Source organism: Streptomyces sp. CB00455, from assembly GCF_001905445.1.
Lineage (GTDB): Bacteria > Actinomycetota > Actinomycetes > Streptomycetales > Streptomycetaceae > Streptomyces.
Genome location: NZ_LIVQ01000005.1, coordinates 1 through 113,648, shown reverse-complemented (window position 1 = coordinate 113,648; position 113,648 = coordinate 1). Strand labels below are relative to the sequence as shown.

General features: G+C 74.6%; 105 protein-coding genes and 2 pseudogenes (1 of these 107 running past the window's edge). 63 read left to right on the top strand and 44 right to left on the bottom strand.

Going from position 1 to position 113,648, the window contains the following annotated elements; genetic code table 11:
- Positions 1-198 carry the beginning of a serine/threonine-protein kinase gene (locus tag AMK16_RS20745; RefSeq protein ID WP_073918003.1) on the bottom strand. 672 nt of this gene lie to the left of the window's left edge, so the window shows 198 of its 870 coding nt (coding positions 1-198); it begins with the start codon at positions 196-198; its stop codon lies beyond the left edge, outside the window.
- A 674-nt stretch (positions 199-872) separates the two neighbouring features.
- Between AMK16_RS20745 and AMK16_RS20740 the strand changes: the two genes are divergently transcribed.
- Complete coding sequence (locus AMK16_RS20740) at positions 873-1,994, top strand: glutamate--cysteine ligase (protein ID WP_073918001.1); 1,122 nt, start codon at positions 873-875, stop codon at positions 1,992-1,994.
- Positions 1,995-2,014: 20 nt separating this feature from the next.
- On the opposite strand, the gene AMK16_RS20735 is transcribed toward AMK16_RS20740, so the two are convergent.
- Positions 2,015-2,686 carry a hypothetical protein gene (locus tag AMK16_RS20735; protein ID WP_143196844.1) on the bottom strand — a complete coding sequence of 224 codons (672 nt, stop codon included), beginning with the start codon at positions 2,684-2,686 and terminating at the stop codon, positions 2,015-2,017.
- A 101-nt stretch (positions 2,687-2,787) separates the two neighbouring features.
- Between AMK16_RS20735 and AMK16_RS20730 the strand changes: the two genes are divergently transcribed.
- From AMK16_RS20730 to AMK16_RS20720, 3 genes are all read left to right on the top strand, one after another.
- Positions 2,788-3,270 carry a MarR family winged helix-turn-helix transcriptional regulator gene (locus AMK16_RS20730; RefSeq protein WP_073917997.1) on the top strand — a complete coding sequence of 161 codons (483 nt, stop codon included), beginning with the start codon at positions 2,788-2,790 and terminating at the stop codon, positions 3,268-3,270.
- Between the two features lie 15 nt (positions 3,271-3,285).
- Positions 3,286-5,847, top strand: a complete 2,562-nt coding sequence (locus tag AMK16_RS20725) for an MFS transporter (RefSeq protein WP_073917995.1) — start codon at positions 3,286-3,288, stop codon at positions 5,845-5,847.
- Positions 5,848-5,943: 96 nt separating this feature from the next.
- Positions 5,944-6,765, top strand: coding sequence for a YceI family protein (locus AMK16_RS20720; protein ID WP_073917993.1), 822 nt, complete (start codon positions 5,944-5,946; stop codon positions 6,763-6,765).
- 33 nt (positions 6,766-6,798) lie between these two features.
- Here the strand turns inward: AMK16_RS20720 and AMK16_RS20715 are convergent, their stop codons facing one another.
- Positions 6,799-7,035, bottom strand: a complete 237-nt coding sequence (locus tag AMK16_RS20715; RefSeq protein WP_143196843.1) for a hypothetical protein — start codon at positions 7,033-7,035, stop codon at positions 6,799-6,801.
- Positions 7,036-7,133: 98 nt separating this feature from the next.
- Positions 7,134-7,556 carry a DUF6003 family protein gene (locus AMK16_RS20710; protein WP_073917989.1) on the bottom strand — a complete coding sequence of 141 codons (423 nt, stop codon included), beginning with the start codon at positions 7,554-7,556 and terminating at the stop codon, positions 7,134-7,136.
- A gap of 280 nt (positions 7,557-7,836) precedes the next feature.
- On the opposite strand from AMK16_RS20710, the gene AMK16_RS20705 reads away from it, so the two are divergent.
- A complete protein-coding gene (locus tag AMK16_RS20705; protein WP_073917987.1) occupies positions 7,837-9,150 on the top strand; it encodes a ricin-type beta-trefoil lectin domain protein in 1,314 nt (437 codons plus the stop codon).
- Positions 9,151-9,247: 97 nt separating this feature from the next.
- Here the strand turns inward: AMK16_RS20705 and AMK16_RS20700 are convergent, their stop codons facing one another.
- Entirely contained in the window at positions 9,248-11,452 is a 2,205-nt protein-coding gene (locus tag AMK16_RS20700) for an FUSC family protein (RefSeq protein WP_073917985.1), read from the bottom strand.
- Between the two features lie 307 nt (positions 11,453-11,759).
- The gene (locus AMK16_RS20695; protein ID WP_073917983.1) at positions 11,760-12,740 is read right to left on the bottom strand and encodes an alpha/beta fold hydrolase; all 981 of its coding nucleotides are present in this window, start codon (positions 12,738-12,740) and stop codon (positions 11,760-11,762) included.
- A gap of 343 nt (positions 12,741-13,083) precedes the next feature.
- On the opposite strand from AMK16_RS20695, the gene AMK16_RS20690 reads away from it, so the two are divergent.
- The 4 genes from AMK16_RS20690 to AMK16_RS20675 all read left to right on the top strand — a co-directional run bounded on the left by AMK16_RS20690 (position 13,084) and on the right by AMK16_RS20675 (position 16,955).
- Positions 13,084-13,779, top strand: coding sequence for a hypothetical protein (locus AMK16_RS20690; protein WP_143196842.1), 696 nt, complete (start codon positions 13,084-13,086; stop codon positions 13,777-13,779).
- Entirely contained in the window at positions 13,776-14,945 is a 1,170-nt protein-coding gene (locus AMK16_RS20685; RefSeq protein WP_073917979.1) for a hypothetical protein, read from the top strand. Before AMK16_RS20690 ends, AMK16_RS20685 begins: the two co-directional genes overlap by 4 nt.
- A gap of 206 nt (positions 14,946-15,151) precedes the next feature.
- Entirely contained in the window at positions 15,152-15,889 is a 738-nt protein-coding gene (locus AMK16_RS20680) for a VOC family protein (RefSeq protein WP_073917977.1), read from the top strand.
- A gap of 361 nt (positions 15,890-16,250) precedes the next feature.
- The gene (locus AMK16_RS20675) at positions 16,251-16,955 is read left to right on the top strand and encodes a dioxygenase family protein (RefSeq protein WP_073917975.1); all 705 of its coding nucleotides are present in this window, start codon (positions 16,251-16,253) and stop codon (positions 16,953-16,955) included.
- A gap of 837 nt (positions 16,956-17,792) precedes the next feature.
- Here AMK16_RS20675 and AMK16_RS36270 read toward each other — a convergent pair.
- Complete coding sequence (locus AMK16_RS36270; protein ID WP_158071229.1) at positions 17,793-17,957, bottom strand: hypothetical protein; 165 nt, start codon at positions 17,955-17,957, stop codon at positions 17,793-17,795.
- 83 nt (positions 17,958-18,040) lie between these two features.
- Positions 18,041-18,475: an STAS domain-containing protein gene (locus AMK16_RS20670; RefSeq protein ID WP_242438824.1), complete on the bottom strand. Its 435-nt coding sequence runs from the start codon at positions 18,473-18,475 to the stop codon at positions 18,041-18,043.
- A 293-nt stretch (positions 18,476-18,768) separates the two neighbouring features.
- Between AMK16_RS20670 and AMK16_RS20665 the strand changes: the two genes are divergently transcribed.
- The 12 genes from AMK16_RS20665 (at position 18,769) to AMK16_RS20610 (ending at position 34,460) form a co-directional block, all read left to right on the top strand.
- Positions 18,769-19,098 (top strand): plasmid stabilization protein, encoded by a 330-nt coding sequence (locus tag AMK16_RS20665; protein ID WP_073917971.1) that lies wholly within the window; start codon positions 18,769-18,771, stop codon positions 19,096-19,098.
- Positions 19,099-19,290: 192 nt separating this feature from the next.
- On the top strand, positions 19,291-19,839 hold the full coding sequence (locus tag AMK16_RS20660) for an SRPBCC family protein (RefSeq protein ID WP_107417201.1): 549 nt from the start codon (positions 19,291-19,293) through the stop codon (positions 19,837-19,839).
- Positions 19,832-21,421 (top strand): phytoene desaturase family protein, encoded by a 1,590-nt coding sequence (locus tag AMK16_RS20655; RefSeq protein ID WP_073918813.1) that lies wholly within the window; start codon positions 19,832-19,834, stop codon positions 21,419-21,421. Before AMK16_RS20660 ends, AMK16_RS20655 begins: the two co-directional genes overlap by 8 nt.
- A gap of 103 nt (positions 21,422-21,524) precedes the next feature.
- A complete protein-coding gene (locus AMK16_RS20650) occupies positions 21,525-22,832 on the top strand; it encodes a cation:proton antiporter (RefSeq protein WP_242438856.1) in 1,308 nt (435 codons plus the stop codon).
- The gene (locus tag AMK16_RS20645; protein WP_107417200.1) at positions 22,829-23,590 is read left to right on the top strand and encodes a maleylpyruvate isomerase N-terminal domain-containing protein; all 762 of its coding nucleotides are present in this window, start codon (positions 22,829-22,831) and stop codon (positions 23,588-23,590) included. Before AMK16_RS20650 ends, AMK16_RS20645 begins: the two co-directional genes overlap by 4 nt.
- A 430-nt stretch (positions 23,591-24,020) precedes the next feature.
- The gene (locus AMK16_RS20640; RefSeq protein ID WP_073917956.1) at positions 24,021-24,209 is read left to right on the top strand and encodes a thiazolylpeptide-type bacteriocin; all 189 of its coding nucleotides are present in this window, start codon (positions 24,021-24,023) and stop codon (positions 24,207-24,209) included.
- A gap of 33 nt (positions 24,210-24,242) precedes the next feature.
- The gene (locus tag AMK16_RS20635) at positions 24,243-24,428 is read left to right on the top strand and encodes a thiazolylpeptide-type bacteriocin (protein WP_073917954.1); all 186 of its coding nucleotides are present in this window, start codon (positions 24,243-24,245) and stop codon (positions 24,426-24,428) included.
- An 89-nt stretch (positions 24,429-24,517) separates the two neighbouring features.
- The gene (locus AMK16_RS20630; RefSeq protein ID WP_073917952.1) at positions 24,518-27,370 is read left to right on the top strand and encodes a lantibiotic dehydratase; all 2,853 of its coding nucleotides are present in this window, start codon (positions 24,518-24,520) and stop codon (positions 27,368-27,370) included.
- Positions 27,371-27,399: 29 nt separating this feature from the next.
- Positions 27,400-28,548: a lantibiotic dehydratase C-terminal domain-containing protein gene (locus tag AMK16_RS20625; protein ID WP_073917951.1), complete on the top strand. Its 1,149-nt coding sequence runs from the start codon at positions 27,400-27,402 to the stop codon at positions 28,546-28,548.
- Positions 28,545-30,614, top strand: coding sequence for a hypothetical protein (locus AMK16_RS20620; RefSeq protein WP_073917949.1), 2,070 nt, complete (start codon positions 28,545-28,547; stop codon positions 30,612-30,614). Before AMK16_RS20625 ends, AMK16_RS20620 begins: the two co-directional genes overlap by 4 nt.
- On the top strand, positions 30,611-32,647 hold the full coding sequence (locus tag AMK16_RS20615) for a TOMM precursor leader peptide-binding protein (protein ID WP_242438823.1): 2,037 nt from the start codon (positions 30,611-30,613) through the stop codon (positions 32,645-32,647). The genes AMK16_RS20620 and AMK16_RS20615 overlap by 4 nt, the downstream gene beginning before the upstream one ends.
- Before the next feature lie 76 nt (positions 32,648-32,723).
- Positions 32,724-34,460: a thiopeptide-type bacteriocin biosynthesis protein gene (locus AMK16_RS20610; protein ID WP_073917947.1), complete on the top strand. Its 1,737-nt coding sequence runs from the start codon at positions 32,724-32,726 to the stop codon at positions 34,458-34,460.
- 92 nt (positions 34,461-34,552) lie between these two features.
- On the opposite strand, the gene AMK16_RS20605 is transcribed toward AMK16_RS20610, so the two are convergent.
- Positions 34,553-35,236 (bottom strand): HSP18 transcriptional regulator, encoded by a 684-nt coding sequence (locus tag AMK16_RS20605; protein WP_073918805.1) that lies wholly within the window; start codon positions 35,234-35,236, stop codon positions 34,553-34,555.
- Between the two features lie 133 nt (positions 35,237-35,369).
- Between AMK16_RS20605 and AMK16_RS20600 the strand changes: the two genes are divergently transcribed.
- Both AMK16_RS20600 and AMK16_RS20595 read left to right on the top strand, forming a co-directional pair.
- Entirely contained in the window at positions 35,370-35,804 is a 435-nt protein-coding gene (locus tag AMK16_RS20600) for an Hsp20/alpha crystallin family protein (RefSeq protein ID WP_073917945.1), read from the top strand.
- Between the two features lie 120 nt (positions 35,805-35,924).
- Positions 35,925-36,410, top strand: coding sequence for a DUF2267 domain-containing protein (locus AMK16_RS20595; protein WP_073917943.1), 486 nt, complete (start codon positions 35,925-35,927; stop codon positions 36,408-36,410).
- 64 nt (positions 36,411-36,474) lie between these two features.
- Here the strand turns inward: AMK16_RS20595 and AMK16_RS20590 are convergent, their stop codons facing one another.
- Together AMK16_RS20590 and AMK16_RS20585 are read right to left on the bottom strand one after the other, a co-directional pair.
- On the bottom strand, positions 36,475-36,906 hold the full coding sequence (locus AMK16_RS20590) for a pyridoxamine 5'-phosphate oxidase family protein (RefSeq protein ID WP_073917941.1): 432 nt from the start codon (positions 36,904-36,906) through the stop codon (positions 36,475-36,477).
- Positions 36,907-37,014: 108 nt separating this feature from the next.
- Complete coding sequence (locus AMK16_RS20585; protein ID WP_073918803.1) at positions 37,015-37,836, bottom strand: SDR family oxidoreductase; 822 nt, start codon at positions 37,834-37,836, stop codon at positions 37,015-37,017.
- Between the two features lie 95 nt (positions 37,837-37,931).
- Between AMK16_RS20585 and AMK16_RS20580 the strand changes: the two genes are divergently transcribed.
- Complete coding sequence (locus AMK16_RS20580; protein WP_073917939.1) at positions 37,932-38,525, top strand: TetR/AcrR family transcriptional regulator; 594 nt, start codon at positions 37,932-37,934, stop codon at positions 38,523-38,525.
- Positions 38,526-38,736: 211 nt separating this feature from the next.
- Here the strand turns inward: AMK16_RS20580 and AMK16_RS20575 are convergent, their stop codons facing one another.
- Together AMK16_RS20575 and AMK16_RS20570 are read right to left on the bottom strand one after the other, a co-directional pair.
- Entirely contained in the window at positions 38,737-39,105 is a 369-nt protein-coding gene (locus tag AMK16_RS20575; protein ID WP_073917937.1) for an STAS domain-containing protein, read from the bottom strand.
- A gap of 106 nt (positions 39,106-39,211) precedes the next feature.
- Positions 39,212-39,583 carry a hypothetical protein gene (locus tag AMK16_RS20570; RefSeq protein ID WP_073917935.1) on the bottom strand — a complete coding sequence of 124 codons (372 nt, stop codon included), beginning with the start codon at positions 39,581-39,583 and terminating at the stop codon, positions 39,212-39,214.
- Positions 39,584-39,762: 179 nt separating this feature from the next.
- Between AMK16_RS20570 and AMK16_RS20565 the strand changes: the two genes are divergently transcribed.
- The gene (locus tag AMK16_RS20565; RefSeq protein ID WP_073918802.1) at positions 39,763-40,422 is read left to right on the top strand and encodes an esterase/lipase family protein; all 660 of its coding nucleotides are present in this window, start codon (positions 39,763-39,765) and stop codon (positions 40,420-40,422) included.
- Between the two features lie 89 nt (positions 40,423-40,511).
- On the opposite strand, the gene AMK16_RS20560 is transcribed toward AMK16_RS20565, so the two are convergent.
- Positions 40,512-41,366, bottom strand: coding sequence for a patatin-like phospholipase family protein (locus AMK16_RS20560; protein ID WP_073918800.1), 855 nt, complete (start codon positions 41,364-41,366; stop codon positions 40,512-40,514).
- 107 nt (positions 41,367-41,473) lie between these two features.
- On the opposite strand from AMK16_RS20560, the gene AMK16_RS20555 reads away from it, so the two are divergent.
- Positions 41,474-42,133 (top strand): TetR/AcrR family transcriptional regulator, encoded by a 660-nt coding sequence (locus AMK16_RS20555; RefSeq protein ID WP_073917933.1) that lies wholly within the window; start codon positions 41,474-41,476, stop codon positions 42,131-42,133.
- 47 nt (positions 42,134-42,180) lie between these two features.
- Here AMK16_RS20555 and AMK16_RS20550 read toward each other — a convergent pair whose 3' ends face one another.
- The gene (locus AMK16_RS20550) at positions 42,181-43,392 is read right to left on the bottom strand and encodes a cytochrome P450 family protein (RefSeq protein ID WP_073917931.1); all 1,212 of its coding nucleotides are present in this window, start codon (positions 43,390-43,392) and stop codon (positions 42,181-42,183) included.
- Between the two features lie 449 nt (positions 43,393-43,841).
- Here AMK16_RS20550 and AMK16_RS38130 point away from each other — a divergent pair, with 449 nt between their 5' ends.
- The gene (locus AMK16_RS38130) at positions 43,842-45,029 is read left to right on the top strand and encodes a tetratricopeptide repeat protein (protein ID WP_073917929.1); all 1,188 of its coding nucleotides are present in this window, start codon (positions 43,842-43,844) and stop codon (positions 45,027-45,029) included.
- 81 nt (positions 45,030-45,110) lie between these two features.
- Here AMK16_RS38130 and AMK16_RS36265 read toward each other — a convergent pair whose 3' ends face one another.
- On the bottom strand, positions 45,111-48,224 hold the full coding sequence (locus AMK16_RS36265; RefSeq protein WP_073917927.1) for a CHAT domain-containing protein: 3,114 nt from the start codon (positions 48,222-48,224) through the stop codon (positions 45,111-45,113).
- 132 nt (positions 48,225-48,356) lie between these two features.
- Between AMK16_RS36265 and AMK16_RS20535 the strand changes: the two genes are divergently transcribed.
- From AMK16_RS20535 to argG, 5 genes are all read left to right on the top strand, one after another.
- Positions 48,357-48,779, top strand: coding sequence for a hypothetical protein (locus AMK16_RS20535; protein ID WP_073918798.1), 423 nt, complete (start codon positions 48,357-48,359; stop codon positions 48,777-48,779).
- On the top strand, positions 48,776-49,684 hold the full coding sequence (locus AMK16_RS20530) for a hypothetical protein (RefSeq protein WP_073917925.1): 909 nt from the start codon (positions 48,776-48,778) through the stop codon (positions 49,682-49,684). Before AMK16_RS20535 ends, AMK16_RS20530 begins: the two co-directional genes overlap by 4 nt.
- A gap of 553 nt (positions 49,685-50,237) precedes the next feature.
- Positions 50,238-50,927, top strand: coding sequence for a DUF4232 domain-containing protein (locus AMK16_RS20525; protein ID WP_073917923.1), 690 nt, complete (start codon positions 50,238-50,240; stop codon positions 50,925-50,927).
- 169 nt (positions 50,928-51,096) lie between these two features.
- Complete coding sequence (locus AMK16_RS20520; RefSeq protein ID WP_073917921.1) at positions 51,097-51,597, top strand: hypothetical protein; 501 nt, start codon at positions 51,097-51,099, stop codon at positions 51,595-51,597.
- A 331-nt stretch (positions 51,598-51,928) separates the two neighbouring features.
- Positions 51,929-53,374 (top strand): argininosuccinate synthase, encoded by a 1,446-nt coding sequence (gene argG / locus AMK16_RS20515; RefSeq protein WP_073917919.1) that lies wholly within the window; start codon positions 51,929-51,931, stop codon positions 53,372-53,374.
- Positions 53,375-53,531: 157 nt separating this feature from the next.
- On the opposite strand, the gene AMK16_RS20510 is transcribed toward argG, so the two are convergent.
- A complete protein-coding gene (locus AMK16_RS20510) occupies positions 53,532-54,638 on the bottom strand; it encodes an AI-2E family transporter (RefSeq protein WP_073917917.1) in 1,107 nt (368 codons plus the stop codon).
- A 214-nt stretch (positions 54,639-54,852) separates the two neighbouring features.
- Between AMK16_RS20510 and AMK16_RS20505 the strand changes: the two genes are divergently transcribed.
- The gene (locus tag AMK16_RS20505; protein ID WP_073917915.1) at positions 54,853-55,413 is read left to right on the top strand and encodes a SixA phosphatase family protein; all 561 of its coding nucleotides are present in this window, start codon (positions 54,853-54,855) and stop codon (positions 55,411-55,413) included.
- A gap of 148 nt (positions 55,414-55,561) precedes the next feature.
- The gene (locus AMK16_RS20500) at positions 55,562-56,110 is read left to right on the top strand and encodes a DUF2231 domain-containing protein (RefSeq protein WP_073917913.1); all 549 of its coding nucleotides are present in this window, start codon (positions 55,562-55,564) and stop codon (positions 56,108-56,110) included.
- Positions 56,111-56,613: 503 nt separating this feature from the next.
- On the opposite strand, the gene AMK16_RS20490 is transcribed toward AMK16_RS20500, so the two are convergent.
- On the bottom strand, positions 56,614-57,006 hold the full coding sequence (locus AMK16_RS20490; RefSeq protein ID WP_073917909.1) for a nuclear transport factor 2 family protein: 393 nt from the start codon (positions 57,004-57,006) through the stop codon (positions 56,614-56,616).
- 119 nt (positions 57,007-57,125) lie between these two features.
- Here AMK16_RS20490 and AMK16_RS20485 point away from each other — a divergent pair, with 119 nt between their 5' ends.
- The 6 genes and pseudogenes from AMK16_RS20485 (at position 57,126) to AMK16_RS20460 (ending at position 61,484) form a co-directional block, all read left to right on the top strand.
- The gene (locus AMK16_RS20485; protein ID WP_073917907.1) at positions 57,126-57,569 is read left to right on the top strand and encodes a MarR family winged helix-turn-helix transcriptional regulator; all 444 of its coding nucleotides are present in this window, start codon (positions 57,126-57,128) and stop codon (positions 57,567-57,569) included.
- Between the two features lie 360 nt (positions 57,570-57,929).
- Positions 57,930-58,943, top strand: a complete 1,014-nt coding sequence (locus AMK16_RS20480) for a YncE family protein (protein WP_073917905.1) — start codon at positions 57,930-57,932, stop codon at positions 58,941-58,943.
- Positions 58,944-59,023: 80 nt separating this feature from the next.
- A pseudogene (locus tag AMK16_RS20475) lies at positions 59,024-59,212 on the top strand (hypothetical protein); the annotation flags it as partial.
- 149 nt (positions 59,213-59,361) lie between these two features.
- Positions 59,362-60,600: a glycosyltransferase gene (locus tag AMK16_RS20470; RefSeq protein ID WP_073917903.1), complete on the top strand. Its 1,239-nt coding sequence runs from the start codon at positions 59,362-59,364 to the stop codon at positions 60,598-60,600.
- A 327-nt stretch (positions 60,601-60,927) separates the two neighbouring features.
- Positions 60,928-61,140 carry a hypothetical protein gene (locus AMK16_RS20465; RefSeq protein WP_073917901.1) on the top strand — a complete coding sequence of 71 codons (213 nt, stop codon included), beginning with the start codon at positions 60,928-60,930 and terminating at the stop codon, positions 61,138-61,140.
- Between the two features lie 146 nt (positions 61,141-61,286).
- Positions 61,287-61,484: a hypothetical protein gene (locus AMK16_RS20460; RefSeq protein ID WP_073917899.1), complete on the top strand. Its 198-nt coding sequence runs from the start codon at positions 61,287-61,289 to the stop codon at positions 61,482-61,484.
- A 268-nt stretch (positions 61,485-61,752) separates the two neighbouring features.
- Here AMK16_RS20460 and AMK16_RS20455 read toward each other — a convergent pair whose 3' ends face one another.
- The 4 genes from AMK16_RS20455 to AMK16_RS20440 all read right to left on the bottom strand — a co-directional run bounded on the left by AMK16_RS20455 (position 61,753) and on the right by AMK16_RS20440 (position 66,210).
- Entirely contained in the window at positions 61,753-62,901 is a 1,149-nt protein-coding gene (locus tag AMK16_RS20455) for a serine hydrolase domain-containing protein (protein ID WP_073917897.1), read from the bottom strand.
- 336 nt (positions 62,902-63,237) lie between these two features.
- The gene (locus AMK16_RS20450; protein ID WP_242438822.1) at positions 63,238-64,779 is read right to left on the bottom strand and encodes a glycosyltransferase 87 family protein; all 1,542 of its coding nucleotides are present in this window, start codon (positions 64,777-64,779) and stop codon (positions 63,238-63,240) included.
- An 88-nt stretch (positions 64,780-64,867) separates the two neighbouring features.
- The gene (locus tag AMK16_RS20445) at positions 64,868-65,488 is read right to left on the bottom strand and encodes a TIGR04282 family arsenosugar biosynthesis glycosyltransferase (protein ID WP_073917894.1); all 621 of its coding nucleotides are present in this window, start codon (positions 65,486-65,488) and stop codon (positions 64,868-64,870) included.
- Positions 65,485-66,210, bottom strand: coding sequence for a glycosyltransferase family 2 protein (locus AMK16_RS20440; protein WP_073917892.1), 726 nt, complete (start codon positions 66,208-66,210; stop codon positions 65,485-65,487). The genes AMK16_RS20445 and AMK16_RS20440 overlap by 4 nt, the downstream gene beginning before the upstream one ends.
- A gap of 113 nt (positions 66,211-66,323) precedes the next feature.
- Here AMK16_RS20440 and AMK16_RS20435 point away from each other — a divergent pair, with 113 nt between their 5' ends.
- Both AMK16_RS20435 and AMK16_RS20430 read left to right on the top strand, forming a co-directional pair.
- On the top strand, positions 66,324-67,307 hold the full coding sequence (locus AMK16_RS20435) for a response regulator transcription factor (protein ID WP_079191618.1): 984 nt from the start codon (positions 66,324-66,326) through the stop codon (positions 67,305-67,307).
- Positions 67,304-68,413 carry a sensor histidine kinase gene (locus AMK16_RS20430; protein ID WP_073917890.1) on the top strand — a complete coding sequence of 370 codons (1,110 nt, stop codon included), beginning with the start codon at positions 67,304-67,306 and terminating at the stop codon, positions 68,411-68,413. Before AMK16_RS20435 ends, AMK16_RS20430 begins: the two co-directional genes overlap by 4 nt.
- 195 nt (positions 68,414-68,608) lie before the next feature.
- On the opposite strand, the gene AMK16_RS20425 is transcribed toward AMK16_RS20430, so the two are convergent.
- Complete coding sequence (locus AMK16_RS20425) at positions 68,609-69,652, bottom strand: NAD-dependent epimerase/dehydratase family protein (RefSeq protein WP_073917888.1); 1,044 nt, start codon at positions 69,650-69,652, stop codon at positions 68,609-68,611.
- 152 nt (positions 69,653-69,804) lie between these two features.
- The gene (gene thpR / locus AMK16_RS20420) at positions 69,805-70,392 is read right to left on the bottom strand and encodes an RNA 2',3'-cyclic phosphodiesterase (protein WP_073918792.1); all 588 of its coding nucleotides are present in this window, start codon (positions 70,390-70,392) and stop codon (positions 69,805-69,807) included.
- An 85-nt stretch (positions 70,393-70,477) separates the two neighbouring features.
- Here thpR and AMK16_RS20415 point away from each other — a divergent pair, with 85 nt between their 5' ends.
- The 8 genes and pseudogenes from AMK16_RS20415 to AMK16_RS35190 all read left to right on the top strand — a co-directional run bounded on the left by AMK16_RS20415 (position 70,478) and on the right by AMK16_RS35190 (position 76,569).
- Entirely contained in the window at positions 70,478-70,789 is a 312-nt protein-coding gene (locus tag AMK16_RS20415) for a hypothetical protein (RefSeq protein ID WP_107417197.1), read from the top strand.
- 217 nt (positions 70,790-71,006) lie between these two features.
- Positions 71,007-72,722 carry a PP2C family protein-serine/threonine phosphatase gene (locus AMK16_RS20410; RefSeq protein WP_443333590.1) on the top strand — a complete coding sequence of 572 codons (1,716 nt, stop codon included), beginning with the start codon at positions 71,007-71,009 and terminating at the stop codon, positions 72,720-72,722.
- Positions 72,723-72,901: 179 nt separating this feature from the next.
- Entirely contained in the window at positions 72,902-74,092 is a 1,191-nt protein-coding gene (locus AMK16_RS20405) for a cobalamin B12-binding domain-containing protein (RefSeq protein ID WP_079191674.1), read from the top strand.
- Complete coding sequence (locus tag AMK16_RS20400; RefSeq protein WP_073917884.1) at positions 74,089-74,517, top strand: STAS domain-containing protein; 429 nt, start codon at positions 74,089-74,091, stop codon at positions 74,515-74,517. Before AMK16_RS20405 ends, AMK16_RS20400 begins: the two co-directional genes overlap by 4 nt.
- A gap of 58 nt (positions 74,518-74,575) precedes the next feature.
- Positions 74,576-75,091 (top strand): MarR family winged helix-turn-helix transcriptional regulator, encoded by a 516-nt coding sequence (locus AMK16_RS20395; protein ID WP_073917882.1) that lies wholly within the window; start codon positions 74,576-74,578, stop codon positions 75,089-75,091.
- A 206-nt stretch (positions 75,092-75,297) separates the two neighbouring features.
- A pseudogene (locus tag AMK16_RS38535) lies at positions 75,298-75,486 on the top strand (BTAD domain-containing putative transcriptional regulator); the annotation flags it as partial.
- A 352-nt stretch (positions 75,487-75,838) separates the two neighbouring features.
- Positions 75,839-76,444, top strand: coding sequence for an ATP-binding protein (locus tag AMK16_RS37345; RefSeq protein WP_073917880.1), 606 nt, complete (start codon positions 75,839-75,841; stop codon positions 76,442-76,444).
- Positions 76,402-76,569, top strand: coding sequence for a hypothetical protein (locus AMK16_RS35190; protein WP_158071228.1), 168 nt, complete (start codon positions 76,402-76,404; stop codon positions 76,567-76,569). The genes AMK16_RS37345 and AMK16_RS35190 overlap by 43 nt, the downstream gene beginning before the upstream one ends.
- A gap of 36 nt (positions 76,570-76,605) precedes the next feature.
- On the opposite strand, the gene AMK16_RS20380 is transcribed toward AMK16_RS35190, so the two are convergent.
- Positions 76,606-77,004: an ATP-binding protein gene (locus AMK16_RS20380; RefSeq protein WP_073917878.1), complete on the bottom strand. Its 399-nt coding sequence runs from the start codon at positions 77,002-77,004 to the stop codon at positions 76,606-76,608.
- A 993-nt stretch (positions 77,005-77,997) separates the two neighbouring features.
- Here AMK16_RS20380 and AMK16_RS36260 point away from each other — a divergent pair.
- A complete protein-coding gene (locus AMK16_RS36260) occupies positions 77,998-78,543 on the top strand; it encodes a DUF5133 domain-containing protein (protein WP_073917876.1) in 546 nt (181 codons plus the stop codon).
- Positions 78,544-78,684: 141 nt separating this feature from the next.
- On the opposite strand, the gene AMK16_RS37340 is transcribed toward AMK16_RS36260, so the two are convergent.
- The 7 genes from AMK16_RS37340 to AMK16_RS20350 all read right to left on the bottom strand — a co-directional run bounded on the left by AMK16_RS37340 (position 78,685) and on the right by AMK16_RS20350 (position 88,989).
- Complete coding sequence (locus AMK16_RS37340; protein WP_242438821.1) at positions 78,685-79,263, bottom strand: hypothetical protein; 579 nt, start codon at positions 79,261-79,263, stop codon at positions 78,685-78,687.
- The gene (locus AMK16_RS38125) at positions 79,245-83,507 is read right to left on the bottom strand and encodes a hypothetical protein (RefSeq protein WP_274535376.1); all 4,263 of its coding nucleotides are present in this window, start codon (positions 83,505-83,507) and stop codon (positions 79,245-79,247) included. The genes AMK16_RS37340 and AMK16_RS38125 overlap by 19 nt, the downstream gene beginning before the upstream one ends.
- Positions 83,508-83,549: 42 nt before the next feature.
- Positions 83,550-84,233 (bottom strand): GPP34 family phosphoprotein, encoded by a 684-nt coding sequence (locus tag AMK16_RS20365; RefSeq protein ID WP_073918788.1) that lies wholly within the window; start codon positions 84,231-84,233, stop codon positions 83,550-83,552.
- A 463-nt stretch (positions 84,234-84,696) separates the two neighbouring features.
- A complete protein-coding gene (locus AMK16_RS38120) occupies positions 84,697-84,822 on the bottom strand; it encodes a hypothetical protein (RefSeq protein WP_274535375.1) in 126 nt (41 codons plus the stop codon).
- Positions 84,823-84,953: 131 nt separating this feature from the next.
- A complete protein-coding gene (locus AMK16_RS20360) occupies positions 84,954-86,162 on the bottom strand; it encodes an NAD(P)/FAD-dependent oxidoreductase (RefSeq protein WP_073917875.1) in 1,209 nt (402 codons plus the stop codon).
- On the bottom strand, positions 86,159-87,556 hold the full coding sequence (locus AMK16_RS20355; RefSeq protein ID WP_073917874.1) for an FAD-dependent oxidoreductase: 1,398 nt from the start codon (positions 87,554-87,556) through the stop codon (positions 86,159-86,161). The genes AMK16_RS20360 and AMK16_RS20355 overlap by 4 nt, the downstream gene beginning before the upstream one ends.
- Entirely contained in the window at positions 87,553-88,989 is a 1,437-nt protein-coding gene (locus AMK16_RS20350; RefSeq protein WP_073917873.1) for an FGGY family carbohydrate kinase, read from the bottom strand. The genes AMK16_RS20355 and AMK16_RS20350 overlap by 4 nt, the downstream gene beginning before the upstream one ends.
- Before the next feature lie 416 nt (positions 88,990-89,405).
- Between AMK16_RS20350 and AMK16_RS20345 the strand changes: the two genes are divergently transcribed.
- From AMK16_RS20345 to AMK16_RS20330, 4 genes are all read left to right on the top strand, one after another.
- Positions 89,406-90,386 (top strand): hypothetical protein, encoded by a 981-nt coding sequence (locus AMK16_RS20345; RefSeq protein ID WP_073917872.1) that lies wholly within the window; start codon positions 89,406-89,408, stop codon positions 90,384-90,386.
- Between the two features lie 125 nt (positions 90,387-90,511).
- The gene (locus tag AMK16_RS20340) at positions 90,512-92,044 is read left to right on the top strand and encodes an amino acid permease (RefSeq protein WP_073917871.1); all 1,533 of its coding nucleotides are present in this window, start codon (positions 90,512-90,514) and stop codon (positions 92,042-92,044) included.
- 592 nt (positions 92,045-92,636) lie between these two features.
- Positions 92,637-95,087: a SpoIIE family protein phosphatase gene (locus AMK16_RS20335; RefSeq protein ID WP_079191614.1), complete on the top strand. Its 2,451-nt coding sequence runs from the start codon at positions 92,637-92,639 to the stop codon at positions 95,085-95,087.
- Positions 95,088-95,301: 214 nt separating this feature from the next.
- Positions 95,302-95,532, top strand: coding sequence for a response regulator transcription factor (locus AMK16_RS20330; protein WP_073917870.1), 231 nt, complete (start codon positions 95,302-95,304; stop codon positions 95,530-95,532).
- 67 nt (positions 95,533-95,599) lie between these two features.
- Here the strand turns inward: AMK16_RS20330 and AMK16_RS20325 are convergent, their stop codons facing one another.
- The 5 genes from AMK16_RS20325 to AMK16_RS36690 form a co-directional block, all read right to left on the bottom strand.
- Positions 95,600-96,616: a serine/threonine-protein kinase gene (locus AMK16_RS20325; RefSeq protein WP_073917869.1), complete on the bottom strand. Its 1,017-nt coding sequence runs from the start codon at positions 96,614-96,616 to the stop codon at positions 95,600-95,602.
- 208 nt (positions 96,617-96,824) lie between these two features.
- Positions 96,825-97,415, bottom strand: a complete 591-nt coding sequence (locus AMK16_RS38115; RefSeq protein ID WP_143196840.1) for a hypothetical protein — start codon at positions 97,413-97,415, stop codon at positions 96,825-96,827.
- 173 nt (positions 97,416-97,588) lie between these two features.
- The gene (locus AMK16_RS20315; RefSeq protein ID WP_073917867.1) at positions 97,589-98,056 is read right to left on the bottom strand and encodes a hypothetical protein; all 468 of its coding nucleotides are present in this window, start codon (positions 98,054-98,056) and stop codon (positions 97,589-97,591) included.
- Between the two features lie 163 nt (positions 98,057-98,219).
- On the bottom strand, positions 98,220-98,816 hold the full coding sequence (locus AMK16_RS20310; protein WP_073917866.1) for a hypothetical protein: 597 nt from the start codon (positions 98,814-98,816) through the stop codon (positions 98,220-98,222).
- 390 nt (positions 98,817-99,206) lie between these two features.
- The gene (locus AMK16_RS36690; protein ID WP_073917865.1) at positions 99,207-101,057 is read right to left on the bottom strand and encodes a DUF6777 domain-containing protein; all 1,851 of its coding nucleotides are present in this window, start codon (positions 101,055-101,057) and stop codon (positions 99,207-99,209) included.
- 763 nt (positions 101,058-101,820) lie between these two features.
- On the opposite strand from AMK16_RS36690, the gene AMK16_RS36685 reads away from it, so the two are divergent.
- Positions 101,821-102,126, top strand: a complete 306-nt coding sequence (locus AMK16_RS36685) for a hypothetical protein (protein WP_199885503.1) — start codon at positions 101,821-101,823, stop codon at positions 102,124-102,126.
- Between the two features lie 265 nt (positions 102,127-102,391).
- On the opposite strand, the gene AMK16_RS20295 is transcribed toward AMK16_RS36685, so the two are convergent.
- Positions 102,392-103,126, bottom strand: a complete 735-nt coding sequence (locus AMK16_RS20295) for an SDR family oxidoreductase (RefSeq protein WP_073917863.1) — start codon at positions 103,124-103,126, stop codon at positions 102,392-102,394.
- Between the two features lie 196 nt (positions 103,127-103,322).
- On the opposite strand from AMK16_RS20295, the gene AMK16_RS20290 reads away from it, so the two are divergent.
- Together AMK16_RS20290 and AMK16_RS20285 are read left to right on the top strand one after the other, a co-directional pair.
- Positions 103,323-104,147: a helix-turn-helix transcriptional regulator gene (locus AMK16_RS20290; protein ID WP_073917862.1), complete on the top strand. Its 825-nt coding sequence runs from the start codon at positions 103,323-103,325 to the stop codon at positions 104,145-104,147.
- 78 nt (positions 104,148-104,225) lie between these two features.
- Entirely contained in the window at positions 104,226-105,062 is an 837-nt protein-coding gene (locus AMK16_RS20285) for a class I SAM-dependent methyltransferase (RefSeq protein WP_073917861.1), read from the top strand.
- A 45-nt stretch (positions 105,063-105,107) separates the two neighbouring features.
- Here AMK16_RS20285 and AMK16_RS20280 read toward each other — a convergent pair whose 3' ends face one another.
- Entirely contained in the window at positions 105,108-105,470 is a 363-nt protein-coding gene (locus AMK16_RS20280; RefSeq protein WP_073917860.1) for an AAA domain-containing protein, read from the bottom strand.
- Positions 105,471-105,612: 142 nt separating this feature from the next.
- Positions 105,613-106,815 (bottom strand): erythromycin esterase family protein, encoded by a 1,203-nt coding sequence (locus AMK16_RS20275; protein WP_073917858.1) that lies wholly within the window; start codon positions 106,813-106,815, stop codon positions 105,613-105,615.
- A 58-nt stretch (positions 106,816-106,873) separates the two neighbouring features.
- Between AMK16_RS20275 and AMK16_RS20270 the strand changes: the two genes are divergently transcribed.
- Entirely contained in the window at positions 106,874-107,617 is a 744-nt protein-coding gene (locus tag AMK16_RS20270) for a TioE family transcriptional regulator (RefSeq protein ID WP_073917856.1), read from the top strand.
- A 135-nt stretch (positions 107,618-107,752) separates the two neighbouring features.
- Here AMK16_RS20270 and AMK16_RS20265 read toward each other — a convergent pair whose 3' ends face one another.
- On the bottom strand, positions 107,753-108,292 hold the full coding sequence (locus AMK16_RS20265; protein ID WP_073917854.1) for an EF-hand domain-containing protein: 540 nt from the start codon (positions 108,290-108,292) through the stop codon (positions 107,753-107,755).
- A 432-nt stretch (positions 108,293-108,724) separates the two neighbouring features.
- On the opposite strand from AMK16_RS20265, the gene AMK16_RS20260 reads away from it, so the two are divergent.
- Positions 108,725-108,985: a DUF6480 family protein gene (locus AMK16_RS20260; protein ID WP_073917852.1), complete on the top strand. Its 261-nt coding sequence runs from the start codon at positions 108,725-108,727 to the stop codon at positions 108,983-108,985.
- Positions 108,982-109,149, top strand: a complete 168-nt coding sequence (locus AMK16_RS38330) for a hypothetical protein (protein ID WP_158071227.1) — start codon at positions 108,982-108,984, stop codon at positions 109,147-109,149. The genes AMK16_RS20260 and AMK16_RS38330 overlap by 4 nt, the downstream gene beginning before the upstream one ends.
- Before the next feature lie 300 nt (positions 109,150-109,449).
- Here the strand turns inward: AMK16_RS38330 and AMK16_RS20255 are convergent, their stop codons facing one another.
- From AMK16_RS20255 to AMK16_RS20245, 3 genes are all read right to left on the bottom strand, one after another.
- On the bottom strand, positions 109,450-109,818 hold the full coding sequence (locus AMK16_RS20255; protein ID WP_443333589.1) for a DUF7144 family membrane protein: 369 nt from the start codon (positions 109,816-109,818) through the stop codon (positions 109,450-109,452).
- Between the two features lie 296 nt (positions 109,819-110,114).
- A complete protein-coding gene (locus AMK16_RS20250) occupies positions 110,115-110,513 on the bottom strand; it encodes an SsgA family sporulation/cell division regulator (RefSeq protein WP_242438853.1) in 399 nt (132 codons plus the stop codon).
- Between the two features lie 279 nt (positions 110,514-110,792).
- Positions 110,793-112,502, bottom strand: a complete 1,710-nt coding sequence (locus AMK16_RS20245) for a serine/threonine-protein kinase (protein ID WP_073917847.1) — start codon at positions 112,500-112,502, stop codon at positions 110,793-110,795.
- Between the two features lie 247 nt (positions 112,503-112,749).
- On the opposite strand from AMK16_RS20245, the gene AMK16_RS20240 reads away from it, so the two are divergent.
- Together AMK16_RS20240 and AMK16_RS20235 are read left to right on the top strand one after the other, a co-directional pair.
- Positions 112,750-113,007 carry a hypothetical protein gene (locus AMK16_RS20240; RefSeq protein ID WP_073917845.1) on the top strand — a complete coding sequence of 86 codons (258 nt, stop codon included), beginning with the start codon at positions 112,750-112,752 and terminating at the stop codon, positions 113,005-113,007.
- 146 nt (positions 113,008-113,153) lie between these two features.
- The gene (locus AMK16_RS20235; protein ID WP_073917843.1) at positions 113,154-113,495 is read left to right on the top strand and encodes a DUF5713 family protein; all 342 of its coding nucleotides are present in this window, start codon (positions 113,154-113,156) and stop codon (positions 113,493-113,495) included.
- Positions 113,496-113,648: the final 153 nt, after the last annotated feature.

Sequence of the window (113,648 nt, the reverse complement as noted above, 5' to 3'; positions counted from 1 at the left end):
GAAACGCTCCTGCGTCTGCGCCCCGCCGGCCGGACGGAAGGTCTTGACCGCCACCGGACGCCGCAGGCGCAGGTCCAGGGCCTCGTACACGTCGCCCGCGCCCCCGCGCCCGAGGAGACGGTCGAGCCGGTAGCGGCCGGCGACGAGCTGCGCCGTGAGCCGGAGATCCGGCGGGGACCACCAAGGTCGGATCTTCATCTCTGCCCCCCCCCGCGCCGTGCGTCCCGTCGTCGTCCGGTGTCCGCCCGCCCCTCCGCGAGCACGGACTACCCGTTCCCCCTGCACGCTCCGGCATCCGCGCGGCAACGGGATTTCCCGGGAACCGGACGATCCGGCGGTCCGGGGCCCGGTCACTCGATCAGGTGCTCCGCGCGGGATTCGGCCCGGGTGCGGCGGGCCGGTGGGTGAGACTCGCGACGTGGCAGAGACATCACCGGCCGAGGGCGGGCGCGCCCCGGATTCCCCGGGACGGCACGCGAGACGCCCCGCCGCGCGCACCACCGCCGGTCTCGGTTCGGCCTTCGCCCGGTGGGTCCGCGCACCGCACGCGACCTGGTGGACCCGACGCCCGGTGGGGGAGACCCCACCGGGCCCCGGCCCGGAAACGGCGCGGGAAGCGGCCGGCGGGCAACCGGGCGGGGCAGGACACGGCAGGCACCGGCGCGACGGCGGCGCCGCGGAGGAGCCGCCCTAGGAACGGCCCGTCCGAGCGGCCGGACGCGGCAGGCGCGCCGCGGCAGGTACGCCGCACGGCGCACGACGGTCCACCCACACCTCCACCCCGCGCTGTGACCACGCCGCGCCGTTCCGCATGAGGGACGGCGCACAGGGCAGAGTCCGTCCTGTACCCATGCAAGACCGGGAGAGGCGACGTGCGAACCGTAGGTGTGGAAGAAGAGCTGCTGCTGGTGGATGCCCGCAGCGGCGAACCGCTGGCCCTGTCCGAAGCCGTCCTGGCAGCCGCGGACCGGTCCGCCGGGCAGGAGCCGCAGGGCGGTGACGGCAAAGGGCACACCTTCGAGAAGGAGCTGCACAAGGAGCAGCTGGAGTTCGCCACCAAACCGGTGACGGAGATGGGCGAGCTCCAGGCGGAGATCAACGGGTGGCGCGCCGAGGCGGCCCGGCACGCCGCGACCGCCGGAGCGGTGATGGCCGCCCTGGCGACCTCGCCCCTGCCCGTGCAGCCCTCGCTGAACGTGGGGAAGCGCTACGAGTGGGTGGCCGAGCAGTTCGGGCTGACGGCGCAGCAGCAGCTGACCGGCGGCTGCCACGTCCACGTCTCGGTCGAGTCCGACGAGGAAGGCGTCGCGGTCTTGGACCGCATCCGTCCCTGGCTGGCGGTCCTGACGGCGATGAGTGCGAACTCACCTTTCTGGCAGGGCGAGGACAGCGGCTACGGCAGCTACCGCAGCCGGGTCTGGAACCGGCTGCCGTCGGCCGGCCCGGTCGACGTCTTCGGTTCCGCGGACCGCTACCACGAAGAGGTCCGCGCGATGGTCGACACCGGCGTACTGCGCGACGTGGGCATGATCTGGTTCGATGCCCGCCTGTCGGCCAAGTACCCGACGGTCGAGATCCGGGTCGCGGACGTCTGCCTGGAGGCGAGCACGCCCGTCCTCCTGGCCGCGCTCATCCGCGGCCTGGTCGAGACCGCCGCACGCGCCTGGCGGCGGGGCGAGCCCCCGGCCGGCGTCAGCACGAGCCTGCTGCGGCTCGCGTCGTGGCGCGCCGGCCGCTCCGGTCTGGACGGTCCGCTGCTGCATCCGCAGACGATGCGGGAGACCTCGCCCGAGGAGGCCGTGCGGGCCCTGTACCACCACGTGCGCGACGCGCTGGTCGAGAGCGGTGACGACGAGCTGGTCCGCGAGGGCATCGCCGGGCTGCTCGAACGGGGCAACGGCGCCCGCATCCAGCGCGAGCTGCTGCGGGCCGAGGGGAACCTGTCGGCCGTCGTGACCCGCTGCGCGCAGCTCACCACCGCGCCGGCGCGCTGACACCGCGAGGTCCCACAGCACTAGCTGTAGAGGAAGACCACATCGAAACGGACGAGATCGCGCGCGGCGTCGAAGAGATAGCCGCCCGAGCGGCCCGTGTCGCCACCCGGTCCCCCTGCCGTGCCCGGCCGGTTGGCGTAGGCATCGAAGCGTGCGCTCCCGCGCCAGGCCGCACCGGCGGGCACGTACCGCTCCAGCTCCGCGGGCAGGGGGGCGGGCTCGGCAGGGGCGAAGGCGTGGTCCGGCACGCGCAGGATCTCCGCGGCCCTGCCCGGCCGGAGGCGAGCGACACCGACCAGCCGGATCCTGGAGTCCGGGCCCGGAACGGTGCGCTCACCCGCGCCCCCGTCGATGTCGTAGCCCTGCCAGTGCGCCTCGGACAGTTCGCCGAGGACGGACGCGAAGCGCCGGTTCAGCGGTTCGGAGTCGGTCCTGACACGCCGCGGGCCCGGTTCGTCCCCGGACCGTACCGCGGCGGCCACGCCCGCTCCCGCCCCGGCGAGCAGCAGCGGGGCGCCCAGCGCCACCAGGAGACGGCGGCGGTCGCTGCGGCCCCGGTGTGCGTCCCGGTGTGCGTCCATGAGTCCCCCCGGCACGGGTCGGTTCAGCGCGCCGATCATAGCCCCGGCGGTGGCCGCCGCGACCGTGCCCTTGTTCGCACGCTCCTCACCTGCGGGTTTACGGTCAGCCATGCTCGCCTTTGCGAACCTTTTAGTCCGATGCGCCCCCTTTGATTTGCCTGGAGCAACCAACTGCTTTTACGGTTGCCTTAAGCAACGAAATGGGAGGTGTCATGGCCGAGCAGGCGCAGTACGAAGAACTGGCGCGCGAACTCAGCGCCATCGGCGCCGTGAAGAGGGACCTGGGGCGGATCCTGCCCCCTGACTGCCCGGCGGCCTCGGCCGCCGTCCTGACGCTGCTGCGATGCCACGGGGACATGCGGATGAGCAGGCTCGCCGAGCTGCTCTCCGTGGACATGTCCGTGACCAGCCGCCACGTCGCGCACGTCGCGGAGCACGGCTGGATCGACCGGTCCCCCGACCCCGCCGACAAGCGCTCCCGCATCCTGCGCCTCACCGCCGCGGGACAGGAGCAGCTCGACGAGCTCTCGCGGCGCACGTCACAGCTCCTCGCCCACCGGCTGAGCGACTGGTCCGCCGACGAAGTGGGCCGGCTCATCGAGCTCATGACCCGACTGCGGATGAGCTTCGGCGACTGCCGCTCCACCGGGCGGCTCCCGCACGCGCACGAACCGACCACCCGTACACCCGCATAGAACGTAAGGAAGCCCATGGCAACGACCACACCAGCCGGTGTGCGGGGCTCTCACGCCAAGCACGGAGGCGGCCACGACGACGCCGCCCCGATGACGCACCGCCAGATCATGGAGGCGCTCTCCGGGCTGCTGCTCGGCATGTTCGTCGCGATCCTGTCGTCGACGATCGTCTCCAACGCCCTGCCCCAGATCATCGGCGACCTGGGCGGCGGCCAGTCCGCCTACACCTGGGTCGTCACGGCGGCCCTGCTGTCCATGACCGCCGCCACCCCGCTGTGGGGCAAGCTCTCCGACCTGTACAGCAAGAAGGCGCTGGTACAGATAGCCCTGGTCATCTACGTCCTGGGATCGGCCGCCGCCGGCCTGTCGCAGAACGCCGGCATGCTCATCGCCTGCCGCGTCGTCCAGGGCATCGGCGTCGGCGGCCTGTCCGCCCTCGCCCAGATCGTCATGGCCGCGATGATCTCCCCGCGCGAGCGCGGCCGCTACTCCGGCTACCTCGGCGCCACCTTCGCCGTCGCCACCGTCGGCGGCCCGCTGCTCGGCGGCGTCATCACCGACACCTCGTGGCTCGGCTGGCGCTGGTGCTTCTACGTCGGCGTGCCCTTCGCGGTCATCGCCCTGATCGTGCTGCAGAAGACCCTGCACCTCCCCGTCGTCAAGCGCGAGGTCAAGGTCGACTGGGGCGGCGCGTTCTTCATCTCCGCCGCCGTCTCGCTGCTGCTGCTCTGGGTCACCTTCGCCGGTGACAAGTACGACTGGATCTCCTGGCAGACGTACGCCATGGTCGGCGGCGCGATCGTCCTCGGCCTGCTGTTCGTCCTGGTCGAGTCCAGGGCCAGCGAGCCGATCATCCCGCTGCGGCTCTTCCGCAACCGCACCATCGCACTGTCGTCCATCGCCTCGCTGTTCGTCGGCGTCGCGATGTTCACCGGCACGGTCTTCTTCAGCCAGTACTTCCAGCTGGCCCGCGACAAGTCCCCGACGATGTCCGGCGTGATGACCATTCCGATGATCGCCGGCCTGTTCGTCTCCTCCACCGTCTCCGGGCAGGTCATCACCAAGACCGGCCGGTGGAAGGCGTGGCTGCTGTGCGGCGGTGTGCTGGTGACCGCGGGCCTCGGCCTGCTCGGCACCATCCGTTACGACACGGCCTACTGGCACATCGCGATCTTCATGGCGCTGCTGGGCCTCGGCATCGGCATGATGATGCAGAACCTGGTGCTCTGCACGCAGAACCAGGTGGCCCCGTCCGACCTCGGATCGGCCAGCTCCACGGTGACGTTCTTCCGTTCCCTCGGCGGTGCGATCGGTGTCTCCGCGCTCGGCGCGGTCATGGCCAACCGGATCACCCACTACGCGAAGGACGGACTCGCCACCCTCGACCCGAAGTACGCGGCCGCCGCGGCCAAGTCCAGCTCCGGCAGCAGCATCCCGGACATGGACAGCCTGCCCGGGCCGCTGCGCACCGTGATGGAGAGCGCGTACGGCCACGGCATCGCGGACGTCTTCCTGATCGCCGCGCCGCTGGCGCTGATCGCCTTCCTCGTCACGATCTTCATCAAGGAAGTGCCGCTGCGGACATCGGGCGGCCTGGCCCAGAGCGCACAGGCGGAGCGGCCCGCTCAGGCCGCGCAGCCGGCTCCCGCCATGGCCGGGACCGACACCGGGGCCGACACCGTGGCCGGCGCCGCGACCGACCCGGCTGCGACAGGGACCGGGACCGGGGCGGCCGCCACCGGTGCCCGCCCCGGAGGAACACAGCGGCAGGCCGCTGTCACCGCGGCGCCGGACGCAGGGGCGGGTCCCGTGAACGGTGGAATTCCGGTACGCGGCCACGTGCGGGGCGCCGAGCGCGCGCCCGTGCCGCAGGCCGCGGTGACGCTGATCTCGCTCGCGGGACGACAGCTGGGCCGCTCGGTCGCCCAGGCCGACGGCACCTACGCGGTGGACGCGCCGGGCTCCGGCTCGTACGTCCTGATCGCCTCCGCCGACGGCTTCCAGCCGCAGGCGTCCACGATCGTCGTGAACGGCGAGCCGGTCGCTTACGACATCCTGCTCAGCGGCACCAGCGGACTCGGCGGCGTCGTGCGCACCGCCGAGACCGGCGCCCCCGTGGAGGGCGCCATGGTCATCGTGACCGATGTGCGCGGGGACGTACTGGCCACTGGGACCACCGGCGCGCAGGGCGAGTTCACCTTCGCCGAACTGGTTCCCGGCTACGTCACCGTCGCCGTGAATGCCCTCGGACGCCGTCCGGCGGCCCTGCCCGTCGAGGTCGGCGGCGCCGGCGTCACCCGGGTGGAGGTCGAGCTCAGCTCGGGCGCTCAGGTCCAGGGCGTCGTGCGGGCACCGGGCGGTCCGCTCGGCGACGCCCGGGTCACCCTGGTCGACGCGGCGGGCAACGTCGTCGCCACCGCGCGGACCGGGACGGACGGCGCGTACGCCTTCACCGACCTCGACGGCGGCGAGTACACCGTCATCGCGACGGGGTACCCGCCGGTGGCGACCGCCCTGACCGTCGGCGGTCACGGCGTGGACGGCCACGACATCGAGCTCGCCCACCCCGGCGAGTAGCGGAGCCCGGCCCGTGGGGCGCGTCCCGAGCGGAGGCGCCCCACGGGCCGGTCCGCGCCAGGTCAATTCGAGATGCTTTCGCAGGGAGAAAACGGGATGGGACTCACCGCACGGATTCGCACGCGCGACGGATGGGCCGTGTCGCACGCGGTCGTCACGGTGACGGACACGACCGGCACGCAGGTGGCGCGCGCGGAGGCCGACGGGGACGGCGCCGTGCACGACACGACGGCGCTCGCCCCGGGGGCGTACACCGTGATAGTCACCGCCCTCGGCTACGCGCCCGCCGCATCCAGCGCGATCGTCACGTCGAGCGGGCGCGCCGAGGTCGGCAACATCGTCCTCGCCCGGCACGGCGGCAGCGAGCTGCCCCCGCCCGGGCCGTGGACGATCGACCCGGCCCACTCCTCGGTGGGCGCTGTCGCCCAGCACCTCGGGATCTCCAGCGTGCACGGCCGGTTCACCGAGTTCGCCGGGCGTATCACGATCGCCCCGGACGAGGTGTCCGCGTCCCGGGTGGAAGCGGTGATCGGGGCGGCCTCCATCGACACGGGCAACGGTATGCGCGACGGCCACTTGCGGTCGCCGGACTTCCTGGACGTGGAGGCGTACCCGGAGATCACCTACCGCTCCACGGCCCTGACCCCGGCCGGCTCCGACCGCTGGACGGTCCACGGCGAACTGACCATGCGCGGCGTCGTGCGCCCCGTCGACCTGGACCTGGCCTACCTGGGCACCGGAGCCGATCCCTGGGGCGGAACGCGCGCGGCTTTCCGTGCCACCGCCGAACTCCACCGCGAGGACTTCGCGATGAACTACAACCAGGTCGTCCAGGCGGGCATCGCCGCCATCGGCGCGACGCTGAAGGTGGAACTGGACATCCAGGCCGTGCAGGGCGACGCGCTGCCCCAGGCGTAGCGGGCGCGCCGGCGGCCCGGCCGCGCCGCCGGCTCAGCCCTGACCGTCGGTACCGCCCAGCCCGGACAGGTTGATCTTCTTCCCGACCCCCTTGGTCACGGGGATCGCGTCGCCGATCACGCTGTCGGCCGCCTGGGCGGTACCGGTCGCGGTCAGGGTTTCGGCGGCGGTCTCCACGGGGCCGTCGGAGGCCTGGGCCTGGCCCGTCATCGAAAGGGCCGCCCCGGCGAGGGCCACGGCGGTCAGTGCGCGCTGAGCTGTGATCTTCATGTACTGCCCAACGCCCGCCGGGGCGCCGGGGTAACGCCCCGCCGCCCCCGGCGGGAGACCGGCCCCGGCGGAAGGCCCGGTTCAGCGGGAGACCGGGCTCAGCGGGAGGCGGCCTTCACGTCTGTCAGGTCCTCGCCCGTCAGCTCCGCGACGCGGTGCGCCGGCACGCCGGTGGCGAGGGCGCGCGTCAGCAGGGCGTCCCGGCCGTCCGTGCAGGAGCGGTAGGCCAGCAGGTCCTCCTCCACCCCGGCGATGGTCTCGGTCGACGTCCGGTGGCGTACGAGGCTCAACTCGTCGTCACTGAGCGGGACGGGCAGCCGTTCGGCGCCGTCGGGGATGGCCCCCGCCTCCTCCGGCGGCAGAAGACGCAGGCGCGGAGACGCCGTGGTGACACCTTGCGCGTCCAGCCACGCCTGCACGGCCGGGGTATCCATGCACGACAGTTCTCCGACAGCGGCCGGGGGCACACCAAGTGCCGCCGCCGTGCCGTCCAACAGGGCCAGGTAGGCGTCGTCGGTCATCTGCGGTCCTCACGAAAGAGCGGTCGTTCTGATGGCAGCCCTGTACCCCGTAACCGCCGTCTCACCGCACGATCTGTGAGCGGCGCACACCACCCGCAGCCCGCGGTGACGCTCCGGCGACCGGCTCCCGCCGCCAACGGGGGCGCCGCGAGGGGCCTTTGGCGCGTTGCCCTATGATCGAGCCGATCTTCGCCCCGCCCACCGCGTCATCACCGGTTCGGCGGAACGCGCAGCACGACGAGAGGGCACCGAGCACGTGCGTCCGGCGGGCAGGCACCGCATGTCCCTCGTCGCCTTGGCGGCCACGGCGGCGATCGTGGGGAGCCTGCAACTCCGCACCGCCGCGTTCGGCACCGGGGCGACGGGGAACACCGCGCAGGGGAGCGGCAGCGCCCGGACGGCCCCGCTGGGCGCGCAGGCACCCGACTCCCACGCGGAGGACTCCGCCGTCCACGCCGCGGACGGCACGGCCTTCCACCACGGCGTCATGTCGCTCGGGGCGCAGGCGGCCCCGCCCGCACAGCAGTCGGCCGCAGCCGCCGCGCCCGCCGCAGCGCCCCAGGGCGAGGGGTGGAAGCTGAGCGGTTCGACCAAGTGGCTGCGCAGCGGTTACACGATCAGGTTCTACGACCAGAAGTCCGCGGACTGGCTGGCCCCGTACGCCCGGGCGACCGCCGCGGACCTGCGGCGCATCACGAACCTGCCGGTCGCGGTCGACACGGAGCCGGTCGGCTGGGACTACGTCCGGCCCAAGGGCGAAGTGGTCGTCGGAGTCCTTGACCGCCCGTGCGTACCGCCCGCCGAAGGCGGCAGCATGGGCAACACGGGTTGGAAGGTCGTCCACGACGGGTCGGGCAGTGCGGACCTCAGCTGCGGTTTCACCAGCTCCTCCGTCCCCGAGACCGTGACCAGCGGACACGCCTACATCGACAGCGAGTTCTTCACCGCGGCCGGCAAGCCGACGGCCGCCCTGGGCGAGACGTACATGCGCAACCACGTCAGCCACGAGATCGGGCACACGCTGGGCCTGTCCCACGCCAACCGCAGCATGACCAAGAGCGACTGCGTCAAGGGCACCGACTCCGGTGAATTCCCGGTCATGTGCTCGCCGACGTACGCCTACCAGGACAAGCGCGCCGGCACCTACGTCCAGCAGTTCGACGTACAGGGCCTGCGCCGCCTCGCCGCAGGAGCGGGCGCCGAGCTGTCCCCGCAGGGCAGGATCACCGGGACCGGCGGCACGTGCCTGGACGTCAGGGGCGGGAAGGCGGCCAACGGCACGCAGATCCAGCTCCACACCTGCAACGGCTCCGTGGCGCAGTCGTGGATCCTGGGCAAGGACGGCACGTTCCGGGCGCTCGGCAAGTGCCTCGACGGCAGCCACAATGCCGCCACCGACGGCAACAAGATCAGCCTCCACGACTGCAACGGCACGGCGGGGCAGCGCTGGTCCGTCAACGCCAGGGGCCAGATCGTCCACGTGGCAACGGGCAGGGTCCTCGACGCGGCCGGCGGCGCGAGCGCCGACGGCACCGTCGTCCAGCTCCACACGGCGAACACGAACAAGCGCCAGGTCTGGGTCACCCCGAAGTAGCCCGCACGCTCCCGCGGCAGTGCGCCGTACCCCGAGGGCACGGCGCACCGGGGGCCGTTCCGGGAGCCGCGGGCGCAGGGGCCCTACGGGCACCCCTCTACGGCGGCGGGGCCGAGGTTCGGGCGTCCTGGCGGGTGGGCCCGCCGTTCGCGCCGGCCGGGGAGGCGGGCGCCGGCTGCGTGTGCCCGTACGCCCCGGCGATCCGCTCCAGGTCCGTCATCAGCGAATCCAGCCAGGACACGGCCGCGAAGTACAGCCGCGGCGCGCCCGGTGGCTCCGCCGAGAAACCGTCGAAGGCCGGGTCCCGCAGCGGCACCGGCGCCTGCGGGGTGTCGCCGCTCGGGTCCAGGCACGCGGACACCAGCAGCATCCGCCCGGCCACCCGGTCCCCGAGCCGGGTCACCGCCGCCGCCGGCTCCCGCCCCATCGGCGGTACCACGATCCGCGAGGGCGGCACCAGCAGCCGGTCCGCCCCCCACAGCGTGTGGTGGCCGGCCATCAGCGTCGCCTGCCAGTCCTGCATGCCGGTGCTCTGCGTCAGGCCCTTCGGTTCGCTCTGGTACTGCGCGTACGCCGACTCCGCCAGGATCAGCGCGTGGCGCAGCGAGCGGTGCCCCGGCGCGGTCACCACCGGCTCCCGCACACCGCCCGCGGCGACCTCGGCGGTCGTCGCCACCACGGTCTCCGCCGCCCCCCGCAACAGCGTCGCCACCGATCGCCGCAGCTCGTTCTGCGCGCCCCTGGGCCATGCCAGCAGCCCGAACACGGCGCCGATCACGCTCCCGGTCAGCACGTCCAGCAGCCGGAGTCCGGCGAGCTGCCAGGTCGCCGGCGCCAGCTGCGCGAACACCAGGGCGATGACGACCGTGAACATGGCCTGCGCCCAGCCGACCCCCTTGACCGGCCCCAGCGTGAACGTGACCAGCATCAGGGGCGGCAGCGCCGCCGCGTACACCTCGGTGTCCGTCCCCACCAGCGCCAGCAGCGCGGCCGCCACCACGGCGCCGACCAGCGTCCCCGTCAGCGCCACCCGCACGGTCGACCGGGTCTCCCGCACGGTCGTCCGGGTCAGGGTCAGGGTCGCCAGAAGGACCCAGAAGCCGTGCGGCAGCGCGTCGGCGCCGGCGATCACCCGGGCCGCCGCCAGCGCCAGACTGATCCGCACCGCGTTCTGGAAGAACACCGACCGCTGACCGGCGTGCCCCTCCAGCCGCCGCCACCACAGCTGCGGCGCGCGCATGTTCGCGTACCAGAACCGCCCGGGGCCCGCCCGCGCCGCGCCCGCCCGGCCCCGTACCGCGATCCCGGACGCCGTCGACATCGCCAGTGCGGCGTCCGCTGCCTCCAGCACCGCCGCGTGCCGGCGCAGCACCGCCGGGGAGGCGTCCGGGTCCGGTCCCGCTGCCAGCGCCGTACGGGTCCGCAGCAGCTCGGCGTGCGCGTCACCGGCCTGGACCCGGCCCCGCAGCCGGCCGGCCGTCTCCCGCGCCGTGTCCTCGACCGCCCGCAGCACCTCCAGCCCGGCCCGTGCCCGCTCCGGGCCCCCGGGGACCGGCGGCAGCAGGGCCAGTCTGGCCAGCAGGGTGCGGGTCGCCAGTCCGGTCTGGGCCAGGCCCCGGTCCCGCACGCCCGGTCCGGCCGGCCGCTCGGCCTCGGGCACCTGCGAGGACCGCAGCGAGGTGCTCGCCGTCCGCGCCGCCCGCAGCGCCGCGTCGGACACCGCGTACGGCGCGGCGGACAGCTCGCCGGCGCACTGCCGCGCGCAGTCGGCGGCCCGCGCGGCCAGCTCCCGGTAGGGGACGCTGGGCGGATCGGGCAGCAGGAACGCCTCGGCGAGGACGAGCAGCGCGAGGCCCACCGTCGCACCGGCCAGCCGTTCGCCGAGCGAGCCGGGATCGTAGGGCGGGAAGGACGGCAGGATGTACATCAGTTGCAGCCCCGGCGCGGCCCCCGCCAGGCGCGGGCCGCCCACGGCCAGGAAGGCCAGGGTGAAGCCGATGACCAGCATGCCGAGGGCCGCGCTCCAGGTGCGCAGGGACAGGCAGGTGCCGACCGCGATCAGCACCCAGCAGACGGGCACCAGCCGCAGCAGCAGGCCGGCGCGCTGCCGGCCGGTGCCGGGGATGTGCGACAGGCCCGCGAGGGCCACGGCGGCGAACAGCGCGTAGGTCGCGGCGACAGACGAGCCGAAGCCGTAGAGGAGCAGGTAGAAGCCCGCTCCGGCGGCCAGTGTGACCCGCACCGCGTTCCGCGCCGCCGCCGCGTAGGCGGCCGGTAGTCGCACCCTGGGAACGCCGGCCATGCCACCAGCATCACCCTGTGGGGCCCGCCCGGCACCCGGCGGGGGACGCGCCGGGCCTCAGCGCCGGGCCTCAGCGCCGGGCCGGGCGGGCTGGACGGAGTCGGCCGGCGGAGCCGGGCCGGCCACGCGTCCCGGTCCCCGCCGCCCCGCCGCCACCCGTCTCGGTCCCCGCGGCCGCCGTCCACGCGTACCAGCGCACGTTGGCGTAGTTGTGCACGTACCGGGCCGGCACCCAGCCGGGCCGGCCGTGTAGCCGGTACCAGACGTTGTTGCCCTGCAGGGGGGAGCCGTTCGCGCGGACCGGCGCTCAGGCGGGCAGGCCGGTCAGCCAGTCGGTCAGGATCCGGTTGACCTCGTCGGGGCGTTCCTGCTGGATCCAGTGGCCGCAGTCTTCGAGGACGTGCGAGGAGACCAGGCCGGGCAGGGTGGTGGGGAACGCCTCGATCGCGTCGGCCATCCAGGTGGTGGAGGCGTCGAGGCTTCCGCCGGCGAACAGGGACGGCTGGGTGACGGGGGCGCCGTCGAAGCCGGCGAGGTCCTCCCAGTCCCGGTCCATGTTGCGGTACCGGTTCAGTGCGCCGCTCATACCGGTCCGCTCGAACTCCGCCGCGAATACGTCGAGGTCGTCCTCGCCGAGCCAGGCCGGCGGCGGGCCCGCGGGGAACCTGTCGCGCAGGGTCCCGCCCCGGCTGACGAAGTGCGGATCGGGCGCGCCGGGCGGGGGCATGGTGCCGGCGGACAGGGCGGCGTAGATGCCCCCGAGCCAGCCCCGCACGTCGGGCTCGATCTCTGCCTCGGCGCGGCCTGGCTTCTGGAAGTAGGAGACGTAGAACTCCTCGTCCCCTCCCAGGCGGGCGAAGACCTCGCTGGGCCGCGGCCCGCCGCGCGGGGCGTAGGGCACGCTCAGCAGGCCCACCGCGCGGAAGACGTCCGGTCGCAGCAGGGCGCAGTGGGCGGCGATGGCCGAACCCCAGTCATGGCCCACGACGACCGCGGAGTCCTCGCCCAGGGCCCGCACCACCGCGACGCTGTCCTCGACCAGGCCGTGCATGCGGTAGGCGGTCACGTCGGCGGGCCTGCTGGAACGGCCGTAGCCTCGGACGTCGATGGCCACTGCCCGGTACCCGGCCGCTGCCAGCGCCGGCAGTTGCCGGCGCCAGGAGTACCAGGACTCGGGGAAGCCGTGCACGAGCAGCACCAGCGGCCCGGCACCCTGCTCCACCAGGTGGATCCGGCCCGCGGGCGAGGCGACCAGCCGGTGAACGGGGTCTGCGGTCCGCTGCGTCATGAGTCCTCCAGGGCTCCCGGTCCGTTCTCCGTCATGATCGGAACCGTCATGCGGAACCATCATGTGGAGGGCGGCCGCTCACCCGCCACTGTTCTTGCCGTTCCGGCAAAGCCGGATCACGGCCCCACCCCGTCAGGCGTGAGAAGCCCCGCCGGGCATCTCCTCCGGATCGGCACGCGCGGGCACGCGGCGGCGGCCACCAGGGGAGCCAGGGGTGCGGTGGCAGCGCGCGCGTGCCCCCGTACGCCCCCGCCCGGCGCGTTCCCCGGGCCTCGGCCCGGGGAGGTATGAATCCGTCCGGAAGTTCGGCAGGCGCGGCCTGCGACGGGTGTGGGGGGTCGGGGTGCGGACGTCATGGAAGGCCGCGGTCATCACGGTCGGCGGGGGAGCGGTGGGTCTCGCCCCGGACTGCGGAGCGGCGCGGCGCGGCCGCTCGGTACTCGTGCGGGAACGATTCTCTGTCGGTGACCACCGGGACGGCCCGGCCGGTCTCGGACGCCGGTGGCGCGTCCAGCACAGCGAGGAGCGCTGGTCGCGGCGCGCGCTCGACACGTTGCCCCTGTGGTGCCGCTCGGGGTCGCCCGCAGGCCGGCGCCGGCGCCTGGTCCGCCTGACCGGAAGTCCCTGGTCCGGCCGCACCGGCGTCGCCGCCGGCGAAGGGAAACTGCGCGCCGCGGCCTCCGCGATGGGCCGGCGGGGGGTCCGCCACGCCTGGCTCCGCGCCCGCGTACACGCCCTCGACCCCGACGGTACGGGAGCGGGCGTCCGCACCGACCGCGGCCTCCACCGGGTGGAGGACCGCGGCCTCCACCGGGCGGAGAGCGACATCGTCAACGCCGGTGCCTACAGCGGTGACCGGCTGGAACGGCTCGGCTGCCCGCTCGGAACCCTCTCGGGGCGCATACCCGACGGCGAACGGGTGGTGGTGCGGGCGGGCGGACGGGCGTTCACCTTCGTGCCCGCCTTCGGCCGGATCTGTTCGGACCTGGCCCTCGGCGGGCACACCGTCGGCCACGACGACCCGGTGGAGCTGCGGTGAGCGCCGCACCCGAAGCCGCCGGAGCGGTCCCGGCCGCCGTGCTCGTACGACAGTTCCGCGGCCCCGCGGGATGCACCCTGCACGTCGCCCTCGCCCCCGACGGGCGCGGCCTGCCGCTTCCCGCCAACGGGGGCCTGCGCGTCGTACCACGCCACCAGCCGTGCCAGGGCGGCGCGCGCAGCCTCACCCGACGGCTCGCCGCGGAGATGCTGCTCACACACCAGCTCCACCACACGGGTTTCTCTGGCGCCGAGATGGTGCTGACCGGCGCGCAAGCACTCGACGACGGGCTCCTCGCGTGGATCGCCGCCGTCCTCGACGAGTACGCCGGCACGGTGTACACCGGCGCCGACATGGGGGTGACGGTCCGGGACATGGAGCGGCTGGCGGACATGACGCCTTACGTCCTCAACGCCGTGGGCAGCCGTACCGACCCCGGGACCTCCACCGCCTTCGGGGTGCTGGGAGCGGTGGAGGCGTGGGCGCGCGGCCCGGTCGCCGGGCTGCGGGCGCTGGTCCACGGAGCCGGCAAGGTCGGCGCGGTACTGGCGGCCGAGCTGGCGGCGGCGGGCGCCACCGTGCTGGTCCACGACAGCGTGCCGCACAGGGCGCGGATCGCAGGCTGCCGGACCGTACGGGACTGGACGGCCGCCGACTTGGACGTCTTCCTGCCCTGCTCGGTCAACGACCTCATCGACCCCGCGCTGGCGCGGCGGCTGCGCTGCGCGGCCGTGATCGGTTCCGCGAGCGCGGTGCTCGCCGACGAGGCGGCCACGCTGCGGATACTGGCGGAGCGCGGGATCGTCTACCTGCCCACGCCGCTGGTCAACGCGGGCGCGGTGATCGCCGGTTCGATCGAGCACTACGCACCGCAGGTGTTCCGGGCGGCCGATCCGGCGCAGGTCCACGCCTTCGTCAGGTCGACGGTGGGGGAGTCGGTGACCCGGCTGCAGGCCGCGTCCGCGGCTGCGGGAACAGCCCCGGCTCCGGCAGGGGCCACCACCCTGGTTCCCGCCCTGGTTCCCGCCCTGCTGCCGGGACGGCCGCAGGAGCAGTTCTGCGGCCTGCGCTTCGCCCCGGACGGCCCGGCGGGGTGGGCCCTGCCGGATGACGGAGGCAGCGCGGCGGTGTCCGGAGCCCCGCGGGCGGCCGGCGGACCGCCCTGACACCGCACACGCGTCGCGGGACCGCGCCGGTGGCACGCTCGCCGTCGAGGCGGATGCAGCGCGCCCGGCAGCCGCGCCTTCCGGTCCCGCGCCCCCGCCGGCGCTAGGGTGGACGGGTTGGGTTCCCCCGTGAGCGGCAGATGAGGCTGGCGACTGTGTCGACGTCGAGTCATGAGGTCTTCGGTGCCCCGTGCTGGGTCAGCTTGATGACCCGGGAACTCGACTCCGCGAAACGGTTCTACCGCGCGGTGCTGGGCTGGGAGTTCCGGTCCACCCGGCTCGGCGCGGGTTTCACCGTCGCACTCCAGGACGGGGCTCCCGTCGCCGGAATCGGTGCGCTGGCCCGCAGTCTGAGCCTTCCGGCGGCCTGGACGCCCTACTTCGCCGTGGACGACGCCGATGTGGCCGCCTCCCGCATCCGTGAGCGCGGCGCCACGATGGCCGTGGGCCCCCTCGCCTTCGGCACCGGCCGGGCGGCCCTGGCGGCGGACCCCGCGGGCGCCGTCTTCGGCTTCTGGCAGGGGGAGATCATCCCGGACTGGACGGTGGGGCGCGGCACCGCACCCGCCTGGCTGGAACTGCGTACGCGCGACGCCTTCGCCTCCGCCATCTTCTACGGAGAGGTTCTTGACTGGGCCGGCGGCCGGCAGGGCTGTTGCACCGTGTCCTACGAGCACGACCATGTCGTCCTCCGGCACGGCAACAACACCGTCGCCCGCATCAGCGGCGGCGCCCTCGAAGAGGACCCCGACCCCCTGGTGCAGCCGCGCTGGCACGTCCACTTCCGCGTGCCCGATCTGGAGGCTGCGGTCGAAGCCGCCACCGGTGCGGGCGGCAGGAGCGTCTCGCCGGTGCAGACGTCCAGCGCCAGCCGCTGGGTCACCCTCGCCGATCCCGAGGGCGCGCTCTTCACCGTGGTCGCGCCCCGCAATCCGCCTGCCTGACCGGCGTCCGGCGCGTCCGCGGCACCCTGCGGTCGGCGCCCTGCCTGACCCCGGCGCCTGCCCGACCGGCGCCTGGCGCGTCCGCGGTTCCGTGCGGTCGCCGCCCCGCGGGTCCGCGGCTCCGTGCGACCGGAGGCCCGAGAGGCTCCCCGTGCCGTCCGTCGGGCCGGCTCCGCTCACCGCCACCCCCTGCGCACGCCGGGGTGGACCGCTTCGTGGCCGGGCGGGCGAACGGGTGACGCGGCCCGCGGCCGGCGGCGTCGGCGTGTCGGTCGTGCCCGCCCCGCCCGGCTTCCGCGACGGTGGTCGCGGTCGTCGCCGTCCGTGCGCGGCGGCCCCACGGACGCGTGAGGGGCTGCGCATGGCGGAAGAGCACACCTCCCGGACCGGCCGGCGCACGGTGCTGCTGACCGCGTGGTGCGGCGGGCTCACCGCGCTGACCGCCGGCTGCGCCGCCCGGCCGGACAACGGCCGCGAGCCGGTCCGGCGGACACCCGGCCCCGTACGGCCCCCGCCCGTCGCGGCCACCCCCCACTGCGTCCTGACCACGGAATGGGGCAGCGGGCCGTACTACCTGGACCTCGGCCGCCTCCGCTCGGACATCACGGAGGGGCGCGAGGGCGTACCGCTGCGCCTCGACCTCACGCTGGTACGGGTGTCGGCCGGCTGCCGCCCCCTCGCGGGCGCCACCGTCGACGTGTGGCAGGCCGACGCCCAGGGCGCCTATTCCACGGGCAAAGAGACCTTTCTGCGGGGCACGCAGACCACCGACAGCACCGGACGGTGCGTGTTCCGCACGGTCCTTCCCGGCTGGTACGCCGGACTGGCCCCGCACATCCACTTCAAGGTCCGCCCCGATGCCCGGAGCGAGACGTCCTCACAACTCTTCTTCCCCGAGGACCTCCTGCGTGACGTGTACGCCCGGCAGCCCTACGCCCGGCGCCCCGGGCCGGAGCACCCCAACAGCCGGGACCGCCGCTACCGGGAATCGGGCGGCGCGCTGACCCTGGCCCCCACACCCCACGGCGCGGGCTACCGCGCCGTGTACACCGTCGGGATCGCCTGAGCCGCGAGCCGCTCGCGTCGCAGCTGCCAGGCCCGCGCTGCCCGGCACCCGTCGTCTCCGCTTCGTGACCGTCACGAGCGGAGTACGGATACGGGCGGGCCCGGGCCGGCGGCGGAGTGTCGTGTTCCGGGATGCCGGATCTTCCGGGTAGACTCACTCTCGTACTCGCCGCCGGGATTCCCGGAAGCGGGGCGCGCGTTGGTGGTCCAAGGAAAGACACCCCACTTCCCGTGGGGGGATGCAGGTGCAAGGCCTGCCCAGCGCTCGGTCAAGGCCCCGGCCTCCTTATGGAGACCGGGGCCTTCGTGCTGCGCGAGTGCCTCACCAACACGCCACGGGACGAACCCCTGCCGTGCTCGCTCCCGGGCCGGTGGCGCTCCGACGGGCGGGGAGCACCCGGCCGGGTACGGATGGCCGGGTACGGATCGGGGTGCAGACTTGGCAGATTTCGTGGAAGCGGCTGCCGTCGGGCCCGCTGCCCGGGGGCGGCGGTCTGAGCGTCGCCGCCGGGGGTTGGCCGGGAGGTGATCCGCAGGCCGGCCGGGGGAGGGCCGGCGACGCGGGTGCCCGGTTACCGTGCGGGCCCGGACGGCAGTCCGGTGGTGCCGGTGGCCGTGGCCGCGGTGCGGGGGGACGGGCAGCACGCGGTTCGGGCCGGCAGCGGGGACCTCTCCGGCCGTCGGCCGTGTCCCGCTGACCACGCGTGTGCCCCGCCGCAGCCGCGTAAACGCCGCGGCCGCAATTTTCTTGAGCGAGCGTCATCTCCCGCGTGGCGTACGTCCGTCGTGCCATACGGCGGTCGGGCATCGGGCATCGGGACCTCGGATCACGGGGCCGTCAGTCCTCGCCCCGCACTATGGTGCACTCCTCCCGTGCGCCGTCCGCCTCGCCCGTCCGTGCCTGGTCCTGCCTGCCGACCCGCGCGGGCCGACAGGTCCGGACCTGGCCCTTCGCCGTCCGGCGGTCGCTGTTCGAGGGGGTGCCGCCCTGTGATCGCATCATCGTCTCCTCACCTCGGATTCGGCTTGCTTCCTTGACGCGCTTGCCCGTGCGTCCGGCAGTCAAGCGGCACCGCTGTCGTGACGTCAGTTCGCGGCGGGCTGTCCGACCGCGTCGGGCTCGGGGCGTGCGGCGGGCAGTTGCGGCCAGCAGGTCGTTTCCTGGGCGCGCCGCTGGAGGAGCTGGCGGAAGCCCGGTACCTGGTAGCGCTGGGCGATGGACGAGCCCGGTCCGGGAATGCGGGCCACCTGCGCCATGAGCCGCTGGGGCTGGGCCTGCCACCCCACGACCATGACGCGCAACCCCAGGCACTCGGCGCGCCGGTGCAGGTGCAGCAGGAGCAGCAGACCATGGGTGTCCATCTCGGGCACCCGGTGCAGGTCGACCATCACGGCGGTGGCCTGGAGCGGGATCCTGTCCAGGCAGTGCTGGAGCGCCGCTTCCGCGGACGCGTCCAGGTGTCCGATCGCGCTGAGCATGATCGTGCTCTCGTGGCAGTGGACCTGTGTCGTGAAGGGCAACACGGGCTCCTTTCCGTGTCGTGCCGACCGGCTGCGGCTACGTCCGCGCCGACGGCGGGCAGTCCCTCATCCTGTCGCCGCAGCCCCCGCAACCCCCGGCGGCACGCCCGAAGAGACCCGAGAGCTCTTCGCGGGCGGGGAGGGACGCGATGGCCGGAACGGGTGACGCGCCACCGGGCGGGCCGGTGCCGACGACGCCGCGGCCATGTACCCGTCTGGCGCGGGTGAGATGCGGGCCGCTTCGGGTACGCGCACGATGACCGTGGCAGTACACCGTCGACGAAGGGTTTGTCATGCCCCGAGGTTCCAGTCCCAAGCGCGAGCGCCAGTACGAGCACGTCAAGGAGTCCGGTGAGAAGCGCGGCATGTCCGAGGGCCGCGCGAAGGAGATGGCCTCCCGCACCGTGAACAAGGAGCGCGCCCGTTCGGGTGAGAGCAAGACGGCCAGCCGCAGTTCCACTCAGGGCGCGTCGGCCCCGCAGCGCGGGGGCCAGAAGTCCGGCGCGGGCGGCGGCTCGTCCGAGCGCACCAAGGACGAGCTCTACCAGGAGGCGAAGAAGCGCGGCGTGGAAGGCCGCTCGACCATGACCAAGCAGCAGCTCCAGAACGCGCTCGGCCACTGATCCCAGGCAGCCGCCGCCGAGCCCCGGTGGTCCGCCCGCAGCGCGCGGACGGCCTCCGAGGGCTCGGGCGTGCCGCCGTCCCGAGGGCGCGACTCCGCCCCGGTCCCGGGCCGTCCCCGGCGCACCCGCGACCCGGGACCGCACCGCAGGCTGCCGCCACGCCTCGTCCGCTCCGGCAGAAAGACTTCTCCCATGGCCGTCCGTCATCAGCTCATCCGGCGCCCCCCGTCCGCGGTATGGGCGATCCTCGCCGACCCCACGCGCTACGGGGACTGGGTGGTGGGGCCGTCCGAGTCCATCCCCCTCGATCCCAGCTGGCCCGAGGTGGGGGCCCGGCTGCGCTACACCCTTCGTCTGGGCCCCTGGTCGGCGGAGGGCGTGACGACCGTCCGCCACCGGGAGACCGGCCGGGAGCTGGAACTGGAAGCGGCGTTCAAGGCCTTCGGCACGGCCAGGATCTTCCTCCAGCTCCGGCCGTGGGGCGAGGAGACCCTCGTCATCTGCGACGAGCACCCGCTGCGCGGTCTGGGCGGCGCCCTCCACAATTCCGCGAGCGAAGCGCTGCTCCAGCTCCGTCACCGCGGCATGCTGAGCCGCCTGGCCAAGGTCGTCGAAGGCAGCGGCGCGGCCGAGACCGACGGCGCCGCCACGGGACCCGGCAGAACAGCCCAGGGCGGGTCATCGCACGGCGGGACATCCCGCGGCGGGAAGGCCCGTGGCGGTGGACCCCGTCATGCCTGACGCCGTGGTGATCGGCGCCGGCCCCAACGGACTGGTGGCCGCGAACGTCCTGGCCGACGCCGGCTGGAGCGTGGAAGTCCTGGAGGCGCAGGAGGAGCCGGGCGGCGCCGTGCGCAGCGACCGCGGTGTCCACCCCGACTACGTCTCGGACGTCTTCAGCGCCTTCTACCCGCTGGCGGCCGCCTCCCCGGTCCTCTCGCGCCTGGACCTCGCGGCGGAGGGCCTTCGGTGGAGCCATGCCCCGCGCGTGCTGGCCCACCCGCTGAAGGACGGCAGGTGCGCCGTGCTGGAGCGCCGGGTACAGGACACCGCGGCCGGGCTGGGCGAGTTCGGCGCCGCCGACGGTGACGCCTGGCGGAAGATGTACGACGTATGGACCCGCGTGGGACCGGACCTGGTGCAGGCGCTGTTCACGCCCTTCCCGCCGGTCCGCTCCGGGCTGCGCCTGGCGGCGAAACTCCGTACCTCCGGAGGGCTCCGGCTGGCCCGGAACCTGGCGCTGCCCGTACGCCGGCTGGGCGAGGAGGAGTTCGCGGGGGAGGGGGGCCGGCTCCTGCTGGCCGGCAACGCCCTGCACGCCGACCTGGCACCCGAGGCCGCCGGCAGCGGGGGCTTCGGCTGGCTCATGTCGATGCTCGGACAGAGCCACGGCTTCCCCGTCCCCGTCGGCGGTTCCAGCGCCCTGACCGCGGCCCTCGTGAGCCGCCTCCAGCGGCGCGGAGGCGTCCTGCGCTGCGGGGAGCGCGTGGCCCGCGTCGTGGTGCGCGGCGGCACGGCGGTCGGGGTCAGGACGGCGGGCGGCGAGAGCGTCACCGCCCGCCGGGCCGTGCTCGCCGACGTCTCCGCGCCGGCCCTCTACCGGGACCTCGTGGGCGAGGAGCACCTCCCGGCCCGGCTCGTGCGGGACCTCGAACGCTTCCAGTGGGACTTCGCGACCTTCAAGGTCGACTGGGCCCTGACGGGGCCGGTCCCGTGGACGGCGCCCCAGGCCGCGACGGCCGGCACGGTCCACGTCGCCGACGGCGTCGACGGCCTGAGCCGGTTCGCCTCCCAGCTCAACATGGGCCAGGTCCCCGACGAACCGTTCGCCCTGTTCGGCCAGATGACCACGGCGGATCCCAGCCGCTCACCCGCCGGCACGGAATCGGCGTGGGCCTACACCCACCTCCCGCAGCGCATCGTCTCCGACGCCGGCCCCGACCACATCACGGGCCGCTGGGACGCGCGGGAGCAGGAAGCCATGGCCGACCGGATCGAAAAGCAGGTGGAACGGTTCGCGCCCGGCTTCCGCGCACTGATCCGCGGCCGCCGGATCCTGTCCCCCACGACCCTCCAGGCCATGAACGCGAACCTGCACAACGGCGCCATCAACAACGGCACCACCGCACTGCACCAGCAGGCGGTCTTCCGCCCCGTACCCGGCACCGGGCGGCCGGAGACCCCCGTCAGGGGCCTCTACCTCGCCTCCGCGGCCGCGCATCCAGGCGGTGGCGTCCACGGAGCCCCGGGTGCCAATGCCGCCCGCGCGGCCCTGCAGCCCCACGGCCTGCGCACCCTCCTGCACCGCGCCCAGCGCGTCTGAAGCTCCCCTCCCGGCCGGTAATTCCGGGGCTGCTGCCTGGGGGCCCCGGGAACGGGTAGGCGAGCGGCGGCAGCTTCGTACGGGAACGGTGGTCGGGTTGAGTCTGACGGGAATCGATGTGGTCTACGCCTGCGCCGGGTTGGGCGCCCTCTGCGCGGCGGTCCTGCCCACGGCCCTCGCCCGCCGCCCGGTATCGCTGCCCATGGTGTTCCTGGCGGCGGGCTTCCTGGTGTTCCTACTGCCGCTGGACGCGCTCCCCGAACTCGACCCCGTGCAGCATCGCGGTGCGGTCGAGCACCTCACGGAGATATGCGTCGTGATCGCACTGATGGGCGCGGGCCTCGCCATCAACAGGCCGCCGGGCCTGCGGTCCTGGTCGACGACCTGGCGGCTGCTGGGCCTGGCCATGCCCCTGACGATCCTGGTGACGGCGGCGGCCGCCGGGTGGCTGATGGCGTGGCCGCCGGCGGTCGCCCTGCTGGTGGCGGCGTCCCTCGCCCCGACGGATCCGGTCCTGGCCGCGGAGGTGCGGGTGGGGGAGCCGACCGACGAGGAGGACGACGAGGACGAGGTCCGCTTCGCCCTGACCAGCGAGGCCGGGCTCAACGACGGTCTCGCCTTCCCCTTCGTCCTGGCCGCCGTGGCCTTGACCACGGCCTCCGCGACCGGCTGGTCCGCCACGGGCCTGTGGCACTGGGCCTGGAGCGACGTGCTGCTGCGCGGCGGCGTGGCGCTGCTGGTGGGGGTGGCCATCGGCCGCCTCCTCGGCTGGATGTTCTTCCAGGCCGCCTGGAAGGCGCTGCGCCTGTCCGAGCACCGGGAGGGGTTCACCGCGCTCGCCGCGACCTTCATCGCCTACGGCGCGACCGAACTGCTGCACGGCTACGGCTTCCTCGCCGTCTTCGTCACCGCCTGCACGATCCGCGGCGCGGAACGCGCCCACGGCTACCACCGCGTCATGCACGGTTTCACCGACCAGATAGAGCGGCTGCTGACGGCGGTCGTGCTCTTCCTGGTCGGCGGCTTCACCGCCCAGGGAGGTCTGGGAGCACTGACCTGGCGCGGAGCCCTCCTGGGACTGCTGCTCTTCCTGGTGATCCGGCCGGCGGTGGGATGGCTGGTGCAGCTGCGGGGCCGCGCCGCCGGCCGGGAGCGCTGGGCCACGGCCTTCTTCGGCATCCGGGGGATCGGCTCCTTCTTCTACCTCGCCTACGCCCTGGGAGCGGCGGACTTCGCCGCGCCGGCCGCGGAACTGTGGGCGGTGGTCACCTTCACCGTCCTCCTGTCGGCGCTCGTGCACGGCGTGGCGGCCACCCCGGTCACCGCCCGCCTGGACCGGGCGAACGGATCGCGGCCCGCCGAGCCGCAACCCCAGCGGGACACGGTGCCCCAGGGGCGGTCACGAGGATGACCGAGCACCTTCCGGACCGGGTGCGGGCGGTCCACGCGGATCCGGGCCGGACGCCGCCCGCCCCTGGAGATCCGGGCGGGATACGGCCGGTCCCGGCGGATCCGGTCCACGCGCTGGGTGCCTCCTACGAGGCTCTGGCCGCTGCGGTCACCCCCTTGGGCGAGGAGGAGTCCTGGCGGCCCACCGGATGCGCGGGCTGGGTGGTCCGGGACCTGGTCCACCACTGCCTCGCGGACTGCCGGCGCGCACTGGTCGCCCTGCACACCCCGCACACCGGCCCGCCGGACCGCGATGCCGTCACCTACTGGCAGCAATGGCGCCCCGACTCCGCGGACGCGGCGCAGGAGCGTCGCTCGGCCCGCCTCGGCGCGAGCACGTACCCGGACTTCGCCCCCTTGCGCGAGCTGTACCTGGAGACCGCCGCGGCCGCGGTGACCGCCGCTGCCCGGACCGGCACCGAAGTCCTCGTCTCGACCCAGGGGCACGTCCTGACCGCCGGCGACCTGATGGCCACCCTGACGGTGGAGGCGACCGTCCACCACCTCGACCTGACCTACGCCCTGCCGGCCGCGCCGGGGCCGTCGGCGGCGGGCCTGGCCTCCGTCCGCTCCGCCCTCGACGGGCTCCTGGGCCGCCCCGTCCCCCTGGACTGGGACGACGGGCACTACGCCCGGGCGGCCACCGGCCGCGTCCCGCTGACGGACACGGAACGCCGGGCCCTGGGCCGCGACGCCGAACGCTTTCCGCTCTTCGGCTGAGGGACCTCCCGCCTCCACTTCCGGCTCGCCGGTCCCGCCCCCGCAACCGTCGTCGTTTCGCCCGCGGGAAAGCCGTCAACCGGTCAGCGCAATCCTTTGATCCGGAGCAAGGGATTCACGCCGTGCCCGCTGTCCGGGGCGGAGAAAGGCTCGGCTACATCTTCGCTCTAGCGGTTCTTCAGCATTCCGGAGGATTGTTGGGGCCAGCCGCACCAAGGGCCGGAGAATCCCGGATCCGGAAGGCCTGAACCGGAATTTTCGGATTTCGGGCCGGGCCGACCGGGCGCGCACACGGCCGGGAACGCATCGACCGCATCGGATCGCACAGGTGATGAGCCCTTCCAAGGTGAGGGGATGGCAATTCGGCCAGGGGCGGCGAAATTTCGACCCATGCCCATTCGGATTTCCCTTCCACTTCCGGGAGACAACCATGTCCGGTACCGAAAGCACCTCCGCATTCAGCCTCCAGGACCTGGAGCTGGACCTCAGCGACCTCACCGTCACCTCCATGCGCGACACCGCCGCGCTGCCCGAAGGCGGCGCGTCCTGGGGCTCCTGCTCCTGCCAGGGCTCGTCCTCCTGCGCCCAGCCGACGGACTCCATGCCGCCCGCGGCCTGACCTCCGCGGACACCCCGACCAGAGGAGACATCCATGGCCCCGTCCACCGGAGCCCCCGGCTTCGAACTCGAAGATCTCGACCTGGGCGACCTCACCGTGACCTCCATGCGGGACACGGTCGCGCTGCCCGAGGGGGGCGCGTCCAACGGAGGCAGTTCCTGCTCCTGCGGCTCGTCCTCGTGCGCCCACCCCCAGCTGCCGGACCTGCCGGCGGCCTGATCCCCCACCCCGCACGCGTGTCCCACGCTTCCCGCCGCACGCCCGTGCGGCGGGAAGCCGCGCGCCACCACCGACAGGACGGGACCACCATGCCGCAACCGCAGCGCCCCACCGGGGCCGCCGGGGCGGACGGTTCGCAAGGCTCCCGCCGTCCGGATGCCCCGGACGGCTACCGGGTGCGCTCTGCGCCGTACGCGCTGGTCCGCGCCACCGTGCTCGCGCACCCCGCCCAGCGCCCCGAAGCCACGCACTTCCGTACCCTGCTCGCCCGCCTGCACCGGATCGAGCACCAACTGCTGCGCTGCGCCCCGGCCCTGTGCGACGACCTGCACGACAGCCGGGACGGACACCCCGCGGCCTTCCACCGCGACGTCGTCCTCCCGCTGCGCCGTGCCCTGCACAACGGACGCCGGCCCCGGCCCGCCCTGCTGGCACGCCTCGGAGACCTGCCCGCACGCGTGCCCCGCCTCGCCTCCTGGAACGACCTCCACGCGCACCGGGCCACGCTCCTGGCCGAGCTCGCCACCGCCGCCGAGGGGGCCTTGTCCGCCGAACGCGCCGCCCTGTCCGCCCTGTGCCGCGAACCGGCCCTCGGCAACGCCGTCGCGCTCACCAGCGCCGACCTCCTGCGGGCCGTCGAACGAGCGGGGACCGGCGCGAGCGACCGCCGTTCGCGCAAGGAGGAAGCCGCCGTACTGCGCTACGCCCTGCGGGCCAGCACCAAGACCAGCCCGCTGTCGTGGTTCACCGCGGTCGGCTGGGGCGCGCTGACCGAGGACGCGCTGACCGAGGACGCACCGACCGGTGGCGCACCCACCGCGGGCGCGTCGGCCGGGACGCCGGCCCGGTCCGTACCGTCCTGGGGCGCCCTGCCCCTGTCCGAGGGCCCCCTGACCGCGGTCGTCAGGGCCAACCGCACCCTGACGACCGCGCTGACCCTGGCCCTCCTCGATGCGCCGCACCGCCGGGCCGCGCTCCCGCACCGCATCACCAGCACCGCCCGGACCGCCGGCGACCGGGCGGCGTACTCCCGCACCCGGTCCTCCTTCGCCGGGGGCCGCTACCTCGTGCCGGTCGAGGACGAGGTGGAGCTGGCCTTCGGGGGCCCGCTGCGCCTGGTCACCGAGCATGCCGAGACCCCGCTCACGCTGGGGGCGCTGACGGATCTGCTGGCCGCGGCCCTCGGTGGGACGGGCGGTAGCCGGGCCGAGGCCGCCGCGTTCCTCGACCGCGTCGTGCAGGCGGGCCTCCTGGTGCCGGGTGATCCGGTCCCTCCCCAGGACGCCGATCCGCTGGGGCGGATCGCACGATGGCTGCGGACACCCGGCGCGGCACGGCCGCAGCAGACGGCGCACACCGACGGCCCGGCGCACACCGACAGCCCGGCGCACACGGGCAGTTCGACGGACGCCGGGGGTGACGCGTACGCCGAGGACGCCGCGCGCGCCGACCGGATCGACGCACTCGGCCGTATGACCGAGCAGTTCGCCACCACGCCCGCCGCCCGGCGCCCCGCCCTCCTCGCCCGGCTGTCACAAGGCTGGACGGCGGAACTGGCCGCCGCCGGGCGGCCCGTACCCTCCGCCTCCGCGCCGCTCACCGTGCTGTCCGAGGACGTCGTCGCTCCGAGCCCGCTGAACCTCGACGGGTTCCTCGCCGCCGCCGACCACGAGGCCCTCGCCGAGGTCACCGCGCTCGCGGAGCTCTTCGACCTCGGCCACCTCGTCCGCCGCGTCCTGCGTGACCGTTTCGTCGAGCGGTACGGTCCCGGCGGCAGCTGCCGCCATCCGTGGGAGTTCGGAGCCGAGGTGGCCCGGGCCTGGGAGAGCGCCGGGCGGCTCGCGGCCCTCGATCCGCAGGACCGGGCCGCCCTGCCCAGCGGGACCGGTGCTCTGGTCCGGCTCCGTGCCGAGGCCGCCGACGCCGTACGGAACGCCGTCGACCCGCATCCGGAGGGCGCCGACGAGACAGTCCTGCCCCCCGACTTCGTCAAGACCCTCGGCGAGCGGCTGCCGGCCTGGGCCGTCGAACGTCCCCTGAGCTACGCGTACTTCCTCCAGCGCGACCCGGAGCGGGGCCTGCTGTGCGTGAACCACGTGTACGGCGGCTGGGGCCGCTTCACGAGCCGGTTCCTGGACGACCTGGACCCGCGCGCGGCCGCCGAGGTCTCCCGGCAGATCCGCCGCGGTCTCTCGCCCGGCGCACGGGCCGCGCAGATCCGGCCCGTCGGCGGCTTCAACGCCAACCTCCACCCCCTGCTCGTCCCGGAGGAGATCGGCCCCGACCGCAGCCGTGCCGCGATCGGCGAAGCCGACCTGGACCTCGTCCACGACGAGCCCACCGACCAGGTGCGCCTGCGGCTGCGCGACACCGGTGAACTCCTCGACGTGCTCTACCCGGGCTTCCTCGCCCCCGTACTGCTGCCCCGCCGCATCGGCGCCCACCTGAGCGACCATCCGCACGGGGTGGTCGACTTCCGGGCGCTGCTGCCCCGCCACGACCTGCCCGCCCCGGGCGGCCGGGTGACCCGCAGCCCCCGGTTGCGCCACCGGCACGTGGTGCTCCAGCGCCGTCGCTGGCTCCTGCCGCCCGCCGTCGTGGGCGAGCTGCGCTCCGACCTGGCCGGCGCACCGGTGCCGGTGGAGGCGGTGGCGCGCTGGCGCGCGCTGCTGGACCTGCCCGAGCAGGTCTTCCTGCACCCGGCCGCGCCGCCCCCGACCGGGCGCGCCGCGGAGGACTTCCTGAGCAGGCTGAGCCGGCCCAAACCGCAGTTCGCGGACCTCGGCAACGCGCTGCACCTGCGCTGCCTGGCCAAGTGGCTGTCCCGGTACGGCGACGGCGCGGTCCTGGAGGAGGCACTGCCGGCACCCGGCGGCGCCTCCTCGCCCGCCCGCGCGGCCGAGCTCGTACTGGAGACCTACCGGGCGGGGCGCGTCTCGTGACCGGACCCCGCACGACAGAGGAAAGGACCGTGCCGGCCGTGCCTCCCCAGGACAGCGGTGCCCGTGATGTGGTCGCCTACTACCACCAGCCCGTCAAGGCCGCGCTGTTGCGGGAGGTGCTGCTGCCGCTCGCCGCGTCCTGCGCGGCGCAGGGGCTGGCCGTCCACATCGAACGGCACTGGTTGCACGGCCCCCACCTGCGGCTGCGACTCCAAGGCCCGCCGGCGCGGACGGAAGCCGCCGCCCGGTCCGCCGCCTCCCGGATCCGCGCCTGGATCGGCGCACACCCCTCCCGCAGCGACCTGACCGAAGCCGAGCTGCTGGAACGGGCGGCCGAAACCGGGCGCGCCGAACTCATCGCCCCGCCCTACGGACCCGTCGTGCCGGACAACACCGTCCGCATCGAGGCCGTCGACCGCACCCCGGTGCTCGGACTCCTCGGCGCCGACGGCGCGGACCTGCGCGATGACCTGCTGCGGGCCGGGCTCGGGGCCCTGCGGGCCGGGACCGCGTTCCTCGGGGACCACGGGGACACCGCCCAGGCGCGGCTCCGGCTCGCGGTGGCGGGGCTCGCCGCGCACGCCCGCGCCCACCCCGGGGGGCTGGCCGGCGGCCACTTCTCCTACGTGTCCCACCTGGAGGACTTCCTGCTCTACGACGACCCGGACGGGCGCCTGCGGGAGCGGTTCGAGGACCACTGGGCGCGGGCGGGCGACGCGGTGACCGCGATCGTCGGGCGGATCGCCGACGGGGGAGCGGGGGGCTGGGAGCGGGCCTGGGCGGACTTCTCGGCGGGAGCCTGGCAGCTGGCGCAGAGCCGCTACGACGCCGGCGCGGATCTGCACGGTTCGCCGCTCGCGTACCGCTCGCGCGCCGCCGCGACCGGGGACGCCGCGGCGGCCGAGCGCTGGAACCAGGACGTCCGCACCCGGTACAGCGAGTTCCACCGCCTGCTGCGCCGCTCCGACCCGCAGGGAACGATGTGGAGCCGCCCCGACTACCTCGTCTACCGGGCCTGCACCAACGCCCTGTACCGCCTCTTCGCCATCTGCGACGTCCGTCCGCTGGAGCGGTACCTGGCCGCGCACCTGGTCGTCCGCGCGGTGCCCGGGCTGACGGGATGCGACTGGCGGGCGGAGATCGCCGCCGTCATCGACGCCGTGGAGGCACGGGCATGACCGCCACCACCAGCCCTGCCGGGCGGGACGCGCAAGCCGCGCCGGGGAGCACGGCCGGTCCGGGGGACGTACGACGGCTGCGGCCGGGCGTCGCGGTGACCCCGCTGGTGGCGGGACTCCACCTGCGCGGCCGCCGCGGCAGCGTCACGCTGGAGGGCAGCACGGCCCTGCCCGCCCTGTGGGAGCTCGTGGAGGAGCCCCTGCGGGAGGGCGGGCTGGACACCCTGCTGGACGGAATGGAGCCCGGGTCGGCCCTGCGGGCGGCGGTGGAGACCCTCGTGGCCCAATTGGACGCGCACGACCTGCTCGTGGCCGAGCCGCCCCAGCGGGCGGTGCATCCGGACCGGGCGGTGTATCCGGACCGGGGGGAGCAGGCGGTCCGCGCAGGGCAGGAGGGTCGTGCGGGCCGGGCCGGGCAGCCGGTCCACGCCGAAGAGCGGCAGCCGTTGGGGGGCGGACCGCGTGCCGGGCACGCGGAAGGGGCCGCTCGGGTCTCCCGGTGGCTGCGTGCGACGGCGGAGCGGCCCGCCCTCGCGGCGGTGGCGCTCGCCACGGCGCGTGCCGGGGTGGTGTCCGGTGACCCCGACGGGCCGCTGGCCCGGGCCGCCGGCCGGGCGTTGGCACTGGGCGGGCTGCCCGTCGCGTACGCCGCCGATCCGTCCCTTCCCGAGGGCCGGGTGCTGCTGTACCTGCACGGCGGAGGACCGGACCGGGGGGTCGCGGCCGGGCTGTGCGGCGGCGCGGGCTACGCCACCGCACCAGGCAGCCCGGCCCAGATCGGGTCCGAGGCGGCCGCGCTGGAGGCACGCCTGGGACCCGGCCCACCGGCCGGCCCCCCGGCGTTCGTGTCCCTCCTCGCCGGCGCCGCGGCGCACCGCTTGCTGTGTGCGGCGGCCGGGCTGCCCGACCCGGCCGGCGAAGGCGACGACGGCCGGCTGCTGCCCGGCCTTCCCGCGGTGCTCCTCGCGGAGTCCCGCCCGCTGCGGGCCGACTACCGCACCTGGCTGGGCCCCGTGCGCCTCGACACCGACCGGCGCGCGGACCTCGCCCCGGCGGACACCCTCGGCGAAGCCCTGCGGCGCGTGGGCGCCCTCGGCGACGAGCGGTGCGGGGTATGGCCCGAGCCGCTCCCGGCGGACCTGCGCCAGCTCCCGGTGCCGCTCGCCACCTGCGAACTCCCACAGCCGCCGGAGGGGTCGGGTTCCCGCCGGCGCCTGGTCGGCGGCGCACCGCGCCTGGACCTGGCTCGGCTGGAGGTGTTCTGCCGGGCGGCCGAACTGCGCCTGGGCGGGGCGGGTTTCACCGTCGGCGCGAATCCGGCGCACGCCCGGGGCCGCGCCCTGCGCGAAGCGGCCGCCACCTCCGTGCCGTCCGCGAGCCGTACGCCCGTGGCCGCCCGGCGCTGGTCCGGGCACCCCCAGGTCCGCCACTGGTGGACGACGCTCACGACCCGTCTCGGTGTGCCCGCCCGGCTGGAGGTCTTCCGGACCGTGCCGGGCGAGGAGGTCTACCACGCCGTGGTCCGCCCGACGGCCCCGTACGCGTCCGGACAGGGGCACGGACACGAGGAGGGGCAGGGGTACCGGCACCGGCCCCCGGGCGCGGGGCGGCCGTCGGCGTCCGCCGCGCCCCCGGCCCCTTCCGCGCCCCCGGGCCCTTCCGCGCCGTCGGCGTCCTCCGTGCCCCCGGTGCTCGGCGAGGCCGTCGAGGCGACGCCGGGTGACGCGGCCGCGTTCGCCGCGCTGGCAGCCGTGGCCTCGGTCGCGGCCGGCGGCGCCGGCTCCGTCGCGGGGCCTCCGCTCCGCCGTACACGCCCCTCGGGCGGCGCCGTCGCTCCGCTGGCCGCCGCCGGAGCGCGGACGGCCGCATGGGAGGACCGCGGATGGACCGGCCGCTGGCTGGCCGACCTCGCCGTGCGGGAGGAGGCGTTCCAGGACGCGCTGGGCCGGCTGATCCGCCCGGCTCCCCGCACCGCGGTGCCGGTACCGGCCGGGACCCGGGGACTCGTCGCGCACCTCGAAGCCTTCGGCTTCACCGTCCTGCCCACCGGAAGGGAAGCACCATGACCACGGCACCGACGGACCCCGCCTCGCCCGGGCCGCTCGGCGCCCTGCCCGTGCCGCTGCTCGACGCCGGGTCCGCGACGGCCCACACCGCCGGCCCGGCCGCGGTCCTGCTGCCGCGGTGGACGCCGGGACTCGCCGAGGAGCTCAGCCGGCACGCCCTGTGCCACCCGGTGACCCTCGTCCCGGTGCGCTTCGACGGGCCGCTCGCGGTCGTCGGGCCGGTGCTGCGGCCCGGCGCGGCGGCCTGCCTGTGCTGCGCCGAATACCAACGGCTCGCCACGGCGGGCGGCCGGGTGCCCTGGCAGAGCCCGAAGCTGGCGCTGGCCGGCGTGCCGAGCCCCGCACTGGCCGAGGCCCTCGGCGCCCTCGTACGGGACCTGCTGGAGGACGGCGAGCCGCTGCAGGACGAGGAGCCGGCGCAGGACGGGAAGTCGGCGCAGGGCGAGGAGCCGGCGCAGGATGCGGCGCGGCCGCCGGACGAGCAGCCGGCGCCGGTCCGGGCGCCGCGCCCGGGCGGGCAGTCGGCGACAGCCGTCGTGTACGTCGTGCACCAGGGGCGCGGGACGTGGTCCGCACACCGCATCCGCCCCGTCGGAGGCTGCGCCGTATGCCGTCCCCTGCCGCCGGACTCCCCGGCCGACGCGCCCCCGATACCCTCGGCGGCCCGCCCGCTCCCCGACCCGTACGTGCTCCGGACCCCCAACCCCCGTACCACCCCGCACCGGTTGCGAGCGGCCCTGTACGACGAGAGGTTCGGCCCGGTGCGCCGGCTGACCCGGTCCGAGGATTCGGCGTTCTGCCTGACCACCGCGCTGGTGACGGACGGCCGGCGCGTCGACGACGGCGGGTACGGCCGCGCCGCCGACTTCGCCGACAGCGAGCGGATCGCGCTGTTCGAGGGCGTGGAGCGGTATGCGGGGATGCGCCCGACCGGCCGCCGCACCCGGCTGCGCGCCTCCTTCGCCGACCTCGGGCCGGACCGGGCGGTCGACCCGCGGCGCCTCGGCCTCCCCGACCCCGCCCACCACGGGCATCCGGCCTCGCCGACCGTCCCGTACAGCCCGGACCTGGAGCTGGACTGGGTGCACGGCTGGTCCCTCACCCGGCAGCGGACGACCGCCCTCCCCGAGCACGTGGCGTACTGGGACGTGCCGGGCGCCGGCCGGCCGCGCGTGGTCTACGAGTCCTCGAACGGCTGCGGACTGGGGAACAGCCCCGAAGAGGCGGCCCTCTACGGCCTGTTCGAGGTGGCCGAGCGCGACGCCTTCCTCATGGCCTGGTACGCGGCCACACCCCTGCGCCGCATCCAGCCGCCGCCCGACGACCTCGTCACGGCGTCGCTCGCCGACCGCGCGGCCCTGGCGGGCTACCGGCTCCTGCTGCTGGACGCGACGAACGACTTCGCCGTCCCGGCCGTGGTGGCGGTCTGCCGGTACGAGGGCTCCCACCGGGACGCGCCGCGGATGTTCCTCGCGGCGGGAGCCCACCACGACCCGCGCGCCGCCATCCGTTCCGCGGTCGCCGAGGTCGTCACCAACGTGCTGGAGGCGCCCCACCGCGCGCTCGCCGAGGGCCGCCCCCGCGATCCGGGGCGGCTGCGGCCGATGCTGGACCGGCCCGAGCTGGTGATGACCCTGGACGACCACGTCGGGCTGAACACCCTGCCCGAGGCGGGCCCGCGCCTGGAGTTCCTCTTCGCGGACACCCCCTGCGTACCGGTCGCGCAGGCCTGGCCCGGGGCGCCCGAGCCGGTGGCCGACCTCGGCGCCCTGCTCACGCAGACCGTGGAACGGCTGTCCCGGGCCGGCCTGGAGGTGATCACCGTCGACCAGACCGAGCCCGGTTTGCGCGACCGGCTCGGCCTGCACTGCGTCAAGGCGGTCGTGCCGGGCTCGCTGCCCATGACCTTCGGCCACGTCAACCGCCGCACCCGCGGCCTGCCGCGGCTGCTGGAGGTCCCGTACCGCATGGGCCGCACGCCCGGGCCGCTGGTCTACGAGGACCTCGCCCTCCACCCGCACCCCTTCCCCTGACGGCCCTGCCTCCCCCGCCCAGGCCGACCCTCCCGGGCCGCTCCCGGCGCCCGCCGACCCACCACGAGGACCTGACGTGACGACCACCCGCGGCTGGCACAGCCACCACCTCTTCCTGCACTCCGCCACCGAGGACACCGACGCGTTCCTGGTCCGGTCGGCCGCCCCGCTCCTCGACGGTCTGGTCGCATCGGGCGAGGCCGCCCGGTGGTTCTTCATCCGGTACGGGGACGGCGGCCCCCACGTGCGGATCCGAGTGCGCGACCTCAGCGCGCCGGCCGCCGCGCGCCTCCCGGGCGAGCTGCGGCGGATGGCCGAAGGGGTGCCCGCGGTGCCCCGGTCGCCGGGGCCTTGGCCGTCCCGCCACGGGGAGGTCCGCACCGTCGCGTACGTACCCGAGACCCACCGCTACGGCGGCCCCCGGGCGCTGCCGGTAGCCGAGGAGGTCTTCGCCGCGTCCACGCAGGTGGCGACACAGGCCCTGCGGGCGCTGCGCGAGGGGAACGGCGGCGGGGCGCGGCTCGCCCTCGCCGCGGACCTCGCCCACGCGACGGTGTACGGACTCGGCATGGACCGGCTCACCGGCGCGCGCTGGCTGCGCCGGCACGCGGCCGGCTGGCGGTGGGTCACCGAGGTGGAGCTGCTGCCCGGCGCGTCCGTGCACACCAGGGTCAACTCCGTCTACGCGGCGCAGCGGGACGGCCTCGCCCGGCGCGCCCAGGACCTGCGGGACCAGCTCGACGCGGGCACCGCGCCCCCGTGGGCCGGGCAGTGGGCGACCCGGGTCCGGGAGAGCGACGAGCTGCTGCGCGCCGGGGACGGGCCGCTACCCGCAGGCGCGCGGCACGCGGAGGGGGAGGCGGATCCGGAGACGGGGGAGGGCTTGGGGGATGAGGTGCGGGCCTGGGTCTGGGCCTCGCAGCTGCACATGCTCTTCAACCGGCTGGGAGTCACCCCCGACGAGGAGCGGGCCGTGTGCCGGCTGGCCGCCCGGACCCTGCTGGAGACAGGCGGCCGGCCGCAGGGGTTCTTTCCGGACGGACACACGGCCCCCGACCTCCAGTACATGGAGCGCAGCAAGTTCCAGATCGGCCGCAACGAGGACACGGCGCTGCGCCCCCTGGCGCCCGTGCCGCAGCCGGCGGGGCCCGAGACCGCCCTGCCCGCGTACCCGCTGCCCGAGGTGACGCTCGGCTCCGTACTGGCGCGGCGGCGCTCGGTGCGCGGCGCACTGCGCGGACCGCTCGATGCCGGCGGACTGGGCGCACTGCTGTGGCATTCCCTGTCCGAGAGCGGCAGTTCGCGGCAGCGCCTCGCGGACGGCTCGCACCGCACCCTGGCCCACCGCCCCCATCCCAGTGCGGGCGCCCGGTACACCGCCCGGGTACGGCTGCTGGTCCTCGACGTGGCGGGACTCCCGGCGGGGACCTACGACTGCGTACCGGAACGGCGGACGCTGCGCCACATCGGACCGGCCCCGGCGGTACCGGACATCAAGGCGCTGTCCACCTACCTGTCCCGCCCGGCGACGGACCCGGACTGGATCGGCATCGACGAGGCGCCGCTGGTCCTGGCCGTGTACGCGGACCTCGGCCTGCTGCGCCGCCGCTACGGGCTGCGCGCGCTGCGCCTGGCCCTGCTGGAGACGGGCCACCTGACGCAGACCCTGCTCCTGACGGCCACGGCCCTGGGCCTGGGCGGCACCCCGCTGGGAGGCTTCCACGACGATCTCGCCCACGAACTCCTGGGCTTGGACGACCTCGACCAGCCGCTGCAGTACCTCCTCCCGCTGGGACGCGGCGCGACGGGGTGAACGGCGCGACGCGCCGGCCCCCGGCGGGAGGCGGCTCGGGTCGCGCCGGTCCGGCCCGGCTCGGGTCACGCCGGGCCGGCCCCGCGCTGTCGTCAGTCGCCGGGATTGCGCTGGTGGTGGCTGTCCCGGCGGAGCCGGTCGGTGTGGCGGGTCATGGCGTCGATGCGGCCGGCGAGCTCGGCGTCCTCGGGCCGCAGGTGCGGCCGGGCATCTGCGAGGGGGCCCACGAGGCGAGCGGCGTCGTTGTCCGCCAGGGCCCGGTTCAGATCGCCCACGGAAGCCTGCGCACCGGCGGGGAGATCGCTGAGCGAGGTGACCTGCCCGGCGAGCCGGCGCAGGTCCGCCGCGTTGTCGCGGGCCCAGGAGGTGACGCTGCGGTCGGCGGCCCGCACATCCCGGGTGGCCTGCACGCGCTGCTCGCCCGTCGTCCCGGCGGCTCCCGGGCGCAGGCGCAGGTAGCGGCGCTCGGCGGCCTGACGGCTGGCGACTCCCAGGGGTCCGGCCAGATCGGCCCAGCTGGCGCCCGCGCTCCGGGCGGTCTCGATGAGACCGCTCTCCCAGCCGGCGAGCTGCTCGCGGATCTCGCGCAGGAGGAGCAGCGACGCCAGGGCCCGCTCAGGCCCGCCGGAGGAGGGCAGCGGGGGAGCGCCCCCGTCGTCCGCCGCACGTGCAGCGGCGGTCAGGGCCTGGTGGATGTCGTCGAGGGCCGCGGAGGCCGCAGCGAAGGGAACCGCCGGGGGGCCGCCCCGCGGCGCGGGCTGGTCTGCTGGGGTCACGGTCACTCCCTACGGCGTCGATGTCATCCATCAGGTGACGCCTTGCTTGTCATCGTTTGGATGACATGCTACAACGGAAACACGTTGAAGCGCATGGGCAGTTCCTGCCTGAACCAACCGGAGGTGTTTCGCGATGCTGATGCGCACTGACCCGTTCCGCGAGATGGACCGCATCGTCCAGCAGCTGTCGGGGACGTCGGGGACCTGGTCGAAGCCGTCGGTCATGCCGATGGACGCCTACCGCGAGGGCGACGTCTACGTGATCGCCTTCGACCTTCCCGGCGTCAGCACCGAGGCGATCGACATCGACGTGGAGCGGAACATGCTCACGGTGAAGGCCGAGCGCCGCCCGGCCGCCAAGGCCGACCGGGTACAGATGGAGCTCTCCGAGCGCCCCCTCGGTGTCTTCTCGCGCCAGATCGTCCTGGCCGACACCCTGGACACCGAGCACATCCAGGCCGACTACGACGCGGGTGTGCTGACCCTGCGCATCCCGATCGCCGAACGCGCCAAGCCCCGCAAGATCAGCATCGGCCGCACCGGCGACCCGAAGCAGATCAGCGGCTGAACCCGGCGTCGGCGGCGGAAGGCGGACAGCCGGCGCCGAACCCGCAAGCGCCGCATCCGCGAAGAGAGCCGCACCTGCGAAAGAGAACGAACCTGCGAAGAGAAAGGCAACCGCGGAACCATGTTCGACCAGCCTCGACCGAACCGGCCCCTGACGGCCACGCCGTTCGACCAGATGCTGGAACGGGTGCGCTACGACGGTGCGTACCCGACCCGCGAGCGCGCCGCCGAGGTCGTCCACGACGTGCTCGCCGCGCTGGGACGGCAGGTCACCGGTGACGAACGCGTCGCCCTCGCCCAGTGCCTGCCCCTGGAGGCGGCGCTCGCCCTCGCCGCCCAGGTCCCCGATGGTGAGCAGCTCACCGGCTGGGGCTTCGTGAAGGACCTGGCCGCCCGCACCGGCTCCACCCCCGCCATCGCCCGCTGGGACGCCGGGGCCGTCCTCGCCGTCGTGGCGGCCCTCGCCGGACCGGACCTGCTGGCCCGCATCCTCGGCGGGCTCCCGGACGGCTACGCGCTCCTGTTCGGCCAGGCCCAGCTGCAACAGCCGCGGCGCCAGCCGCAGGCGCGGCGGGAGCCGCAGCGCCAGCACCAGCTCGCCGCGTAGGGGCGCTCGTTCAGGCACGGCCCGCCCCTCCCCGCGAGGGGGGCGGGCCGCCCGCGCGAGCAGGTCAGACCTGGCCGAGGTCCGTGCTCACCCAGTGCGTGGGGCGCATGTGGATCACGACCTGTTCACCATGGTTCTGCCACGCGAAGTCGACGTAGGCGTCCACCTTGTCCGGCGGCAGGTACCGGGCGGACATCTCGGTCAACTGCTCGCGCGTGCCGGCGACGGTGGAGACGACCGGGCCCTCGACCGACACGTACCGGATCGTCGGCTCCACGCGGTCGGCCATCAGGCTGAACCGCCCGGCCGCCGCGATCAGTCCGGCCTTGCGGGAGTCCCGGCCGGTCATGATCCACACATCTCCGCCCGGGGCGTACTGGTACCAGATCGGCACCGTCAGCGGTGCGCGTCCGCCGCCCTCGCCCGCGTCCACGGCCAGTGCGGCGATGTGGGGTTCGGCGAAGAACTGCTCACGTTCGGTACGGGACAGGGCCACGGCACACTCCTTCGGCGGCGAGGACTCACGGACTCACGGGCTCACGGGGTTACGAAGTTACGGGATCACGAGCCTCGGGGCCTGACGGGGCGTACGGTAATCGGCCGGTCAGCGGAAGGCTGCCGCGTTGCGCTCGGCCCACGCCGCGAAGGTTCCCGGAGCCCTGCCCAGGACGCGCCCGGCGTCGGGGCTCACCCACCGCTCCCGGTCGGTGGGTTCGCCCAGGATCGCCAGGGTCCCCTCGACGGCGGGCAGCGGCATGAACCGGGCCATCAGCGCGTGGGCCTCCTCGCGGGTTTGCTCGGTGAAGCGGACCGGCTCACCCAGCGCCGCCGCGATCGCCGCCGCCCGCTCCCGCGGGGTGGTCGCCTCGGGGCCGGTCAGCGTGTAGGTGGCGCCGCGGTGCGCCTCCTCGCGCAGGACGGCGGCGGCGACCGCTGCCACGTCGTCGGGATCGACGAACGGCAGCCCGACGTCACCGAAGGGCGCTGCCGCCGCCCGGTGCGTGCGGATCGACTCCGCCCAGGCGAGGGCGTTGGTGGCCATCCCGCCCGACCGCAGGATCGTCCAGTCGAGACCGGACTCCCGTACGGCCTTCTCGAACAGTGCGGCGTGCTCGTACTGCGCCGGGCGCGTCCCCGCCCCCTGTGACGACAGCAGCACCACCTCGCGGATCCCCGCGGCCCGCGCCGCGTCCAGTACGGCGTACGGCTCCTGGCCCGCCACCAGCAGGAAGAGCGCCCGCGCGCCGTCGAACGCGGCCCGCAGCCCGGCCGGCTCGGCCAGGTCGCCGGCCACCGCCCGCACCCCGGGCGGCACGTCGGCGGCGGTGATGTGCCGCGCCACGGCCGTCACGGGGATCCGCTCCTCGGTGAGCATCCGCACCAGCGCCCGTCCGACGTTCCCGGTCGCACCCGTCACCACGATCATGTCGATCTCCTCGGCCCTCGTCATAAAGTGAGTCGAATGACTAACTCCAGGCCGGACGCTACCGCCGTGGCCGCCTGCTGTCTATAGTCAGTCGGGTGACTGACTCAACGGAATCCCGGAGCCCCCGGGCCAAGGCCGCCGGGAAGCGGCAGCGGCTGACGGCCGCCACCGCCCGGATCCTGCACGAGCAGGGCGTGGAGCGCACGACCATCGCCGACATCGCCCGCGCCGCCGATGTCCCCTCGGGCAACGTGTACTACTACTTCAAGACCAAGGACGAGCTGATCGAGGCCGCACTCGCGGAGCACACCAGGCACCTGGAAGCCCTCACCGGCGAGCTCGACCAGCTCCCGGACCCCCGCGAACGCCTGAAGGGGCTCGTGGCCGCATGGGTCGCCCAGCGCGACACGGCGGCCCGCTACGGCTGTCCCACGGGCACGCTCGCCGTCGAGCTGGACAAGCGCACCGAGGGCGGTCTCGACCTCGCGGCGGGCCGCGTCATCCGCGGGCTGCTGAGCTGGGTGGAACGGCAGTACGGGCTGCTGGGCGCCGCCGACCCCGCGGGTCTGGCCGTGGCGCTCGTCGGTGCCTACCAGGGCATGTCCCTGCTGGCCAACGCCCTGCGCGACCCGGAGATCATGACTCGGGAAGGGGCGCGTCTCGTACGCGAGATCGACGGCCTGTCCTGAAGCGGCCACCGGAGCGGCGGCGCCGGCCCGCTCGGCGACCGATTCGACAGGCGGCGACCGCTTCGACAGGCGCCGACTCCTCCATGGCGGGAGGCCCCTCCACGCGCTCGCCCTCCTGACCGCGCCGGTCGCCGACCGCCTGCCGCCTGCCGGACCCCAGGTCTTGCTCTGCGGACCTCGGCGGGCCGGGCGGGACTTCGGCGACTGGGTTTCAGCCCGCCTCGGGCGCCGGCTCCGGGACGGGAACGACCGGCAGCAGCGCGCCGGCGCCGGTGACCTCCAGGAGCCGGACCAGCTGCTGGGTCGGGCCGGCCAGGCACATGGCGCGCCCGGCTTCCTCCGCGGCCATGCGCGCCCGCAGCAGCACGGACAGCCCGGTCGAGTCGCAGAAGGTGAGGCCGCTGACGTCGACGACGACGGGACCGGAGCCGTCGTCGGCGACCGCTTCCATCAGCATGCTGCGCAGCTCGTCGGTCCGGTCCATGTCGATGTCGCCCATGACCCGCACCACCGTGGCCTCGGCGCCGCTTGCGGACGGCCGTGCGCCGCCGGTGTTCTGTTCTTCTTCGTGTCCGTGCACGGGCACGCCCTCCGCGGTGTGTGATCTCTGCTGGGTGCACCCTACGAGGGCTCCGCACCGCGGGGCCAGCGGCGCCGGCCGGCGGCGGGGGCCGGGCCGGCCCCGGTCAGACGATCTCTCCGGCGCAGCGCTCGTGACCGCCGCAGGAGTAACAGGTGTAGCGCATGCAGCCGGTGCACAGCCCGATGTTCTCCAACAGGTAGCTGTCGCCGCAGGTCTGGCAGGTGGTCCGCTCGCGGAGCATGGCCTCCCAGCCGCCCCGGCCGCCGATGGAGTCGTACGACGCGGCGACGAACTCCGCCCACGCGATGTCGTGGTCGGTCCAGTGCAGCAGGTGCCAGGAGTACACCGCGAAGAACGCCTTGCCCGTCACCAGGTGGCGGGCGCGGCGGCCGTCGCGGATCCACATCCCGGCGAGCCGGCCTATCCGGGCCTCCAGGGGCAGTTGGCAGTCCAGGACCACGTCGTTGCTCGTCACCGCCGCATTATGCGGTCCCGGCGGCCCTCGGGGACAGGCATCCGACCGCGGGCTGCGCGCTCGGGGGCGGGCGCAACGTTCCTCCGGTGAATCCGGCGGTCCGAGCGGGTGAGCCGTCTCCCCTTTCCCCGTGGCCGCCGGGAGGGGGCGCTACATCTCCCCAGGTGATCGAAAACCTGATGCTGCGCGGCCTGCCCGCGCTCCTCCTCGCCCTGGCGTCCCTCGCCCCGGCCCCGGCCCAAGCTCCCGCGGCCGCCGCCCCGGACCCGGTCGTGTTCGTCCACGGGTGGAGCGCGGAGGGATCCGCCTGGGACGAGATGGCCGGCCGCTTCCGGGCCGACGGCTGGCCCGCCGACCGCCTCGACCAGTGGACCTATGACAGCAGCCGGACCAACGCCACCACGGCGGCCCTGCTCGCCGAGGAGATCGACCGCGTCCTGGCCGCCACCGGGGCCGCCAAGGTCGACATCATCACCCACTCGATGGGCGCGCTGTCCGCCCGCCGCTACCTCAAGAACCTCGCGGGCGGGTCCAAGGTCGATGCGTGGGTGTCCCTGGCGGGGCCCAACCACGGCACGGACACCGCCCGCTTGTGCGCGGGGGTCGCCTGCAGGGAGATGCGGCCCGGCTCCGCCTTCCTGAACGACCTGAACTCCGGGGACGAGACCCCGGGCCCCTCCCGCTACGCCACCTGGGGCTCGCCCTGCGACATCGTCATCAATCCGGACAGCAGTGTGGCCCTCGCCGGCGCCGTCAACCATACGACCCGGTGCCTCAGTCACGGGCAGCTGCGGACCGACCCCACGGTGTTCGGGGAGGTCGAGGCCCACGTGCGCTGAGCCCGGTCGCCACCCTGTCGCCGGCCCGGGCGGGACACGGGCGACGCCGGACGCCGCGCGCCTTGCCGGCGCTCCTTCGACGACAGGACCTACGCGTCCGCGGTCCGGGCGACGTCGGCCAGGTGACGGGTGGCCTGGGCGTGCGCCGCGCGGGCGGTGGCCGCGGCGCGAGCGGCGTCGGCCATGTTGCGTCCCATCACCCGGCGCGTCTCTCGGTCCGGGGAGATCACGGTGACCCGCGCCCCGCCCCGTGCCAGGGCGGCGGCTTCTTCGGCCGCGGTCCGGTGCGGGCCCGGCGGCTTGGGGACCGGCGCCAGGACCACCACGCGCCGCGCCCCGCCCGCCAGCGCGCAGTTGGTGGTCGAGCGGACCCCGCCGTCGATCCACTGCCGTCCCGCGACGGTGACCGCGGGCCACACCACCGGCACCGCGCAGCTCGCCGCCACCGCGTCGAGGAGGGTGACGCCCGATGCCGCGTCGAAGGCGGCGGGCTCTCCCGTGCGCGCGTCGACGGCCACCACGCGCAACGGCCGGTCGGGCCATGCCCGTACGTCTCCCAGCAAACCGACGACGGCGTCGCGCGCCGCGTACGGGGGTGCACTGCGGACGGCCAGGGCGGCCCGCCCCAGTCGCCGGGCCGATCCCTGACTGGTCCGCGAACCGAGCGCCGCCCAGAGGAATCCGGCGCTCTGGCGGGCCGTCACCGTCAGGTCGATCCGGTCTGCGCCCTCCAGTTGACGCCGGTACAGCTCCACGGCGGAGGTCCCCGCCGCCAGGCGGGCGCCGAGCACGGCCCCCGCGGACGTGCCGAGCAGCCGGCCGGAGGCGACCACCTCGGCCGCCCGGCCCCCCGCGGCGGCCAGGCCGGCCAGCATCCCCGCGAGCCACGCCGCGCCGAGGGGACCTCCGCCACCCAGTACCAGAGTCGTGCCGTCGTCCCGCACCTTCCGCCCCCGCTCCCAGCCGACCAAAATGGGGATTGCTCCCCGTTTCCTGCTCCGACGATAACATCAGTACCGGGGAATGGTCCCCACTACCTGTGGAGGCACCCATGTCCGTACGCCGGGACGCGCGACGCAACCGCGAACTCCTCGTCGCCGCAGCCCGCGAGGTCTTCGCCGGTCAGGGGCTCGACGCCCCCTTCGACGAGATCGCCCGCCGGGCCGGCGTCGGCAACGCCACGCTCTACCGGCACTTCCCCACCCGCGCGGCCCTGATCGAGGAGGTCTTCCACGACCGGCTCGCCCACACCGTGGCGGCCGGGGAGCGGGCCCGCGGGGCCGAGGACGGCTGGAGCGGACTGACCGGCTATCTGGAAGAGGTGTTCGCCGGGCTCGCCGCCGACCGCGGCGCGAACGACCTGATGACCTCGAGCATCGAGGGCGTCCCGTCCCTGGACGCGATCCACGCCCACAACCGCGAAACCGTGGACCTCCTGCTGGCGCGCGCCCGCGAGAGCGGCGTCCTGCGTGCCGATGTCACCACCGAGGACCTGCTCCTGCTGCTCGCCGCACTCGGCCGGATCGTCCCCGCCCTCGCCGCGACGGTCCCCGACGGCTGGCGCCGGTCGCTGACGCTCGTCCTCGACGGGCTGCGCACCGGCCCGGCCCCGGCGCGCGCCCTGCCCGGGGCGCCGCTGTCCCCGGGCGAACTGGGCGACGTACTGCGCGACCTGGGCCCGCACCGTGCCCGGCCGGCGTCGCCGGCTTAGGTCCGTGCGATCCGCGCGATCCGCGCGGGCCACCGGCGCCGCCCCGGTCAGACGGGCGATGCCGCGAGCCGCCGCGACCAGCGGACGGGCAGTGCTGCCAGGCCCCGGAGCATGACGCCCTGACGGTGCACCAGCGTGTCCGCATCCACGGTCAGCGCGAGGTCCGGGCAGCGCCGCAACAGCGTCTCCAGGGCGATCCGCCCCTCGGCGCGGGCCAGCGGCGCGCCCAGGCAGTGGTGGACGCCGTGTCCGAAGGCGAGGTGCCCGCGGGGCGGCCGCCGGATGTCGAAGCGGTCGGGGTCGGGGAAGTGACGGGGATCCCGGGAGGCCGCGGCCGGCGAGAGCAGCACGCTGTCACCGGCCGGAATGCGGACCCCGTCGATCTCCAGTGGTTCGGCGGCGTACCGGAAGGCGGCGGCGGTGACCGGTCCGTCGTAGCGCAGGATCTCCTCGACGGCGCCGTCCAGCAAGCTCATGTCGCCCCGCAATGCGGCCAGTTGATCCGGATGGCGCAGCAGCGCCAGGACGCCCGCCGAGATCAGGTTGACCGTCGTCTCGTGTCCGGCGACGAGCAACAGGAAGGCCATGCCGAGGAGTTCCCCGGCGTCGAGCCGCTCCTCCCGGGCGTGGGCGCGGACCAGCGAACTCAGCAGGTCCGCCCCCGGGTCGGCGGATTTGAGGTCGATGAGGCGGGCGAAGTAGGCGCTCATCTCCGCGCCGGCGGCGTCCGCCGCGCCCGCCGACGTCGGTGTGACGAGCTCGCTGGACCAGGCGTGGAACAGGTGCCGGTCCTCGCCCGGCACGCCGAGCAGCTCGCAGATGACGGTCAGGGGCAGTGGGAGGGCGTAGGCGTCGACCAGATCGGCCGTGCCGGCCGTGGGCAGGGCGTCCAGGAGTGCGTCGGCCGCCCGCTGGACGCGGGGGCCCAGGGCGGCGACACGTCCGGCGGTGAACTCCCGGGCGACCAGGCCGCGCAGCCGGGTGTGCCGGGGTGCGTCGGCCTGCAGCATGTTGAGCCCGACGGCGTTCCCGCCGTCGCTCTCCCACGACGCCGAATGGCGGATGTCGTTGCGCAGCCTCGGATCGGCGAGCGCCGCCCGCACCTCGTCCCGGCCGATCACCAACCAGGCATCGCCGGTTCCCGGCACGTGGATCCGGTGCACGAGGCCGCGCTCCCGCAGGGCGGCGTACACGGGATAGGGGCCGGCGCCGGGGTCGGCGCCCGCTGGAGCCAGTTCCTCAAGGGTCGGGGCAGGCACGGAAGTTCTTCCCTTCCTCAAGTGGGGAGAGGTCCCCGTTTGACGCCACGCTATCAAAGAAACGGGGACAGCTCCCCGCATCGTGCGGCCCGAGGACGCACACCGTGTGGTCGCCACCGGGTGCGAGTGGGACGTGGGCGGCGGTTCGCGGGAGAACATGCGGGCGGGTGGGCGAGCGAGCAGACGGGAGCGGGCACGCCGGGGCGGGCGGGCGGGGCGGCCCGCGGATGGGCGGCCCGCGCAACAGGCGGCCCTCGGAACGGACGAGCGTCGGAACGGACGAGCCGTCGGAGCGTACGAGCGGGTGAGCGAGCGACGTGCCGGTCCGGGTCGCGGCGTCGTCCCCCGGCGCATGGCTGCGCAGCAGCAGGGGTGTTCCCCGGCCGGGCCGCCGCCGTACCCTGCGTGGCGGCGGGGTGTGCGTCACCTGATGGTGAGGGGGAATCGTCGTGGGCGAGGGCACATGGGCGCGGATCCGGCGGCGGTTGCGCGGGGACGCGGCCCCGGACGGCGACGGGGACGGGGGCGGGGACAGGAGCCGGGGTCGCCGGAGGGCGAGGACCGACGAGTCCGGGGACGCGCCGTTCACCGTCACCCGCGGGGAGAAGGCCGACGGGACCCCGGTGATCGAGGTGACCCTCGGGCCGGTCATGTCCAGCTTCCTCCTCGTCGAGGCCGAACTCGACGACTACGCGGCCGACGATCCCCGCGCGGCGGAACTGCTCACCCGGCACGCCCGCTACCTCATGCAGCAGCGCGATCCCGCCGAAGCCGCCGCCGTCTACCGGCGGGTCCTGGCCCTGCGCCAGGCCACCCTCGGCCCCGACCACCCGGACACCCTCGCCACCGGGCACAGTCTCGCCTTCGCCCTGTACCGGCAAGGCGACTACGCGCAAGCGGAGAAGATCCAGCGTCACGTGTACGAGCGGCGCCGGGCCGTCCTCGGCCCGGGGGACCCGGAGACGGCCAACAGCGGCGGCAACCTCGGCAACCTGCTGTTCCGGCTCGGGCGGCTGGACGAATCCGAGCAGGTGCAGCGTGCCGCCATCGCCGTATGGGAGCGGATCGGCGGACCCGACGCCACGGAAACCCTGCACGGGCTGATGAGGCTGGCCGCGGTGCTGCGGGCACGGGGGATGGCGGAAGAGACCGAACGGGTCTGCGCCCGGCTCGTGGAGGGCTTCGACCGGGCGGAGGGCCCCGACTCCGCCGCCGTGCTCCAGGCCCGCAGCAACCACGTCACCGCCCTGCTCTCGCTGCACCGCTTCGCCGCGGCCCTGCCCGCCTCCAGGGCGGTGGTGGCCGACGCCGAGCGCGCACTCGGAGCCCTCCACGAAGTGACGCTCCACGCGCGGCACGGCCTCGCCGACGCCCTGGCCCTGACGGAGCGGACACAGGAGGCGGTCGGCGCGATCCGCGCCGCGGTCGACGGCTACGTCCGCGCCGCCGGCCCCGACCACCCGCTCACCCTGGCCGCCCGGGAGCGGTACGCCGAACTGCTGGCCGCCGCCGGGGACCGGCAGGGCGCCGTACGCGAGGCGCGGGCGTGCCTGGCCGGCCGGGAACGTGCCCAGGGCCCGGGGCACCCGGACACCGAGAGGACGCGGCTGCTGCTGGCGGCCCTGCGCCGGGACTGACCGCGCCCCGGTCCGCCGCCCGGCCGGTCACGCCCCGGTCCGCCGCCCGGCCGGTCACGCCCCGGTCCGCCGCCCGTCCGGTCAGGCCCCGGTGTGCGTGTGCGCGGCCCAGAGGGTGGGGGTCCGCGGGTAGCGGGCCCGCAGCACGCGCACCGCGTCGTGCAGGGCGTACGGCGCCCGGTCGGCGCGCACCCAGGACCCGGCGCCGGCGCGGTCCGTGCCCCCGTAGAACAGGCGCGTGACCTCCAGCGAGGCCGCGTCGTCGACCTGCCACAACGTGCCCACCACGTGCCGGAACCCGGCCAGCAGGAACGCCCCCGTGATGTGCACCGCCTCGTCGGCGAGGGCAGGGGCCCCGCGGGCGGTCGAGCAGGCGGACAGGAAGGCCAACTCCGCCCGCTCGATGCCGAGCCCGGACAGGTCGGCCACCGTCAGCGGATGTTCGGCGTGGTCGGCGGTCAGCAGCCGGGCGGCCCCCGGGCGCTGCTGGTCGTCGACGGCGTGGCAGGCGAAGTGGGCGTGGCTGGCCCCGCGCAACGCGGCCAGCACGCTGTCCCGTACGGCGTCCCCGTCCGCGGTGATCCGGGCGGCGGGCAGCGCCGCCGCGGCCACGGCCGCCTCCTCGGCCGCCGCGGGCAGCGCACCGTAGCCGCCGCCGGTCCGACCCATCGCCACCACGCAGGCCGACGCCCGCGCGGGGTCCCCCGGCGGCCGGGACCGGACGCGGCGCAGCGCCTCGACCGTCGGCGTGTACGAGGACACGACCCGGTCCAGGGCCGCGCCCTCCCCGCCCCGCAACCGGCGCCCACCGCCCCCGGGAGACGACTGCGCCGCATGCAGCGGCAGCAGCGCCATGGGGCCCGTCGGGCACCACCACACCCTCGGCCAGGGAGCTCCGGGACGGGGCGCGGTACGGATCCGGAGGCGGTGCAGCACGGGGCCCACGGTCGTGTGCCACAACCAGTCCAGGACTCCGGCGACCGTCTGCTGCGCGGCCATCCGCTGCCGGGCCCCGACGGCGGGATCGTGCGCGGCCGCCGTGGCCTCGCGGAGCCGGTCGGCCTGGTCGAAGGCGGCGGTGAAGGTCAGGCCGGGCAGCCGGAGCACCTCCAGCCGGCCGCGGCACAGCAGCAGGGCGTCGCAGCGGTACCTGCTGGGGACGACGACCGCGACGGGCTCCGCCCCGGTGTCGGAGAGCAATTCCGCGGCGGTGGGCGGGCGGAGGAAGGAGTCGAGGCCCGGCAGCGCCCGGATGCGCCGGAGCAGGTCCTCCCACTGCGCCTCCCCGTCCGGACCCGGCCCGGCGCCGCCGCGTGGTCCGGCACCGGCGCCGGCACCCGGCCCGGCGCCGGCACCCGGCCCGGCCGCGCCGGGCAGCGCGGCGCCGTCCCGCGGACCGCGGCCGTGGGCGAAGGGCGGGTCCGGCGGCCGCGCCGGGTCGATGGCGCGCCGCAGCCGGAGGTACTCCTCGGCGAGGCCCGCGTCGGCCTGCCACAGGGGCTCCAGCCCGCCGCGGGCGGTGAGCCGGCGGGCCAGCATGACCCCGCGGCCGTGTTCGATGAGCTCCAGGGCGCGTCCCCGCCGGCCGGCGTTGAGCGCGCAGCCGGCGGCTGCCGAGGCCAGCCCGGCGCTGGCTCCGAGGTCGTGGTGCTGGTCGATCAGCAGCCGGTCGCGGGAGGCCAGACGCGGCAGCAGGGCCACGGCCTCCGCGAGCGCGGCGGCCGCCGCGTCCCACTGCCCGAGGCCGGCCCGCACGTGCCCCTGGAAGGCGAGCGCCTCGACCCGGCGGCTGACGGGCGCGGTGCGCACGGCCACGGCCGACTCCGCATACCGAGCCGCCTCGTGCAGCGGGCGGCGCTCGCCCGTGTGCAGGTGCTCGGCGCGCAGTGCCTGGACGAGGGAGTGCAGCGTCGCCATCTGCTCCGGATCGTCCGGGGCGAACGAGCCGGCCGCGTCGCGGAGCAGCTCGACCGCCTCGTGCAGATCGGCGAGGTCCCCCCGGGCGTCGTACAGGCGGCGCAGTGCGTAGGCGAGGCCGTCGAGGAACTTCCAGCCGTGCGGCGTGTCTTCCGGCGCGTGGGCGAGGGCGTGCCGGAAGTAGCCGACCGCGATCTCCAGCGGCGCGGTGTCGCCGGTGTGACGGTGGATGCGCTCCAGTACGGAGGCCAGGTTGGCCACGGCGTCCGGCCGGTCGGGGTGCCTGTCCGGCAGCAGTTCGAAGGCCGACGCGGCGACCCGGAACGCCTCGCCCAGGGACTCGTCGTCGCCCGTGCGTTCGTGACGGCGGATCAGGGCCGTGCCGAGCGAGGTCAGCAGGCCGTGGCGGGCTTCGCGCTGCCACCCGCCCTCCGGGGGCAGGTCGATCGTGGTCCGCAGGACCTCGATGGCGCGGTCCACGTCCCCGGTGTGGCGGGTCGGGCGGGCCCGGGTGAGCAGGCAGGCGGACAGTTCGGCGGCCGCCACCGCCCGGTTGTGCCCGGTGGCCAGGTCCGCTGCACGCCCCAGCAGGTCGATAGCCTCGTCGAGGTCGGCGGCGCTTCCCTGGAGCCGGTAGCGGGTGTGCAAGGCCGTGCCGAGCAGGCCGCGGGCGGCGGACTCGTTCACCGGGCTGCCGGCAGCCGTGGCCGCCACGGCTTCGCGCCCCCTGCTGATCGCCTCGTCCAGGTCCGTGGCGCGCCCGCCCGCCTTGTACGCCGCGAGGAGGGTCTGGAACGTCACCAGCAGCAGGACGGGCCGGTCGGGATGCCCGGCCGGCCGCACCTGGAGGGCCGCGCCGAGGAGCCGTACGGCTTCTGCGCGGTTGCTGCCCCCGGAGTCTGCGACGGCGTCGAGCGCCTCGGCGAGCAGGACGACCCGTTCGACGGTTTCGTCCGCCGTGACCGGTGATGCGGCGAACGCCTTGCCGAGCCAGTGCACCGCCTCCTGTGCGTCGACGGGGTCGTGGTCCTGTCCGAAGCGGGCCAGCAGGGCCGCACCGAGCCCGGTCAGCAGGGCGGCGTGCCGCTGGGCCGGGCGGGGCTCCCGCTCCAGGGCCGCACGCGCCGCCGCGACGCGCGCGTCGAAGCCGCCGCTGACGCCCCCGGCGCCCGGGCCGCGTGCGCCGCCCGGACCACCGGACAACCGGGAGGAGCCGGGGCGCGGGTCCCCGTCAGGGTCGGCGTGGGGGCGCGGACCGGCCGCGTCGTCTCGCGTCATGCTCCCGGCCGCCTCCGTCGATCTCCGTGTGCCGTCCGTCCCCCTCCAACTACCCTGACACACAAGGAAGCAGGCGGGTCCCGGTCGCGCGCGGTCAATGCCGTGCGCCCGCCGGCGGAGGGGCAGGACACGATGCGCGGCGAACGCCCGGCGGCGACGCGACTGTCGGAGGTGACGGCCGGACAGGTGTCCCGTATGTGCGCGGACCTGGCCGAACTCCCCGAACTGGTGGGGGAGGAGGCCAGGGCCGCCCTGGCCCGGCTGCGGGTGCCTGCGGCCGGCGAGGACCAGGCGCGCAGGGTCCTCGCGGAGATCGAGGAACTGCTGCGACGCCACGGTCTGACGGGCGCCTGGACGGCGGGGCGCGGTCCGCAGGCCGCACCGGGAGGGCCCTACCAGCCGCTTCCCGGACTGGCCGCGGCCCGGCCGGTGGAGGAGGTGCTGGTCTGCCCCGGCGATCTGTGCGACCGGGTGGAGATCCCGCGGGCGGGAGCCGGGCAACCGCAGTGCGCCGTCTGGCAGTGCCCGTTGCCGCCGTTTCGGATGGAGGCGTGACGGCGCTGCTGGCCTCCCTCGGCGGCAGGCTCGCCGAACGCTGGCTGGCGGTCGTGGTGTTGCCCGGCGTGCTGTACGTCTGCGCCGTCGCGGCGGCGCTCGAACTCGGACACGCCCACGCCACGGACGCGGCCCGGCTGCGGGACGCCCTCGACCGCTTCGCCGTGTCCCCGGTCGCGCAGAGCAACGGAGCGCTGCTGCTGACCGCGGCAGCCGTCGGCGCCGGCGCCCTCGCCGCAGGGGGCGCGGCCCGCTGCCTGGGACGGCTGTTCTCCCTGCTGTGGACCGAGGACTGGGGGCGGCTGGGGGCGCCCCTGGCCCGCCGGCGCAAGCGCCGCTGGACGGCGGCGACCCTGCGGTACGAGCAGGCGCTGCGGGAGAAGGCCCGCATCCTGCGCGGGATGCGTCCGCCGCGGCCGGACGGCACTGCGCCGGACACCGCCGCTCTGGCCGCCGCCCGGGACCGGATCGCGCTGACCGAGCCGCGGGTGGCGACCTGGATGGGCGACCGGATGCGCTCGGCGGACGCGCGGGTCCGCCGCGCCTACGACCTGGACCTGGCCACCGTATGGCCGTGCCTGTGGCTGACGCTGTCCGAGGAGGCCCGTATCCCGCTGGCCGAGGCGCAGGCGGTCTTCTCGGCCGCGGCGCGATCGGCGGGCTGGGGGGCGCTCTACCTCGTGCTCGGCCTGTGGTGGTGGCCCGCGGCGCCGGCCGGAGCCGCCGTCGTCGTGGTCGGCTGGTGGCGGGGCCGGGAAGCCGTCGAACACCTGGCGCGGCTGGTGGAGCACACCGTGGACCTGAACACGGCGGCCCTCGCGGAAGCGGTCGGCCACCGGCTCTCCGGGCCGTTCACCCCCGCCGACGGGGCGGCGGTGACCAGGATCCTGCGCAAGGCGGGATGAGGCCCGCCGCCGCGTCACCGTGCCCGTCAGGCGGGGAGGGCGCCGGCCGTCGGGACGGCGGTGCCGCACAGGTCGGTGACTCCGGACCACTGCACGCCCGGACCCGGCACAGCCGGACCGCCTCCACAGAGCCGGGCCGCCTCCACACAGCCGGGCCGCCTCCACACAGCCGGGCCGCCTCCACGCCCGGACCGCCTCCGCATACCCGGACCGCGTGATACCCGGACCGCGTGCCGGTCGCCGGTCTACGGCTGCGCGTCCAGCCAGCTCGGCCTGTGGGCGTAGAGCACGCGCCGGCAGAGGCTGGTGCACGGCACGGCACGGCACGGCACCGCTCGGCACCGCACGGCACGTCGTCGGCGGCCGAGCGGGCTGTGCACAGGTGCGTCCGACGGGCCGTTGGCCGGGGCCGGCCCAGGGCGCCTCACCGCTGTGTCGTGGGCCGGTCACGGATCCGCCACAACGCCGTGTCCCGCAGAACTGCGGCACGGCCCCGTGGTGTCTTCGTCCACGAGTGCCGGCGTGGGACCGGTCGTGAACCTCGGGAGCGCACATGCAGCACACAGCGGGTGTCAGCCGGGCAGCCGGAGCGATGGTCGTGGCGGTGGCGCTCGCCGCCCTGGTGGGCGGCTGCACGCCGGCCGGTGACGACGGCGCGCTCCCCGAACCGTCGGCGCCCCCGTCCACGGGACCGGCTTCGGCGCTGCCGACGCCGGCGGGCGGTTCCTCCGCCGGAACCCCGGCCGGGGCGGGCCCCAGCGGACCCGGCCCTTCAGCGCCCGGCCCGGCCGCCGGCGGGAAGGCATGTACGGCCGACCAGGTCAAGGTCTCCGACGGCCACCAGGCCGATGTCCGGCCGACGGGGACGGGAACGGGAGCCGTCGTCGTCTCCGTGACGAACACCTCGACGCACGCCTGCACCCTGCGCGGATTCCCGACCGCCGCCGGGATCGGCGACGGGTCACCCGGCCGGAACATCCCGCTCACCACCACCCCCGGCGGCTCCGCCGCCACCGTGTCCCTGGTTCCGGGCGGCCGGGCCTGGACGAAACTCACCTTCGTCAACGTCCAGGGGGAGGCCGACGGCTACTGCGTGTCCGGCGCCACGCCGACCACCTTCCGCACGCTCGCCCTCGGCGTCCCGGACGCGGGCTCGCACCGGCTCTCCATGGACGACGGCATCTTCGCGGAGTGCGACGACAAGGTGACGGTGACCGCCTTCTCGACGACCCGGCCCTCCTGAAGATCCGTCACGGCGCCGCCCGCCGGGGCCGTGACGGGTCCGGCCCGTGCCCTCCGGGGTCCGCCCGTGCCCTCCGGGGTGCGGCCCGTGCCCTCCGGGACCGATCGGGGGCCCTTCGCAGCCGGGCCGGGCCCCGGAGGGCGCCAGGGCGCTGTGCATACTGCTGGGCATGAGGTCCTCGATCGCCGTCCGCATACACCTGATGATCACCTTCGTACTGGTGACGTGCGGCGCCGTCGCGGGAGCCTGCTTCGGCCTTCTCCTGGGCGGCCGGCTGACGGCCGCGGTGGCCGGTGCGGCCGCCGGACTGGGCGCGGGCATCGGCTCGTTCCTCTCCCGCCGCCACGTGGCGGCCTTCCTGCGGCCCGATCAGGACGGCGCCCGGTCCGGCGGGTACGCGGAGGGGATCGCCGACGCGGTCCTCGTGAGCATCGCGACGTATCAGGCCGCGGTCTTCCCGCTCACCCCGGACGGGGTGAGCGGGCAGGAGCGGGAAGCGCGCCGTACCGTCGCCTACCGCGTCTCGGCCTACGACGGTCTGCCGCTCGCGGTACGGGTGTCGGCGGCGGCCGCGCTGGAGGCCGTCGACCAGGGCCAGGACGCGGAGCGGGCCAGGGCCGCGATGAAGGCGCTGTCCCTCACGGTCTACGACCACCGCGCCGGGCGCTGACGCAAAGACCGTGGGCGGTCGCACCATACGGAAGGCGGGTCGGGGGAGACCCGTATGGCGCGACCGCCCACGGCCACCGGGGAGCCGCACCGCTCAGTAACCGCTTCCCGTCCCCGCTTGTGACCGGCTGCCGCGCCCGTAAACGCGACTCGGTCGCCCCTCCCGTGTGGCGTGCCTCACAGGCGCCGGACGGTCCCATGGCCGCAGATGCGGTCCGCTCGGTCCGGTGACCGTCTCACGACCGGATTTCCGGGCGGCGTGCCCGGCGGCTCGGACCCGCCCGCGCACCCCGGGTTTTGCATGACCATACATGTTTATGCATACTCTTCCTATGTCTAAGGTCCTCACCTCCCTTCCCGCCGACGAGCGCGTCGGCATCGCCTTCTCGGGCGGCCTCGACACTTCCGTCGCGGTCGCGTGGATGCGCGACAAGGGCGCCATCCCGTGCACCTACACCGCCGACATCGGCCAGTACGACGAGCCCGACATCGCCTCGGTGCCCGGTCGCGCGAAGACCTACGGCGCCGAGATCGCCCGCCTGGTCGACTGCCGCGCCGCGCTGGTGGAGGAGGGCCTGGCCGCGCTCGCCTGCGGCGCGTTCCACATCCGCTCCGGCGGTCGTGCCTACTTCAACACCACCCCGCTCGGCCGCGCCGTCACCGGCACCCTGCTGGTACGGGCGATGCTGGAGGACGACGTACAGATCTGGGGCGACGGCTCGACCTTCAAGGGCAACGACATCGAGCGGTTCTACCGCTACGGCCTGCTCGCCAATCCGCACCTGCGGATCTACAAGCCGTGGCTGGACGCGGACTTCGTGACCGAGCTCGGCGGCCGCAAGGAGATGTCGCAGTGGCTGCTCGCCCACGAGCTGCCCTACCGCGACAGTACGGAGAAGGCGTACTCCACCGACGCCAACATCTGGGGCGCCACCCACGAGGCCAAGACCCTGGAGCACCTGGACACGGGCGTGGAGACCGTGGAGCCGATCATGGGCGTCCGGTTCTGGGACCCCTCGGTGGAGATCGCCGCGGAGGACGTGACGATCGGCTTCGAACAGGGCCGCCCGGTGACGGTCAACGGCGTCGCCTTCGACTCCCCGGTGGACCTGGTGATGGAGGCCAACGCCATCGGCGGCCGCCACGGCATGGGCATGTCGGACCAGATCGAGAACCGGATCATCGAGGCCAAGAGCCGCGGCATCTACGAGGCGCCCGGCATGGCCCTGCTGCATGCGGCCTACGAGCGCCTCGTCAACGCGATCCACAACGAGGACACCCTCGCGCAGTACCACAACGAGGGCCGTCGCCTCGGCCGGCTGATGTACGAGGGCCGCTGGCTCGACCCGCAGGCGCTGATGGTGCGTGAGTCCCTGCAGCGCTGGGTCGGCACGGCCGTCACCGGCGAGGTCACGCTGCGGCTGCGGCGCGGTGAGGACTACTCCATCCTCGACACCACGGGCCCGGCCTTCAGCTACCACCCGGACAAGCTGTCCATGGAGCGCACCGAGGACTCGGCCTTCGGTCCGGTGGACCGGATCGGCCAGCTCACCATGCGCAACCTCGACATCGCCGACTCGCGGGCCAAGCTGGAGCAGTACGCCGGACTCGGCCTGCTCGGCACCTCGCACCCCGCCATCGGCGCTGCCCAGGCGGCCGCGACCGGGCTCATCGGCGCCATGCAGGAGGGCGGCGCCGAGGCCATCGCCTCGCGCGGCGAAGCCGCCGGCGACGACGAGATGCTGGACCGCGCCGCGATGGAGTTCGGCACGGACTGACCGGCCCCGCCGGGCATGGCCCCGGCTCCGCACGGCACGACCCACCGGCAAGGGCGGGCACCACGCCATCGGCGCGGGGCCCGCCCTTGCCGGTGGTGCGGGCGGCGGTGCGAGGATTCGCCCGGTGGACCCTGCGTGCCGCTCGGCCGAGCCCGGTTCAGGCTGCGGGCGCCGCTGCCGCTGCCGTCTCCGGCTCCTGCGGCGGGTCGCCGAGTTCCTCGCGCAGGTAGTTCCAGACGACCGCGATCAGCGCGGCGACCGGTACCGCGAGCAGGCTTCCGACGATGCCCGCCAGGCTGCCGCCCAGCGTCACCGCGAGCAGCACCACCGCCGCGTGGAGCCCGAGCCCGCGGCTCTGGATCATGGGCTGGAACACGTTGCCCTCGAGCTGCTGCACCAGGACGATGATCGCCAGCACTATCAGGGCGTCCGTCAGGCCGTTCGACACCAGGGCGATGAGCACCGCGACCAGACCGGCGAAGAGGGCGCCGACGATCGGCACGAACGCCGCGACGAAGGTCAGCACCGCCAGCGGCAGCACCAGCGGCACCCCCACGATCCACAGGCCGAGGCCGATGAAGACGGCGTCGAGCAGACCGACGAACGCCTGGGAACGCACGAACGCCCCCAGGGTGTCCCAGCCGCGCTCCGCCACGACCGGCACGTCGGTGGCGAGCCGGCCGGGGAGCTGACGGGTGAGCCACGGCAGGAAACGGGGGCCGTCCTTGAGGAAGAAGAACATCAGGAAGACCGCGAGGACGGCGGTGACGACACCGTTGAACACGGTGCTCACCCCGGTGACGACGGTGGTCACCAGGCTCCCGACGCTGTCCTGGACACGGGCGACCGCGGCGTCGAACGCGCCCGTTATCTGGTCGTCACCGATGTTCAGCGGCGGTCCGGCGGCCCACTCGCGCAGCCTCTGGATGCCCTGGGCCACGCCGTCGGTCAGCTGCCCCGACTGGGAGGCGACCGGCACCGCGATCAGCGCCGCGATGCCCGCCGCGACCAGCAGGAACAGCACGGTGACCACGGACGCGGCCAATGCCGGACGCCACCCGCGCCGGCGCAGGAAGCGGGCCGGTGGCCACGTGAGGGTGGTCATCAACAGGCCCACTATCAAGGGCCAGACGACGGACCACATCTTGCCCAAAAGCCACAGGGCCACCGCAGTCATCACAAGGACCAGCAGCAACTCAGCGGAGAAACGAGCCGATGTGCGCAGCGCGGCGGCGGTTTTCTTGGAACTCAAGGTGGGAGGCATGCCGTCACCCTATGGGCACGCACGCCCGTGGCCGCGGCCGGATCAGCGCGACCTGCGGAGATCGGGGGCGGCCCCCTCGACCGCGCCCTCGGTGGCGGGGTCACCCGGCGTTCGCCGCTCCAGCGGATACGGGCGGTCCGCGACCTGCGCGGGGTGCGTACCGCGTGGTGCGGCCGCACCATGACCGTGTAGGACCCGGGAGAAGGAGACGGACATGCCCTCGGATTCCGCGCCGCGCGTGACGTCCGCCCCGGACCCGGGCGGTCCGGAGAGCTGCCGGCTGCTGCTGGTTCGGCACGCCAAGGCCGTGCCCAAGGGGCAGGTAGACGACTTCGAGCGCCCCCTGAGCGACCGGGGCCGCGCCGACGCGCACGAGACCGGCCGGTGGCTGGCGCAGTCCGGCTTCGACGCCGACCTGGCGCTGTGCTCCCCGTCCCGCAGGACGAGGCAGACGTGGCAGCCGGTCCTCGCCGCGCTGCGGAACCCGCCGCCGACCGTGTACGACGAAAGGCTCTACGACGCGGCACCGAGCCGCCTGGTGACCGTACTGACAGAACGCGGACCGGGGGTCGCCCGTCTCCTCCTCGTCGGCCACAACGCGGGCATCCACGAGCTGGCCGTAGCACTGTGCGGCAGTGGGCCGCCGGAGCTCCTGGACCGGCTGCGGGCGCGTTTTCCCACGTCGGGTGTGGTGGTCGTGGACCTGCCGGGCGGCTGGGAGGCACTGACGCCGGGCCGGGGGCGACTGACGGCCTATTGGGCGCCGTCCCACTGACGGCCGAAGGGAACGGTCGGCGCCGGTCGCTCCCGCGCCGGTCCCGCCCCGGACCGCGCCTGCGGGGCTCACCCTTGGCAGCGGACCGTTCGGGCGGCCCGTCGGCGCGGGGGTGGGATGGCGGCGCGATGCCGGGTAGGCGTGCTGCATGAAGAACACACACACGCTCGGTACCGCGTCGACCTGGTGGCTGACGGCCCTGGACCGCATCGAGCGGGCCACGGTGGCGGATCCGGCGATCCGGGTCCTCCAGCGGGGCATCCGCTCGCTCCCGTTGGGCGAGGTCCGCGACCTGCTGCGGGGCAGGCCACTGGGCCACCCCGTCCATCCGGTCCTCGTGCAGGTACCGATCGGCTGCTGGCTGTCGGCCGGCGTACTGGACGCTGTTCCGGGAGCGCAGCGTGCGGCCACGACCCTGACCGCCGTCGGACTGGCCGGGGTGGCCCCGGCGGCGGTCGCCGGCTGGGCCGACTGGGCCGACCTGCCGCCCGAGCAGGCCCGGGTGGGGCTGGCCCACGCGGTCTCGAACGTGGCCGCGGTCGCCTGCTTCTCGGTGTCCCTGGCGGCACGGCTCCGCGGCCGCACGGCGAAGGGCCGGCTGTGGGGGTGGGGCGGCCTGACGGCCGTCGGCCTCAGCGGCGCCCTCGGCGGCCACGTGGCGTACCGCGAGGCCGCAGGCCCGTACCCGGAACCGTAGGCCCCACCCCGGCGGCGCCCCCGGCGGGCGCCGCCGGCCGCGACCTGCGACCACGCCGGCGCGGTCCAGCCCGGCCCGGCAGGCACGCCGATCCCACGCAAAGCGCCGGACTCGCACGGCCCCTGGAACAGCCCTGCCGCCCGTATGTGGCGCTTGTATGTGGCGCACACCGGACGGGAGCACGTCACGGAGAATGGGCCGGGGTCCAAGGGCAGCAAGTGATGAGGGGCGGGCCGATGACGAGGTCGATCAGGCGCTGGGCGGTGGCCGTGTGGGCAATTCTCGTCCTGGTCGGCGGAGCGATCACGCTGTACTTGCAGCCTGCGGCAGAAGCCCCTGCGAAGCAGCAGCGGTGGGAACGCCATCCCGCCCCCACGGAGGAGCCCGACCCGTGCCCGAGCGCCGTCCCGGACGGGCCGGCCGATGCCGGCCGCAACTGCGCTGTCTGGGAGCGAGGGTGAAACCGAGCGCTCCATCCCGGCGCCCCCTGCTGCACCGTCGGTTCAGCGGGCGCTGCCGAGGTGGCGGTCCGCGTCGGAGCCTTCGAGCATGAGGGTCACTTCCTCTATGCGGCGGAAACGGCCGTCGGGGGCGAGGTCCGCGAAGACGTAGACCTCCGTGCGCACGGTCGAGCCGTCCTTCTTGGTGAGGCGGACGGTGTGGCGGTCGGCGTAGCGTCCGCCGTCGTGCAGCTCGTCGTGGACCTTGACGGTTCCTTCCGCCACGATTGAGCGCAGGTGGGCGATGTGCTCCAGGAAGCCGTCGCGGTCGTCCCACCGCCCGTCGGTGCGCTGGCGGTAGTCGGGGGCGAAGTGCCGGTCGGCGGCCTCGTGGAGGTCGAGACCCGGGGTGAAGATCAGGTCGGTGAGTGCGGCAGCGATACCGGTGCGGTGCATGGCGGACCCTTTTCCGGGATGCGAGGGAATGCGATGGCGTGGCGGGTGTGCGTGCGTCGCGCACGCTCTCTGGCCACGTTAGCCGATCCGCGTGCGTGGCGCACGTTATTCTGGTGCCCATGGAGACGAACACCGGACGCGAGATCGCCGACGCCCTGGGAGTGCTGCTCAAGCGGAGCACCCGGATCGAGCTGCACCGGGCCCTGACCGCCGGAATGGGGGAGGCGGTGGACGAGCTGACCTATCCGGTCCTCAGCGGACTCGCCCGCACCGGCCCCCTCAGCGCGGCGGAACTGGCTCCGGACGTAGGGCTCGACCGCTCGGGCGTCACCCGGCGCGCCTCCCGGCTGGAGGCGGCCGGTCTGGTGCGGCGGGAGCCCGACCCCTCCGACAAGCGCGCCACCCTGCTCACCCTGACCGACGAAGGAGAACGCACGGTGGAGGTGCTGCGCAGGCGCCTCGCCGACCACATCACGGCCGTCCTCTCGTCCTGGCCCCCCGCCGAGGCCGCCGCCTTCGCCGCGCACCTGCGCCGCTTCGTCGCCAGCGGGATCTTCGCCTAGTGCTGTGGCCGGAAAGGTTCACCGGGTCGCGGCGCCCGGCACGGGGGCTCGTCTGTGCAGTTCCGCGAATCGGATCCGGGGTCTTCGAACTGACCGGCCTGGGCGGGGAGATAGGCGGCTGTTCGCTTCCGCCGGTGCGCGACTCCGGGTGACGGTCGAAGGCCCAGTGCCATCCCCCGTCGCGTGGTGCGCAGGCCGGCACTCTTCCGGGTGACTGACGTACAGATCCGCTGACGGCTGGTCAGTCGCGGCGGTACACCGGGTGGCACGAGAGACCATCACGTCGATCCGGAGGGCCACGTGCACTTTCAGCGATCCGCTGTACGGCGAACCGTCGCGGTAGCCATCACGTCAGGGCTGGTGCTGCTGGCACCCGCGCCCGCCACGGCCGCCCCGCACCCGCCGAAGCCGCAACGGCAGGTCTACGCCTACATCACCAGCCTCGACGGCCACGTGTACCCGATCGACACGAGGACGAACAAGGTCCAGGGGCTCGGGACCACCGCCGTCGGCGGCGGCCCCGAGCAGGTCGCGGTCACCCCCGACGGCGCCAGTCTCTACGTGACCAACGCCTTCAAGTACGTGTCGGCGGTCAACATCTCCAAGAAGAGCGTCACGGACATCCCCTTCGACAAGGACGAACTCTCTCCCGACCTCCTCTACGGGGAAGCGATCGCCCCGGACGGCAAGCACGTCTACGTGGCCGTGCAGAACCCCTTCGACGGGGACAAGGTGTCGGTGATCGACACCGCCACCAACCAGGTCTCCGCCACCATCAAGACCAGCAGGCCCGACCAGGTGGTGATCAATCCCGGCGGCAAGCGCCTCTACGTGGCCGACAGCAAGGGCAGCCTGTCCGTGATCAACACCGCCGACAACCAGGTCATCGCCACCATCCGCCTCAACGAAGCGGCCAACGCCATGGCGGTCACCCCTGACGGCAGGCGCCTTTACGTGACCGGGAACAGCGGCACCGTCTCGGTGGTCAACCTCGTGAAGCAGAAGATCGTCCGCACCATCCCCGGTGCCGGCACGGGCGGGCTGACGATCAGCCCCAACGGCAAGCGGGCCTACGTGGTCGGCGTCGACAACAAGATCAGGCAGGGCAAGGTGTCGGTGATCAACCTGACCACCGACAAGGTCACCAAGACCATCCCCATCGGCGACATCCCACCGGACACCGGGTCAGGCAGGTACTTCCGTCCCGCGGAGGTGGCCCTCACCCCCGACGGCAAGAGCGCCTACGTGGTCGGCTCCTACGGCAACGGGACACCCCAGGGAACCGTGTTCGCGATCAACACCGCAACCAACGCCGTGACCCCCATCACCGTCGGCGCCGGCGACACCATGGGGGTAGCCGTCGGTCGACTGTGACGGCGACACGAGCGCTCGGCAGATCCAGGCGCCACGCGCTTCCTGCCGACGAAATCCGAACCTGACGCCTTTGCCCTCCGACGGCCGGACAGCAAGGCGTCAACGTCGCCCATGCCCGCATCCGCGCCCTCGGCGAGCGGGCCATGGCCGCCCTCAAGGCCTGGCGCCTCCTGCGGAAACTCCGCTGCAGCACCACCCGCATCACCGGCACCACCGGCATCACCGGCATCGTCCAGGCCATCCTCGGGCTTCACCTTGCGCCAGCCTGAGGTGGGAAAAGGCTCCATGACAAAGGCAAGGAGCTCGCACTCCTTGCCACTCTCAACATATAGCGCACAGGGGGGCTTGCGGCAAGACCCGGTTCGTCCCGCAGAATCAGCGGCCTAAAGCCACAACCTGCCGATTTGGGAGTCGCGACGTGCGAGTGTTGTTGACGGCGTGGGGATCGCGCGGAGATGTCGAACCGCTGGCGGCCTTGGCGGTGGAGCTGCGGGAACTGGGCGCGCAGGTACGGGTGTGCGCGCCGCCGGACGAGGAGTTCGCGGCGCTGTTGGCGCGTGTCCGCGTGCCGCTGGTGCCACTCGGTCCGGCGGTGCGCTCGGTGGTCGCCGGAACGAAGCCGCCGACGGCGAAGGACGCGTTCCGGCTGGCCCCCGAGCTGGTCGCCGCGCGGTTCGACGCGCTCACCGCTGCGGCGGCCGAGGGATGTGACGCGGTGCTGGCGACTGGCCTGATGCCCGCCGGCGCCCGGGACGTGGCCGAAAAACTCGGCATTCCCTACGTGCTGGCGTGCTTCCACCTCGCCGGCCTGCCGTCGCGGCACTTCGCTCCCGGGAAGCGGCCGGGCAAGCAGTCCCCGCAGGAGGAGACCGACAACCGGGTGCTGTGGGAACAGGACGCCCAGCGGGTGAACGCGTTGTACGGCGAGGCGCTCAACCGTCACCGGGCGGCGATCGGTCTGCCGCCGGTGGACAACGTCCGCGACCACGTCCTCACCGACCGGCCGTGGCTGGCGGCGGACGCGACGCTGTGTCCGTCGCAGGGCATGACGGACCTCGACGTCGTGCAGACCGGGGCGTGGATCCTGCCCGACGGGCGTCCGCTCCCGGAAGAGCTGGAGGCGTTCCTGGACGCCGGCACACCCCCGGTGTACGTGGGCTTCGGCAGCATGGCCGCGCACGCCCCGAAGGACATCGCCCGGGTGGCCGTCGAAGCGAGCCGTGCGCAAGGCCGTCGCGTGCTGCTCGCCCGCGGCTGGGCGGGCCTGGCCCCGATCGACGACGCCGACGACTGCTTCGTCGTCGGCGAGGTCAACCAGCAGGCACTCTTCGGACGGGTCGCCGCCGTCGTGCACCACGGCGGTGCGGGCACCACGACGACGGCGGCCCGGGCCGGCGCGCCTCAGGTGGTGGTCCCTCAGATCGCGGACCAGCCCTACTGGGCCGCCCGAGTGGCCGAGCTGGGCATCGGCTCGGCTCACGAGGGCCGGACGCCGACTTTCGACTCCCTGTCCGCCGCGCTCGCCGCGGCCCTGGTGCCCGAGACCCGTGCACGGGCGCGGGCCGTGGCCGGCACGATCCGCACCGACGGGGCGACGGTGGCAGCGCGACTGCTGATCGACGCGGTCCGGGAGGACGGACCGTCCGCGTCCCCGTGAACCACACGACCTCGTCACGCCGGGGACCAGTGGGCGATGTCATTCGCTCCCGGGATCGTCCGTGCGGTGGTCCCGGCGTGTCGCCCGCTTCCCGACGGGCCGTCAGGACCGGTACGCCGCGGCGAACCGCCGGGCGGGGATCGGCCGTGGGTGTGGCTTTGGGGGGCGGCGGTGACGTAGGGGGTGCTGGATCGTTTCAGCTGACATGAGGGATAGATTCCGCTTTTCCGTGGTCGGGAGTTCGCGCCCCACCGTCAGGACGGCCGGCAGCCCGCGGTCGCTGCGGGGCCACCGTGCCGTTGCGGCGGCGCGCCGAGGGGGTGGCATGTGACCGCGCGGGCCTTCTACTGGTGCCGAGCCTGCCGCCGGCCCCTCTTCGCCGCGAGTTCGGCGGTGGCCGGGACCGCCCGCGACTGGGAGATCGACCACCAAGAGCCGGGCGATTGCGCCAACGACGCCCTGTTCCCCCTGGCCGGCACGGCCGCCGCCCCCGAGGAACTGCGCCATGCGGCCGGCGTCCTGCGGCTGTTCGGCCACTGAACCCAGTCGGCTGCCCGGGTCGTGCGTACGGGCCGCCGGCGAGATGGCATTCGGGGGAGGTGGCGTGGGGGTGCCGGTGACGTAACAGGAGGTGACGGAAGGGTCACGGGGCGGTACGGGGCGGGGCCCGGGTCGTTGAATCCGTTATGCACCACAGAACCGTTACTGCGCAGACCGGCTTCGCCGACCTGCCGTCGGCTCGCCGGCCGCCCTGCGAGTCGCCGATCTACGATGCCATCGAGCGGCAGTGGCTCCAGGAGGGCCGGGAAGTGCCCCGGCAGCAGAACCGCGCCCGCACGGACCGGTACCGGACGGGAGACGGAGACCTCTTCCGCCGGGCGTAGGACGCCGCACGGCCCCGAAGGCTCGACGGGGCACGCGCGGATCCCACGTCCTGCGGCTACCGGACCGGTGCACCCCGTCGTCGGGGCCGCCCGGTCCGGCCGCACCCACGCCCCGGCCTCGCGAGCGGTCGGCCGCACCCACGCCCGGCCTCGCGGGCGGTCGGCCGCACCCGCCCCGCGGTGTGGGCCCGCGCTGCCCCACGGCGCCGGCCTCCGTGTGCTCCCGAGCCGCTCCGTCATCCGCCTCGGTGCGACACCGGCCGGCGTCCTACCGGTTGAAGGCGGGCAGGCCGAAGCGCTGGACGAGGGCGAAGCCGTCCTCGCGTGCGCTCTTGCTGTTGACCGAGTACACCAGCGTCCGGGACAGGTCGCGGGTTGCCGCGATCACCGTGTGGTAGCCGGGGCGGGATCCCGTCTTGCCCCAGATCTCCTTGCCGTCGACCACGAACCGCTGGAGCGCCGCGGCGTAGGTGGCCCCCGGTACGGCGGGCAGCGTGAACATCTCCTGGAGCTGCGGCTGCGGCACCACGCGGCCCTGGAAGAGGGCGACCAGCAGCCGTTCCATGTCCGCGGTGGTGGAGATGAGGTCGCCGGCGGCCCAGCGGTCGCTCATGTTCCACTCCGTCACGTCGACGACCTTTCCGTCGATTTCCCCGTAGCCCCGGTTGTGCGGGCCGTGGATACGGGGATCCGCCCCGGCCGGGAAGCCGGTGTGCCGCATGCCGGTGGGGCGGAAGATCCGTACGTCGGCCTGGTGCGCGTAGCGGTCCCCGGTGACCTCTTCGATCAACAGGCCGAGGACGGTGTAGTCGATGTTCTGGTACACCTGCCGCTCTCCCGGTGCGAAGGCCGGCCCCTTGGCGACCGCGGTGGCCACCACCGTCTGCGGCGTCAGCGTCCTGAACCGGTTGGCATACATCTCCTCGGGCGTCTCGCCGAGGGTCGCGCCGGGCTGGAGACCGCTGGTGAAGTTCAGCAGGTTCCGCACCGTCGGCGGCTTGGTGAAGGACGCCGGGAGCAGGCCCGGCAGGTAGCGGGTGACAGGGGCGTCCAGGTCGACGCGGCCCTCGGCGGCGAGTTGCAGCACGAGGGCGGCGGTGACCACCTTGGTCGTCGATCCGGCCCGGAAGCGGGCGTCGGCCAGTGCCGGAGCGCCGGTCCGCAGGTCCCGTACGCCCGCGGTGCCGAGCCAACTGCCGTCGCCGCCCACCCGGATCAGGGCCGCCGACGTGTCGTCGTCGGGAAGGCCCGCGATCGCCTTCTCCAGCGCCTCCACGTCGGGCCCGGCGGCCGAGGGCTGCGCCGGCGCCGCCGAGGCGACCGGTCGGGCGGCGGCGAAGGCGGTTGCGGCGGTCGGGCCGGCAGTGAGCGCCGCCAGCATCACGGCGGCGACGGCGACGCGGGTGCGAGAGTTCATCAGGGCGTACTCCTCTTCCCAGGGGCGTTTCGACGCTCACCATCCTGGTGATCACGCCGCGGCCCCGGATCCTCTGTGCTGAGGAGAACGGCCCCGGAGACATCTCGGGGTCCCGGGCCGTGCGCCGGGCACCGCCCGTCCGGGACACGCCCTAAGGGGCGGTGCGCAAAGGGGCGGCGCGCAAAGGGACGGCGCGCAAGCGGACAGCGGGCAAAGGGGCGGAGAGGGGGTGTGGCGAGAGGGGCGGCGGTGGGAGAGGGGCAGCGGGGGGAGAGCCGGCGGTGGGAGAGGCGCGGCGAGGGCGGGAGGGACGCGGGCGCGGGGCGGCCCCGTCCCTCAGCCGGATCCGGCTGCCGAGCGGGCGCCGGCGTCGCGCCCGGCCGCACGCCGTCTCCGCATCGCGGTCACCGCGAGGACGAGGACCGCTGCCGCGCCGTACGCGACGCGTGCCGGCGCCGCCCCGTAACCGAAGGCCGGCCCGAGGACGTAGACGGCGGCGCCCGCGAGCGCGACGCCCAGCCATTCCCAGCGCCCGTCCATGGCCACGAGCGCGACCAGGAGCAGGGCGTACCAGGAGTAGCCGGGCGTCAGGAGGACGAAGGCCCACCCGGTGACCAGAAGGGCGCCGCTCCAGGGTCGCCGCGGGTCGCCGCGCCGCATCACGTACAGGCACACCCCCGCCAGGACGGCCGCCGGCACGGGCAGCGCCCAGTTGTCGGGCAGGGCCAGGCGCAAGACGGCGTAGCGGGAACCGGCCGACGGATCGTCGTACCCCTCCTCTTCCACGTAGCCCCCGAGGTAACCGAAGACGGAGCCGTGCGAGAGCAGGACGTAGGGAAGGTAGGACAGTGCGGTGAAGGCCGCTGCGGGCAACAGCACGGCGGCCGCGTCGCATACGCGACGACGCACGAGGGACGCGCCGCCGTCCGGGGCCCCGGACGCGCCGCCGGACGTGCCACCGGACGCGCCGCCGGATGGGGCCCCGGACAGGACTCCGGAGAGGGCTCCGGGCAGGACGAGTGCCGGGATCAGTTTGGTGGCGACGGCCGCCCCGATGAACAGACCGCCCGCCACGCGCCGGCCGGTGGAGCGGGCGGCGACGAGGCCGAGCCCGCAGACCGCGAAGAGCACGCCCAACACGTCGGCGTGCGCGTTGTTGACGGCCTCGACCGGCACCGCCGGGCACCACGCCCAGTACGCGGCCTGGCGGAGGTCGCCGCGACGGCGCCGCAGGACCACCAGGAGTACCGCGCCCACCCCGAGGGAGGTCAGGGCGGCGCCGGTCTGGAGCGGCCGGTGCCGGGCGCCGCCGGGCGAGAGCCGGTCGACCGCCAGGAAGTACGCCTCGGCGACCGGTGGGTAGAGGGTGCGGACGGCGGGCCTGTTGATGCGCGTGCAATGGGGCGCGCTGCCGGTGTGGGGGACGGCGGTCAGGTCCGGGCCCTCGCATGCGGCGCCCGTGGGGAAGAGCCAGGGGTCGCGCAGCCGTGACAGCGCCGGGTCCTGCGGGGCGTGGTCGTACGGGGAGACGCCGGCGGACTGGACCCGGCCGTCCCAGGCGTAGCGGTAGGAGTCGGTACTGGTCCGCGGCGGGGCCGCCAGCCCCGTCACGGTGACGGCGACGGCGCCGGCCAGCACCAGGGGCAGGACGAGGCCGGCCGGGACCCGCCGCAGAGCGCACAGAGCCGCCGCGAAGAGCGCCCAGCACGCCGTGTACCACCAGAACACGTGGACGGGGTCGGTGAAGTAGCCGTCGTACCGGATGGTGAGGACGAGGGCGGCCGTGAGCGCGGCGAGGAGGGCGACGGCGACGGCTGTCGGGATCGCCGCCGCGGGGGCGCCGGAGACGGTGGCTGCGGGGGCGGTGCGCGGGTTCACCTGCGGAAGGGTTCCAGGCGAAGGCGGCCCGGCCGGACCGCAGGCGACGTCAGGTGCGGAGGGCCGCCCGCCGGGGCGAGCCGGGCGGTCATCGCCGCACCGCGCACAAACAACGGTGCAGGGCGGCGAAGCGGGTACCCGGAGCGCTCGCCGCGACCCGCGCCGCATCGGCGGGGGTGTCCACGTCGCACAGCCCGGGCAGGTCACGTACGACTCGCCCCGATGCCGTCAGCCGCCCTCGCTGCGCCGTTCCGGTGTGCGGTACGGACATGGGGACGCCGAGCAGCAGGGCCGGGTCGGGTTCGGCCAGGCCAAGGGACCAGAACCCGCCGTCGTCCGCCGGGCCGAACCAGGCGTCCGCCCCGCCGAAGTCGAGCCCTGCCAGAAGGAGGGCCGGGGTGACCTGAGGGGTGTCCATGCCGATGAGCAGGGCCGGTCCGCCGGCCAGCGCGAAGGCGGCGGCCAGCCGCGCGTCCAGGCCGCCCGCGCACTGGGCGACGACCTCGATGCCCGCCGGGAGCCAGGGGCCGGGCGGCCCGTCGAGGACCAGGACACGGCGTCGTACCGGAGTCGCCAGCACTGCCGCGAGAGTGTCCTCAAGTGCGGCGCGCGCCAGGCCGGCAGCCTGTTCCGGCGTGAATCGCGTGGTCAGACGAGTCTTGACGCGGCCCGCGACAGGGGACTTGGCGATGACGAGGAGCGTGCTCACGCGGACATCCCCTCGGCCGGGGCCGCCCCGGTGCGCGGCGGCTCGGCCAGCACCCGGCGCATGTCCCGTACCGCCTGCCACGTCCCCCGCCAGGTGCCGGTGACCTTGGACTTCCCCGAGCGGGGGAGGTAGGGGACGTTCGTCTCGGCCACCCGCCAGCCCGCGTCGGCGGCCCGGACGACCATCTGGAGGGGGTAGCCGCTGCGCCGGTCGGTCAGCTCCAGGCCGAGCAGCGCCTCGCGGCGAGCGACCCGCATCGGCCCGAGGTCGTGCAGCCGCAGCCCGGTGCGGCGGCGCAGCATCCGGGCCAGGGCGAGGTTCCCGGCGCGCGCGTGCACGGGCCAGGCGCCGCGGCCCTGCGGACGGCGCCGCCCGAGCAGCAGGTCCGCCCCGCCGGCCGCGACCCGGGCGGCCATCGGCGCGAGCAGACCGGGGTCCAGGGAGGCGTCGCAGTCGCAGAAGCAGACCAGCTCCGCGCGCGCGGCGAGCAGCCCGGCGTGGCAGGCGGCGCCGAAGCCCCGCCGGGGCTCGTGCACGACCGTGGCACCGAGGCGGCGGGCGATGTCCGCCGAACCGTCGGTCGAACCGTTGTCCACGACGATGGGCCGCCACCCGGCCGGCACGCGCGCCAGCACCCAGGGAAGGGCCCGCGCCTCATCGAGGCACGGCAGTACGAGGTCCGCGCGCAGCGGCGGACACGCAGAGGAAGTCACCCTCCCCACCGTAGGAACCCGCGGCCCGCAAGGGGCTCCGGAGACCTTACGAAACGCGGACGCCGTGGCGGATACGGGCGCCTCCCCGCTCCACGCGGAGGGCACGGTGTCACCCTGGGGGCATGGCATCCAGCAACGAGCGGGCTCCCGTTCCGGACGACCGGGCTCCCGTTTCGGACGAGCGGCCCTCCGTTCCGAACGGGCGGGCTCCGGCCCCGGACCAGCGGCCCTCCGTTCCGGACGGGCGGGCTTTCGTCCCCGACCGCGACCACACCGTCCCCGAGGCCGCTGGCCGCGTCTTGGTGGTGGACGACGATCCGACCGTCTCGGAGGTCGTGGCCGGCTATCTGGAGCGGGCAGGATTCACGGTGCACCTGGCCGCCGACGGGCCGGCCGCCCTGGAGGCCGCTGCCCGGCACCGGCCCGACCTGGTCGTCCTCGACCTGATGCTGCCCGGGATGGACGGCATGGAGGTCTGCCGGCGGCTGCGTGCGCGCGGGGACGGGGTCCGCCCGGTGGCGGTGGTCATGCTCACCGCGCGCGGGGACGAGGACGACCGGATCCTCGGCCTGGAACTCGGCGCGGACGACTACGTGACCAAGCCCTTCAGCCCGCGCGAACTGGTCCTGCGCGTACGGTCGGTCCTGCGCCGGGCGTCCCCGGCCGCGCCGGCCGGTGCGCCGCGGCTCGCGGCAGCGGGTCTGGAGATGGACCCGGTGGCCCGTCGCGCCCTCAGAGGCGGAGAGGAACTGGCCCTGACCCTGCGGGAGTTCGATCTCCTCGCCTACTTCCTGCGGCACCCGGGCCAGGTCTGCGGCCGGGAGCGGCTGATGAGGGAGGTGTGGGGGTGGGAGTTCGGCGACCTGTCCACGGTCACCGTCCACATCCGCAGGCTCCGCGGCAAGATCGAGGCGGATCCGGCCGATCCGCAACTGATCCGGACGGTGTGGGGCGCCGGATACCGCTTCGAGGCGACCTGGGACGCGTCCCGCCGCGCGCTGGAGGCCCAGGCCGCGCAGGCGTGCGCCGTGGACGCCCATGCGGCGGCCGCGGCCGGTTCGGGGGAGGGCCGTCCGGGGGGCGGACCGCACGGAGGACGGCCGTGAGTGACCTGCTGCTGATCGCCCTGTACGCCCTCCTCGGCGCGGGAGCCGCCGGGCTGCTCGGCTACGTGGCGCTGCGGATACTGCGCCGGCGCAGCGTCGCCGTGTCCCTCGCGGTGGTCGCGGCCGTCGCCGTGTGCGCGATGCTCGCCGGAACGCTCGCCGTGGCGTGGGCCATGTTCCTCTCCGCCCATGACCTCGCCGTGGTCACCACGGTCGTCGCCATGGCGGCCGCCGTGTCCCTGAGCACCGCTTTGCTGCTGGGCCGTCAGGTCGTCCTGCGGTGCCGGGAACTCGTCGGCGCCGCACGCCACTTCGCAGAAGCGGGCACCTTCACCGCGCCCGCCGTGCCGGCGCCCGCCGAACTGGCCGCGCTCAGCCGGGAACTGGCCCTCACCAGCGAGCGGCTGGCCTCCTCCCGCGAACGCGAGCGGGCGCTGGAGACCTCGCGGCGCGAGCTCGTGGCCTGGATCTCGCACGACCTGCGCACCCCGCTGGCCGGGCTGCGCGCCATGTCGGAGGCGCTGGAGGACGGTGTCGTGGCCGACCCGGCGCGCTACCACCACCAGATGCGCGCCGAGGTGGACCGTCTCAACTCCATGGTCACCGACCTGTTCGAGCTGTCCCGCATCCATGCGGGAGCCCTCTCCCTCAGCCCCACGCGCCTGTCCCTCTACGACCTGGTGGACGACGCGCTGGCCGGGGCCGACGCCCTCGCCCGCGCCCACGGTGTGCGCCTGGACGGCGGCGGCGTCGACCCGCTGCCGGTAGAGGTCGACGGCAAGGAAATGACGCGGGTGCTGTCGAACCTGCTGGTCAACGCCATCCGCCACACCCCGGCCGACGGCACCGTCGCGATCGCCGCCGAGCGCCGCGCGGACGCCGTGGTGGTGTCCGTCACCGATGCCTGCGGCGGCATCCCGGAGGAGGACCTGCCCCGCGTCTTCGACACCGGCTGGCGGGGCACCCGGGCCCGCACCCCTCCCTCGGGCGCCGGCCTGGGCCTCGCGATCGTCCGGGGCATCGTCGAGGCCCACGCCGGACACGCGGACGTTCACAACGTGCCCGGGGGCTGCCGCTTCGAACTGACCCTCCTGGCCCCCGCCTGACGGCCGGGGGCGCCCCTCCGCCCGGCCCTGCGCCGCATCCGACGCCGTGCGCCGACCCACCGGGGATCACGCGAAGGCCCTTTACCGGTCTCCTGCCGGTCTCATGCCGTTCGGGCCGGACTCGCGGCGGGCGCGGCGGGACGCCCGTCAGGGGGACGCACCCGTCAGGGACGCACCCATCAGGGGACGCACCTGTCAGGGGACGTCGGCCCCGGAGGCCGCCAGTTCGGCCATGCCCGCCGCGAACGTCACCGCCGGGCGCCAGCCCAGTTCCTCGCGCAACCGCGCCGAGTCGGCGGTGATGTGCCGGACATCGCCCAGCCGGTACTCGCCGGTGACCACGGGATCCGGGCCCCCGCAGGCGGTGGCAAGCGCCGCGGCCATCTCGCCGATCGTGCGGGGCTGCCCGCTCCCCACGTTGTACGCCGTGAAGCCCGGCCCGCCGTCCGGCCGGTGGGGCGTCGCCGGCGCTTCCGGCGCGCGCACGGCTTCCAGCGCGTCCAGCGCCACCGCGTTGGCGGCCGCGACGTCCCGTACGTGCACGAAGTCCCGGCGCTGTCCGCCGTCTTCGAAGACGCGGGGCGCCTCACCCCTGGCCAGCGCCGACCGGAACAGTGCGGCCACTCCGGCGTACGGGGTGTCCCGGGGCATCCCCGGCCCGTACACGTTGTGGTAGCGCAGCGAGATCACGCGTCCGCCCGTCGCGCGGGCCCACGACGCCGCGAGGTGCTCCTGGGCCAGCTTCGTCGTCGCGTACACGTTGCGCGGGTCCATCGGCGCGTCCTCCCCGACGAGGCCGGGGGCCAGATCGGCGCCGCAGGCCGGGCAGCGCGGCTCGAACCGGCCTGCCTCCAGATCGGACACCGCGCGCGGGCCCGGGCGGACCACGCCGTGCACCGCGCACGCGTAGCGGCCCTCGCCGTAGACGACCATCGACCCGGCGAGCAGCAGTCCGCTCACCCGCGCCCCGGCCATCTCGGCGAGCAGCACCGCCGTGCCGAGGTCGTTGGCCGACACGTAGCCGGGAGCGTCCCCGAAGTCCTTTCCGAGGCCGACCCTGGCCGCCTGGTGGCAGACCGCGTCGACGCCGGCCAGCGCCTGCCGCACCGCCCCGGCATCCCGTACGTCCCCGCCGCCGGCGGCCAGGTCGAACACCACCGGGTGGTGTCCCCGGCCGATCAGCTCGGTCACGATGTGCGAGCCGATGAAGCCCGCTCCGCCAGTCACCAGTACACGCATGCCCCGACGCTATGCCGCGCCGGCCCGCGCACCGCCCCCGACCGGCCGCAGGTCACGGACCCGTAAGAACACCGCGGCGCCGCGCCCGGCCCGGAGCGCGGCGCGGGCGCTCAGGTCCGGGCGCTCAGGTCCGGGCGCCCGGATCCGGACGCTCAGGTCCCGCCGCCGCCGAAGTCCCAGGCTTCGATGTCCCGGTAGTGGATCGGTCCCGGGCCGCGGCTGACGTTGCTGCCGACCAGGTGCAGGCGGTCGGTCCGCCACCGGCGCCCGGTGAACGCGCTGAGCCCGGCGGCGGCCTCCACGGCGCCGGAGGGATGGCTCCGGCGCGCCCGGGCCAGCGTCAGATGGGGGCGCAGCGGGCGGCCTTCGAAGGGGACACCGCATTCCTCGACCACGGTGCGCACCTCGGAGGCGAGCCGGTGCAGCCCGTCGAGGTCCCCGTCGATGCCGCTCCACAGCACCCGCTCGTCGAAGTGACCACCACCGCGCAGGGCCAGTTCCAGGGGCCGGCGCGACGCCGCGAGGCCGGCGAGCGGCGGGCGCAGGAGCGGGACGGTCGCGACCGGCAGCTCCCCCAGGAAGGCGAGGGTGATGTGCCAGTCCTCGATGCGGTTCCACCGCATGCGCGGAAAGGCCTCGTAAGCGGGGCGCAGCTCGCGTGCCAGCTCCTCCTTCGCCTCGTCGGGCGGGGCGAGGGCGATGAACACGCGAACGGTCGCGGTCGGGTTCTGTTCGGTCACGGACACTTCGTACCGTGCGACGTGCGGTTGCGGCGAACGGGTCGGGACGGGATTGCCCATCGCCCCAGCGGGCACATGGAGTGTGGTGACACGAAACACACCGCCGGACCGCACGCCCGACGGGCACTACGTCGTCATCGACGGCCGACGCTGGCGCGCCACCGATCCGTCCGTCCCCGAAGACGTCGGCGCACGTCTGCGCAGCCACCTGATGGCGGCGCGCCGGGCGATCGCGGCGGCCCGGCGCGCGCAGGACCCGCAGGCGGAAAGCGCCGCCCGCGCCCGTGTGCAGACGGCGAAGGTGGCGCTCGGGGAACGCGGCACGCCCTGGTGGGAGCAGAGTGACGCGGAGCGGCAGGAACGCTGGCGGAACGGCCTGGCCGTACTGGATCAGTGACGGCTACGGCTACGGCTCCGGAACGGCCCGGCCGCACCCGGCGTAACCGCCCACCGGTGGAGATGATGTGTGCTTCGTGTGCCGCTGTGGTGCGTCGTGGGCTCACAAGAGCGGTTCGTTTGCCAGCGGGTGGCCTATGGAGGATGGTTGCCGGAAGGCAAGTGTTTATTTCTTCGAGGTGATGAGGTGAGGGGTTCGCCCAGCGGGCCCTCAGCGTGTGGCGACTTCCCAGGCATCGGCCGGCACCGGCACCGGCACCGCGGTGAGCGTTCCCTACGGCCAGGCTCCCTATCCCGTGCTCGTGGCGGACGCCCAGGCGGCCGTGCTGTACGTCAACGAGGCGGCGAGCCTCGTCTTCCCGTCCGCGCGCCCCGGCTCGGCCCTCGCGGACGCCGTACCCGCATGGCTGTCGACGGCACACATGCAGCGCCTCTCACCGCTGCCCCCGCAGCGGGCGGAAACCGACGTGGACCGGCCGGACGCAGACCGACTGGATGCGGACCGGCTCATTGCGGACTCGCTCGTCGTCTCGGGACCGGTCGAAGACCGGATCTACGAGGCGCACCCCTCCCCGCGTGACGACGGCTCCGTGGTGTGGTGGCTGGTCGACGACACCGACCACCGCCTGGCCAGGGAAGCCCTGCGCATCGAGCGGGACCGCACGGCCTTCCTCACCCGGGCGTCCAACCTGCTGCTCTCCTCGCTGAACCTCGACCGGTGTATGGACGTCACCGCGCAGATGGCCGCCGAGCACCTCGCGGACGCGGCGCTGGTCATCTGCCCGTCCCCCGGCCGCGAGCTGCCGGTGGTGACCTGCCTGCGGGGCGCGAAGCCGTCGAAGGCGCGCCGGGCCGTCGATGTGGACGAGGTGCCCGGGCTGGGCGAGGCGCTCCAGGGATTCCCGCCGGTGCCCTCGCGGTGGATCGACCCGGCCGCCGCCCCCTCCTGGCTGGTCCCGGAGGGTTTCGGAGCGGTGGGTTCGATCGTCATCACCCCGCTGCCGGGGCACGGCGTCCCGGCCGGCGTGCTGGTGCTGCTGCGCCGTACCGACCGCGCGGCGTTCACCGAGGGGGAGGAGGTCTTCGCCCGGCTGTTCGCCGCCCGCGCCGGCGCGGCGATGTCGGCCGCCCGGCTCTACGCGGAGCAGGCATCGATCACCCAGACCCTGATGCGGGAGCTGCTGCCCCCGGCACTGCGCCGGATCTCCGGCGTCGAGTACGCGGGAAGCTACCGGCCCTCGCAGGACCACGAGCGGATCGGCGGGGACTTCTACGACGTCCACCCCGCCTCCGACAAGGGCGAGGCATCGCTGGTCGTACTGGGGGACGTGTGCGGCAAGGGCCTGGACGCGGCGGTGATGGCGGGGAAGATCCGCAACACCCTGCACGCCCTGCTCCCGCTGGCCGACGACCACCAGCGGATGCTGACCCTGCTGAACAAGGCGCTCCTGAACTCGCACCACACCCGGTTCGCCACCATGGTGCTGGCCTCGGCGGAGCGGGTGGGCAGTTCCGTGAAGCTGAGGCTGACCAGCGCGGGCCACCCGGCGCCGCTGATCCTGCGCTCCACGGGCCGCGTCGAGGAGGCCGACACCCGCGGCACGCTGGTGGGCGCGCTGCCCGAGGTGGAGGCCCGCACCGCGACCGCGTCGCTCGCGCCCGGAGAGACCTGTCTCCTCTACACGGACGGGATCACCGAGGCGCGCGGCGGCCCGCTGGGCGAAGCGATGTTCGGCGAGGAACGCCTGCGCCGGGTCCTCGCCGAGTGCGCGGGCATGCCGGCCGAAGCCGTGGTCGAACGGGTGCAGATGCTCGCCTCGCAGTGGGTGGGCGGCGGCCACCACGACGACATGGCAGTGGTGGCGATCTCCGCGCCGCGCACCAACCACCTGAGCATGGTCGACGGGCACACCCGGGGCAGGTTCACCGCATGAGCGCACGGCACACGACCGCCCTCGTCCGGGGCGCAGGGGACGAGCGGGGCGCGGGGAGTGCAAGGGACGAGCGGCGTGAACGGAGCGTACGCGTGGAAGCTGCCGCGGGTGGGGAACCGGCCGGTTCGCCCGGTCCCTCCGAGCCGACCGGTCCCTCCGAGCCGACCGGTGTGGCCGGTATGACCGGCGAGCCGGGGCCGCACGGCCCGTCCCGGCCGCACGGCGCGTCCGCGGCGGCGGGAGCGCTGTGGGAGGCAGTCATCGGCCTCGACGAACACGCCGCGATCACGACGGTGATGCGGGCGATGGACGCGGGCCTGCACGCGGAGAGCGCACTGCTCGATGTGATCGCCAAGACCCAGGCCCGGGTCGGCGAGGAGTGGGCCGCCAACCGCCTCACCGTCGCCCAGGAACACGCGGCCACGGCCATCAACGAGCGGGCCGTCGCCGCAGTGGCCCGGCACCCCTCGGCGCGCACGACCCCCACCCGCGGCAAGATCACGGTGGCCTGCGTGGACGGCGAATGGCACGGCCTTCCCGCCCGTCTGCTGGCGGAGGTGCTGAGGCTCCGGGGCTGGTGCGTCGACTACCTCGGCCCGCAGGTCCCCACGCCCCGCCTCGTAGCGCACCTGCACCGCACGGGCCCCGACGCGGTCGCCCTCTCCAGCTCGATCGCCACCCGCCTGCCCACCGCCCACGCGACCATCACCGCCTGCCAGGCCGCAGGCACCCCCGTGCTCGTCGGCGGCGCCGCCTTCGGGCCGGACGGACGCTACGCCCGCCTCCTGGGCGCCGACGCCTGGGCCGCCGACGCCCGCAGCGCCGCCGACCACCTGGCCCTGGGCCCGCTGCCGCACCCGCACGCCGCCCACCAGCCTATCGACGACCTGCCGCACCTGGCCGACCAGGAGTACACCCTGGTGGCCCGCACCCGCCCACGGCTCGTGCGGACCGTCTTCGCGGGGCTTCAGGACGCCCACCCCGCGATGCGCGACTACAGCGACCTCCAGCGGGAGCACACGGCCGAGGACCTGTCCCACATCGTGGAGTTCCTGGGCGTCGCCCTCTACACGGGCGACGCGGACCTCTTCTCCGGCTTCCTGCTGTGGACCGCGGGCGTGCTCGACGCCCGCCGTGTCCCGGCGGCCAGTCTGCTGGCCGCCCTGGAGATCCTCGGCCGCGAGCTGAAGGACTTCCCCCGCTCCACGGCGATCCTGCGACAGGCCGCCCGGCGTCTCACCGCCGCCGCCTCCGGCCCCGCCGCCGCCTCCAGCCCCGCCTCCTCCGCCGCCGACGCCGCCGCCGTCCTGCGACAGGGCGCCCAGTGCCTGACCGACCCTCCCTCCACCGCCGCCGGGACTTCCGTATGACCACTTTTCCCTCCAGCCCGCTGCTGCTCCTGACGTCCGCCGCCCGCGGCGCCGTACGGATCGAACTGCGCGGGGACCTCGACCACCACTGCGCCGACCGGCTGCTGGACGCGGCCACGCGTGCGCTGGCCGAACACGCCGGACTGCTCGACCTGCACCTGGACTGTGCGGGCCTGGCCGCCGTCGACTCCAGCGGCCTGTCGGCGCTGCTGATGATCCGGCGGCGGACCGACGAGGCGGGCGTGCGCCTGCACCTCGACGAGCCGCCCGTGATGCTGACCCGGATGCTGACCGTCACGGGTACCCTGAAACACCTCACACGGCCGGAAACCGCCCAGCGCGGTTCCGCCACGGTGCGCAGGCCACCCACGGCCGGGGAAGAGTCCACATCGGCCCGTTCCCGCCGGCCGGACCAACACGTCTGAAGACGGAACGCGCCGGTTCGGCGCCGCCCGAGGATCCGCTCGCGTGGAGGGAAAGCACATGCCAGTACCAGCCACCGGGCCCCAGCGGTCCGAACAGGACGTCGCGCGGTCGGTCCGCGACACGGCCGAGCTCCTCGACGTCCTGTGGGAACGCTCGCGGCACGCCACCACAGCCGCTCCGGCCTCCACCTCGCAGTTGCGCCTCATGTACCTCGTCGACCGCCGGCCGGGCATCCGCATGCGGACGGTGGGCCGGCTCCTCGCGGCCGCCGCCCCCTCCGTGACCCGGATGTGCGACCGCCTGGCGGCCATCGGTTTCCTGGAACGGCAGCCCTGCCCCACCAGCGGCCGTGAGATCACGCTCCGGCTGACCCCCGCCGGAGAGAGCCACCTGGCGCGGATACGCGAACACCGCGACCAGATCCTCGACCAGGCCATCGGCTCCATGACGGCCGAGCACCGGCACGCGCTCGCCCTGGGCCTCGCGGCGCTGCGCGTTGCCGTCACCACGACCGTGGGCGCCCCCGCGGACGAGGAGCGGTTCCCTGGACCTGCCGCGCGCTCGGCGGGATGACGCGGACGCCGCCTTCCGGGCAACTCGTGCGCCAGGCGACCGGATCCGCTGCGCACGGCGCTGCCTGAGGAGAAGGACGACCTGGAGCTGGCGCAGGGCCGCTACCGCGGCCCGTTCGGCCAGGTCGGCGGCCTCCAGGGCGTCCACACAGCAGCCCGGGACGTCGAACCGGTAGCCGTCGCCCGCCGACACCAGGATCCGCGGCGGTCGTCATCCCCGAGCTGACCGCGCTGGCCGCCGGACACCCGAGCCGCGAAAGGCTGCACGGCCTGCTGATGCGCGCCCTGCACGCCACCGGGCGGCGCACCGAGGCGCTGGCCCTGTTCCAGCGGGTGCGCCGCACCCTCATCGAGGAGCAGGGCATGGAGCCCGGCCGCGAACTGACGGACGTCCACCGCCGCATCCTGGAGGAGACCCCCGAGCAGCCCGCTACCCGGCCGGCCCCCGCCCCGACGCTGTCCGTCGCGCCGGCGCCCGTCCTGCCCGTGCCCGCAGCGTCCGCGCCCGGTGCGACGCCGACCGGTGCGTTCGCGCCCGCAATGACACCGCCCGGTGTGCTACCGCCTGGCGGCTCCGCGCCCGGGGTGACGCCGCCCGGTGTGTTCGCCCCCGGCTCCACGCCGCCCGGTGTGTTCGCCCCCGGTGCGACACCGCCTGGTGCGTGCGCGCCCGGTGCAATGACGCCCGGCCTGCCGGCCGGCGCCGTCCGGACGCCCGTCGCCGCGGCCCCTCCGCGCCGGCCACGGCATGGTCCGCGTCCCCGGCGCCCGCGCCCGCACCCGCCCGCCCCGGCGGCGGCCCCGGCGGGGCGGCGCGCACCGCCGACACGGCCCAGGGCGGGGCGTTCCGGCGGGTCGTACCGCGCAACCCCTGCGCGCGATAACCGACTTCGTCGGCCGTACCGCCGAGGTAGCCACCCTGCGCGCCCTGCTCACCGCCCCCGACCGGCACAGTCTGCCGCTCGCGGCCGTCTCCGGCATGGGCGGCATCGGCAAGACCGCCCTGGTCCTGCACGTCGCCCACCTGGTCCGCGAGCACTACCCCGATGGGCAGCTCTACGCCGGTCTGCGCGGCATGGACCCGGACCCGGAGGACCCCGCGATCGTGCTGGGCGCCTTCCTGGACGGCCTGGGCTGTCCTCCGGCGGGCCAGCCCGACGCCCCGGCTGACCAGGCCGGCCGGTCCCGGCCCTGCGCGGCCCGGCCGCGCACCCCCGGATCATCGGGGTCCTGCGCCGCGCGGGCACGGACGTGCGTCACTTCACGCTGCTGGCCGACGGCCCCACGATCCGCGAACGCCCTCGGCGGCGCATGGCCGAGCGCCACGAAACGGCCGACAAGTGGGGGGAGCTGAGCTGGGAGGGGCAACAGCTCGACCGATGCCTGGCGGCTCTGTCGGGCCCGGCCTTCGGGACGCACCTGTGGACGGCGGACAAGGCTCCCCGGGACGTGGCGCGCGAACTGGTGGCGCACCTGTGAGCGCCTGCCACCCGCAGTCCGCCGCGTCTGGCGCCCCTACCGGGCGAGGAGGGCGCTCACGGTCTTCCCGCCGCCGGGCCTGCGGATCACCGCGGTGACGAGGGCGAGGTCGTTGACCATGTGCCAGCCGAAGCCTCCGGTGCCACCGGTCAGGTCCGGGGTGCGCGGGCGCGGCGGCCGGGGATCGGCGTCGTCGACGGCCACCTCGATGGCGCCGGGGTGCGCGGTCAGGCGGAGCGTGCAGATCCCGCCGCCGTGGCGCAGGGCGTTGGTCACGAGCTCGGAGACGACCAGGACGGCGGTGTCCGCGGCCTCGGGGTCGACGGACGCCGGACCGAGCGCCGCGAGGAACTCCCGCATGGTGTCGCGGGCATCGGCGACGGCCACCGTGGTGGTGCACCGGACGGTTGCGACGTGGTCGCTCATCGTGTCCATCAGGTCAACCTGGTCTCTGGATCGTTTTCGCTCGGATCCTGCCTACGAGCCGCTTGTGCCCTGACCGGCGGCGCACAACCGCGGGGAGGCCCCTGCTTTCGCATCGGCCCGGGCGAGCGTGATCGGCGCGGACGGATGCCGAGGGGCGCCGATGGGCGTCGATGGGACGGGCGGAGCGTTGGTCCGGGCGGCCGCACCCGGTCTCGGGGATGACCGCGAGGTGCGGCGGCCGGGGCCGGGGCCGCGGCCGGGGGAGGGGGAGCGGAGTGGACTGCGCGGACGGCCGGCGCGGCGCCTGTGGCCACTCCCGGACGCGTTGGCCAACCGGTTTCGTACCTCTTCGAACCGGCGAGCGTCAACGGCCTGGCGCGGTCGGGTGCCGGTTGGGGCGAAGTGCCGGTCCGCGGTGCGCGTGTCCGCGGCGGCGGGGCGGCCTTCCCTGCTACACAGGCTCCACCGCGGCCTCTTGCCGGGGATGTTCCCGTAGGGAGGGACATGGCCAGCACGTACCCCGAGCCGCCCGGCCCGGCCGGAGACCCGGCACGGGTGCCCCGGGACCCGGCCGCCGCCCACAAGCGGCAGCCGGAACGAGCACCGGAATCCGATCCGGAACTGGAACCGGAACCGGAATCCGGGCTGAAACCCCAGCCGGAGCCGGACCACGAGCCGGAGCCCGGGCCCGGGGCGGATCCCGAGCCCGAGCTGGCGCAGGACCACGAGCCGGAGCCCGGGCCTGGGGCGGAGTCTGGGACGGAGCCGGAGCCCGAGCGGGAGTCCGGGACGGTGCCGGAGCGGAAGCGCTTGTCTGGGACGGTGCCGGTGTGGGAGCGCGGGCCTGGGGCGGAGTCCGAGCCGGGGCCGGAGTCTGGGACGGAGCCGGAGCCCGAGCCGGAGTCTGGGAGGGAGCCCGAGCCTGAGCCCGAGCCCGAGCCCGAGTCTGGGAGGGAGCCCCAGCCTGCGCCGGAGCCCCAGCCGGAGCACGAGCCGGAGCGGATGCCCGAGCCGGAATCCCAGCTGGAGCCGGAGATCGAGCCGGATCTCGAACGCGAGCTGGATGAAACGTCGGATCTGGGTCGGGCCATCGGCGTCCTGATGGCCCTCCTGCCGTGCACCGCCCGGACAGCGCGGCGGGTCCTCGCCCAGGCGGCCCGTGCCGCCGGGGTGAGCCATGAGCAGATCGCCCGGGCGGCGGTGGCCCTGCGCGCGGGCGCCGCGCCCGCACCGGGAAGCGCCGAAGCCGCCCTGCGGGCGGCCATCGACCGCGCCCTCGCCGCCGCGCACCCGGCGCAGCCCGCTCTGCTGCCCGACCCCCACACCCTGCGCCACCACCTGGCCCACTTCCGCGATCTGCGGCGGCGCACTCTCACCGCCCCCCATGACCCCGCCCTGCGCGCCCGCTACGAAGACGCCGGCTACACCCTGTGCGTCCTGCTCGGGCACCGCGCGGTCCACCGCGCCCTGACCGCCGCCGAGCAACTCGTCTCCGCCCACCGCCCGGGCGGCCCACCGCAGCTCGCCGGCCCGGAGGCGGGCACGTGAGCCGTACGGTTCGCGGCGGGGCGCGCCCCCGGTGCGCCAGACGTCAGCGGTACGAGCCACGCCTCGCTGAGCTCCCGCTCGGGTCCGGTTCCTGCGCCGGCTGATCGTGCCGGCCGGGGCGTGGCGTGGGGCCCGGTCGGTTCAGACCGTGCCGCGGTCCTCGGGGCCGCCGTGCGCGCCGTCCTGACCGTGCAGCCGTTCCCAGGCCGTCGCGAACATCTCGTGCAGCGGCGCCGTCGGCAGGACCCGTCCGAACGGGGACCGGATCACGTTGCCCCAGAGCGGGCGCACCGCGTGGCTCGCCAGCTTCGCGGTCTCCAACGGCAGGTGCGGGGCCTTCAGCTCGGTCCAGTCCCCGGGCAGGAACACGGACCGCCCCGCCCGCGCCCGCTTGGCCTCCACCACCGCGCCCGTGCCGAGGAGTTCCGCCCGCACCTGCGCGTGCCGCGTCGCCGACCAGCTGTTCCACCGCCGTACGTTCCGGTCGGTGGGCGCGGCCAGCGTCGCCACCTGGAGGTACAGCGCCGCCGCGTCCGGGCCGACCCCGAGCCGCCCCGCCGCACGCGCGACCAGCTCCGGGCACGACTGCCGCGGGTCCGCCTCGTACGCACCGGCCGGCACCGCGCCCGAACGAGCCCGGCGCATCATCCGGTCGAGCCCGCCGCCGTCGAGCAGCGGGGCCACCCGTTCCAGCTCCTCCGTCAGGCCGGTGACGGCCACGACCCGCCGCCACACCTCCGGGTCCGCCACCGCCGCGGGCCGCAGGAAGGAGGCGCCGCCGGGCGCGCACACCACCAGGGGCCCGGAATCGTAGGCGACCAGCGGGACCGGATCCTCCTCCTTGCGGCGGTCCTGCGCCACCGGCAGCCGCGCGGGCCCGAACCGTTCCGCGATCCGCGCCGAGGTGTCCTCGACCCGGCCGCCCGCCAGCGCCACCAGCAGTTCCGGGCGGCCAGTTCACCCCGCAGCCGCTCGTACAGGGCCATCGCCCCGGCCACCGCGGGATCACCGACGGGCCGGTCCGTCCACGCCCACACCAGTGCGCTCGCCATCTGCGGCAAGGAGAGGCCCACCGGCGTACCGTAGGGCAGCTCCGGACCGGCCGGCGGCACGGCCCGTACCTCCACCCCGACGCCGTACGGGGTCGCCGCCAGCTCCCAGCGCGCCGCGGGCACGGTCGCGTCCGCGGCGGCCTCGTACCCGCCCGCGAGCCGCCGTGCCCACACCTCGGAGAGACCCGGCCCGGCCTCCAGCGCGTCGGCGGCCTCGTCGTGCACGACCGGCAGCGCCCCGACGTGCTCGCACCACGCCGCCGCCATCCGCTCCACGGCCGCCTCGACCCCGCCGGGCCGCCACAGTTCTGCCGGATCCCCGGGGAGGGCCGCCGCCAGGACGGCGCGCCGGCCCGTGCCGCCCAGCCCGGCCCACAGGCGCTCGTACGCCTCGACCGTCATCGGCGTGGCCTTGTACGGGGCCTTGCGCACCAGGGCCCGGTCCTCCTCGCGGTCGGACCCGCCGACCAGCCCGGCGACCACCAGCCGCGCCACCGGCCTGCGCACGCCCGTCAGTTCGGCGAAGCGCGCCGCGGCCGACTCCGGCACCGGCACGGGCCCGTGCGCCTCGATCGCGGCCACCAGGGCCCGCAGCCTGCTGGCGTCGTCCCGCTCCACCCGCACCGCCCGGGCCTGCGGGACCGCCACCGGCACCGGGTCGCCGTCCGGGGCCCGCTCCGCGGCGGCGGCCGCCACGAACCAGCACTCCGAACCCCCGGGCCGCACCGCGGCGGACGCCACCGCCGTCCCGCCCTCCCGCAAACCGTCCAGAAGCTCCGCGGACGCGCGGCCCACCCACCACCGGCCGCCCTGCCGGGCGAACGGCTGGTCGGCCCAGGTGTCCAGCAGCGCCACCAGGGCGGCCCGCGCCGGCTCGGGGGTCGGCGCCACAGCGGCCCGCCAGGCCGCCGCGTCGATCGTGCCCAGCAACTGCGACCAGTCGCGCGACGGGGCCGGCGGTGCCAGCCGCCGCACCTCCTCCACGATGGTCCCCGCCAGGCAGGCGCCGTCGGCGGCCAGCGCGTTCAGCGTCGCCGGCAGGGGCACCTGCGGACCGCGCCGCCACGCATCCTTCTCCCCGTCCGACACCAGACCGAACAGCGCGGGCATCAGCTCCGTGTCCGGCGCGGACCGGCGCGGCAGGGCCGGCGGTGCCTGCGCGAGCAGCGTGACCCGCCGGTGCAGCGCCAGCCTGCGCTCCTCCACCCGGGCGGCCCGGACGGTCACCGCCGCGACCGCTTCGGCCAGGACCGGATCGGATATTTCCGGCAACTCCCGCTCCACAGCGGCCCGCAGCGCCCGCGGACCGCCGGCAGCGGCCGCCAGCAGTGCCTGCGCGGTCTCCCCGGCGACGGCCCGCAACGCCCGGGACCCGGCTGCGTCCCGGGTCCGCAGCAGGTACCAGAAGGCCGGCGGCAGAGCCACGCCCCCCGAAACGGTGGCCCGCCGGGTGCGCGCCACCCGCGGATGGCGAGGCGAGTGGTGCCCGTCCAGCTCCCACAGCAGGACGCCGTCGGCGGTGTACGCGCGTACGCCCGTGCGGGTCTCGGCTTCGGCGAGGACGACGTCCTGCGCAGCGCCCTCCGGCGGCGCCCACAGCCCCCACGGCTCCTGCCCCGGCCGGTCCGCGTCGAAGCGGGCCGTGCGTCCGTCCACGCTCTCCAGGAGGAAGTGGTCGGGCGCGTGGTCACGGTGCGGGCTGCGGAACAACACCCGGGTCCCGACCAGGCCGTCCCGGCTGCCCAGCGGTGAGCCGGCCAGGCAGGCGGGGAGCGGCGCCAGCTGGAGCGCCTCCGTGGCCAGGGCCATACCGGCCTCGGACGGCCCGGCCGCCGGACCGGAACCGGCTGCGCGGCCCGGGAAGCCGGGCAGGGGCACCGCGCCCCGGATCTCACCGCCGACCGGGTCGACCACCTCCCAGGAGCGTTTGCCGTAGACGGCGTTGGTCCAGATCCGCCGGCCGTCGCCGAGCTGCAGTTCGTCTAGGTCGATGCCTTCCCTGCCGCCGGGACGCAGTACCCGCCGGCCGCCGTGCCGCCCGCCCCCGTCGGCGGTCTCGAACTGGAATCCGTACGCCCCGTCCAGACTGCCGCCGTAGGGCACCAGGCCGCCCACCTCGTCCGGGGTGAAAGTCTCCGCGGGACGGTCGGCCCACGCGGCGGTGTCGCAGTGGTAGGGACTCGGCTTCACGGTCCAGCTCACCAGGAAGGAGCCGCCCACGTAGTGGACCGCGAACATCGTCGCACCGTCGGGCACCGTGAACCGGCAGGAGCCCCGCACCCCGTCCGGGGCCACCGCGACCGCCCGGTCCCGTCCGAACACCGTCAGCACCGGCCAGGTGGCCGTGACCCCCGCCACTCCCGGCAGCACTCCCCCCGCCGCCGGGCCGCCACCGGCATCCGCCGCGAGGGGCGCCTCCTCCACCGGCTGCACGCCCTCGGCGAACTGCGCGTACACCGATTCCAGCGCCGGCCAGGCCAGTTCCTCCGGCAGTCCGGCCGCCAGCGACCGCCGCAGCGCGCCCGCCGCCCCCGCTTCGGCGAGGGCGCCGGCGATCCCGCCGAGCGCCGTGACCGTCGGCCGGTCCAGCAGGGTCTCCAGCTCGGCCACGGCCTCCTCCGCCCCGGCCATACCGCCGCCCGCGACGGTGTCGACGAGCTTCCCCACGCGCCCGGCGACCTCACGGGCGATGCCCTCGTTGCCGGGCAGCAGCGTCACGGCCGATCCCGCCGTCCGCCGGCGCGCCGCCGACCGCCGGGGTTGCAGGCCCGCGTGCACGGTGCCCTCCAGCCGGGGACCGAACACCGGATCGGCGGCCAGCGCGGCCAGGTCGCGCCGGGACCGCTCGCCCCAGAACCGCATCCGTACGTCCGGCCCCGGGTCCACCACCGCCACCCCGGCCGCCAGACAGGCGTCCAGCACGTCGGCGTCGAGGCCCTGGTAGTGGTGCCGGGTGGTGTGCACGGTCACCGCGGTGCCCCCCGCCCGCAGCAGCGGCGCCAACCGGCCCACCAGATCGAGGAATTCAACCGGAAGCTGCTGCCGTCCGACCCCGCCGCCGGGCTGGGCGGCGTACTGGTACATGTGGACGAAGTGCCCGACCCAGTGGTGCAGCCCGCCCTCGGGAACCAGCCGCCCGGCCGCCATCGCCCCCGCCGCGCCGCTGCCGGTCAGCAGCCGCAGCCAGGCCCCGCCGTCGGTGGCGCCGTCGGGGAACACCTCCAGCAGCCCGGCGGCCACGGTGTCCGCCGGCGGATGGGCCGCCAGGATCGGGCCGGCGGCTTCCAGCAGCGCGTCCGGCACCGACTTCTTGCGCGTGACCGAAAGGATCGCCCCGACCAGGCGGGCGACCTCCCCGTCTCCGTGGCCCGCCGCCTTGGCGGAGGCACGCACCCGGCGCACCAGGTCCGCGGGCAGGTCGGCGGGCGAGGCCGCCCACGCGGTCAGGAACGCGTCGAGTGCGCCGTGTGCGGCCACCGGCTCCAGTGTCTCGGCGAGGAACCTCTGGTGCGCCCCGAACTCCTTGCCCGGCATCGCCCCGCCCGCCGCGAACAGCAGTGCGTTGGCGCGGCGGTAGCCGGGATCCACCGGCAGCCCGTGCTCGGCCTCGGCGGCCCGCGCCGCGCCGTAGGCCCGCCCGCCGGGCCGGCTCCCGTACCCGATCAGACGGTGGCCCACGGTGTCCCAGAACCACGGCAGGTGCGCGGGCGGCAGCCGCCGCGCCCGCACGGCCATGGTGTCCACGAACCGGCCGGGCTTGGTCCAGGAACGGCCGAGCTCGGTGCGCATGTCGTCGATCAGGGCGCGCGCGGCCCCGGCCGCGTCCGGGTCGTGGGCGGCGACCCAGTCGGCGTACGTGGTCGAGGTGTGCACACCACCGGTCGGCAGCAGGGATTCGAACGAGGTGATCATGGTCCGCATCGTCGCACGCGCCGCCGACAGCCCGGCCGGGCGTCATCCCCCGGGGCCGCGCCAGACGTTGTCGAAGGCCGCATCCTCGATGGCGCGCCGCTGCCGTACGGCCTCCAGCTCCACCAGAGCGTCATGAACGGCGGCCAGCACGGTCGCCACGGCGTCGTCGTCCACGTCGGGTTCCGCACCGGCGGGCAGGCCCGCGCCCTGGACGGCCTCCGCGTCGGCCTCCGCGTCGGCGTCCGCAGCGACGGACGCCCCGAGCGGCTCGCCGCGGAGCCCGAGGGCCTCGGCGAGGGCCACCAGAGCCGGCTCGTCCGCCGCCAGACGGTCCGCGGCGCGGCGGCGCGCGGGCGAATCGGCCAAGGCCAGGTGACCGGCCCGGAAGGACATCCCGCGGCGTCGCGGCCGGACGAGGTTGCCGTCCGCCTCCAGCGCGGCGCGGTAGGCGGCCGCCAGGCCCCGACCCCTGCGCCAGAGCCAGTCGTCGACCGACTCGTAGGGCTCCTGCGGGACGAGCGATGCCACCGCCTCGGCCAGCAGCGGATCGGCCGGCGCGGCCCCGCCCGAGGGCACGACGAGATCGTCGTCCAGCCTGATCGTCCCGGCGGTGAGGAGGTCGATGAGCTCGGCTCCCGCGAGTGCGAGCGACAGGTTGCCCTGTTCGACGGAGCGAGCGGCTTCCGTGTCCATGGCGATGATCAGCAAGTCCTGCGGTGTGGTCATCAGGCGCTCCATGCTCCCTACGTCCCCGGTGAAGCGGCTCTCGGCCACCTGCGCCGGCACGAGGAGCCGGCATGATCGCCCAGCCGCGAGGACGAGCTTACGGTCCGTGCACACCGCAGGCCACATGCGAACCGGACGGATTCCGCGTGCGCCCCCGCGGCGGACGTGGCCTCGCCCCGGGTGGAGGCCGCGATCATCGCCTACGAGGCCGGCCTGACGGAGGGCCACCACGGCCGGCCGCCCCGGACCGGCCTGCCCTGAGGGCCGCGGCGGGCCCTGGGCATACGCCGGCCGTGGGTACGCGTGCGAGAGCGGACGGCGCACGACCGGGCCACTCGGTACACGCCGGTCATCGTGGGCGGCGGGGCCTTAAGCCGAGTGCGTCACGGTGCGCCCGGCCGCGGGCGGCCGGTGGCCGGTGCCCTTCTCCCTCGCACCGGCCGTGCAGGACCGCGGCCCCGGATCAGCGGTGCTGGGCCGCCTGTTGGAGCAGCGCGACACCGAGGGCGTGCCCGGCCGACCGACCGTCCTGCGCGGCAGCGCGGCCCGTCGGCCCTGCGAGCGCCACGGCTTCACCGTGGAGGCTCACGACCCGGTCGGCATCCACGTGGTGCGAGGGTCGCGAGGGACGCGAGAGCCACGTGCGTGAGCTCCCCGCACGTGAGGGGGACGAGTGGCGCGCCGGACCGGGGCGGGGGACGCGTCGGCGCGCCGACGTCGTCAGGCGAGGCCCATCACGACCGGGCCGCCCGCCCGGTCCACGCGGTGCGTCGACGAGGGCGGCAGCCAGAGCGACCGCGACGGTGACACCGGGCCGGGGAACCATCCGCGCCACAGTCGGCGGCCGTCCTGGCGTACCGTCACCACCGTCCCGTTCAGCGGTGTACCCGAGCGCAGCAGCAACGGCCGTCCCGCGCCGCCGGTGGCGTCCGTGACCCGGTTCGGCACCACCCACACCAGCGGCGCCCGCACGACCAGCGGGGGCCCGGCATCCGGCCACGGCGCGCCTGCCAGACGGGCCAGTACCGGGGTGGCCGCGGCGGCGCCCTCGGCCGCCGCGGTGGCAGCGCGCTCGATGCCGTGCAGGGTGTTGCCCACCGCGAAGACACCCGGCGCCTTGGTACGGAAGGACGCGTCCACGCAGGGACCACGGGTGCCGGGGTCCAAGGCCACACCACCGCGGCGGGCCAGTTCGTGGTCGGGGATCCAGTCGCCGGTGAAGACGACCGTGTCGCAGGCGAGCACCCCCGTCCGGCCGTCCTCGTGGCGGACGGCCACGCCCGACAGGCGGCCCCGGCCGCGCAGCTGGGCCACGGTCGTGTTGGTGAGCAGCGGCGCCCCCGCGGGCGCGACGCCCCGCGAACGGTCGGTGACCACCGCCACCACCTCCGCGCCGGCCCGGCGCAGCGTACGGACCGCGTGCCGGGCGACCGGTTCGGCGCCCACCACGACGGCCCGGCGGCCCACGGACTGTCCGTACAGGTGCACCGACTGCTGCAACTCCCCGGTGGTCAGCACCCCGGCCGGGCGTGAGCCCGGCACCAGCCGGGCGCTGCGGGGGCGCTCGCGGGCCCCGGTGGCGAGGACGACGGCCCGGGCCGTGATCCGCTCCAGGCCCCCCGGGCCCGTCGTCTCCAGACAGAGGGGACCGGCCCAGCCGGTGGCCGTGACGCCGGTCCGGACGACCGCGCCCGCGCCGACGGCGGCCTCCACCAGCTGCCGTGCGTAGGCCGGCCCCCGCAGCCAGGGGCGCGGCGGCCGGCCGAAGCCCCGGTGGTGGCAGTGGCGGGGCACGCCCCCGGCCTCCTGTTCACGTTCCAGCACCTCGACCCGTCCGGCCCCGGCCCCCGCGAGACGGGCGGCGAGGGCCAGACCGGCCGGGCCGGCCCCGATGACCAGTACGTCGACGAGCACGCCCGTACGGTTCACCGGCGGCCCTCCTCGAACAGCGCGCGGACGGCGGCGCCGCAGTAAAAGCCCTGGCAGCGACCGCCCCGCGCCCTCGTGCGCCGCCGCAGGCCGTCCAGCGAACCGGGCGGCACGGTACCCGTGAGCGCGTCGCGGATCTCCCCGCGGGTCACCCGCTCGCAGTGGCAGACGATCCGTCCGTACTCCGGATCGGCCGCGATCAGCCGCTGGTCGCGGTACGGCCGGGGGAACGCCTCGCCCAGGTTCGGCATCCGCACCGGCTCCAGGTCCTTCGCGCCGCTCACCGCAAGGCCGCCGTCCGCAAGCAGTTCCACCACGTGCGCGGCGATCGCCATCGAGGCGGTCAGGCCCGTCGAACGGATCCCGCCCACGGTGACGTACCGCAGGGCGGGGTGGGCGCGGACCGCGTAGTCCTCGGACCCGGTGGCGGCCCGCAGCCCGGCGTACACGGCGGTGGCCTCCTCCTCCAGGAGCGCGGGGAGGATCCGGCGGCCCTTCTCCCGCAGCAGGGCGATCCCCTCGGCGGTCGAGCCGGTGGCCGTCTTGTCGTCCAGGTCCTCGGCGGTCGGGCCCAGCATCACGTTCCCGTACACCGTCGGCGACACCAGCACCCCCTTCCCGAGCGCGCCCGGCACCGGCAGCAGGATGTGCCGCACCAGGCCGCGGGCGAGCTCGTCGAAGACGATCAGCTGCCCCCGCCGGGGCGTCACGGTGAAGTCCGCACGGCCCATGAGCCGGTCGACCTCGTCGGCATACAGGCCCGCCGCATTGACCAGGTGGCGGGTGCGCAGGGGTCCCCGGCTGGTGGACAGGACGTGCGGGTCGCCCGGAGTCAGTGACTGGAGGCGGCAGTTGAGGTGGAGGTCGGTGCCGGCGCGCACGGCCTGCGTGGCGTAGGCGAGGGTCGTCGTCCAGGGGCAGATGATCGACTCGTCCGGCACGTGGAGCGCCCCCAGCACGCCCGGTCCCAGCTCGGGCTCGCGGGCCCGCACCTCCTCGGCCGGGATGATCCGGGCCGAGCGGTAGCCGTTGCGTACGGCCTTGGCGGCCAGGCCCGGCAGTGCGGCGCGCTGCTCCTCGTCCCAGGCCACCAGGAGCGCGCCGAGCGGTTCCACGGGGATGCCGCTGTCGGCGGCGAAGGCGGCGAGCCGGCGCTGTCCGTCCCTGACCAGCCGGGACTCCAGCGAGCCGGGCACCGCGTCGAAACCGGTGTGCAGGATGGCGGTGTTGGCCTTGGAGGTGCCGTCGCCGACGTCGCCGGAGGCGTCGACCAGGGCGATCCGCAGCGGGAGGCGGGCCAGCTCGCGGGCGATCGCCGAGCCCACCACCCCGGCCCCGACGACCGTCACGTCGTACGGCGCGCCGGGCAGGGCGCCGCCGGTGGTGACGGTCATGCCGGGCCGTCGAGCAGGGCCGAGACCGCACTGCGGAACCGTGCGCGGCGCTCCGCCGCCTGCCCGGCGCCGGCCCTCGGCTCGTAGACGACGGACGGCTTCCACGCCGGGACGGCGTCCTCGACGCCGAGCGAGGGATCGAGACCCAGCCGGGCGACGGCGCCCACACCGAGCGCGGTGGCGTCCGGCAGGGCCGACACCTCGACGGGTATCTGCAGCAGATCGGCCTGTGCCTGCATGAGCAGGGCTGAGCGGGTCAGGCCGCCGTCGACGCGCAGGGTGGTGAGCGGTGCGCCCAGGTCGGCGGCGACCGCGTCCGCGAGCTCCGCCACCTGGGCCGCGATACCGTCGCACAGGGCCCGGACCAGGTGTCCGGCCGTGGTGGCGAGGCCGAGACCGGTGACCGAGCCGCGCAGATCGCCCCGCCACCACGGTGCGGCGAGTCCGGCGAGCGCGGGGACGAAGGTGACACCACCGGCGTCCCGGACGCTCCCGCCCACGGTGTCGATGTCCTCGGCGCCGGATATCACGCCGAGATCGCTCAGCCAGCGCACCGCGGAAGCGGCCGTGTACACCTGCCCGTCCAGGCAGTAGCTGGTCCGTCCCGCGAGCCGCCAGGCCACACAGCCGGCCAGTCCGCGAGCGCTGCGGCGGGGGAGCGGCCCGGACTGCGCGAGCAGGAAGGCGCCTGTCCCGTAGGTGCACTTGGCGGTGCCCGGCGCAGTGACCCGCTGGGCGAACAGCGCCGCCTGCTGGTCGACGAGCAGTCCGGTCAGCGGCAGCTCGGGTCCGAAAGCGGTGGTGGTGCCGACGCGGGTGTCCGCGTCGACGATCCGCGGCAGCCGTTCCTCCGCGAGGCCGAAGGCGTCGAGCGCCGCCTGCGACCAGCCGACCGTGTCGAGATCGAGCAACTGGGTGCGGCCCGCCGTCGCCGCGTCGGTGACGAACGCACCGGTGAGGCGGTGCACCAGCCACACGTCGCTGGTCGTGACGACGCCGTCCCGGGTCAGGTGGCGGCGTATCCAGGCCATCTTGGGCGCGGCGAAGTACGGGTCGAGCGGCAGACCGGTCGTCTGCTGCAACAAGGCCGCTTGCGGCGCGAGTTCGGAGCAGAGGGGATCGGCTCGGCGGTCCTGCCAGACGATCGCGTCGGTCAGCGCCTCACCGCTCGCCGGGTTCCAGGCGAGCACGGTCTCGCCCTGGTTGGCGAGGCCCACGGCGACGACCGGCTCACCGGCCGCCAGGAGCGCGGCCCGCCCGGCGTCGACGACCGACCTCAGCAGCTCGGCGGGGTCGACCTCCACCCGGCCGCCCGGAAGGTACCGGGGCCGGACGGGCGCGGATGCGGAGCCGATGACCCCGCGGACAGGACAGATGACGAGGGCCTTGGTTCCCGAGGTGCCCTGGTCGACAGCGAGCACCGGGCCCGTCATCACCACTCCGTCCCTGGTGTCCGCATGCTGGGTCGTCCTGCCGATGTCCGCTCGGAAGCCTCCACCAGCGAACGCCGCGCGTCAAGATCACCGGAACCGGACCCGATGCATTGACGCCAAGTCATATGGCGCTGGTGGCTTGTTACTTGCGTTCGAAAGAGAATCCGGATGCGGATGCCCCGAGTCGCTCTATAGTGATCGCCGATCAACGGGAAGGACGCCGACCGCGGGTCGACGGCGGGGATTTCCGGGCACGCGGTCCACGCGCGGCCCGCGCGTCCCCGGCGCGGCACGGCTGCAGCGCGGCAGCCGGACGCCGGACGGACCCACCCCCACGCGATCCGAGGACTGATGACCACGACCACCGCAGGACGCGCCCGCCCCGGCTGCTCGCGCCCGTCGACGGGGACGAGGTGATGGCGGGCGCCGACTTCCGGCCCGTCTACCACCCGGCCGGCCACGACAACGAGCTGCGCGTCGCGGTCCAGGACCTGCGCACGGGCCGCTGGGTGTCGATGGCGCAGTTGCTCGACCGGACCGAACACTGGGGGCTGTGGACCCAGCGCACCCAGGTCCTCGCCGCGGTCGCCGCAGGATCCGACGTGGTCCAGGCGTGGCGGAACGAGGAACCGCACAGCGTCGCGGCGACCGTGATGCACACCCGTGTCGTCGTCGAACGGGCCGTCCGAGCCCACCGCGCCGGACATCCCCGCACCCACGAGTTGTGGCAGGAGGCCTGGCAGGCCTGCCGGGACGCCGCCCGCACCAGCCCGGCCGACCCCGTGCCCTGGGTCTGCCTGCTCGCCCTCGCCCTCCTCGACGACGACCGGCGGCTGGACGAGCACCGGCTCCCGCCCCCCGGCCCGATGCTGCCCCCCGGGCCCTGGGGCATCCTCGCCGAAGCCGACAAGCGCGACCCGCACAACCGCGAGGCCTACCACCGGATGCTCCAGTTCGTGTACGCGGGCGCACCCGGACCGCTCTCCGAGGCGGCCAACTTCGTGCACTGGGCCGCCGGATCCGCCCCGGCCGGCTCGGCCGTCCACGTCCTGCCGCTCTACCTCCGGGTCGAACGCTACCGCCGGGGGCGCGGCCAGGAGAAAGCCCTCGACCTGCACTGGATCGCCGAGGACGCCCTCCGCGACGCCACCCGCGCCCTGGACGCGTGGTTCCGCCTCGCCGACCCCCGGCACGCCTCCCCCCTCGATCTGAACCACCTCGCCCACGCCCTGTGGGGAGCCCACCAGTTCGACGAGGCCGCGCAGGTCTTCGACACGATCGGCCGCTACTGGACGACACTGCCGTGGGCCTACCGGACCCGCGCCCCGGCCGACCAGGCGCTGGCCGAGGAGGTGTTCCTGGAGGCCAGGTCCCGCAGCCTGGCGGGCCGGAACTGACCTTCCCGGCCCGTCCCGGGCGGCGCTCCCCGGCCGCCCGCGCGCAAGGCCCCGGACCTCGCCCCCGTTCGCACACCCCCCCGCGCCACCGTCCCCGTGCTCCACCACCCCCCGGAGGTACCGTCGTGTCCCGAACCGCATGGGCAGCTCGCCAGGGCGGCAACGCCCCACGCCCGCAGGACGAGGAGGAACGGCTCAGAGAACTGGGTTACCAGCCCGTCCTCGCACGCCGCATGGGCGGCTTCGGGAACTTCGCCATCAGCTTCTCCGTCATATCCGTCCTCTCCGGCTGCATGACCCTGTACGGCTTCGGCCTGGGCACCGGTGGCCCGGCCGTGATGCTGTGGGGCTGGGTCGGCGTCGGCCTGTTCGTCCTGTGCGTCGGTCTCGCCCTGGCCGAGGTGACCAGCGCCTACCCCACCTCCGGAGCGCTCTACTACATGGCCGACCGGCTCGGCGGCCGCCGCTGGGGCTGGTACACCGGCTGGCTGAACCTGCTCGGCCTGCTCGGCGCCATCGCCGGGATCGACTACGGCGCCGCCCTCTTCACCGGCGCCTTCCTCAACCTCCAGTTCGGCTTCGTGCCCACCTCCGGCTCCACGTTCCTGATCTTCCTGTGCATCCTGCTGCTGCACGCCGCGCTCAACCTCTTCGGGGTCCGCCTCGTCAGCGTGCTCAACTCCATCAGCGTCTGGTGGCACCTCGGCGGGGTCGCGCTCATCGTCGGCGCCCTGGCCTTCGTCCCCGACCACCACCAGTCGCCCTCGTTCGTCTTCACCGAATTCGTCAACGACACCGGCTGGGCCAACCCGTTCTACGTGGCGGCGGTCGGCCTGCTGCTCGCCCAGTACACGTTCTCCGGCTACGACGCCTCCGCGCACCTCTCGGAGGAGACCTCGAACGCCTCCGTCTCCGCCGCCAAGGGAATCGTCCGGGCCATCTGGGTCTCCTGGATCGCCGGATTCGCCCTGCTCGCCGGGCTCACCTTCGCCATCCAGGACTACGCGGCCGTCCAGGGCAGCGCCACCGGTGTCCCGCCCGCCCAGATCTTCCTCGACGCCCTCGGATCCGGCGGCGCCACCGCCCTGCTCCTCGTGGTCATCGTCGCGCAGCTCTTCTGCGGCAACGCCGAAGTGGCCGCCGCGAGCCGGATGGTCTTCGCGTTCAGCCGGGACAACGCCCTCCCCGGCTCCGCGCTGTGGCGCAAGGTCAGCGGCCGCACCCAGACGCCGGTCCCCGCGGTGTGGCTCTCGGTCGTCGTCGCCGGCGTGCTCGCCCTGCCCTCGCTCTACTCCGCCACCGCGTACGGGGCCGTGACCGCCATCAACGTCATCGGCATCACCCCGGCCTACGCCATCCCGATCTATCTGCGGCTGCGCGCCGGCGACCGGTTCGAGCCCGGCCCGTGGAGCCTGGGCCGCTGGAGCAAGCCGATCGGCTGGATCGCCGTCGTGTGGGTGGCGGTCGTCACCGTACTGTTCTGCCTGCCGCAGAAGTCCCCGGTCACGATCGACTCGATGAACTACGCAGTGATCGCCCTGGCGGTGGTCCTGGTCCTGGCCAGCGTGTGGTGGGCCGTCGCGCGCCGCTCCTACGGGACCCCGTCGGCCTATGGAAACGCCCGGGAACAGGCGGAGATCGCCGAGGGCATCGTCTGATCCCCGGCACCCGTCACCCGGCCTCCCGGCACCCGCCCCCGGCGCCCGCTCCGGCGGCACTCAGTTCCTCCTGCGGCACCCGCTGCGGGGGCACCCGCTCCGGGGGCACGCGCCCGCCCGGTACCCGCTCGGCCGGTGTCACCGCCGGAACCCGCTCGTAGCGCCCCGTCCGCCCGTCCGCCCGTCCGCACCGGCCGCCGTCCCCGAGGGCAGAGGCCCCCGCGGGAGGGCGCCCGCGTCCCCGGGGGCCCGCCCGCGGTGCCCGCGGCGCCGGTGGGGCCGGGGAGGGCGCGGCGCTCCGGCGGTCGGCCGCGACGTCACTGCGTTGGTGCTACCCGCCCCGCCGGATGATGCTTGTCAGTGGAGCCCCTGCCCGTGCAGGTTGCCGTGGGACAGCGGCGGAGGAGCTAGTGCTGTGACCGGGAAGGCTCACCGTGTCGCGGCGCCCGGCACGGCACCTCGCCGCGTTGTCGGACTACGACGGTACGTCCAGTACGAGTCGCGGCCCTCCGCCTTGCGATGCACCGCACCGGACACCGCGACCCGGCAAACCTTCCCGGCCACAGCACTAGCGAGGGCGAGATGAGCGGCGATGGAGCACCTTCCCACCTTCCCCGGTGAGCGGCCGGGGGAGACGAACGCTTCCCCCGAACCGGCGTACACGGCCACGGCCACCATCAGCGAGCAGGGCATCGTGACGGAGTGGAGCGACGACGCCCGCCGACTGCTCGGTTACGCGCCCGCCGAAGTCGTGGGACTGCCCGCCGCCCGCCTGCTGGCCGACGGCCTCGGCGCCGCCCCGCAGACGGTCGCGCCCGGCCAGCAGCGCTGGAGCGGCACCCTCGCGCTGCGCCACCAGGACGGCCGGCGGCTGGACCAGGCACTGCTCGCCCACCGCTGGACCTCCACCGGCGGCACCGCCAAGTGGACCGTCGTGTCAGCGGTGCCCCCGGTGCCCGCCACCGCGGGCGAGCCCGGCCCGCCCTGGGGCGAACTGCTGGAGGGATGGGCGTTCACCCAGTCCCCCTGTTTCCTGGCGATCTTCGACGCGGACCTGCGACTTCTGCGGGCGAACGCCGGCATGGAGCGCACGCTCTCCCTCACCGAGAGCGAGATGCGCGGGCTGCGCCTGCCGGAGATCGTGCCGGACCCGGTGAGCGATGAGACCGAGCGCAGGATGCGCCTGGCCCTGGAAACCGGTGAGCCCCAGTACACGGACGCCTTCCTCCGCCGCACCGGGGCGGACACGGAGCACGCCTGGGCGGCCGCGCTGGCCCCCCTGCACGATCCGGACGGCCGCGTACGCGCCGTGTACCTGGCCGCGCACGACAGGACGGGAACGGACGGCGACCGACGCCGCACGCTCCTGCCGGGTGTCGCGGGCTCCCGCATCGGCACCACCCTGGACAGCGACCGCACCGCCCGGGAGCTGGCCGACGCCGCCGTCCCCCGGCTCGCCGACTTCGCCGTCGTCGACCTGCTGGAACCTCCTCCGCGCGCCGGCGCAACGTCCGCCGGCCCGGTGGCGGGGCCCGTCACCGCGAGCCGTACCGCCGTGCGGTCGGTCCTCGAAGAAGGCCCGCACGCCCAGCCCGCCATCGGCGACACGGTCGTCTATCCGCCGCTGACGCCCCCCGTCGCGTGTCTGGCCGCGGGACGGGGCGCCGTCTACGCAGCGGGTGACCCGTCCGTCGGCCGGTGGATGACCGAGGACCCCGGAGCCGCCTGGATCGGCGCGTTCGGACTGCCCTCGATGATGGTGGTGCCCCTGCGCGCCGGCGGTACGACCCTCGGCCTGGCCCTCTTCGGCCGCCGCCAGGGCCGGGAGCCCTTCCGGCCGGAGGACCTGTGGCTGGCCGAGGAACTCACGACCAGAGCGGCCGTCGGCGTCCACCACGCCCGCCGCTACACCCGGGAGCACACCAGCACCATGACGCTGCAACGCAGCCTGCTCCCGCACACCCTGCCCGACTACGCCGCGCTGGAGATCGCCTCCCGCTACCTGCCCGCCGGCAACGCGGCCGGCGTGGGCGGCGACTGGTTCGACGTGATCCAGCTGTCCGGCGCGCGAGTGGCCCTGGTCGTCGGAGACGTCGTCGGCCACGGCATGCGCGCCGCCGCCACCATGGGCCGGCTGCGCACCGCCGTACGCACCCTGGCCGATGTGGACCTGCCGCCGGACGAGCTCCTGACCCACCTCGACGACCTCATAATCCACCTGTCCGCGGACGACGCGGACCAGGAGGCGGGCGGGGACGCCGCCGCCGGCATCGGCACCACCTGCCTGTACGTGGTCTACGACCCCGTGACCCGCGGCTGCACCGTCGCCCGGGCGGGCCACCCGCCGCCCGCCGTGGTCTCACCGGAGGGCACCGTGTACCTCCTCGACGTCCCCGCGGGGCCGCCCCTCGGCCTGGGCGGCCTCCCCTTCGAGACCGTCGACGTCGAACTGCCGGAAGGCAGCATCCTCGCCCTCTACACCGACGGCCTCCTCCAGGTCCGCGACCACGACATCGACGACGCCCTGGACAGCATGTTCGCGGCCCTCGCCCGTCCCGCTTCCACACTGGACACCGTCTGCGACCGGGTACTGACGGCCATGCTCACCCACCCCCCGGAGGACGACGTCGCCCTGCTCGTGGCCCGGACCCGGGCCCTGCACACCGACCAGGTCGTCGTCTGGGACCTTTCCTCCGACCCCTCCGTCGTCGCCCAGGCCCGGCGCAATGCAACCGAGCAGCTGACGGCGTGGGGACTGGAGGAGGCGGCCTTCGTCACCGAGCTCCTGGTCAGCGAACTGGTCACCAACGCGATCCGCTACGGCCGGCCGCCCATCCAGCTGCGCCTGATCCACCAGAGCAGCACGCTGATCTGCGAAGTCTCCGACGCCAGCAACACCGCACCGCACATGCGGCGTGCCCGGATCTTCGACGAGAACGGGCGGGGCCTGCTGCTGATCGCCCAGCTCGCCCAGCGCTGGGGCACCCGGCACGCCCCCATCGGCAAGACCATCTGGGCCGAGCAGTCTCTCGCCGGGTTCTGACGGCGCCCGGCACGGGCACCGCAGCGCGTCGCGGCACACCTCGCGACTCCGGGGAAGCCCCGCCTGTGACGCGCCTGTGACAGTCGGCGGACACGGTCATGAAGTCACGCGAGCACGCTTTTCAGCAGGGACAAATAGCGACATTCAGCTATATGTCCCCTGCTTCCGAGGATGTGAGCAGTGATGACCGAACCGATTCGTCGGAGGTAATCCCATGAGCCTCACCCTCGTCGCGCCGCACGCCGAAGCCCCCGCACCCGCCCTGGCCCCCCGCGAACTGGAGGCACTGCGACACATCGCCGCAGGGCGCACCTATCTTCAGACGGCGCGCCACATGGGGCTCTCCAAGCACACGGTCGATGCCTACCTCCGCCGCATCCGGGCCAAGCTGGGCATCAACAACACGGCGGAAATGACCCGACTGGCCATCTCGATGGGACTGTGACACCCGACCCCACCGCAGGCGCCCCGCCGCCCACACCACCCCGTCCGCCACGAGCGGGCGGGGTGGTCTACGTCCGTCCGGGCTCGCCTCCGAAGACCGCTCGGGCCCAGGCCGGCGGCTCGGGCGGCGGGACGGTGTCCTGCGGCACGCCGGGAGCCCGGTGGTCCCCCTGCCGGGGCGCACCGGCCCGCCCGGCCGCGCCGTTCCCCGTCGCGGCGCGCAGCGCCGCCACGAATTCCAGGCACGAGCCGTAACGGTCCTCGGGGACCTTCGCCAGGGCCTTCGCCAGGACGCCGTCGGCGGCGGGCGCGATCTCCGGCCGCTTCTCGGTGAGGGCCGGCGGCTGGTCGTACTGGTGCGCCCACAGCAGCGCCACGTCCTCCTCGCGCTGGAAGGGCGGCGCGCCGGCGAGGGTTTCATAGACGACACAGGCGAGGCTGTAGAGGTCGCACCTGCCGTCCACCGGCCGGCCGGTGATCTGTTCCGGCGCCATGTAGTCGAGGGTGCCGACGAACTCGCCCGCCGTGGTGAACCCCGACAGCGACAGCGATTTCTTCGTCAGTCCGAAGTCCGTAAGGTAGACGTGTTCGGGGTGGTCGCTGTCGGTGCCCGCGGCGACCAGGATGTTGCCGGGCTTGACGTCCCGGTGCACCAGATCGTGCTCGTGGGCCGCGTCGAGTGCGGAGGCCACCTGGGCCGCGATCCGCAGGGCCGTCGCGACGGGGAGCGGACCGTCCCGGTCCAGCAGCCCCCGCAGGTCCAGCCCCGGGACGTAGCGCATGGCGATGTACAGGACGCCGTCCGTCTCGCCGGCTTCGAAGATCGGCACGATGTGCGGGTGGTCGATCTTCGCAGCCACGCGCGACTCGTGGGTGAAGCGGCGCCGGAAGGTGTCGTCGCGGGCCCGTTCCGGGGCGATCAGCTTGAGTGCGACCGTGCGGTCCAGGCGCAGGTCCTGCGCGCAGTAGACGACGGCCATGCCACCGTGGCCGATCAGGCGCTCGACCCGGTAGCCCGCGATCTGCTTCCCGATCAGGCCGGAGGGGCCGCCCGTGTACAGGCCCTGGTTCGATGGCGTGCCCATCAGACGCCTTCCACGATCGAAAGTCTATCCAGTGATCCACGGGAGTGCCCGTCCGAGCGCGACCCGCTGGGGGGGCGCGCTCGGACGGGTGGGGGCCGGCCGGTGGGTCACCGGTGGGTCACCGGTGGGGGAGCAGGTCGGGATCGGGCCGGCTCGGGCCGCGAGCGGGTGGGTCGGGGGCGGGTGGGTCGGGAGCGGCTGGTGCGGGTCAGCCGGCCCCGCCGTTGCCGCCGCGACCGCCCGCGCCGCTGGTCTCGCAGCCGGTGCCGACGCAGATCCCGCCGTTGCCACCCCGGCCGCCGTTGCCGCCGTCGCCCCCGGCTGGCGCGGCCCCGCCGTTGCCGCCGTTGCCCCCGTTGGCGCTGCCGTCGCACACTCCGGCGCATATCCCGCCGTTGCCGCCCTTGGTTCCGTTGCCGCCGGGCCCGCCGTCGGTGCCGTTGCCCCCGTTGGCGCTGCCGCTGCACAGCCCGGCGCAGATCCCGCCGCCACTGCCGTTGGTCCCGTTGACCGACCCGGTGCAGTTGCCGGCGCAGACCCGGTCACCGATGCGGACGCTGTCGTTGCCCACCTTCACGCTGCCGAAGACCGAGCTGCCGGCGAAGCGGGCCCCGGCCGTCCGGCCGTCCCCGCCGGCGGGCTGCGCCGGGCCGTGGTGCCGGCCGCCGGACGAAGGCGCGGTGTGGCTGTGCGGCGCCGCCGACGGGGCCGCCGTGGCGGCGGGCACCATGGCGCCGGCGCCGATCAGAGCCGTAGAGACGACGAGACCTGTACGGAACTTCCAAGAACGCATACGCATGGGATTCTCCCTGGACGAGAAGGTGCTTTCCGTGACGCGGTCCACGTGCCGCTTTCCGCGCGGTGTGCCGATGGGCCCCGGCGGACCGGCGCCCGCAGGGTGCGACGGGAGGGGCGGCCGCCGGCCGTCCGTCTTGCGGAGCCGTACCGCCCCTCCCGCCGCCCTCGTGTGCCTCACCGGCAGGAGGGGGAACTGCCTTCCATCAGGGCGAACCAGTTGCCGTCGAGGTAGTCCTGCTTCCAGGTCTCCAACTGGTCCTGCGAGATCTTGTACTTCTCGGTGATGCGCTTCTTCGTGGCGTCCGAGTCGTCGGTCAGCACCGTCAGCACGATGCGGACCTTGTCCGTCACGCCCAGCTCCTTCTTCGGCTTGTCGGGCAGGTCGTCGAAGCGGAAACAACCCGGTCGGCCGGGCTTGCCGGGCCGGCCCGGCTCACCGGGTGCGCCGCCCTTGCCTCCCGCCCCGCCCTCGCCGCCCCGGCCGCCGCCCCCGCAATGCGCGGACTGGCCGGCCAGGACCGAGGAACTGCTGCCTGCGGGGGCCTGGGTCTGTGACGCGTGCGCGGCGCAGCCCGTACCGGTGAGGAAGGCCAGGGAGGCCGCCGCCAGGATGAGCGGACGCTGCCAAGGACTTGTGAACATGGGACTTCTCCATTTCCGTGAGCGAGGGGAGCCGCAGGCGGGGATATTGCGTACGGGACGGGGTGGGTCGGGTCGCGGTGGGGGTGGGAGGTGGGGGATGGGGTGGGGTGGAGGCCCGGGGGCCTCCACCCCGTGTGTCCGGTCGGATCTGTCAGGTCCGGGGTCAGAAGATGCTGCCGCCGCCTGCGCCGCCACCGCCTCCGGCGCCACCGAAGAGGCCGCCGAAGCCGCCGAAGCCGCCCTTTCCGCCCTTTCCGCCCTGGAAGACTCCGAAGCCGCCGTCGCCGCCCTTTCCGCCCTTGCCGCCGACCAGGACGCCGTCACCACCGCTACCGCCGCCACCGGCGTTCCCGCCGTTCAGACCGGTACCGCCGTTGCCGCCCTTGCCGCCGTCGCCACCGATGACGCCGTCACCGCCGCCGCCGCCACCGCCGCCGCCACCGCCGGACAGGATGCCGTTGCCGCCGTTACCGCCCTTGCCGCCGTTGCCGCCGACGCCGATGACGCTGCCCCCGCCGGAGCCTCCGGCGCCACCGCCGCCCCCGACGAGACCGCCGCCGCCGTCCCCGCCGTCACCGCCGGCGCCGCCGCCGTTGGGGAAGGCGGTGGCCATGTGGGCGGGCATCGGAGCGGCGGATGCCACGGAGGCCGGAATGACGACCCCGGCGGAGATCACGGCCGCCGAGGCGAACAGGGTCGCGAGTCGGAAACCCCGACGGGCGGGACGGACGGCGTTGTTGGTCTGGATCTTGCGGTTCATGATGTTCTCCTACGCTCGAAAGGGTTTCATTGACGTGCCCGGATTTCCGGGAGGGTGCGGTGACTTCGGTGAGAGTGAGAACCTTCGAGGTTTTCCTTCTCCTCGTTGCCGCCTCATTTCGTTTCCGGTGAGGCCCGCATCACCAGTAGGCCCCACGGGGCAGGGGGCGGTCACGTTCCGGAAAGTCGGGACTTGACACGCCTGTAAGAGCCGGTTAAAAGGCGCGGCGCGGGCTCGACCCCGCCGGCCGGACTCCGGCGGCCGGGCATGACAGACAGACGCCCGACCGGGCAATTCCGGTCGGGCGTCTGTCTCGGACGGGCGGCGCGAGTGCCTCACGATTCCCGGGAATCCCCGGACCGGTGAGCCCGCTCGTTACGGCTCGTCTGGTTACGGCTCTTTGTCCTGCTGGTTGCCGGGTGCCTGCTGGTCCGGCTGGTTCTGCTGGTCCGGCTGGTTCTGCTGGTTCTGCTGGTCCGGCTGGTTCTTCTGGTTCTGCTGGTTCTGCTGGTCGCCCGTGTTCTGCCCCGGGGTCTGGCCGGGGGCCTGGCCCTGCCGGTTGCCGGTGTCCCCGCCGGGAACCTTGTCTGCCGGCTTGTCGACTGGCTTGTCCGCAGGCTTGTCTGCCGGCTTGTCGGCAGGTTTGTCGGCAGGTTTGTCGGCAGGTTTGTCGGCAGGTTTGTCGGCGGGCTTGTCGGCAGGCTTGTCGGCAGGCTTGTCCGCAGGCTTGTCTGCCGGCTTGTCGGCAGGTTTGTCGACTGGCTTGTCTGGGGGCTTGTCGACCGGCTTGTCTGCCGGCTTATCTGCGGGCTTGTCGGCGGGCTTGTCGACCGGCTTGTCTGCCGGCTTATCCGCGGGCTTGTCGGCGGGCTTGTCCGCGGGCTTGTCGACCGGCTTGTCGGCGGGCTTGTCACCAGTGCCCTTCTCCGGGCTCTGCCTCGCGTCCTTGCCCGGCTGGTTCCCGGTGTCCTTTCCGGGGTGCTCATCGTCGAGCTGCTTGCCGGGGTCCTTGGGGGTGTCCTTGCCCGGGTCCTGGGCGGGCTTGTCGCCGGTCTCCTTTCCGGGCTCCTTCTGCTGGTGGTCGCCGGTGTCCTTGCCGGGTTGGTCGCCTGTGTTCTGCCCCGGGTCCTTGGCCGGCTGATCACCCGTGCCTTTGTCGGGCTGCTGGTGGGTGTCCTGGCCGGGGTCCTTGTCGGGCTGCTGGTGGGTGTCCTGGCCGGGGTCCTTGTCGGGCTGCTGGTGGGTGTCCTGGCCGGGGTCCTTGTCGGGCTGCTGGTGGGTGTCCTGGCCGGGGTCCCTGTCGGGCTGCTGGTCGGTGCCCTTGTCGGGTTCCCTGCTCGGCGGATTCCCCGTGTCCTTCCCCGGGTCCTTGCCGGGTTGCGTCCCCGGGTCCTTGCCCGGGTCGGTGCCGGTGTCCTTCTTCGGCTCGTGGCTCGGGTTCCCGCCCGGAGGCTTCTGCGCGGGCGCCGTGTCGGGAGCCGGCAGCACCGGGTACGGGGCATCGGTCGTCCGGCCCTTCGGGGCGGAGACCTCCCGGTCATGCCCGCCGCGCACGTCTCCGCTCGGGCGCTCGTACCAGCCCTTGCGGTGCTGATCGAACACCGTGACGCTCTTCACCGGCTTCTCGGCCGGCTTGACCGCGACGAGGTCGGAGGAGCGGAACGAGGACCACTCCTTGCCGCTGTACGTCTGCTTGCCCTTCACGGCGACCGGCGGGGTCAGGGGATTGCCGCAGGCGCAGCGCACGCGCGGTACGCCGCGGTTGTCGACCAGGACCGCCGTACCCGCCTGCAGGACCGACTGGTAGCTGGTGGGCGCGCCGTTCCTGTACCCGTGGTTCGTGACCCGGGTGTCCCAGCCCAGCTGAACGGGCGTCAGCGATCGCAGGTAGGCAGGGATGTCGGGCGGTCGGATGCTGAGGGGAGCGGCGAAAGCCCGCCCCTTCTCGGTGTGTTGGGAGAGGAAGCCGATCTGCTTCTCGACGTCGCAGCTCGCGACGTTCCGTGTGCCCCCGTACAGCCCGGGGTACGCTCCGTAGACCTCGAGGGTGCGGGTGGCGCCCGTGCGCCCCGCCGACGCACCCGAGGCCGCGGGTGTGATGCCGCCGTCCGCGGACTCGTCTGCCGTCGACGGGGTGAACGGATCGGCTCCGGCCGCCGAGGCGGATTCGAGGAAGACCTCGCCGCCGGTCGCCTCTTTCCCGCCGACGACCGTGAACGCGAGGACCACCGCCGTCGCCATGGCCACCGCGGTGCCCGCGCTCAGCAGGACCTTGCGCGACGGACGCCCGTGCGCCGGACCGCCGCCGCCTCGAGGCCTGGGCTCCGCCGGACCGTCACCGCCGGCCGACGGACCTGTGGGCGGCCCGGGCGGGGGAGGGGGCACCGGTGGCGGCGGTGGCGGCGGTGGTTCCGCCGGTGGCGGCGGCAAGGACGGCGGAGGGCCCGCCGCGGGCGGCTGCTGGTGGGACGGCCGGCTGGACAGCGGACCGCACGGGGGCCCGGTGGGGCGCTCGGACGGAGGAGGTAGGGAACTCACGACACTCTCCTCCCGACATGGGACACCGGGAAAATGTTGGCTATCCGCATCTGTTCGCTCCTTATCGCCATTATGAACTCCACGCCCGGGAGGCGTGGATCATGGAATTCCGTGCCGCGGGAGGAGTGCGAGGAGGCGGACCACCGTTCTTCACGCACTGACGCCGCGCACGTGCACTGCGTGATCCCGCGTCTTCCTGAGTAAGCCCCCGGCGCCGCGGCGTGTCACGTCGCGAATTCTCGGGGCTTGACGGACGCCCCGCCCCACCGGACCGGTCTGCACGGCGCGGCACCGTAAAGCGCGGTTTTTCCGCCCCGTCAAGTCCCGAGTCTTCGGAACGTGACCGCGCGGGGCCCGCCGGGCTTACTTGAAGTGCAAGCCCCGCCGGAAAGTCGACGAGGCAGCACGGCAGGGAAGAATTCCTCCTCGCCGCCCCCTCATCCGAATGCACAGGTAGGAGAAAGCCATGACCCGCAACGTCCACACCGACAGCGCCGTCCGTCCCAAGCTGCGGGGCCTCAGCCTCGCGACGGTTCTGGTCTCCGGCGCTCTGCTCACCGGCGCCGCCGTCCTGCCCGCCTCCGCCGCGACGGTCTCCGCGGTGCCCGCCTCACCGGTCGGGAGTGTCGTCCCGAGCCACCACGGCCACCACGACGGGGACGACCACCACTGGCACCACCACTACAAGCACCACCACCACTACAAGCACTACGACTACAACCACCACTACAACCACCACCACTACAACCACCACGACCAGCACCGCTGGTAGACAACAGGTGCGGGCGCGGCAGCCACCCCCGCTCGTCGTCCGCACACCATGGGCCCCGGAGAACTCCGGGGCCTTCTTCCTGTTTCCACCACGTCAAGGGCCCGGCCGCGCCGCCTTCGGCGGACATGGCCGACCGGCGGCCTCGTTCGGGAGGAACGCCCTCGGCGAGCGAGCCGTCGCTACGGCCGTTCCCGCCGCGCGTTCCACGGCCCGCAGGCGCGGATCACGCGCCCCGTACCACCGCGGGCAGCAACGCCCGGCGCGCTCACCGGGCGCTCCCGGCCGGCCGGACCACGATCTCGTTCACGTCGACCTGCGGAGGCTGCGCGAGCGCGTAGGCGATGGCGTCCGCGATGGCCGCGGCGGGGAGCGCGACGGAGCGGTACGTCCGCATCGCGGCACGGGCGTCGGGGTCGCGGATGCCGTCGGCGAGTTCGGACTCCGTGACACCGGGAGAGACCAGGGTGACGCGGATGCCGCCGCCGGACTCCTGGCGCAGCCCTTCCGAGACGGCGCGTACGGCGAACTTGGTGGCGCAGTAGACGGCGGCGGTGGGTGATACCTCGTAGGCGCCGACCGAGGCGATGTTCACGAAGTGTCCGCCGCCCTGCGCGCGCATCGGCGGCAGGGCGGCCGCCATCCCGTGCAGGACACCCCGCAGGTTCACGTCGATCATGCGATCCCACTCGTCGGTGCGCAGGGCGTCCAGTGGGGAGAGCGGCATCACCCCCGCGTTGTTGACGAGGACGTCGATCCTGCCGAATTTCCGGCGTGCGCCGTCCACGAACGCCTTCATGTCCGCCGCGTCCGTGACGTCCAGCTCCTGGAACGCCGCGGCGCCGCCTTTCGCGGTGATGTCCTCGACCAGTGCCTCCAGCCGTCCGGCGCGCCGCGCGCCGAGGAAGACCTGGTGCCCGTCGGCGGCGAGCCGGCGGGCGGTCGCCTCCCCGATGCCGCTGCTCGCTCCGGTGACCGCTACGGCTTTGCTGGTCCGCGTCATGTTCGCTTCTCCTCCGTCGGACGTGGCGCTCCTGCGCGGAGCGCGACGTATGAGCTGTCGTCCCGTACCGCGTCTTCTTCCGTCACGGCCGGTCTGCGCCGAAGTCTGTGCACCGCAGGAGGTCCGATCCAGGACAGGTTCTGCCTGGGCACAGCACACCCAGGCTCGCCGCCGGATCCCGCCCTAGGGTGCGTGCGTGACCACCAACGATCTCGGAGACTTCCTGCGCGCACAGCGCGCTCGCCTGCGGCCCGTCGATGTCGCACTGGCCTCCCACGGGCGACGCCGGGTGGCCGGACTGCGGCGGGAGGAGGTCGCCGTCCTGGCCGGCATGAACGCGGACTATTACGCGCGCCTGGAACAAGGCCGTGAACGCAGCCCCTCGCCCCAGGTCCTCGAAGCGCTCGGCGGCGCCCTGCGGATGGACGCGGCCTCCCGCGACCACCTGTACCGGCTGGCGCACACGCTGCCGGCGGACCGCGCCGCACAGCCGGCCGAAACGGTCGCCCCCGCGCTCCGGCAGCTGCTGGAGGGCTACGCCCACACGCCCGCGTTCGTCCTGAACCCCGCCCTGGACCTCCTCGCGGCGAACCCGTCGGCCGACGCCTTGTTCGCCCCGTTCCACCCGGCGGACAACCTGGCCCGGATGACCTTCCTCGACCCGGCGGCCGGGACCTTCTACGCCCAGCGGCACGAGGCCGCCGAGGCGGTCGCCGCCAGTCTGCAGCGGGCCACCGGCTTGTACCCCCACTACCCGCGCCTGCGCGAACTGGTCCGCACGCTCAGCGCCGCCAGCGAGGAATTCGCCGCCCTGTGTTCCTCGTACGCCGTCTACGGGAAGACGGGCGGGGCCAAGGAACTCGTCCACCCGGCGGTGGGCCGCCTCTCCCTGACCTACCAGTGCTTCGACGTGCGCGCGGCGCCCGGCCAGGAACTCGTGGTCTACCACGCCGAACCGGACAGCCCCAGCTCCGAAGCGCTCAGCCTGCTCGGCTCGCTCCACGCGACCGGGCGGAGGTGACGCCGCACCGTCACCGGGCGAGGGTGTCCGGCGGCGCGCGCCGAGGCGCGATCGGCGGTTGCTTGCCACAATGGGCAGATGAGCGGCGCAGGTCTTTGGGCGGAGGGCGGGCCGCCTGCGGGCGGCGGGCGCTACGGTGAGCAGGTCTTCCGTCCCGAGGCCCGCGGAGAAAGCGACCGCATCGACCTCGGGGCCCTCACCTACGATGACACCACCATGGCCCGACTGAGACTCCTTGGCGTGGGCCCCGGCTGGACGTGCCTGGACGTGGGCGCGGGAACCGGCACGGTGGCCCGTCGGCTCCTCGGCGAAGCGGGGGTCGATTCGGTCCTCGCGGTCGACCGCGACGTACGGTTCCTGGCCCGGCATCCGGTGCCGGGACTGACCCCGCTGGAAGCGGACATCACCGGGGAGGACTTCGCCCCGGGGACGTTCCGACTGGTGCACGCCCGGTTCGTGCTGATGCACCTTCCGTTCCCCGAGCGGATCGTCGCCGCGCTCGGCAGCCTCGTGGCCCCCGGCGGAGTGCTGGTGGTCAGCGACGCGGTCGACCTGACGACGGACACCGCGCCCGCCACGCCCTACACCCGCGCGATGCGGGCCATGTGGCGCGGGCTGCGCGACAGCATCGGCACCGACGTGTCGCGGGTGCCGCACCACCCCGAGCTGCTGCGGGCGGCAGGACTGGAGCCGGTGGCCGCCGAGATCCACGTGCCGCCCCTCGAACCGGGCAGTGCGATCAGCAGGTTCTGGGTGGACACCTGGGACCGGGCCCGCGCGGCGATGACCTCGACGGGATGGGTGGACGACGCCCACATCGACGAGGCCGTGCGCTACCTGGACTCACCCCGCTGCACCGGCATGTCCCCGGGCATGCTCACCGCCTGGGGCTGGAAGCCCGGACAGACCGCGTGAGCCGTAGACCCCGTGGTACGCGCCCGCCCCCGCGCTACGGCCGCGCTATGGCTGCGCCTGCCAGGTGTGGGCCGGCAACGACTCCGCCAAGGGGGCGAAGAAGCGCTGGTCGCGCCACGCGTCCAGATCGCCGATCACGAAGAGGCGGCGCTTGGCGCGGCTGACCGCGACGTTCAGGAGGTTCGGGCGGGAGGCGGCCCACGCGCGGGCGCCGGGTCGGCCCGGGTCCGTGCCCAGGATCAGGATGACGACGTCGGCCTCCTTGCCCTGGGTCGTGTGCACCGTACCCACCCGCTCGGCCGGCACCAGGTCGCGGCAGGCCCGCTTCGCACCGGCAACGACGTGCCGGAACGGGCTGATCACGAACACGTCCCGGCCGAGGTCCACACCCGCCCCCGCCCCCGCCATCGGTGATCACTCCATCGCACCTTGCGGGGCGTGCGCGAACGGGTCAGGCGGTTGCGCGGACCGACCGGCAGCCGGACGTCGGTGACGGCGCTGGAAGCAGGCCGACGCGTACCGCTGCGGGCGGGGGCGGGCGGGGGCGGTACTAGCCTTGCGGGGCGTCCTTCAGGAACACGAGCCCGTCCATGTCGGTCAAGTGGGCCGGGTCCAGCGGGAAGTACCCGTGGTACGCGGAGGTGCGGGGGCCGGGCCGCGTGCGGCCGAAGGCGGCGGCCAGCCGGGTCGTGTCGACGAGGCAGCGGTCCTCCGGGAGCGCGTACAGGAGCCCTTCGACGGTGTCCGGGGGCGGGGCGCCCACACCGTGGTGCCGGACCGTGCCCAGCGCCGTGGCCAGGAAGGCGTACCCCTCGCCCAGCTCGGCGCCCACGATCGCACCGGCGCTCCACCACTCCAGGGGGACGCCGCCCATCCGCATCGTGCTCACGTTCCGTTGGAGGTGGAGGTTGTGGGCGTGGACCAGTACGGGGCCCCGGTCGGCGACGGCGAGGAGGTTGTCGGCCATCATCTGGTCCCGCAGCCCCACCAGTCGCGCCATGCGGCCCGGTGAGGCGGCGGCCATCCAGAAGTGGTAGCGGAGCAGGCCGGTGGCGCTGCGCCCGTACAGCCGCGCCCGGTCCCATGCGTCCCGCGAGGTCGCCGCGATCAAGTGCGGCGTCTGCGCGCCGAGCAGCGCCACCAGGTCGTCGGCGAGCAGCCGCAGCTCCGCGGCCTCGGGAGACTGTCCCACGGACCGGTCCGGTTCCCGCATCGCGTCAGGACAGGTCCACCGGTCCTCAGCGCCGAGCAGCCGGTCGAGGGTGTCCGAGGTACAGGGGAGCAGGTCCGCGTCCACCCGTGCCGCCAGGTAGCCGTAGAGCGCGGTGAGGGCCTGCCGGGGACTCGCGGCGCCGGTGATCTCCAGCGGACCGTCGATGCCGGCGAAGCGCACGTGGTCGCAGGCGGGCCGGCCGTCGTTGTACGCCCTTATCCAGCGCACGAGTTCGCGGTTGGCCGCGGACGCGCCGAAGCCGTGACTGAAGCCCCGCTCCATGACCTCGTCCAGGGTGCCCGCGCTTGAGGTGACGTGGTCGTCCACGACCAGGCCCCTCAGACAGTCGCTCTCGATCGCGATCGTCCGGTAGCCCTCCCGCTCGACCAGTTCCCGGAACAGGTCGTTGCGCAGGTGGAGCAGGCTGTCCTCGCCGTGCGTGGGCTCGCCCAGAGCGAGCACCCGCGGCCGGCCCGCCAGCAGCCCCATGACGGAGCCCGCCCCGACGGGATGAGTGGTGTGCGTGATGCCGGTATCCATGGCTTCAACGCTATCGTTGAAGCTTCGGTGGAAACTTTTCCCCGACGACGTGGAGCGTGTGGTGCGAAACCTTCAAAGCGGGGGTCGGCTCCGGCCGATCGACCTCGCGCGCGAGCACGGACTGTCCACGCAGGCCGTCAGGAACTACGAGGAGGCCGGCATCCTCCCGCCGGCCGGTCGCACACCGAGCGGCTACCGCACCTACACCCCGCTGCACGCGCGGGCCCTGAGGGCGTTCCTCGCGCTGGTGCCCGGTCACGGCCACCCGACGGCGACGTCGATCATGCGGACCGTCAACCGGGGCGCGGTCGAGGAGGCGTTCCGGCTCATCGACGAGAGCCACGTACAGCTCGCCGACGACCGGCGGACACTCCAGGCCGTCGAGAGCGCCCTGCGCGACCTGTCACCCTCGTCCGCCCCGGAACCGGACGCGCGGGGGTGTGAAGCATCCGCAGGCGCCGGCACGTTCATCGGTCCGCTGGCGCGGGAGCTCGGAATCCGGCCGGCCACGCTGCGCACATGGGAGCGCGCCGGCCTGGTGCGCCCGCGCCGCGACCGGCTGACCGGGTACCGGGTCTACGACGAAGCCGCCGTACGGGACGCGCGACTGGCCCGTCAACTCAGGCGGGGCGGCTATCTCCTGACGCAGATCGCGCCCCTGCTCGCCCAGGTGCGGGCGGCGGGCGGGGTGGAACCGCTGGAGGCGGCGCTGGCGGACTGGCGCGCCCGCCTGTCCGCCCGCGGGCGCGCCATGCTGATTGGGGCTGCCGAACTGGAGTCGTACCTGCGTGCCCGCGCCTGAGTGGGCGCCTCTCGCCCGGCGACGTCCGGGCGGGCGCGAGGAGACGCGGCGGCGGGGGAGGGGCCGTCAGGCGGTCGTCAGACGGGCCGTCAGGCAGGCCTCAGGCGGTTGTCGGACGAGTCGTCAGGCGGGCCTTCAGGCGGCGAAGCGGCCGCAGAGCCAGTTTCCCGGTTCCGCCGGGTCGTCGCTGATCCAGAACTGGCGCCACAGGAGGGCGAACTCGTCGCGGCTGAGGTGGCCGTCGCCGTTCAGGTCGAGGAGTTCGAAGACGCCGTCCACGTCCGCCGGCCGCCCGTTCCAGGTCTCGACGAGCCGACGGTGTTCCTCGGGGGAGATGACGCCGTCGCCGTCGGTGTCCACGGCGTCGAAGACGGTGCCGGCGGTCGCCGTGACGTCCGCGACCATGGCGGGCAGCATGTCGACGAGGGAGAGCAGTTCACCCATGTCGACCGCGCCGTCGCCGTTGGCGTCCCCGGCGTCCAGCAGGGCTGCCCACCAGCCCATCAGCAGCGTCTCCAGCCGCGTGCGCAGCTCCGTCCCGGGGCCCACCCCCGGCAGCCGGCTCCAGCGGGCGACGAGCGCCGCGAAATCCTCCTCGCGGAGGTAACCGTCCCCGTCCGCGTCGAACGCGGCGAACATCCGCCTGAGCTTGCGCTCCTGAAACGCGCTGGCCATGAGCGGCCTCCGTCGACGCCGAACCCGAACCACGAATCGCCGACCACCGCCGTCTGCGGGCGGCGGCCAGGGCCTCACCATAGGTGGGGACGCGCCACCGTCCCCACGGGCACGTGTGCGCGTATCTTCACCCTTGGGATGACCGGTCCGGTCGAGGCGCCCGAGCGCGCCCCCACGACCGGCACCTCCGCCGCAGGGCCGGCTTCCCCGTGTGCGGGGGGCGGCGCGTGCGGCCCTTCCGTGCGCGATGTATCCCGGGGCCGTAGCCGGGTAAGCGCCGGGTACGGGCCCGCAGCCGTCGGGCCGTCGAGCGGCCGTGATTCCCGCAGACCGCCGCCGGCGCCCGGCGCGCACGGCCGCAGCGCGGACCGCCCGGCCCGCCCGGCCCGCGGCAGACCCAAGGCGGAAGATCGCCGATGAGGGGTGAGAGACATGGCCACGTACAACCCCGATCCGGAGCCGGACCCTACCCCCGCCCCGGACCCGGATCCGCGCAGCACACCCGGCTTCAGCGCCGACGGAGGCGTCCTTCCGGGTGAAACGCCGCCCGGGGAAGCCAGTACGTCCTCCGGCGCCGGTCCCTACCGTCCCCTCAAGCGCGGCTGGGCCAAGGGCCCGGTCATCGTGATCAGCCTGCTGGCCCTGGCGTTCGCGCTCTTCTTCCTCGCCTACGCCATCGCGCTCAACACGTGAAGCCGACGGCGGACGGCCATGGACCGGCCGATCCCGCGCAGCCCCCGAGGTGCCGTACCGGCGTCGTCACCGGTGCCGCCCGTGGCCTGGGCGCGAGCCCGGCCCGGGAGCTCGCCCGGCGCGGCATGCGCGTGGCCCCGCTCGGGCTGGAGGCGACCGCCTGAGGCAGGTCGCCGCTTCGCTGCCGGGCGGTTCGCCGGAGTACGAGTCGCCGGAGTACGAGGCGGACGTCACCGACGAGACGACGAGACGATGGACCGCGTGGCCACAGCGGCGGTCACTTCACCGTGGTCACAGCGGTCACCTCACCGGAAACCCGGCGCCCCCTCGGTTGCCATCGCCAACGCGCGCATGGCCGAAGGCGGCCCCCCGGCCCCCTGCCCCCTTCGCCGCCTCGGATCCGCTGAAGAACGGCGGAGCACCCGGTCCGCGGTCCGCGGTCCGCACCCGGTCTACCGGGGCTGTCAGCCCACCGGGCCTGCCTCCGCCTCCCGGTGCATGCCCCGGCACAGGGCCCACACGACGAGGAGGTCGACGGCGATCAGTACCAGCGCCCACAGGGGGTAGTACGGCAGCCACAGGAAATTGGCGATCGCCCCGAGTCCGGCCACGGCCACACCGAAGAAGCGCGCCCACAGGGCGCCGGTGACGACGGCGAAGCCGGCGACGACCAGGACGATGCCCAGGATGAGGTGCACCCAGCCCCAACCCGTCAGGCTGAACTCGAACACGTAGTGGCGTGTCGCCAGGAACAGGTCGTCCTTGGCGAGGGCGGCGATGCCCTCGAAGAGCGCCATGAGGCCCCCGAAGACCATCAGGGCGGCTGCCAGCACGGTGGTGCCCGAGGTGGGCGCGTGCCAAGGGCTCGGGTGCGGGTCGCCCGCGCGGGGGTCGGCCGGCGTCAGTGGCAGTTTCGATCTCCATGGGTCGCAGAGCCGGGCCCGGCATGGCCGTGACCGGCGTGCTCCCCTGTTTCAGCCTGTCACGGCGCCCTTCGACCGGCACTCCGGCGGTCGGCCGGTCCTTCCGGGCCGCCGGGCGCGACATCAGCCGGACGGGATCGCGCTCCCTGTGCCGACCGCCTCCTGTGCCGACCGCCCGGAAGCGGCCCCGCCACGCAGCCGTCGGCTCAGCGGGCCAGGAGTTCGTCGAGGAAGGCATCGGCGTCGAAGACCTCGGTCCCCGGCGCGGTGACGGCGTACGTCTCTTCGAGGAAGCGGGCGACCGGCTGGGCGTCGATGTGGAGGACGGCCCCCTGCCCGTCCGCGCAGTCGCGCAATCCGATCCGGATGGCCCGGCCGCTGGCCGTCCACTGCGGCCTGAAGGTGACGTCGCCCTCGCCGACCGGGCGTTCAAGACCCTCGGCCAGCATCTGGCGGTCGAAGCACCAGTACGGCAGGGCCGCCTGGTGGGCGAAGAACTCAACCCGCACCGCGAAGGGATCGGCCTGGTCGTAGGAGAAGCGGCCGAGGAGGGGAACCTCGTCCCCCGCGCTCGCGTGGAGACGGACGGCGATCAGGGCGGACACACGGGACAACAACACGGACCTCCGGGGGTGAGCTGCTCAGCCGCCCCCCGTGTGCCCCGTCTGCGGCAGGGCACACTGCGCCATCCGAACGAACTACAGCACAGGGCTGATCCGCGGGACGGTTTCGTCGGATCCGTCCCGATATCCCGGTGATCCGTTGCCTCGGCTCCCGTGGTCCGGGGGGATCAGTGCCCGTCCCGCGCGTACCTACACGGCAGGCGACGAGGTTTCCGTACCGGGCACTCGGCCCCTGCAGGCGGGCGGCGAAGGCGAGGTGGGTCAGCAGGGAGTGGAGGGGCCCTTCTGGCGGGTGAGGTTGTCATTGGACATCCAGCCCTCTGTCTTCGTGCCGTCGACGCGGACGTACGTCCACTTGTTGCCGTAGGCGTTCACGACGTAACAGTGGTAGGAGAGCTTCGTGCCGGACTTGGCCAGGGTCACGGCCGGGCAGGTCTGGTACGGCCCCGTCTCCAGGTGGTAGTCCCCCGCCATGTAGCCGTAGCTGCCGGGAGCCGGGTTCTTGTGACTCCAGCCGCCGCAGCCCGTCGGCACGGGTCCGGGAGCGGCGCTCGCACCGGTGGACGCCTGCGGGGTCGCGCCGTGGGCCCCGGTCCCACCCGGCCTGGGCGAGGGTCCGCCGGCCGGCTTTCCGGAAGAGCGGGATGAGGGCGCGCCCGATGCTTTCGCGCCGCCGCTCGCCTTGCCCGTGTGCGGCTGCCCCTTGCCCGCCGGGGAACCGGCCGCGGCCTGCGCCCCCTGCGCCGCAGCCGCGTTCTTGCCGCCGCTGCTGCCGGTCAGGGCGTAGGTGAGACCGCCCGCGGCGAGGACGACGACAGCTGCCGCCACCACGACGACGGTACGGCTGCGGCGTCGCAGGCCGTCGACGGCCGCTGTGTGCTGCCGGGCGGCGCCGGCCGGCCCGGTCAGCGGCGGATAACCGACGTACGGAGGCTGCCGGCGGGCCTGAGGGGACTGAGACGCATGGGCCTGGTGGAAAGGCTGGGACTGGTGGAAGGGCGCGGCGCCTGGACCGGCCGCGGGCGGTGGCGGCCCGAAAGAGGCCGGTGGGGGAGCCGGCGCGGCGACGGACGGAGCGGTGGGCGTGCTCGGGGCGGGGGCGACGCCGCCATGCCCGCTGCCGGCGGCGACCTGTTCCAGCATCGCGCGTGCCTGGTCCGCGGTGGGCCGCCCCTGCGGTTCCTTCGCCATCAGCGCCCGCAGCACCGGGGTGAGCGGCCCCGCGCGCCGGGGTTCGGGCAGCGGCTCGGTGACGATCGCGGACAGCGTGGACCACACGGAGGTGCGGCGGAACGGGGACGTGCCCTCCACCGCCGCGTACAGCGTCATGCCGAGCGACCATATGTCGGAGGCCGGTCCGGGCTCCTGGCCCTGGGCGCGCTCGGGCGGCAGGTAGTCGAGGGAGCCGACGATGGCACCACTGCGGGTCAGCTTGGCCAGGGCCTCGTCCCCGGCGCGGTCCATGGTGGCGATGCCGAAGTCGGTGAGCACGACCCGGCCGCCCCGCTCCAGGAGCACGTTGCCCGGCTTGACGTCCCGGTGGATGACGCCGACCCGGTGCGCGGCGTCGAGGGCGTCCATCAGCTTCGCGCCGATCGCCGCGGCCTCGCGCGGGCCGAGCGTCCCGCGCTCGGCCAGGACGTCGTCGAGGGAGGGCCCGTCGACGAGTTCCATGACGATGACCGGCAACCCCCGCTCCTCGGTCACGTCGTGCACGGTGACCACGCCGCTGTGCCGGACACGGGCCGCGGCCTGCGCCTCGCGCCGCATCCGGCTGCGCAGATCGGCCAGTTCGGGGCCGTCGGCATCGGTGAACGCCCGCAGTACCTTGACGGCGACCTCGCGGTTCAGCAGTTCGTCCACTGCCCGGGCGACCACCCCCATACCGCCCCGGCCGATCATCGATGTCACCCGGTAGCGGCCGCCGAGCACCTTGCCGACCAGCTCATGCTTTGCTTCCCCCGCTGACACGCACGCTCCTTTTGACAGATGCTCATCACGTCGGGCCGTCTGGCGCGCACCACAGTAATGGGCATGATCACGAAGGAAGGACGCCGGACCGGCGGGCACAGTTGCGGCCGCCGCGCGGCGCCGAGCCGGGTCCGCGGAGCGCCGGCCGCCCCCGCCCCTCTGCGAGCGGGCGGCGGCGATTGTTCGACTGGCTGCGGGGCAGTGGCGGTCCAGCACGCCAGCCCGGAATCGAACAAGGAGAGTGGACATGCAGAGCGCCCCGCAGCCGGAACTTCCGGACCCCGTACCGGCGAAGCCCGACGCCGTGACCCCGGACCTGCCGCCGGCCGGCCCCACCGCTCCCGACCTCCCGCTCCCCTCGGGCGGCCGGACCGGGTCCGGCGCCGCCGACGAGGGCGAGCAGGAACAGGGCGCGGGGGAACAGGCCGCGGGGGAGGAGCGGCGCGAGGGGGCGGACCCGGCCGCAGGCCCGGGCACCCCGGCGCCCGAGGAACCCGCCGACTAGCGGGCCCACCCCCGGGGCTCCACCGGACCGCTCCCGAACGGCCCGGACCCTGCTCTCGCGGGACGGGGAGACCGGGCTCAGCGCCGGTGTCGGTGGCGTGGTGCATGATCGGCGCGTCAGTTCTTCGAAGGGGAGGGTGAGGCGCCGTGTCGCTCACGAACGAGCAGGTGGCAGGACACACGTTCCTGCGGCAGCTGTACGCGGACTCGTACTTTCCGGATCGCGTCCTCGACAAGGGGGCGGCGATCCTCGTGCGGCTGTGCGAGCGGATCGAGGCGCAGCGGCCTGCGGACCTGGCGGCGCTGTACGTGCTCACGCAGGCGGCGACGGAGGAGTTCAACCTGCTGGAGGCGGAGTTCGAGGCGGCCGGCAGCGGGATCGAAACCGTTGCCAGGGAGGAGATCGCCGAGGGCTTCTGGTTCGTCGCGTCGGCCTACGGGTTCGAGGACGCCGACATCGAGGAGCTGATCGCCACCCGGGACTGGTAGGTCAGGGAGGGCGTACGGATGCGGCGCGCCGCGGCCGCTCGGCCGGGGCGCGCCGCATCCGTCGGGTGGGCGGTCCACCGCCCGCCCACCGCGCTCGCCGCTACTGGCTAGCGGCCGTTGTGGTGGTGTCCGCGGCGGCCCCAGCTCTCGGTG

Coding starts and splice junctions, on each gene's coding strand:
- AMK16_RS20330 (WP_073917870.1), top strand. CDS start 95,302: ATGAGCCTCACCCTCGTCGCGCCGCACGCCGAAGCCCCCGCACCCGCC.
- AMK16_RS20695 (WP_073917983.1), bottom strand. CDS start 12,740: ATGACGCAGCGGACCGCAGACCCCGTTCACCGGCTGGTCGCCTCGCCC.
- AMK16_RS20725 (WP_073917995.1), top strand. CDS start 3,286: ATGGCAACGACCACACCAGCCGGTGTGCGGGGCTCTCACGCCAAGCAC.
- AMK16_RS35190 (WP_158071228.1), top strand. CDS start 76,402: ATGGCCGAGCGCCACGAAACGGCCGACAAGTGGGGGGAGCTGAGCTGG.
- AMK16_RS20640 (WP_073917956.1), top strand. CDS start 24,021: ATGTCCGGTACCGAAAGCACCTCCGCATTCAGCCTCCAGGACCTGGAG.
- AMK16_RS20325 (WP_073917869.1), bottom strand. CDS start 96,616: ATGGGCACGCCATCGAACCAGGGCCTGTACACGGGCGGCCCCTCCGGC.
- AMK16_RS38125 (WP_274535376.1), bottom strand. CDS start 83,507: ATGATCACCTCGTTCGAATCCCTGCTGCCGACCGGTGGTGTGCACACC.
- AMK16_RS20705 (WP_073917987.1), top strand. CDS start 7,837: ATGTCCCTCGTCGCCTTGGCGGCCACGGCGGCGATCGTGGGGAGCCTG.
- AMK16_RS20680 (WP_073917977.1), top strand. CDS start 15,152: ATGACCCGGGAACTCGACTCCGCGAAACGGTTCTACCGCGCGGTGCTG.
- AMK16_RS20635 (WP_073917954.1), top strand. CDS start 24,243: ATGGCCCCGTCCACCGGAGCCCCCGGCTTCGAACTCGAAGATCTCGAC.
- AMK16_RS20435 (WP_079191618.1), top strand. CDS start 66,324: ATGGCATCCAGCAACGAGCGGGCTCCCGTTCCGGACGACCGGGCTCCC.
- AMK16_RS20400 (WP_073917884.1), top strand. CDS start 74,089: ATGACCACTTTTCCCTCCAGCCCGCTGCTGCTCCTGACGTCCGCCGCC.
- AMK16_RS37345 (WP_073917880.1), top strand. CDS start 75,839: ATGGTCCGCGTCCCCGGCGCCCGCGCCCGCACCCGCCCGCCCCGGCGG.
- AMK16_RS20260 (WP_073917852.1), top strand. CDS start 108,725: ATGGCCACGTACAACCCCGATCCGGAGCCGGACCCTACCCCCGCCCCG.
- AMK16_RS20675 (WP_073917975.1), top strand. CDS start 16,251: ATGGCGGAAGAGCACACCTCCCGGACCGGCCGGCGCACGGTGCTGCTG.
- AMK16_RS20490 (WP_073917909.1), bottom strand. CDS start 57,006: ATGCACCGCACCGGTATCGCTGCCGCACTCACCGACCTGATCTTCACC.
- AMK16_RS20660 (WP_107417201.1), top strand. CDS start 19,291: ATGGCCGTCCGTCATCAGCTCATCCGGCGCCCCCCGTCCGCGGTATGG.
- AMK16_RS20500 (WP_073917913.1), top strand. CDS start 55,562: ATGAAGAACACACACACGCTCGGTACCGCGTCGACCTGGTGGCTGACG.
- AMK16_RS20395 (WP_073917882.1), top strand. CDS start 74,576: ATGCCAGTACCAGCCACCGGGCCCCAGCGGTCCGAACAGGACGTCGCG.
- AMK16_RS36265 (WP_073917927.1), bottom strand. CDS start 48,224: ATGACGCGAGACGACGCGGCCGGTCCGCGCCCCCACGCCGACCCTGAC.
- AMK16_RS20715 (WP_143196843.1), bottom strand. CDS start 7,035: ATGAAGATCACAGCTCAGCGCGCACTGACCGCCGTGGCCCTCGCCGGG.
- AMK16_RS20280 (WP_073917860.1), bottom strand. CDS start 105,470: ATGGCGGGGGCGGGGGCGGGTGTGGACCTCGGCCGGGACGTGTTCGTG.
- AMK16_RS20645 (WP_107417200.1), top strand. CDS start 22,829: ATGACCGAGCACCTTCCGGACCGGGTGCGGGCGGTCCACGCGGATCCG.
- AMK16_RS20585 (WP_073918803.1), bottom strand. CDS start 37,836: ATGATCGTGGTGACGGGTGCGACCGGGAACGTCGGACGGGCGCTGGTG.
- AMK16_RS20600 (WP_073917945.1), top strand. CDS start 35,370: ATGCTGATGCGCACTGACCCGTTCCGCGAGATGGACCGCATCGTCCAG.
- AMK16_RS20405 (WP_079191674.1), top strand. CDS start 72,902: ATGACCGGCGAGCCGGGGCCGCACGGCCCGTCCCGGCCGCACGGCGCG.
- AMK16_RS20505 (WP_073917915.1), top strand. CDS start 54,853: ATGCCCTCGGATTCCGCGCCGCGCGTGACGTCCGCCCCGGACCCGGGC.
- AMK16_RS20310 (WP_073917866.1), bottom strand. CDS start 98,816: ATGAACCGCAAGATCCAGACCAACAACGCCGTCCGTCCCGCCCGTCGG.
- AMK16_RS20630 (WP_073917952.1), top strand. CDS start 24,518: ATGCCGCAACCGCAGCGCCCCACCGGGGCCGCCGGGGCGGACGGTTCG.
- AMK16_RS20265 (WP_073917854.1), bottom strand. CDS start 108,292: ATGGCCAGCGCGTTTCAGGAGCGCAAGCTCAGGCGGATGTTCGCCGCG.
- AMK16_RS20665 (WP_073917971.1), top strand. CDS start 18,769: ATGCCCCGAGGTTCCAGTCCCAAGCGCGAGCGCCAGTACGAGCACGTC.
- AMK16_RS36260 (WP_073917876.1), top strand. CDS start 77,998: ATGCCCGAGCCGGAATCCCAGCTGGAGCCGGAGATCGAGCCGGATCTC.
- AMK16_RS20485 (WP_073917907.1), top strand. CDS start 57,126: ATGGAGACGAACACCGGACGCGAGATCGCCGACGCCCTGGGAGTGCTG.
- AMK16_RS20355 (WP_073917874.1), bottom strand. CDS start 87,556: ATGACCGTCACCACCGGCGGCGCCCTGCCCGGCGCGCCGTACGACGTG.
- AMK16_RS20520 (WP_073917921.1), top strand. CDS start 51,097: ATGAGGTCCTCGATCGCCGTCCGCATACACCTGATGATCACCTTCGTA.
- AMK16_RS20595 (WP_073917943.1), top strand. CDS start 35,925: ATGTTCGACCAGCCTCGACCGAACCGGCCCCTGACGGCCACGCCGTTC.
- AMK16_RS36270 (WP_158071229.1), bottom strand. CDS start 17,957: ATGATGCGATCACAGGGCGGCACCCCCTCGAACAGCGACCGCCGGACG.
- AMK16_RS20345 (WP_073917872.1), top strand. CDS start 89,406: ATGGCGGGCGCCGACTTCCGGCCCGTCTACCACCCGGCCGGCCACGAC.
- AMK16_RS20295 (WP_073917863.1), bottom strand. CDS start 103,126: ATGACGCGGACCAGCAAAGCCGTAGCGGTCACCGGAGCGAGCAGCGGC.
- AMK16_RS20525 (WP_073917923.1), top strand. CDS start 50,238: ATGCAGCACACAGCGGGTGTCAGCCGGGCAGCCGGAGCGATGGTCGTG.
- AMK16_RS20425 (WP_073917888.1), bottom strand. CDS start 69,652: ATGCGTGTACTGGTGACTGGCGGAGCGGGCTTCATCGGCTCGCACATC.
- AMK16_RS20350 (WP_073917873.1), bottom strand. CDS start 88,989: ATGACGGGCCCGGTGCTCGCTGTCGACCAGGGCACCTCGGGAACCAAG.
- AMK16_RS20620 (WP_073917949.1), top strand. CDS start 28,545: ATGACCGCCACCACCAGCCCTGCCGGGCGGGACGCGCAAGCCGCGCCG.
- AMK16_RS20615 (WP_242438823.1), top strand. CDS start 30,611: ATGACCACGGCACCGACGGACCCCGCCTCGCCCGGGCCGCTCGGCGCC.
- AMK16_RS36685 (WP_199885503.1), top strand. CDS start 101,821: ATGACCCGCAACGTCCACACCGACAGCGCCGTCCGTCCCAAGCTGCGG.
- AMK16_RS20510 (WP_073917917.1), bottom strand. CDS start 54,638: ATGCCTCCCACCTTGAGTTCCAAGAAAACCGCCGCCGCGCTGCGCACA.
- AMK16_RS20555 (WP_073917933.1), top strand. CDS start 41,474: ATGTCCGTACGCCGGGACGCGCGACGCAACCGCGAACTCCTCGTCGCC.
- AMK16_RS36690 (WP_073917865.1), bottom strand. CDS start 101,057: ATGGCGACGGCGGTGGTCCTCGCGTTCACGGTCGTCGGCGGGAAAGAG.
- AMK16_RS20565 (WP_073918802.1), top strand. CDS start 39,763: ATGCTGCGCGGCCTGCCCGCGCTCCTCCTCGCCCTGGCGTCCCTCGCC.
- AMK16_RS20535 (WP_073918798.1), top strand. CDS start 48,357: ATGCGCGGCGAACGCCCGGCGGCGACGCGACTGTCGGAGGTGACGGCC.
- AMK16_RS20720 (WP_073917993.1), top strand. CDS start 5,944: ATGGGACTCACCGCACGGATTCGCACGCGCGACGGATGGGCCGTGTCG.
- AMK16_RS20365 (WP_073918788.1), bottom strand. CDS start 84,233: ATGACCACACCGCAGGACTTGCTGATCATCGCCATGGACACGGAAGCC.
- AMK16_RS20285 (WP_073917861.1), top strand. CDS start 104,226: ATGAGCGGCGCAGGTCTTTGGGCGGAGGGCGGGCCGCCTGCGGGCGGC.
- AMK16_RS20380 (WP_073917878.1), bottom strand. CDS start 77,004: ATGGACACGATGAGCGACCACGTCGCAACCGTCCGGTGCACCACCACG.
- AMK16_RS20710 (WP_073917989.1), bottom strand. CDS start 7,556: ATGACCGACGACGCCTACCTGGCCCTGTTGGACGGCACGGCGGCGGCA.
- AMK16_RS20455 (WP_073917897.1), bottom strand. CDS start 62,901: ATGAACTCTCGCACCCGCGTCGCCGTCGCCGCCGTGATGCTGGCGGCG.
- AMK16_RS38115 (WP_143196840.1), bottom strand. CDS start 97,415: ATGCGTATGCGTTCTTGGAAGTTCCGTACAGGTCTCGTCGTCTCTACG.
- AMK16_RS20460 (WP_073917899.1), top strand. CDS start 61,287: ATGCACCACAGAACCGTTACTGCGCAGACCGGCTTCGCCGACCTGCCG.
- AMK16_RS20730 (WP_073917997.1), top strand. CDS start 2,788: ATGGCCGAGCAGGCGCAGTACGAAGAACTGGCGCGCGAACTCAGCGCC.
- AMK16_RS20700 (WP_073917985.1), bottom strand. CDS start 11,452: ATGGCCGGCGTTCCCAGGGTGCGACTACCGGCCGCCTACGCGGCGGCG.
- AMK16_RS20655 (WP_073918813.1), top strand. CDS start 19,832: ATGCCTGACGCCGTGGTGATCGGCGCCGGCCCCAACGGACTGGTGGCC.
- AMK16_RS20315 (WP_073917867.1), bottom strand. CDS start 98,056: ATGTTCACAAGTCCTTGGCAGCGTCCGCTCATCCTGGCGGCGGCCTCC.
- AMK16_RS20335 (WP_079191614.1), top strand. CDS start 92,637: ATGGAGCACCTTCCCACCTTCCCCGGTGAGCGGCCGGGGGAGACGAAC.
- AMK16_RS20275 (WP_073917858.1), bottom strand. CDS start 106,815: ATGGATACCGGCATCACGCACACCACTCATCCCGTCGGGGCGGGCTCC.
- AMK16_RS20240 (WP_073917845.1), top strand. CDS start 112,750: ATGCAGAGCGCCCCGCAGCCGGAACTTCCGGACCCCGTACCGGCGAAG.
- AMK16_RS20735 (WP_143196844.1), bottom strand. CDS start 2,686: ATGGCTGACCGTAAACCCGCAGGTGAGGAGCGTGCGAACAAGGGCACG.
- argG (WP_073917919.1), top strand. CDS start 51,929: ATGTCTAAGGTCCTCACCTCCCTTCCCGCCGACGAGCGCGTCGGCATC.